This window comes from Williamsia sp. SKLECPSW1, from assembly GCF_054332755.1.
The window spans coordinates 287,641-402,983 of record NZ_JBTGLI010000002.1 but is presented as its reverse complement, the minus strand read 5'-3'; the positions used below and the strand labels follow the sequence as shown (position 1 = coordinate 402,983).

The following is a 115,343-nucleotide window of genomic DNA, read 5'->3' as shown; positions in this document are numbered from 1 at the left end:
TCGCGGTCGTGGCTGACGACCACCATCGCCGCGGTCGAGTCCTGCACGAACCGTTCGAGCCGGGCGAGTCCCGCGAGGTCGAGGTCGTTGGTGGGCTCGTCGAGCAGCAGGACGTCGAAGCGGGACAACAGGATCGCGGCGAGACCGGCGCGCGCGGCCTGACCGCCGGACAACGCGGTCATGGCCGTGTCGACGGGCACGTCGAGTCCGACGTCCGCGACGACCCCGGCGACGCGGTCGTCGAGGTCGGCGCCGCCGAGCGCCAGCCACCGCTCCAGCGCCGGCGTGTAGGGGTCGTCGTCGCCGGAGACGTCGGCCAGCGATGCGGCGGCGGCGTCCATCGCCTCCTGCGCGGCGGTCACACCGGTCCGGCGGGCGAGGAAATCGCGCACGGCCTCACCGGGGAGTCGGTCGACCTCCTGGCTCAGCAGGCCGATCGTCGCGTCGGGTGGGGTGACGGACACGGTGCCGGTGCGGTCGAGGTCGGCGCGGCCGGCGATGATGTCGAGCAACGTCGACTTGCCGGCACCGTTCGCCCCGACGAGTCCCACCACGTCACCCGGCGCCACGACGAGATCGAGGCCGTCGAACAGCACGCGGTTGCCGCGGGATGCGCCGACGTCGACGAGGTGCAGGACCGCGGTCACGCCCCGATCAGTTCCGCGCGCAACACGTCGAGACTGACGCCGCCGAGACGCAGTGCGCGCGTGTGGAACTCCTTGAGTGATCCGCCCGGGTGGGTGGCGCGGAACTCGTCGCGGGCCTGCTCCCACACCCGCTGGCCGAGTGCGTACGACGGCGCCTGACCGGGCCATCCCAGGTAGCGGTTGCGCTCGAAACGCAGCACCGAACGGTCCATCGCCACCGCCTCGGACAGGAACGTCCACGCCTTGTCGGCGTCCCACACCCCGCCGCCGACGGAGTCGGGGGCGCGCAGGCCGCAGTGCACCCCGATGTCGACGACGACCCGCGCCGCGCGCAGCCGCTGCGAGTCCAGCATGCCCATCCGGTCGCCGTCGTCGTCGAGCCAGCCGAGGTCGGCCATGAGGCGTTCGGCGTAGAGGGCCCATCCCTCGCCGTGGCCCGAGGTGAAGGAGGCCAGCTTGCGCCACCGGTTGAGTTCCGGGCTCACCATCGCCGACCCGATCTGCAGGTGGTGGCCCGGCACACCCTCGTGGAAGACGGTGGTCGTCTCCTGCCAGGTGTGGAACACGTCCTGCTCCGGCGGCACCGACCACCACATGCGGCCGGGACGGCGCATGTCCTCGCTGGGCGCGGTGTAGTAGATGATCCCGGTGGCCGACGGTGCGAGCATGCACTGCAGTGCCGTCAGGTTGTCGGGAATCTCGAAGTGGGTGTCGCGCACCGCGTCCAGCGACCGGTCGGAGAGTTCCTGCATCCACCCGACGAACGCGTCGCGGTCGGTGACGCGGTACCGCGGGTCGTCGTCGAGGGCCGCGAGCGCACCGGCGACACCCGCACCCGGCGCGATGCGCTCGGCGAGGGTCTCCTGTTCGGCGACGATCTCGGCGAGGTGGTCCAGTCCCCAGGCGTAGGCCTCGTCGGGATCGATGTCGGTGCCGACGAACTCGGCGGAATGCAGGCGGTACCGGTCCCGCCCGACCGCGTCGGCCGAGTCCGCGCGGCCGGCGACGTCCTCGCGCAGATGACGCTGCAGTCGTGCGAACGCCTCGGCGGCCGCGGCGAGCGACAGATCGAGGTGTCGGCCCATCGAGGGGTCGGCGGCGGTGACCCGGTCGACGGTGGCCCGCACCGCGTCGGCAGCTGTCTCGCACTGGTCTGCCACGAGCTCGACCTGGCGGCGGGCGATCGACGGTCCGGCGGACACCCGGTGATCGAGACCGGCGATCACCGTGTCGATCGCGGTGGGGATGGCGGTCACCCGCGCGAGGACGGCACCGCGTGCGGCCTCGTCGTCCACCGGCATCAGGTCGAACACGTCGCGGATGGACTGCAGTGGCGAGGCGATGACGTTGATCTCGCCGACCCGCAGCCCGGCCTCGTCGACGGCGACACCCCGTCGGAGTTGGTCGGTCATCGAGGCGATCGTGACCCGGTCGACGTCGTCGACGGGTGTCACCTGCGCCAGCCGGCGCAGGGTGTCCCGCGCGATCTCGGTGCGGTCGGCCACCGCCGCCGGCGAGAAGTCGGTGAGCAGCGAGTCGTGCCCGGGGACGCCGAGATCGGTCGCGGTGATGGGGTCCGCGGCGCAGACACGTGCGAGGTGGTCCTCGGCGACCGCGTCCACCTCGGTCGGGGTGCGGGTGGGCGTGCTCACGGCGGAGCTCCTCCTCGAGGTCGGGGATCGGTGGTCGGGTGCGGGTTGGCCTACAGGGTGCGGGCGGCGAACGTGTCGCACGCGGCGGGGTCGCCGGAGCGGTAGCCGGTCGTGAACCAGCGGACACGCTGCGCGGCCGATCCGTGCGTCCACCCCTCGGAGTCGTTTCGTCCCGACAGGGTGTCGTCGCCGATGGCCTTGGCGGTCTGGATGACCTCCGAGATCTGTTCCTGACTGATCGGAGCGAGCATGGCGTCCGGGCCCTTGTCCGCGTGATCAGCCCACACCCCGGCGTAACAGTCGGCTTGCAGTTCGAGGCGGACCGACCCCGAGGTGGGCCCGCGCGATCCGAGACGCTGGGCCTGCGCCATGGTGCCCATGAGGTTCTGCACGTGGTGGCCGAACTCGTGCGCCACCACGTACTCCTGGGCCAGCGGGCCGTTGCTGCCGCCGAGCTGATCGGACAGCGTGGTGAAGAAGGTGGGGTCGAAGTAGGCGGTGCGGTCGCCCGGGCAGTAGAACGGTCCGACCGACGACGTCGCCGAACCGCACCCGTCGGTGGAGACGGCGTCGGCGAAGATGACGGTCGCCGGTTTCGTGTAGCCGCGCACCAGGGTCGGCCACACCTCGTCGAGGCTGTTGGTGGTCGCGACGATGCGACAGATGGTGTCGGAGTTGGCCTTCGCGATGGTGCAGCTGTCGATCCGCTGCTGGATCGCCTGGTTCGTGGTGCCCTGACCGGGTGTGGACGAGCCGCCGTCGCCGCCGAGGATGTCGCCGGGGTTCACCCCGAATAGCACCGCGACGATGGCGACGATCAACCCCGCGCCGCCGCCGAGCGCGATCCGGCCACGTCCTCCGCCGCCACCGCCGGACACGCCGCTCGTGTCGAGCGGGCCGTCTCCCTGGAATGTCATGCCACCCCTTCACCGGATGTGCCCGACCACCCCGCGTGGCCGACGGCCGTCGAGTCGGACATCTGATCGTACGTAGGATGAGCGGCGCCGTGGGGCCGACCGCCGCTGCCCCGGGACAATCTCGAGAGAGGACGCACGTGCTGCGCACCCATTCCGCCGGATCCCTCCGCGCCGCCGACGCCGGGGGCTCGGTGACGGTCGTCGGCTGGGTGGCACGTCGCCGCGACCACGGTGGCGTGGTGTTCATCGATCTGCGGGACAGCACCGGCCTGGTCCAAGTCGTCTTCCGCGACGAGGCCGTCGCCGAGGCGGCCCACCGTCTGCGCGCAGAGTTCTGCGTCCGTGTGGTCGGCGACGTCGAGGTCCGACCCGAGGGCAGCGAGAACGCATCGCTCGACTCCGGAGCGATCGAGATCAACGCCACCGAGCTCGAGGTGCTCAACGCCTCGGCGCCGCTGCCGTTCCAACTCGACGAGACACCGGGCGAGGAGGCGCGGCTGCGCTACCGCTACCTCGACCTGCGTCGTGACGGTCCCGGGAACGCCCTGCGTCTGCGGTCGAAGGTGAACGCCGCGGCTCGTGGTGTCCTCGCCGACCACGACTTCGTGGAGATCGAGACCCCCACCCTGACCCGCTCGACGCCGGAGGGTGCCCGCGACTTCCTGGTCCCCGCGCGGCTGCGTCCGGGGTCCTTCTACGCGCTCCCGCAGAGCCCGCAGTTGTTCAAGCAGCTGCTGATGGTGGCCGGGATGGAGCGGTACTACCAGATCGCGCGGTGCTACCGCGACGAGGATTTCCGCGCGGACCGTCAGCCCGAGTTCACGCAGCTCGACGTCGAGATGAGCTTCGTCGACCAGGACGACGTGATCGCCCTCGCCGAGGAGATCCTCGTCGCGCTGTGGTCGCTGATCGGCGTGACGGTGTCGACGCCGATCCCGCGCATGACCTACGCCGAGGCGATGCGGCGCTACGGCAGCGACAAGCCCGACCTGCGGTTCGACCTCGAACTCGTCGAGTGCACGGACTTCTTCGCCGACACCCCGTTCCGGGTGTTCCAGGCGCCCTACGTCGGTGCCGTCGTCATGCCGGGGGGCGCGAGCCAACCGCGCCGGACACTCGACGCGTGGCAGGACTGGGCCAAACAGCGCGGCGCCAAGGGTCTGGCGTACGTCCTCGTCGCCGAGGACGGCACCCTCGGTGGGCCTGTCGCGAAGAACCTGTCCGACGCCGAGCGTGAGGGTCTGGCCGCTCATGTGGGCGCGAAGCCCGGGGACTGTGTCTTCTTCGCCGCCGGCCCGGCGAAGGCGCAACGTGCGCTGCTCGGAGCGGCTCGCGGGGAGATCGCCGCACGCCTGGGCCTCATCGATCCCGACGCCTGGGCGTTCACCTGGATCGTCGACGCACCGCTGTTCGAGCCCACCGCCGATGCGACCGCGGGCGGCGACGTCGCGGTCGGGTCGGGTGCCTGGACGGCGGTGCACCACGCCTTCACCTCGCCCAAGCCCGAGTCCCTCGACAGCCTCGAGGACGATCCGGGATCGGCGCTCGCCTACGCCTACGACATCGTCTGCAACGGCAACGAGATCGGTGGCGGCAGCATCCGTATCCATCGCAGGGACGTGCAGGAGCGTGTCTTCGCGATCATGGGGATCGGCGCCGAGGAGGCGCAGGAGAAGTTCGGCTTCCTGCTCGACGCGTTCTCCTTCGGCGCCCCGCCGCACGGCGGCATCGCGTTCGGGTGGGACCGCATCACCGCGCTGCTGGCGGGGGAGTCGTCGATCCGCGAGGTCATCGCCTTCCCCAAGTCCGGTGGCGGCGTCGACCCGCTCACCGACGCTCCCGCACCCATCACGCCGGCGCAGCGCAAGGAGTCGGGCATCGACGCCGCGCCCGCGCCGCGCGGTGGCACCGAGGCGACGCCCTCCGCGCCGACCCAGGGCTGAGCAGCCCGGGGCATGCTCCACCTGCGGGTGATCGTCCCCACCGACGAGTCCGACGGTGTCGTCGACTTCCTGCGAACGGCGCTGGGCGTGACCCATCTCGTCGTGAGCCCCGGTGTCGCGGTGGAGCCCGCCGGTGACCTGATCGAGGCGGACGTCACCCGCGAGGCGGCCGACGTCGTCCTGGGCGAGCTGACCGACCGCGGTGTCGACCGTCGGGGCGCGGTCACGATGGAGCCGATCGACACGGTCCTCTCCGACTCCGCCTCGCGCGCCGAGCGGGAGGCTCCGGGCGACCCCGACGACGCGATCGTGTGGGACGAGCTGACCGAACGCACCCGGGACGACGCGACCCTGAACGTCACGTTCGTCTCGTTCCTCATCATCGCCTGCCTGCTCGCCGCGGTCGGCGTGGTCACCGACTCGCCGGTCACCATCGTCGGCGCCATGGTGGTGGGCCCCGAGTTCGGGCCGCTGGCCGGGATCGCCGTCGGGGTGGTCGCAGGGCAGTCGCGGCTGGCCCGCCGGTCGGCGATCGCCCTCCTGGTCGGGTTCCCGCTCGCGATGGTGGTGACCGGTCTCGCGGCCGCGCTCGGCGAGGTGACCGGGTTGGTCGACCTCGGCGACATCACCTCCGCCCACCAGGTCGACTTCGTCTACCGGGTCGGTGTGTTCTCCTTCGTCGTCGCCCTGCTCGCCGGTGCGGCCGGGATGCTGTCGCTCGTGTCGTCGAAGTCGGCGGCACTCGTCGGGGTGTTCATCTCGGTCACCACGGTCCCGGCCGCGGGGTACGCGGTGATCGCGGCGACCCTCGGGCAGTGGTCGGTCGCAGGGCAGTCCGCGGCCCAGCTCGCGGTGAACATGGTGGGGATCGTGGTGGCGGGCATCGCCGTCCTGTGGATGCACCGCGCAGCCGCCCGCCGTCGTGCGGCGCGAAACACCCACGGCGAGCGCGCCACCCACAGGTGACGCCACAGCACCTCGACCGGTGACCGGGCCGATTCTGTGGTGGGATCGATGACACCGCCGGAGGTGGGACAGACGTATCCGGCGCCGGGAAGGACTGCTGACCGTGACGATCAAGGTCGCCCTCGAACACCGCACGAGCTACGCCTTCGACCGGGCGGTCACCATCCACCCGCATGTGGTCCGGCTGCGCCCGGCGCCGCACTCCCGGACGCCGATCGAGGCGTACTCGCTGCGCGTCGAGCCCGACGACCACTTCGTCAACTGGCAGCAGGACGCCTTCAGCAACTACCAGGCACGATTGGTGTTCCCGACGCCGGCGACGTCGCTGACGATCACCGTCGACCTCGTCGCCGACCTCACCGCGGTCAACCCGTTCGACTTCTTCGTCGAGGAGAGCGCGGAGGAGGTCGGGTTCACCTACTCCGACGCCCTGCGCGCCGACCTCGAGCCGTACCTGCGGGAGGCGGATCCCGCAGGCCGACACGCGGAGAGGTCGACGGACTCGACGCTGCTCGAGGACTGGGTCGCCGCACACCGATCGGCGCCGGGCACCCGCATCATCGACCACCTCGTCGCGGTGAACCGCGCCGTGCGCGACGACATCGGGTACACCGTCCGCCTCGAGGCCGGTGTGCAGTCACCCGAGTACACGTTGTCGTCGGCGATCGGGTCGTGCCGTGACTCCGCGTGGCTCCTCGTCGCCATCCTCCGGCGGATGGGTCTCGCGGCGCGTTTCGTGTCCGGGTACCTGGTGCAGCTCACCTCCGACATCCCGGCCGTCGACGGCCCGTCGGGGCCGGCCGCCGACTTCACCGACCTGCACGCCTGGACCGAGGTGTACCTGCCCGGCGCGGGGTGGGTCGGGATGGACCCCACGTCCGGGTTGTTCGCCGGCGAGGGACACATCCCGCTGGCGGCGACGCCCGCGCCCGGAGGCGCCGCCCCCATCACCGGCGCGACCGGGCCGTGTCACGCGACGATGGACTTCTCCAACACGGTCACCCGCTTCCACGAGGACCCGCGGGTCACGCTGCCCTACACCGACGACCAGTGGGAACGGGTCGTCGATCTGGGAGCGCACGTGGACTCCCTGATGGACACCTACGACGTGCAGCTGACGATGGGCGGTGAGCCGACCTTCGTCTCCGTCGACGATCAGACCTCGCCGGAGTGGACGACGGCCGCCGACGGGCCGCACAAGAGACGACGCGCCTCCGTGCTCGCCGAGAAGCTCCGCGAGGTGTATGCGCCGCAGGGGCTGGTCCAGCGCAGCCAGGGGAAGTGGTATCCGGGAGAACCGTTGCCGCGCTGGCAGATCGCGCTGATGTGGCGGACCGACGGCGAACCGCTGTGGACACGTCCGGAACTGCTCGCCGACCCGTGGTGCGACGACGACGCCACGACGAGGTCCATGTCGGCCACGAGATCGGCGCCGACCGCCGAGACCGCGGGCCGCGCCCTGGCGTTCGCCGAGGCCGTCGCCGAGGCGCTGTCCGTGCCGCGCACGGCGGTGCAGCAGGCGTTCGAGGACCCCCTGGTCGCGGTCGCCGAGGTGCTGCGCAAGCCGGTCGGCGTGCCCGTCGACGACGCCGACGACCCCCAGGCCGGTGACGACGCGCGTGCCGAGGACCTCGGCCCCGACGCCGACTCGCCGGAGCGTCGGGCCGCCCTCCTGGAGGCCCTGGACGCGCCGATCGTCGACGCGACCGCGCAGGTCCTCCCGATCGGGCGAACGGAGGACGACGCCGCGTGGCAGAGCATCCCGTGGGTCACCCGGCGGTCGCGGCTGGTGCTCACCGCGGGGACCTCCCCGGCCGGTCTGCGTCTACCCCTGGACTCGCTGTCGTGGACCGCCCCGCCGGCGGTGTTCGACACGGACCCGACCGCGCCCGCGCCGGCCTTGCGGGCTCCGGGCCCTCCCGCGGCCCCGGTCGTCGCGCAGTCCGCCGAGACCGCGCCGGCGTCCGCACCCGATAGGCCGCGCCATCTGCCGCGGACCGCCGTCGTGGTGGAGGTCCGTGACGGGGTCCTCTACGCGTTCCTCCCGCCGACCCAGGCGCTCGAGCACTTCGTCGACCTGGTGTCGGCGGTGGAGGCCGCAGCGGTGGCCACCGGGGACACGGTCGTCGTCGAGGGGTACGGGCCGCCGGCGGACTCGCGGCTGCAGTCGCTCTCGGTGACCCCGGACCCGGGTGTCATCGAGGTCAACGTGCAGCCCACCGGGTCGTTCGCCGAACAGTCGGAGCTGTTGCAGGAGTTGTACGCCCAGGCCCGACTGGCCCGACTGGGCACCGAGTCCTTCGATCTCGACGGCGGCCACGGAGGTACCGGCGGTGGCAACCACATCACCCTCGGCGGCGTGACACCGGCGCACTCGCCGTTGCTGCGCCGGCCGGACCTGCTGGTGTCGATGATCTCCTACTGGCAGCGTCATCCGTCGCTGTCGTACCTGTTCTCCGGTCGGTTCGTCGGGACCACCTCGCAGGCACCTCGCGCCGACGAGGGACGGGAGGACGCGCTCTACGAACTCGAGATCGCGTTCGCCGAGATCGACCGGCTGTCGCAGGGTGGGACCACCCCGCCCTGGATGGTGGACCGGGCGCTGCGGCACCTCCTCACCGACATCACCGGCAACACCCACCGCGCCGAGTTCTGCATCGACAAGCTCTACAGCCCCGACTCGGCCCGCGGACGCCTCGGCCTGCTCGAGCTGCGCGCCTTCGAGATGCCGCCGCACCACCGGATGGCGATGGTGCAGTCGCTGCTGGTGCGCTGCCTGGTGATCTGGTTCTGGCGGCAACCGTTCCGGGGGCGTCTCATCCGTCACGGCGCGGAGCTGCACGGCAGGCACCTCCTGCCGCACCACGTCATCGCCGACATCGCGGCGGTGGCAGCGGACCTGCGCGAGGCCGGTCTCGACTTCGACACCGCCTGGCTCGACCCCTTCACCGAGTTCCGTTTCCCCCGGCTCGGCACCGTCGCCATCCGCGGTCACGAGATCGAGCTGCGTGGGGCGATCGAACCGTGGAACACGCTGGGGGAGGAGTCGACCGGATCCGGGACCGCGCGCTACGTCGACTCGTCGGTGGAACGGGTGCAGGTCCGAGTCACCGGCAGTGACGACGACCGGTTCGTGCTGACCTGCAACGGGATCCCCGTGCCCCTGGCCGCCACCGAACGACCCGGTGAGCGGGTGGCGGGTGTGCGGTTCCGTGCGTGGCAGCCGCCGAGCGCGCTGCACCCGTCCATCACCATCGACTCCCCGCTCGTGTTCGACCTGGTCGACACCGTCTCCGGCCGGTCGGTCGGTGGCGCGACCTATCACGTGGTCCACCCCGGAGGGCGTGCCTACGAGCGACCGCCGGTCAACGCGGTCGAGGCCGAGTCGCGCCGTAACGGGCGGTTCGAGTCGATCGGACACACCCCCGGACCGGTCGACGTGGCCGCCGTGCGCGAGATGCGTGCACGGCTCGCGGTCGACGTGGGCGTGCCGGGGATCCTCGATCTGCGGCGGGCACGTACGGTCCTGAGGTGAATTCGGCCCGGACACCTGTCGACGACGCGCTGGGCGCCGGGGTCGTGGAGAGCTACCGACGCGACCGGTTCGCGCTGTTCGACGCGGACGGGGGGGTCCACCTCGACGGGCGCGGGGACGTCCCGTACGACGAGTTCGTCGACGCCGACGGCGCGATCCGTCCGCACTGGTCCGAGCTCGTCGAGGCGTACGCCCGGTCGGGAGAGTCCGGTCTGTCGCGCACCGGTACCCGGTTGTCCGCGATGATCGCCGACGAGGGGATCACCTACACGCCGGTCGGCGGGTCCCCGGGCATGCCCGCGACCCCGGTCGGGTGGCAGCTGGACAGCGTGCCCCTGGTCCTGGACGGTGACACGTGGGCCACCGTCGAAGCCGGTGTCGCACAACGCTGCCGGCTGCTCGACGCGCTGCTGGCCGACCTGTACGGACCGCAGCGGACGATCGAGTCGGGTCTCGTCGCACCGGAGATGGTGTTCGGCCACCCCGGCTGGATCCCCAAGGTCGCCGCGGGCGCCCCGGCGGGCGCGCGCTCGTTGTTCCTGCACGCCGCCGACCTCGGTCGCCTCTCCGACGGGTCGGTCGCCGTGTGGGGCGACTATGCGGGTGCGCCGTCGGGAGTCGGCTACGCGATGGCCGACCGGCGTCTCGTGTCCCGGGTGCTCGCCGGGCCGTTCGGGCGCGTGGTGCCGCGGCCCATCACCTCGTTCGCGGCCGCGATGCGGGTGGCGCTCGTCGACGCGGCGCCGACGGGTGTCGACGACCCGACGATCGTGGTGCTCAGCCCGGGGTCGTTGTCGGAGACGTACTTCGATCAGGTGGCCGTGTCCTCGCAGCTCGGGGTGCCGCTGGTGGAGGGGTCGGACCTCCTGGTGCGCAACGGGGCCCTCTACATGCGGTCACTGGGCAGCTTCAAACGCGTCGACGTCGTGCTCCGCCGCGTCGACGCCGCCTGGTGCGATCCGCTGGACCTGCGCACCGACTCCCGACTGGGTGTCGCGGGGCTCGTGGAGGCGGTCGCGCGCGGGGCTGTCACCGTCGTCAACACCCTCGGCGCCGGTGTCGTGGAGAACCCCGCGCTGCACACCGTCGCCGCCGAGCTGGCGACGGCCCTGCTGGACGAGGAGCTGATCCTGCGACCCGTCGAGACGTGGTGGGCGGGTGATCCGCTCGGGGCGTCGGAGATCCGGCGGCGGGTCGCCGATCTGGTGGTGGACAACGTCCGCACCGGCGAACGCCACATCGGTGCCGTGCTCGACGCCGCCGCCCGTGATCAGCTGTGCGCGCGCATCGACGCGGACTCGTGGCAGTGGGTGGGCCGGGCCGTCCCGGACTTCTCGGTCAGTCCCAGCTCCGTCGGATGGTCCGGACGGGGGACCTCGCGGTTGCGACCGGCGCCGGTCTCGGTGCGGACGTTCGCCGTCGCCCACGGCACGGGGTACACCGTGATGCCCGGCGGACTCGGGCAGGTCCTCGCCGACGGCGCCGCCGGGGCGGCGATGAGCTCGGTCGCCGCCAAGGACGTGTGGGTCGTCGCACCCGAACCCGCCGGCGACGCCCGGGTCACCGAGACCTCCGTCGCCGTCTCGGTGCCGAGCACCGGTGCCGCGATCGACCGGTCGGCGCTGTCACCGCGCGTGCTGGCGGACCTGTTCTGGCTCGGTCGGTACGGGGAGCGGACCGAGGCGACCGTCCGGATGGTCCGGGTCGCCTCCGAACGGCACCAGGCACAACGGTTCCGTCCGCGGGCGGAGGACACCGCGGTGGTGACGCGCTACCTCGCAGGGGTCGGCGCCGCCACGGGCACGTCGCACCTCGTCGACGGCGCCTCGGACGACCTGACGTCGGTCCTGGCCGCGATGACCACCGCCCGGACCGTCCCCGGCACGATCGCCCACGCACTCGACCGCCTCGCCTCGTCCGCCCGCGCCGTCCGCGACCAGATGTCGACGAGCACGTGGATGGTGCTCGGCACCGTGGAACGGGCGATGGCGGAGCTGCGCGAGAGCACGCCGGTCGACCTGTCCGACCTGGCACTCGGACACGAACGGATGCTGCACGGGATGCTCGCCCTCTCGGGTCTGCAGGCCGACTCGATGGTGCACGACCCGGGCTGGGTCTTCATGGATGCCGGCCGCCGACTCGAACGCATCGTCCTCGTCTGCGAACTCCTGCGGGGCATCGCCGTCGACCGCGCCGACCCCGATGTCGAACAGGGGCTCCTCGAGGCGTTCCTCGTGGCCAACGAGTCCGCGGTGATCTACCGACGACGCAACCGTGGGGTGCTGCGACTGCGATCGGTCATCATGTTGTCCGTGCTGGACGAGACCAACCCCCGGTCGGTGATCTACCAACTCGACGCGCTGCACGACGACTGGGACCGACTGCCCGACGAGGTGCGTTCGGCGGGGGTGGAGCGCACCGTCGCCGACCTGGTCGCCGACGTCCGCCGGGTCGAGGTGGCCGACCTCGTCGACACCGACGACACCGGCGTCCGCCGCGACCTCGACCGGTTGCTCTCGGGGCTCTCCGAGGGGGCGCGGTCGATGTCGGACCTGCTGGGACGTACCCGCTTCGCGCCGCCGCGGGATCTGCAACCGCTCTGGGGCGGCGCCCGATCGCAGCTGCCGTGAACCCCGACACCGCGACGGTGGTGCCGGTCGCGTCCGGCACCCGCCGATACGCCGTCACCCACCGCACGACCTACTCCTACGACGACGTCGTCAGCTCGTCGTTCGGGCGGTGCCACCTGCTGCCGCGGGACATGCCCGGACAACGTGTCCTCTCCGCCGCGGTCACCGTCGACCCCGAACCCGCCGACCGGTCGACCGGGACCGACCTGTTCGGCAACGCCGACACCTACTTCCACGTCCGCACCCCGCACCGGCGACTGGTGGTCACCGGCACCTCGCTGGTCGACGTCGACCCCGTCCCCGCCGATCTCGTCGAGCGGGGGCCCGCCCTCGAGCCGTGGGAGTCGCACCGTCCCACCCGGCACCGGATCCCGCGGGAGACCGCATTCGCCCTCGACCTCGACCCGCCGGAGATCACCGATGCGGTGCGTGCCTACGCCGCGGACGTGACGCGTCCCGGGCGGCCGTTGATCGACGTCGTCGTCGACCTGACGGCGCGCATCAACGCCGACTTCACCTACCGCTCCGGGTCGACGGCCGTCAGCACACGCGTCGCGACGGTCATGCAGCGGCGGGAGGGCGTGTGCCAGGACTTCGCGCGGGTGGCCGTCGCCTGCCTGCGCAGTCAGGGACTCGCGGCGCGGTACGTGTCGGGCTATCTCGCCACCGAGCCGCCGCCCGGGCGCGACCGCGTCGTCGGCGCCGACGCCAGCCACGCGTGGGCCGCGGTGGCGACCTCCGACGGTCGCTGGGTGGCGTTCGACCCCACCAACGACACGCTGGTCGGTGAGAGGCACGTCACAGTCGCATGGGGACGTGACTATGATGATGTTCCGCCACTGCGAGGTGTGATCTACACCGACGCGACGTCGAGCTCGATCGACGTCTCCGTCGACGTCGCCCCGCAGCCGCCGACGTCCGGGAACCGGACGGACACCCGCGCGCAAGCAGAGACGCCCGGGTCACCGCACACGTCAACTGCAACCGATCGCGACACCGTGTGAGCGGATGGGCGCGTCGGTCGCGTTGGGTAGGTTGAATGGCGATGACCGTGATCACCGAACCCCGCCTCGCCGGGGCCGTCCGGGCCGCCGAGCGAGTGCTCAGCTCCCGTGCCGGGGTGCAGGTCGGCCTGACCGATCCCGTGGACCTCGGCGGCAGCGGCCGCACCGACGTCGTCCGCGTCCGTGTCGCGCCCAACCCGGTCACGATGGACCGCTCCCTGGTGATCAAGGTCTGGGCGGCCGACGAGCCGGGTGACGCCTTCGCCCGCGAGCTCGCGTCGTACAAGTACGCGACCGCGCTGCCGACACCGTCCCGGCCGGGTCCGCACCTCATCGCCTTCGACCACCGAGCCCGGGTGATCGTGCTCAGCGACCTCGGCCACGGCAGGTCGATGGCCGAGCTGCTCGCAGGGTCCGACACCGACGCCGCGGACCGTGCGGTCAGCGCATGGGGGCAGGCGCTCGGTCGGATGCACGCCGCCACGGTCGGCGGCGAACAGGACTTCGCCGCGCTGCTCCGCCACGGACCCGCACGCAGCACGGCGCAGTCCCTCGCGGTCCACCTCGACGCGGGAGTCGCCCGTGCCCCCGAGGTCCTCGCCGACGATCTCGGCCTCGATGCGTCCCCGGAGTTCGTCGAGGTGCTGCGACGCGGCGCCGAACTGGTCCACGACGGGGAACACCGGGCGTTCAGCCCCTCAGATGTCGGTCCGCCCAACATCCTCATCAACGACGACGGTGTGCAGTTCATGGACTACGAGTGGGGCGGGTTCCGCGATGCCTCCCTCGACATCGCCTACGCCGCCCTCACCTGTGTGAGCGCCCTGGCACCGGGCCTGGCCGGCCGCCGCGACGAGCTCACCACCGCGATGATCGACGCCTGGCGGTCCGAGGTGCAGTCGATCTGGCCGTCCCTCGGCCACGACGGGGAACTGAACCGCAAGCTGGTCGTCGCCCGCACCCTGTGGGTCTGGATGTCCACCCTGTGGATGCTCCCGATCGACCTCGGCGACGACATCCACGCGCGGGGCCTCGCCCTGCGGACCGGCGACCCGACCCTCGTCGTCGGACGCTGGCACGACCTCTCCCAGGCGGCCGACCGTGCCGGCGTGCCCGAGGTCGCCGACTGCTCGGCGTCGATCGCCGACGCGCTGGACGCCGCCTGGCTGCGATGAGACCGGAGGGCCCGTGAGCGAGCCGGGGGAGCAGGGTCTGTTCGACGCCCCGCCCACCGATCACGGCTCCACCACCGTCGTCGGGAGTCCGACCCCGACGGTGCCGACGACCGGTCCGTTGGCCGTGCGGATGCGTCCCGCCACGCTCGACGAGGTCGTCGGACAGGACCATCTCCTCGCGGCCGGCTCACCCCTCCGACGGCTGGTCGAGGGCTCCGGCGCGGCATCGGTGCTGCTCTACGGCCCGCCCGGAACCGGTAAGACCACGATGGCCTCGCTCATCTCCACCGCCACCGGGCGGCGCTTCGTCGCCCTCTCGGCACTGTCGGCCGGGGTCAAGGAGGTGCGGGCCGTCATCGAGACCGCGCGCCGGGCGCTCATCGCCGGCGAGCAGACCGTCCTCTTCATCGACGAGGTCCACCGGTTCTCCAAGACGCAACAGGACGCCCTCCTCGACGCCGTCGAGAACCGCATCGTGCTGCTCGTCGCGGCGACGACCGAGAACCCGTCGTTCTCGGTGGTCGCGCCCCTGCTGTCACGGTCGCTGGTGCTGCAGCTCAACCCTCTCGACGACGACGCGGTGCGCACTCTGTTGCTGCGGGCCGTCGCCGACGCCCGGGGCCTCGGTGAACGCGTCCGCGTCGACGACGACGCGCTCGACCACATCGTCGCGCTCGCGGGCGGAGACGCCCGCCGTGCACTGACCGCCCTGGAGGTCGCGGCCGGCGCGGTCGAGGACGGGCGGCAGGCGGAGGGATCGGCGTCCGACGACCCGCCGACCGTCGGCCTCGCCGACGTGGAGACGGCGATGGACCGCGCGGCCGTCCGCTACGACCGCGACGGAGACCAGCACTACGACGTCATCAGCGCGTTCATCAAGTCGATCCGTGGCTCCGACGTCGACGCAGCAGTCCACTACCTGGCCCGCATGATCAGCGCGGGGGAGGATCCCCGGTTCATCGCGCGGCGTCTGATGATCCACGCGAGCGAGGACATCGGCATGGCCGACCCGACCGCGCTGCAGACCGCGGTCGCCGCCGCTCAGGTCGTCGCGCTGGTCGGCATGCCCGAGGCGCGGCTGGCACTCACCCAGGCGACGATCCATCTCGCGACCGCACCGAAGTCGGGGGCTGTCGTCTCGGCGATCGGTGCCGCCATGTCCGACGTCGCGGCCGGCCAGGCGGGGGCGGTGCCGCCGCACCTCCGCGACGGCCACTACGCGGGTGCGGCCGCCCTCGGCAACGCCCAGGGCTACCGGTACCCGCACGACGACCCCGACGGGGTGCTGCCCCAGCAGTACCCGCCGGACGAACTCGTCGGCACCGACTACTACGTCCCGACCGACCACGGGAACGAACGCGCGCTCGCCGCCCGGGTCGAGCGTCTGCGAACGATCGTGCGGGACACGAAGGGTCGGGACGGACGCGGCCCCCGGTAGGGTGGACTCGCTCTGTCGGACCCGATCGCGGCCCGACGCGCCCGTGCGCGCCGTCACCAGGACGGGGTGTCGACGGGCACCACCGACCAGTGAGGACGACATCAGGTGCAGACCCACGAGATCAGGAAGCGATTCCTCGATCATTTCGTCGCGGCCGGTCACACCGAGATCCCCAGTGCCTCGCTCGTCCTCGACGACCCGAACCTGCTGTTCGTGAACGCCGGCATGGTGCCCTTCAAGCCGTACTTCCTCGGTGACCGCACCCCGCCGTCACCGCGTGCCACGTCGATCCAGAAGTGCGTCCGCACCCTCGACATCGAGGAGGTGGGCATCACCACCCGCCACAACACCTTCTTCCAGATGGCGGGCAACTTCTCGTTCGGTGACTACTTCAAGCGCGAGGCCATCGCCTTCGCGTGGTCGCTGCTGACGAATCCCGTCGACGACGGCGGTTACGGCATCGACCCCACACGGCTCTGGCCGACGGTCTACCTCGACGACGACGAGGCCGAGGCGATCTGGCGTGACGAGATGGGCGTGCCCGCCGAGCGGATCCAGCGCCGGGGGATGAAGGACAACTACTGGTCGATGGGCGTGCCGGGTCCCTGCGGGCCGTGCTCGGAGATCTTCTTCGACCGCGGACCCGACTACGGCGTCGAGGGTGGCCCCGAGGCCGACGAGGACCGCTACATCGAGATCTGGAACCTCGTGTTCATGCAGAACGAACGGGGTGAGGGCACCACCAAGGACGACTACCCGATCCTCGGCCCGCTGCCCCGTCCCAACATCGACACCGGCATGGGTGTCGAGCGGGTCGCGACGATCCTGCAGGGCGTCGACAACGTCTACGAGACCGACCTGCTCAAGCCCGTCATCGACGTCGCCGCCCGACTCACCGGCCGCACCTACGGCGCCGGCGGCGACGACGACGGCCACGCCGCCGACGTGCGCTTCCGCGTCATCGCCGACCACGCGCGCACCGCGGTGATGCTCATCTCCGACGGCGTCCGGCCCGCCAACGACGGACGCGGGTACGTCCTGCGTCGACTGCTGCGCCGCATCGTGCGGTCCGCGCGTCTGCTCGGCGCCGAGCAGCCCACGTTGGGCGACTTCGTCGACACCGTCCTCGCGACCATGACGCCGTCGTATCCCGTCCTGGCCGAGCAGGCCGCGGACATCCGCGCCGCCGCGGTCGCCGAGGAGCAGGCATTCATGGGCACATTGGCAGAGGGGTCGAAGAAGTTCGAGGACGCGGCCACCACCACCCGTGGTGCCGGGCGGACGGTCATCGCGGGCAGCGACGCATTCGCTCTGCACGACACCTATGGCTTCCCCATCGACCTCACGCTGGAGATGGCGGCCGAGGCCGGGTTGTCGGTGGACGAGCAGGGATTCGCCGACCTCATGGCCGAGCAGCGTGACCGCGCCAAGGCCGATGCACTGAAGAACAAGAGCGGCCACGCCGACCTCTCGGCGTACCGCGAGTTCCTCGACCGGGGGCCGACGGAGTTCACCGGCTTCGACGAACTGGTCAGCGATGCAACAGTTCTCGGCATCGTCGCCGACAACGTCACCCAGCCCGTCGCGACGGTGGGTGCCGAGGTGGACATCGTCCTCGACCGGACCCCGCTCTACGCCGAGTCCGGTGGTCAGACCGCCGACATCGGCACCATCTCGACGTCGACCGGAGCCCGTGCGCGCGTGACCGACGTACAGAAGGTCGCGAAGTCGGTCTACCGCCACCACGTCACCGTGGAGGCGGGCGAGTTCGCCGTCGGCGACGTCGTGCTGGCCTCGGTCGACCCGAACCACCGCCGTGGTGCGACGCAGGGCCACTCCGGCACCCACCTCGTCGGTGCGGCACTCCGCCAGGTGCTGGGTTCCGGTGCGACGCAGGCTGGTTCGCTCAACCGCCCCGGGTATCTGCGGTTCGACTTCCGTTCCTCGGGACCGATGACCGAGGCCCAGCGCGGCGAGATCGAGGACATCACCAACTCCGCGGTCGAGGCCGACCACGCGGTGCACACCTTCGAGACCGGACTCGACGACGCCAAGGCGATGGGCGCGATGGCGCTCTTCGGGGAGAACTACGGCGATCGGGTGCGCGTCGTCGAGATCGGCGGGCCGTTCTCGATGGAACTCTGCGGTGGCACGCACGTCGGGTCGTCGGCGCAGGTCGGACCGGTGACGCTGCTCGGCGAGTCGTCGGTGGCGTCGGGTGTCCGCCGCGTCGAGGCCTACGTCGGGCTCGACTCCTACCGTCACCTCGCGCGCGAACGCGCCCTGCTGTCCGCGGTGTCGTCGACTCTCAAGGTCCCCGGTGAGGAGGTCCCCGACCGCGTCGCGACGCTGGTCGACCGCCTCCGGGACGCGGAGAAGAGTCTCGAGAAGCTGAAGGCCGAGGCGGCGCGGGCGTCCGCGGCGTCGGTGCTCGACGATGCCGAGCGTGTCGGCGAGACCCTCGTGGTGGCCGCCCGTCTGGCCGACGGCCTCTCCGGCGGTGACCTCCGTTCGCTGGCGACCGATCTCCGGGGTCGGCTCGGGTCGCAGGCGGGGATCGTCGCGCTGTTCTCCGTCACCGACGGCAAGGTCCCGTTCGTCGTGGCCGTGACCGGTGCCGCCCGGGACGCGGGCCTGTCGGCGGGCGCGATCGTCGGCGACGTCGCCCCGGCGATCGGCGGTCGGGGTGGCGGCAAGCCCGATCTCGCCCAGGGGTCGGGCACCGACCCCGCGGGCATCGACTCCGCACTCGCCCGGGTCCGTCAGGCGGCCGGGTGACCGGCGACGACGGCGATCCGGCCGCACCCCCGCGCCGCGGGCGCCGACTCGCCGTCGACGTCGGGAGTGTGCGCATCGGTGTGGCCGCATGTGATCCTGACGGGATGCTGGCGACACCGGTCGAGACCGTGCCCCGTGTCGGCGACGGTCGCGACCTCGCGCGCATCGCCGACCTCGTCGCCGAGTACGACGCCGTCGAGGTCATCGTCGGACTGCCGACCACGTTGCGCGGCGACCACGGCCCCGCCGCCCGCACCGCGACCGCCTTCGCCGAGCAGCTCCGTCGTCGCGTCGGGTCGGTCCCGGTCACCCTGCACGACGAGCGCTTGACGACGGCGCTGGCCGGACGCGCCTTGCGCGCCGGTGGCCGGTCGTCCCGGCAACAGCGTTCGATCATCGATCAGGCCGCGGCCGTGGAGATCCTGCAGTCCTGGTTGGACCGCCACCTGCGGCGGCCCACGGCCGTCGCGCTCGACGAGCCGGGGACGTCCCCGCGGTGAGCGACGAGAACCGGCACCGGCGCCGGGCCGGCGACGACTCGTCGCCCGAGAGGCTCTTCCGGCTGCCCACCGATCCCGATCACCACCCGCGACCCCATCGGCGTGCACGGGCCGACGACCAGCCGCCACCGGACCCGCGCACGACGGGCCCGGTCGGTCCCGGCAACGCCCGCCGCTCCGCCGTCGACCCCACCTCGGCCGGGTGGACCGAACCCCGACGCGCCCGCCCGCGGGCCATCCCACCCCGCGGTCCTGCCGGTCCCACCGGGGCGGGACGCGACCCGGGCTGGGAACGCCCGCTGCGGCGGCCCCCGTCGCCGCCGCCACCTCCACCGCCGGCCCCGCCGCGGGATCCGCGGGTCGAGGACACGCGCACGCCGACATGGGGTGCGCCCGACGACACCGGCCCCGTCGACGACGGGTTCTCCGACGTCGACGCCGCGACGGTGCCGACCCCCGCACTCACGCGGGACGCAGAGGATCGCGACACAGGGGAGGGCCGCACCCGACGACCGTCGTCGGGTCGGCGAGCGCGACGTCGGGGCACGACGGCCACCGTCCGCCGGCGGCGTCGTGTCGCTCTCGCCGGTGTGCTCGTCGTGATGGTGGTGCTGGTCTGCGGTCTGGGCTACGCCGGCCTCCGGCTGACCGGGTTCTTCGTGGACGACGACGACTTCAGCGGCGCCACCGGGAACGGCGACGTGCTCGTCCAGATCCCGAACAACGCCTCGCTCACCAAGTTCGGGCAGATCCTCACCGACCAGGGCGTCGTCGCGAGCGTGCGCGCCTTCACCGACGCAGCCGGCGACAAACCCATCTCCGCCGGCTTCTACAAACTGCGCACCCACATCTCCGCGGCGTCGGCGGTGTCGATGCTCGACGGCGACGACAACCGGGTGGGCCGGGTGGTCATCCCCGCGGGTCGGCAGCTCGACACCAAGCAGTCCGCCGACGGCTCGGCCACCACGGGCATCTTCGCCATGGTCGCGCAGGCCACCACCGTCACCATCGACGGCACACGCCGCGGCGTCACCGCCGAACAGCTCGCGCAGGCGGCGGCCACGGCCACGCCCGAGCAGCTCGGCGTGCCCTCGTGGGCGACCGCACGCGTGCAGCAGATGACCGGTGACCACCGGCGGATCGAGGGTCTGATCGCGCCCGTGGCCTGGGAGGCGATCGACCCGTCGCTGTCACCGGTCGACATGCTGCGCTACCTGATCTCGACGAGTGCGGGTTACTTCGAGCGGTGGGGCCTCACCCGAACGGGCACCAACGGACTCGACCCCTACGACACGCTGGTCGCCGCGTCGGTGGTCGAGAAGGAGGTGGCCGATCCCGACGACTACGGCAAGGTCGCCCGCGTCATCGTCAACCGTCTGGCGAAGAACCAGAAGCTCGAGATGGACTCGACCGCCAACTACACCGCGGCGGTGGTGAACATCGACGTGTCCGGGGACGCCTACACCGCGGACACGAAGTGGAACACCTATCGGGTCACCGGACTGCCGGCGACCCCGATCGGCTCGGTCGGCGAGAACGTCATCCCACCGACCGTCGACCCTCCTGCCGGCAACTGGCTGTACTTCGTCGCCGTCGACGCGCAGGGGACCACCGTCTTCACCGACGACTACCAGCAGCACCTGCGGAACCGGCAACGAGCCTGCGACAACAAGGTGCTGTCGGTCGGGTGTCGGTGACCGACCCGGCCGTCGCGTCGCGTGGTCGTCGCGCGGCGGTGCTCGGCCACCCCGTCGATCACTCCCGGTCACCGGACCTGCACCTGGCCGCCTATCGCGCGCTGGGGCTCGACGACTGGACCTACGATCGCGTCGACTGCACCGAGGATGCGCTGCCGGGCCTCGTCGGTGGCCTCGACGAGTCGTGGGTCGGGTTGTCGGTGACGATGCCCGCCAAGACGGCCGCGCTGCGGTTCGCGACCACCGTCACCGTCCGCGCTCGCCGCGTCGGGTCCGCCAACACCCTGGTCCGGACCGGCGCGGACTGGCACGCCGACTGCACCGACATCGACGGAGTCACCGGCGCACTGGGTCGGCTCGGGGCGCACGACCTCACCGGCGCATCCGCCGTCCTCCTCGGCGCCGGCGGGACCGCCCGTCCCGCCCTCGCCGCGCTGCACGCCGCAGGCACCCGCGATGTCGCGGTGGTGGTCCGCGACGCGGCACGCGCCGGCGACCTGACCGCCCTCGCCGACGACCTCGGTGTCGGGGTGACCGTCCTCCCGTTCCGCGACACCGCCGACCTGCGGTCTCGCTGTGCGGACGCCGCGGCGGTGGTCAGCACCGTCCCGGCGTCTGCGGCGGCGGCCCTCGCCGACGCGGTCGCGGGGACCGTCCGCCTCGTCGACGCCATCTACGCACCGTGGCCCACGCCTCTCGCCGAGGCCGTGGTCGCCGGGGGCGGGGCGGTCGCCGGGGGTCTGGTCATGTTGCTGCACCAGGCGTTCGCCCAGGTGGAGGCGTTCACGGGTCGCCCGGCTCCCCGCGAGGCGATGGCCGCGGCGATCGGTCTGTAGACCCACCTGTCCCCAGGTCCGGTCGTGTGCACACGCGGGCCGTCCGACGGCCGTGGGACGGCCCGGACCGGACATGCGGTCCGACGAGGATCGCGGTGTGCAGACCCCGCTCGTCGTCGCAGCGCCGATCCTCACATGGCTCCTGGTGCTCGTCGGGCACGATCTGCGTGACCGTCGTCTGCCGAACTCCCTGACCGTCCCCGGCGTGCTCGCGGTGGCCGCGATGGCCCCGACGCATCCGACCGCGGCCGCAGCCGTCGGCGTGACCGCGGTCCCGTACGTCGTCGCGACACTCACGGGCGGGTGCGGGGCGGGGGACCTCAAGCTCGCCGTGATCGTCGGCGCGCTGGCCGGCGACGTCCTACGGGCCGTGGTCGTGGTGCTGCTCGCGTCCGTGCTCACGCTGGTCGCCGCGGCGGTGGCGGCGGCACGCGGCGGCCCGACCACCGTCGCGCACGGCCCGGCCTTGGCGGCGGCCGTACTCGTGGTGGTCCTGTGACACCGCACGGTGTTCGGGGAGAGCCCAGCGATGCGGGAGCGCCGTCACCGGCGTGGGAGGATGGGCGCGTGTTGCGCTGGATCACCGCAGGAGAATCACACGGACCCGCTCTGGTCGCCCTCGTGGAGGGGATGGTCGCCGACGTGTCGGTGACCTCGGACGACGTCGCCGCACAGCTCGCGCGGCGTCGCCTCGGGTACGGGCGCGGTGCGCGGATGAAGTTCGAGGCCGACGCCGTCACGCTGCTCGGCGGTGTGCGCCACGGCCGGACGCAGGGCGGCCCGGTCGCCATCCAGATCGCGAACACCGAATGGCCAAAGTGGGAGACGGTGATGGCCGCCGATCCCGTCGACCCCGCCGAACTGGAGGGCGTCGCCCGCAACGCGCCGCTCACCCGGCCCCGCCCCGGCCACGCCGACTACGCCGGGATGCTGAAGTACGGCTTCGACGACGCCCGACCGGTCCTGGAACGGGCGAGCGCGCGCGAGACGGCCGCCCGCGTCGCCGCCGCGACGGTGGCCCGCAACTTCCTGCAGCAGGTCCTCGGTGTGGAGATCCTGTCGCACGTGGTGACCATCGGCGCCTCGGAGGCCGTCGACGCCCCGCCGCCGCGACCCGAGGATCTCGATCGCATCGACGCGAGCCCCGTGCGAGCGGCCACACCGGAGGCGGAGGCGGCCATGATCGCCGAGATCGAGGCGGCCAAGCGCGACGGGGACACCCTCGGCGGCGTCGTCGAGGTCATCGCGACCGGCCTGCCCATCGGACTCGGATCGCACGTCAGCGGCGACCAGCGCCTCGACGCACGCCTCGCCGGTGCGCTCATGGGGATTCAGGCGATGAAGGGTGTCGAGGTCGGCGACGGCTTCGCGACCGCACGTCGACGCGGCAGCCTCGCCCACGACGAGATGGTCCCGGGCAGCGACGGCGTGCTCCGCTCGACGAACCGCGCCGGCGGACTGGAGGGCGGCATGACGAACGGCGAGGACCTCCGGGTCCGGGTGGCGATGAAGCCGATCTCCACCGTCCCGCGGGCGCTGTCGACCGTCGACATGGCGACCGGTGAGCAGGCCCAGGCCATCCACCAGCGCTCCGACGTGTGCGCGGTCCCCGCCGCCGGCGTGGTCGCCGAGGCCATGGTCGCGTTGGTGCTGGCGCAGGCCGCGTTGGACAAGTTCGGCGGCGATTCCGCAGGCGAGACCGCCCAGGCGGTGGCTCGCTACCGAGCGGCGGTGGCCGAACGCACCGCGATCCTGGCTGCCGAGTCGGCCGCGCACGCGGGCCGGTGACCTCCTCGGAGACATCGTCGGACCCACAGCCGCCGGTCCGTCCGCGTGCCGTGCTCGTCGGGTTCATGGGCGCGGGCAAGTCGACGGTGGGCATGGCCCTCGCCGACCTGCTCGGCGTGGAGTTCGTCGACACCGATGCCGAGATCGTGCGGCGGGGTGGACGGACCGTGGAACAGGTCTTCGCCGAGGACGGGGAACAGGCGTTCCGGGAGCTGGAGGCGCAGGTCGTCGCCGACGTCCTCACCACCCACGCCGGCGTCGTCTCGCTCGGCGGGGGAGCGGTCACCACACCCGCGGTGCGCGAGGCCTTGGTCGGTCACACGGTGGTGCATCTCGACGTCACCCCGGAGGTCGGACACGCACGCGTCCGCGGCTCGGATCGCCCGCTGCTGCGCACCGACCCCGACTCCGCCGAGCCCGACCCTGCCGAGCGGTACCGCTCGCTGCATGCACAGCGTGCGGAGACCTATCGCGCGGTCGCCGTCCACCGCGTCGACACGACCACCGGCACCGCCGCCGAGATCGCCCGCACCGTCGCCGACATGCTCGGCTCGACGTCCGGCGACACCGCAGACCATCACCCCACCTCGACGACAGCAGGGAGTACCGACATGTCGACCCCGGAACCCGTCCGTATCCACGTGGCCACAGCGGCGCCCTACGACGTGGTGATCGGTCGCGGGTTGCTCACCGACCTCGTCGACGCGGCATCCGGGGCATCGCGGGTGGCGATCCTGTACCAGCCGACCCTCGGCCCCACCGCCGAGGCGGTCCGCTCGGCGTTGGCCGACGCCGGGCTGGATGCGCACCGGGTGGAGATCCCCGACGCGGAGACCGGCAAGGACCTGTCGGTGGCCGCCTTCTGCTGGGAGGTCTTCGGCCGCATCGGCATCACCCGCAGTGACCTCGTCGTGGGTCTCGGCGGTGGCGCCGCGACCGACCTCGCCGGCTTCGTCGCCGCCACCTGGATGCGCGGCGTCCCCGTCATCCATCTGCCCACGACCCTCTTGGGCATGGTCGACGCCGCCGTCGGCGGCAAGACCGGCATCAACACCGACGCCGGCAAGAACCTGGTCGGCGCGTTCCACGAACCGGCCGCGGTGTTCGTCGACACCGGCACCCTCGAGACCGTGCCGCCCAACGAGATCGTCGCCGGGCTCGCCGAGGTCATCAAGACCGGGTTCATCGCCGACCCCGAGATCCTCGACATGATCGAGGCCGACCCGGCGGCGGCGACCGACCCCACCGGATCGGTCCTGCCGGAGCTCATCCGCCGATCGGTGCAGGTCAAGGCCGACGTCGTCGCGGCGGATCTGAAGGAGTCGTCACTGCGCGAGATCCTCAACTACGGCCACACCCTCGGCCACGCCATCGAGCGACGCGAGAAGTACCGGTGGCGCCACGGCGCGGCCGTCGCGGTCGGCCTCGTGTACGCCGCCGAACTCGGTCGTCTCGCGGGACGTCTCGACGACGCCACCGCCGACCGGCATCGCACGATCTGTGAGCTGGTGGGCTTGCCGACCACCTACGACCCCGACGCGTTCGGCGACCTGCTGACGACCATGGGCGGCGACAAGAAGAACCGCGCCGGGGTGCTGCGGTTCGTCGTGCTCGACGGTCTGGCGAACCCGGGCCGCCTGGAGGGGCCCGATCCGGGGCTCCTGGCGGCCGCCTACTCCGCGGTCGCGGGACACGCGGCGCAGGGCTCGAGCGGGATCCTGCTCTAGAGCGGGACGGACCCGACCGTCAGGCGTCCTGCTTCTGCAGGCTCGGCCGGGTCGTCTCCGGCTGGTCACCCTGTGCGCGACGCCGCTGACGTCGGGCGAGGTACCGGCCGACGCCTGCACCGACCATGGCGGGCAGGAAGATCAGCAGTGCGGTGAACGAACCGCCGGCGAACAGTTCGATGAAGAACCCGTTCTCGCCCATCCCGTTGAACACGTAGTTGGCGAGGCCCCAGCTGATCACGGCGGAGATGACGCCGGCGAGCAGGCCCGCCTTGAGCCACCGCATGGTGAGGTCGGTGTAGTCGTCGGGGTCGTCGTGGGCGCGGGCGTCCACGATCCCGTCGATCCCGCCCCAGATCAGCGGGATGACGACGACGACCGCGACGGCGATCGTCTTCCACAACGTCCCGTGGAGGGGACTGTGCACCAGGGCCATCCCCAACAGCACACGCGCGACGATGTGGACGGCCGCCATGGGCAGGCCGCGGAGCAACCACGACAGCATGGCGCGAAGCGTAACCCACGGTGCGTCCGCGGTGTGCCGCACCACACACTCGCGTCGCATCGGCTTCGGTAGCGTGACCACGATGACCGCCCCGAGCGTGACCGACCCGACGGCGACCCACCGGGCGCGCCGTGACCGACTGCGCTCCGTGCTGACGGGTGTCGGGGCCGAGGCCATCCTCGTCTCCGATCTCGTCAACGTCCGCTACCTGTCCGGGTTCACCGGCTCGAACGCCGCACTGGTGGTCGGGTCCGAGGCCGCGCTCGACGCGATCGCCACCGACGGGCGTTACATCACGCAGGTGGGCGACCAGGTCCCCGACCTGCCGGCGGTGATCGACCGGGCCTGCGCATCCGCCCTGCTGACGCGGGTCGCCGACAACGCACCGGCGGTCGCGGTCGAGGAGCACGCGCTGACGGTGACCGCCTGGCGCGCCCTGGTCGATCTCGCCGAGACGTCCGGGACCCGTCTGGTCGCGGCGGGCCGCGTCGTGGAGGAGTTGCGATCGGTCAAGGACGAGGGGGAGATCGCGCTGCTGCGCGAGGCGTGCCTCATCGGTGACACCGCACTGGCAGCCCTCGTCGACGACGGTGTGTTGGTGCCGGGCCGCACCGAGCGTGAGGTGGCCCGCGCCCTGGAGTTCGGGATGTACGCCGCCGGGGCCGACGACATCGCGTTCGAGACGATCGTCGCCACGGGCGCCAACTCGGCGATCCCGCATCACCGCCCCACCGACGCCGTCCTCTCCTCGGGCGACTTCGTGAAGATCGACTTCGGGTCGGTGGTCGGCGGGTACCACTCGGACATGACGCGGACCTTCGTCCTGGAGCGGGCGGCCGACTGGCAGCACGAGATCTACGAGTTGGTGGCGACCGCGCAGAAGGCCGGTCGTGACGCGCTCGCACCCGACGCGCAGGCGTCGGTGGTGGACGCCGCGGCGCGCACGCTCATCGCCGACGCGGGGTACGGCGACAACTACGTGCACGGTCTCGGCCACGGCGTGGGCCTCCAGATCCACGAAGCGCCGTCGATCGGTGCGAGCGCCACGGGTACACTGCCCTGCGGTGCTGCAGTGACCGTCGAGCCCGGTGTGTACCTCCCCGGCCGAGGCGGGGTGCGTATCGAGGACACCCTGGTCGTCCGCGAGGGCGACGCAGAACTGCTGACCACCACCGACAGGACATTTCGGATCGTCTGACCCGCGCGCACCGCGCCGGGGACGATCGTGTGCCCGCACGACGGGCGAGAGGGAGCGAGGCGTCACCAGTGGCCACGACCGCGGATTTCAAGAACGGGCTCGTCCTGCGCATGGACGACCAGCTGTGGCAGATCCAGGAGTTCCAGCACGTCAAGCCGGGCAAGGGGCCCGCCTTCGTGCGCACCAAGATCAAGAACGTGCTCAGCGGCAAGATCGTCGACAAGACCTTCAACGCCGGCGTCAAGGTGGAGACCGCGACCGTCGACCGCCGCGACATGACCTACCTGTACAACGACGGGTCGGACTTCGTGTTCATGGACTCGGAGAACTACGAGCAGATCCCGGTGAGCCCGCAGACCCTCGGCGGCGGGGAGCGGTTCCTGCTGGAGAACATGAAGGTCCAGGTCGCGATGCACGACGGCAACCCGCTGTACGTGGAGCTGCCGGTCACGGTCGAGGTGCTCGTCGCGCAGACCGACCCGGGTGTGCAGGGCGACCGGTCGACCGGTGGGACCAAGCCCGCGACGCTGGAGACCGGCGCGGAGATCCAGGTCCCGCTGTTCATCAACACCGGCGACAAGCTCAAGGTCGACTCGCGGGACGGCAACTACCTCGGACGCGTCAACTCGTGACCGTCCCCGCCCGGCGGGCGGGTGGGGTCCACCCGGCCCCGCTGCGCCCGTGAAGAAGCCCGGCACCCGGCACAAGGCCCGCAAGCGTGCCGTGGACCTGCTGTTCGAGGCCGAGGCGAAGAACGTGTCCCCGGTCGACCTCGTCGCCGAACGCCGCGAACTGGTGCGTTCGGACGAGAGCATCGGCGTCGTCGCGGAGTACACCGAGCGCATCGTCGCCGGTGTCGCCGCCGATGGCCCTCAGCTCGACGCCGTGCTGACGTCGCACCTCAAGGAATGGACGCTGCCCCGGCTGCCCGCCGTCGACCGCGCGATACTGCGCCTGGCCGCCTGGGAGCTGTTCAACACCCCCGACGTGCCGCCCGTGGTGGTCGTCGACGAGGCCGTCGAACTGGCCAAGGAACTGTCCACCGACGACTCGCCCGCGTTCGTCAACGGTGTGCTCGGTCGGATGGTGCACCTCGCCCCGCAGGTCCGCGCCGCTGCCGCGGCGGAGCCGCAGGGCGAGACGCGCGACACATCCGGCTGATCACGGCTCGGCTAGCCCGCGGCACGCTGCTAGGCTTCGACCCGCCGGATGCACGTCCGGCCCGGACATCCTTTAACGATCCGTCCCGTGAGGCGGAGAAGGAGGTCTCCCTTCGGTGAGCCCGTCGCACCCCGGTCCGTCGCCGGTACCGCCCCGCGTGTTGCTCGACGCATCCGCGGTCACCCGCACGATCGCGCGCATGGCGCATCAGATCATCGAGAAGACCGCTCTCGACTCCGCCGACGCGCCTCGCGTGGTGATCATCGGAATCCCGACGCGCGGCACCATCCTGGCCCGACGCCTGGCCGACAAGATCGCCGAGTTCTCCGGTGTGCGACCGGGTGTCGGCTACCTCGACACCACCTTGTACCGCGACGACCTGCGCGGGAAGCCACATCGCCCGTTGGAGCGCACCTCGGTCCCGGCCGGTGGTGTCGACGGAGCGCTCGTCGTCCTGGTCGACGACGTCCTGTACTCCGGCCGAACGGTCCGCGCTGCGCTCGATGCGCTGCGTGACCTGGGTCGTCCCGCGGTCGTGCAGCTCGCGGTCCTCGTCGACCGGGGACACCGGGAACTGCCGATCCGCGCCGACTACGTGGGCAAGAACCTCCCGACCGCCCGGTCGGAGGACGTGGGCGTGCGGCTGGTCGAACAGGACGACGTCGACGAGGTCGTCATCACCGACGGACCCCGCCCGGCGGGCGAGGGGGAGTGATGCGACATCTGCTCGGTGTCGACGACCTCGACGCCACCACCGCCGCTGAACTCCTCGACGACGCCGAGAGATTCGAGCAGGCGCTGCTCGGTCGCGAGGTGCGCAAGCTGCCCACACTGCGTGGTCGCACGGTGATGACGGTCTTCTACGAGAACTCCACCCGCACTCGGGTGTCCTTCGAGGTGGCGGGCAAGTGGATGAGCGCCGACGTCATCAACGTGAGCGCGTCGAGTTCGTCGGCGGGCAAGGGGGAGTCGTTGCGCGACACCGCGAAGACTCTCCACGCGGCCGGCGCCGACGCGCTGATCGTCCGTCATCCCGCGTCGGGGGCGGCGCACCAGATCGCTCGCTGGACATCCGAGGACGGGCCCGGTCCGGCCGTCGTCAACGCCGGCGACGGCACCCACGAGCACCCCACCCAGGCGCTGTTGGACGCGCTGACGCTGCGGCAACGGCTCGGGACGCTGGAGGGCAAGCGCATCGGCATCGTCGGCGACGTCCTGCACTCGCGGGTCGCACGGTCCAACGCGCACCTGCTCGCCACGCTCGGGGCGAGTGTGGTCCTGGTGGCACCGCCCACGCTGCTGCCCGTCGGGGTGGAGCAGTGGCCGGTCACCGTCTCCCACCATCTCGACGCCGCGCTGCCGGCCCTGGACGCCGTGATGATGCTGCGGGTGCAGGCCGAGAGGATGAACGGTGGGTTCTTCCCGTCGGCCCGGGAGTACTCGATCCGCTACGGGCTCAACGATCGTCGGCTGGCGCTGCTGCCGGACGACGCGGTGGTCCTGCACCCGGGACCGATGTTGCGCGGCATGGAGATCGGCTTCTCCGTCGCCGACTCGCCGCGGGCGACGGTGCTGCAGCAGGTGACCAACGGTGTCCACGTCCGCATGGCGGTGCTCTTCCGGCTGCTCGTCGGGACCGACGGAGAGGTGGGCTGAGATGACCGAGCCCGGCACGACACCGGTGTCGCTGCTGCTGCGCGCCGTCCGTCCCTACGGCGAGGGCGACGCGGTGGACGTCGCGATCCGCGACGGGGTGATCACCGCGATCGGCGGCGACCTCGACGTCACCGCCGACGAGACCGTCGACGGGGGTGGGGCGATCCTGCTCCCGGGCTTCGTGGACCTGCACACCCATCTGCGCGAACCCGGCCGCGAGGACACCGAGACCATCGAGACCGGTTCGCGCGCAGCGGCGCTCGGGGGATACACCGCCGTGTTCGCGATGGCCAACACCGACCCCGTCGCCGACACCGCGGTGCTCACCGACCATGTGTGGGCGCGTGGACAGCAGGTCGGCCTCGTCGACGTGCACCCGGTCGGTGCGGTCACCGTGGGACTCGGTGGCACCCAGCTCGCCGAGATGGGCGCGATGGCCGACGGGGTCGCCGGCGTGCGGATGTTCTCCGACGACGGCAAGTGCGTCCACGACCCGCTGCTGATGCGTCGCGCGCTGGAGTACGCGCGCGGTCTGGACGTCCTCATCGCGCAACACGCGGAGGAGCCGCGGCTGACGGTCGGTGCCGTCGCGCACGAGGGTGCGGCCGCCGCGCGCCTCGGTCTCGCCGGGTGGCCCCGATCGGCCGAGGAGTCGATCGTCGCCCGCGACGCGATCCTGGCCCGCGACGCCGGTGCGCGGGTGCACATCTGCCACGCCTCGACCGCGGGCACCGTGGAGCTGCTGCGGTGGGCGAAGGCGCAGGGCATCGCCATCACCGCCGAGGTCACACCGCACCACCTGCTTCTGGACGACTCCCGGCTGCAGACCTACGACCCGGTCAACAAGGTGAACCCGCCGCTGCGCGAGTCCTCCGACTGCGCTGCCCTGCGGGCCGCCCTCGCGGAGGGGATCGTCGACTGCGTCGCCACCGACCACGCGCCGCACGCCGAGCAGGACAAGTGCTGCGAGTTCTCCGCGGCCCGACCCGGGATGCTCGGACTGCAGACCGCACTGTCGGTGGTCGTCGCGACGATGGTCGCCCCGACCGGTGGCTGCGCCACGCTGGACTGGCGTGGTGTCGCCCGGGTCATGAGCGAGCGCCCTGCCGAGATCGTCGGTCTGCCCGACCAGGGCCGCCCGATCGCGGTCGGGGAGCCGGCGAACCTCGCGGTCGTCGACCCCGAGGCGACCTGGACGGTCGACGCGCGCGGCCTCGCGAGCATCGGGACGAACTCGCCGTTCGACGGGATGGAGTTGCCCGGACGGGTCGTCGCGACCGTGCTGCGCGGCCATGTGACCGCCCGCGACGGACAGGTGCGTCCACGGTGACCAGCGCCTTGATCGTCCTCGTCGTGCTGCTCGCCTGGATCGGCGTCGTCGGGTTGATGCTGCGGGGGTGGCGCAACCGTGGTCATCGCCAGGCGGAGCAGATCGGCGCCTTCCCGGAGGTGCCCGGCACCCTGCCGGCCGCCGAACTCGGCCCGCACACGGGGCTCTACCTCGGGTCGACCATCGCCCCGAGCTGGCAGGACCGTGTCGCCGTCGGCGACTACGGCGACCGCGCCACCTGTGAGTTCTCCTGCTACCCCGACGGCGTCCTCGTCGACCGGTCGGGCGCGAACCCGATCTGGATCCCGCGGTCGTCGATCACCGCGGTCCGCACCGAGCGGGGGATCGCCGGGAAGGTGATGACCGCCGACGGGGTGCTCGTCATCCGATGGGTGCTGCCCTCGGGGACCGAGATCGACTCCGGCGTCCGCGCCGACGATAAGGGCGTCTACCCCGCATGGGTCGGCCTGGACCCGGGGCGACGCCGACCGTCCCCGCCGCCTCCCGACGAACCGGCACCACCCGACCAGTCGGCACCGGACGACCCGGTACGCCCCGACGACCCATCGACCCCACCCACCGACAGCACGACACCGGAGGACGACCGACCATGACCGCCGCCGTACTGGTCCTCGAGAACGGGCAGGTGTTCACCGGCACCGCGTTCGGTGCGACCGGCCAGACCCTCGGGGAGGCCGTGTTCTGCACCGCGATGACCGGCTACCAGGAGACACTCACCGACCCGAGCTACCACCGTCAGATCGTCGTCGCGACCGCGCCGCAGATCGGCAACACCGGCTGGAACGGCGAGGACGACGAGAGTCGCGGTGGCCGGATCTGGGTCGCCGGTTACGCCGTGCGCAATCCCGCACGGCGCGTGTCGAACTGGCGTGCCGACCGCAGCCTCGACGACGAGCTGGGCCGCCAGGGCGTCGTCGGCATCGCCGGGATCGACACCCGCGCGGTGACCCGGGTGCTGCGCGATCACGGCTCGATGCGGGCCGGCATCTTCTCCGGCGACGCCCTCGCGCAGGGCCCCGCGGGCACCGACACCGACGCGTTGCTCGACCGCGTGCGGTCGCAGCCGTCGATGGCGGGGGCGGACCTCGCCGGTGAGGTGAGCGCCGACGACGACTACGTCGTCGAGCCGCTCGGCGAGCACCGGCACACGGTGGTCGCCGTCGACCTCGGCATCAAGACCAACACGCCGCGGATGTTCGCCGAGCGCGGTATCCGGGTGCACGTGGTCCCCGCCGGCACCGACATCGCGGCGATCGAGGACATCGCACCCGACGGGGTGTTCCTGTCCAACGGCCCGGGCGACCCCGCCACCGCCGACGGGCCCGTCGGACTGACCCGCGGCGTCCTCGAGCGCGGGATCCCGCTGTTCGGGATCTGTTTCGGCAACCAGATCCTCGGGCGCGCGCTGGGCCTGGGGACCTACAAGATGCGGTTCGGGCACCGGGGCATCAACATCCCGGTGATCGACCACACCACCGGGCTGGTGTCGATCACCGCCCAGAACCACGGGTTCGCGCTCGAGGGTGAGGCGGGCGCGGAGTTCGACACCCCATACGGCCGCGCCCGGGTGAGCCACACCTGCGCCAACGACGGCACCGTGGAGGGCGTCGAGCTGATCGCCGGCGGCGCCTTCTCGGTCCAGTACCACCCGGAGGCCGCGGCCGGACCGCACGACGCGGCCTACCTCTTCGACCGATTCCTCGCACAGCTGGACGCGCGTGCCGCGCAGAAAGGCCGGGGCTGATGCCACGCCGTACCGACCTGTCCCACGTCCTCGTCATCGGATCGGGCCCGATCGTCATCGGTCAGGCCTGCGAGTTCGACTACTCCGGAACGCAGGCGTGCCGCGTCCTGCGCGCCGAGGGCCTGCGGGTGAGCCTGGTGAACTCCAACCCGGCGACGATCATGACCGATCCCGAGTTCGCCGACGCCACGTACGTCGAGCCGATCACCCCCGAGTTCATCGAGAAGGTGATCGAGGCCGAGCGCGACAACGGCCATCCGATCGACGCGGTGCTCGCCACCCTCGGTGGGCAGACCGCCCTGAACGCCGCCGTCCAACTGCACGAGCGCGGCATCCTCGCCGCACACGACATCGAGCTGATCGGCGCCGACTTCGAGGCGATCCAGCGGGGTGAGGACCGGCAGAAGTTCAAGGACATCGTCGAGAAGGTCGGCGGGTCCAGCGCCCGCAGCCGGGTCTGCTTCACGATGGACGAGGTGCGGGACACCGTCGCCGAACTCGGGTTCCCCGTGGTCGTCCGGCCGTCGTTCACCATGGGCGGTCTCGGGTCGGGCATGGCCTACGACGACGCCGACCTCGACCGGATCGCCGGTGGGGGTCTCGCCGCGTCGCCGACGGCCAACGTCCTCATCGAGGAGTCGATCCTCGGGTGGAAGGAGTACGAGCTCGAGCTGATGCGCGACGGCAACGACAACGTCGTCGTCGTGTGTTCCATCGAGAACGTCGACCCCGTGGGCGTGCACACCGGTGACTCGGTGACCGTCGCCCCGGCCATGACCCTCACCGACCGCGAGTACCAGGTGATGCGGGACCTCTCCATCGCCATCCTGCGCGAGGTCGGCGTCGACACCGGCGGGTGCAACATCCAGTTCGCGGTGGATCCCGCCGACGGCCGCATCGTCGTGATCGAGATGAACCCGCGGGTGTCGCGGTCGTCGGCGCTCGCGTCGAAGGCGACCGGGTTCCCGATCGCGAAGATCGCCGCGAAGCTCGCCGTCGGCTACCGCCTCGACGAGATCGTCAACGACATCACCGGCGAGACCCCCGCATGCTTCGAGCCGACCCTCGACTACGTCGTGGTGAAGGCGCCGCGGTTCGCGTTCGAGAAGTTCCCCGGTGCCGACGACACCCTCACCACCACCATGAAGTCGGTGGGCGAGGCGATGAGTCTGGGCCGCAGCTTCGCCGAGGCGCTGGGCAAGGTGATGCGGTCGCTGGAGACGTCGGCCGCGGGGTTCTGGACCGAGTCGCGCCCGGAGGCGACGCTCGAGGAGATCCTCACCGAGATCGCCACCCCCCGCGACGGGCGCCTCTACCGGGTGATGGCGGCGTTCGACGCCGGCGCGAGCATCGAGCAGGTCTTCGACGCGACGAAGATCGACCCGTGGTTCCTCGCCGAGATCGCCGCGGTCGGCGAGATGGGCCGCGCCGTGCGCGACGCGGACACCCTCGACGCCGACCTCCTCCGTGAGGCCAAGGGGACCGGTCTGTCCGACCGCCAGATCGCCGTGCTGCGCGACGACCTCGCCGACGAGGCCGCCGTCGCGGCGCTGCGCCTGCAGCTCGGCGTGACGCCGGTCTACAAGACCGTCGACACCTGTGCCGCCGAGTTCGAGGCGAAGACGCCCTACCACTACTCGACGTACGAGACCGATCCCGCCGCGACGAGCGAGATCGCGCCGCAGACCGAGCGCGAGAAGGTGCTCATCCTCGGGTCGGGTCCGAACCGCATCGGCCAGGGCATCGAGTTCGACTACTCGTGCGTCCACGCGGCGACGACCCTGTCCGAGGCCGGGTTCGAGACGGTGATGGTCAACTGCAACCCCGAGACCGTCTCCACCGACTACGACACCGCCGACCGCCTCTACTTCGAACCGCTGACGTTCGAGGACGTCATGGAGGTCTACCGCGCCGAGTGCGCCTCGGGCACCGTCCGCGGTGTCATCGTCCAGCTCGGCGGTCAGACCCCGCTCGGACTCGCACGGCGCCTCGAGGAGGCGGGTGTGCCGATCGTCGGCACGTCGCCGGCGGCCATCGATCTCGCCGAGGACCGGGGCGAGTTCGGCCGCGTCCTCGACGAGGCCGGTCTGCCCGCGGCCAAGTACGGCATGGCGACGAGTTTCGAGGGGGCCCGCACCATCGCCGCCGACATCGGTTACCCGGTGCTCGTCCGCCCGTCCTACGTCCTCGGCGGCCGCGGCATGGAGATCGTGTACGACGAGGCGTCACTCGAGGGCTACATCTCCCGCGCCACCGAACTGACCCCCGAGCACCCGGTCCTCGTCGACCGGTTCCTCGAGGACGCCGTCGAGATCGACGTCGACGCCCTGTGCGACGGCACCGAGGTCTACATCGGCGGCGTCATGGAGCACATCGAGGAGGCCGGGATCCACTCCGGCGACTCGGCGTGCGCACTGCCCCCGGTGGCCCTTGGGCGTACCGACGTGGCCGCGGTCCGCCGGTCCACCGAGGCGCTCGCCCGCGGTATCGGCGTCCGTGGGCTCCTCAACGTCCAGTTCGCGCTCAAGGACGACATCCTCTACGTCCTCGAGGCCAATCCCCGCGCCAGCCGGACCGTGCCGTACGTCTCGAAGGCGACCGCTGTGCAGCTCGCGAAGGCGTGCGCGCGGGTGATGCTCGGGTCGACGATCGCCGAACTGCGGGAGCAGGGGATCCTGCCCGCGACCGGCGACGGCGGAGAGCTGCCGGAGGGAGCGCCGATCGCGGTGAAGGAAGCCGTGTTGCCGTTCAACCGGTTCCGCCGGATGGACGGGTCCGGTGTGGACTCGCTGCTGAGTCCGGAGATGAAGTCGACCGGCGAGGTGATGGGCATCGACGCCGACTTCGGGCGGTCGTTCGCCAAGTCGCAGACCGCCGTGTCCGGGTCGCTCCCGACGAGCGGGGCGATCTTCGTGTCCGTGGCGAACAAGGACAAGCGCGCGCTGTTGTTCCCGGTGAAGCGGTTGGCCGACCTCGGCTTCGAGATCCTCGCCACCGAGGGCACCGCAGAGGCGTTGCGGCGCAACGGTGTCGCCTGCACCCAGGTGTACAAGCACTCCGACACCGACCTGCCCGCGGGGGAACGCACCATCGTCGAGACCATCCGGGCCGGGGAGGTGCAGATGGTCATCAACACCCCGTTCGGCAACTCCGGTCCGCGCGTCGACGGCTACGAGATCCGCAGTGCCGCCGTCTCGCAGAACATCCCGTGCATCACCACCGTGCAGGGGGCCAGTGCCGCCGTGCAGGGGATCGAGGCGGCTCTCGTCGGCGACATCGGGGTGCGGTCACTGCAGGAGCGGCACGCGGCGATGCGCGGCGAATGACCGGGAGCACCGACTTCGCCGGCCGGGTGGCGGACGCCACCCGGCGGCGCGGACGTCTCTGCGTCGGGATCGACCCGCACGCGCAACTGCTCGCGCGGTGGGGCCTGTCCGACGACGCCGCCGGTCTGCGCGTGTTCACCGAGACCGTCGTCGAGGCGATCGGGCCTCGGGTCGCCGTCGCCAAACCACAGGTCGCGTTCTACGAACGGCACGGGTCGGCCGGGATCGCCGTCCTGGAGGACGCCCTCGCGGCCCTGCGGTCGGCGGGCGTCCTCGTCGTCGCCGACGCCAAACGCGGCGACATCGGGTCGACCATGGCCGCCTACGCCGACACCTGGCTGGGGGGCGACTCGCCGCTGTGTGCCGACGCCGTCACCGTCTCGCCGTATCTCGGGGTGGGGTCCCTCGATCCCGCCGTCGACCTCGCCGACGCCCACGGCCGTGGGGTGTTCGTCCTCGCGCGCACCTCGAACCCGGAGGGTGCAGGCGTCCAGACCGCCACCGACGAGGCAGGGCGCACGGTGGCGCAGTCCGTCGTCGACGCGGCGGCCCGACACAACGCCGCCGGGCCGGCCAGCATCGGCGTCGTGGTCGGCGCCACCCGGGACCACGGACTCGATCTCGGCGCCGTCGGTGGGCCGATCCTCGCGCCCGGCCTCGGCGCACAGGGCGCGACCGCGGCGGATCTCGCCGTCGTGTTCGACGGCGTCACGCGCCTGCTGGTGCCCTCGGCGTCGCGTCAGGTCCTGGCCGCGGGCCCGGACACCGACGCCGTCGCCGACGCCGCCGAGGCGCTGCGCGACGAGGTCGAAGCCGCCCTGCGCTGACCCCGGCCGTGTCCGACCGCAGGTCAGGGACGGTGCCGACACGCGCGGGCGTGCGAGCAGATCAGGAATTCGCCGGGTCGGCACGTCCGTCACACGCGTCACAGAGCCGACGTCGTCGACATCTCCCGCACCTCGGTACGGGGAGAACTCGAACCCGTTGCCGCAGAGGAGATCTCGAGCACGGTCGAGGAACGTCGGTGCAGACCCCGCGGACCGCCCGCAGACCGGGGTCCGAAGCCCTACAACACCCTCTGTCATGCGGAAATGCCGGGGTGGGGGTCGCAAATGACGGTGTCCGTCGGTACGGTCTGGAATCGCTGTCGACGATCGGATCGATCATCGGCACGTCAAGACCCGAGCAGTGCTGCAAGACGCAGTTCTATGAGTACGGAGGAACCCGTGGCCCTTCCCCAGTTGACCGCCGAGCAGCGCGCCGCTGCTCTCGAGAAGGCAGCCGCTGCCCGTAAGGCGCGCGCCGAGCTCAAGGAGCGGCTCAAGCGTGGAGGCACCGACCTGTCGCAGGTGCTGAAGGACGCCGAGACCGACGAGATCCTCGGCAAGATGAAGGTCTCGGCCCTGCTGGAGGCGTTGCCGAAGGTGGGCAAGGTCAAGGCGCAGGAGATCATGACCGAGCTGGAGATCGCGCCGACGCGCCGTCTCCGCGGCCTCGGCGACCGGCAGCGCAAGGCGCTGCTGGCCAAGTTCGACCAGAACTGAGGCCGACGTAGAAGCACGTGGAGGCTCGGCGTCGGGGGAGACCCCCCGCCGGGCGTCCGACCGGAGGGGCCGACTGCTTGTGCTGGTCGGCCCCTCCGCCGTCGGGAAGTCCAGTGTCGTCCGGCGTCTGCGCGAGATGCTCCCGGAACTCGTCTTCAGCGTCTCCGCCACCACCCGGGCACCCCGCGTCGGCGAGGTCGACGGCGTCGACTACCACTTCGTCGGCGACGACCGGTTCGACCGGATGATCGCCGAGGGTGAGCTGCTGGAGTGGGCCGACATCCACGGTGGACTGCAGCGGTCGGGAACACCGGCCGCACCGGTCCGCGCCGCGATGGACGCCGGTGCACCGGTCCTCGTCGAGGTCGACATCGCCGGCGCCCGTGCCGTCCGGGCGGCGGTGCCGGAGTCGGTCTCGGTGTTCCTGGCCCCACCGAGCTGGGACGAACTGGTCCGCCGGCTGACCGGTCGGGGCACCGAGAACGCAGAGGTGATCGCCCGCCGGCTGCAGACCGCCCGGGAGGAGATGGCCATCGCCGACGAGTTCGACCACGTCATCGTGAACGACCAGGTCGACCGCGTGGCCCGCGAGTTGGTATCCTTACTGGTCGGACATGACTCCGGCGCCTCCGCGTCGGATCCCGCTCGTCCCTGAGACCCGATCGACACCGAGAACCGATCGGCATCGCGCCCGATCATCACCGCCGCACGGCGGCGACACCGCGCGCTGTCGCACCGACAGCCGCAGACCGTGAGGAACACATCTCGTGAGCATGCCCGTCAGCACGGACGCCACCACCCCCGCCTACGACACCCCGCTCGGCATCACCAACCCGCCGATCGACGAACTGCTCGACCGCGCATCCTCGAAGTACGCGCTGGTCATCTACGCGGCGAAGCGTGCGCGCCAGATCAACGACTACTACAACCAGCTCGGCGACGGCATCCTCGAGTACGTCGGTCCGCTGGTCGAGCCGGGTCTGCAGGAGAAGCCGCTCTCGATCGCCATGCGCGAGATCCACACCGACCTGCTCGAGCACACCGAGGGCGAGTGATCCCCTCCGCATCGGCCCCGGCACCCCGCGCCCCTCGGTGACCACACCGGCCGGCTCCCGCCGCATCGTCGTCGGTGTCGGTGGGGGTATCGCGGCCTACAAGGCGTGCTCGCTGATCCGCCACTTCACCGAGGCGGGTCACCAGGTCCGGGTGATCCCCACGCGGTCCGCGCTGGAGTTCGTCGGTGCCGCGACCTTCGAGGCGCTGTCCGGCAACCCCGTGACCCCGGAGGTCTTCGCCGACGTCGAACACGTGCCGCACGTGCGGCTCGGCCAGGACGCAGACCTCGTCGTCGTCGCGCCGGCCACCGCCGACCTGATGGCCCGCGCCGCCTCGGGCCGCGCCGACGACCTCCTCACCGCGACGCTGCTCACCGCGCGCTGCCCGGTGGTCTACGCGCCCGCGATGCACACCGAGATGTGGGAACACCCGGCCACGCAGACGAACGTCGCCACGCTGCGTTCCCATGGGGCGATCGTGCTGCGGCCGGCCTCCGGGCGGCTGACCGGTCGCGACTCCGGCGCCGGTCGGCTCCCCGAACCGGGTGAGATCGGACTCCTCGGCGACGTACTCCTCGAGCGTCCGGACGCCCTCCCGTACGACCTGTCGGGCCGCCGCGTCCTCATCAGCGCCGGCGGGACACGGGAACCGCTCGACCCGGTCCGGTTCCTAGGCAACCGCAGCTCGGGCAAACAGGGATTCGCGCTCGCGCGGGCGGCCACCCACCGCGGCGCCGACGTCACGCTCGTCACCGGTGCTGCGACCGGCCTGGAGGCACCGTCCGGCGTGGAACGCGTCGACATCACCACCGCCGCCCAGCTCGCCGAACAGATCACCGCCCGTGCCGCCGATGCCGACGTGGTGATCATGGCGGCGGCCGTCGCCGACTTCCGGCCCGTGCACGTCGCGGGATCCAAGATCAAGAAGACCCCGGGCGCTGACTCGACCCCAGCGCCCGTCGAGCTCACGACCAACCCCGACATCCTGCGCGGACTGGTCGCCGCGCGGAGCACGGGTGACGTCGCCGCGGACACCGTCATCGTCGGGTTCGCGGCCGAGACGGGCGACGATCGCGGCGGCGTCCTCGACCACGGTCGCGAGAAGCTCAGCCGCAAGGGCTGCGACCTGTTGGTGGTGAACGCCGTCGGGGAGGGCAAGGCGTTCGGTACCGACGACAACACCGGATGGCTGCTCGCCGCGAACGGAACCGAGACGGCACTGCCCCTCGGGTCGAAAACACTCATGGCGAGTCGAATACTGGACGCCGTGACAGAGCTCCTGCCCGATCCTCGGACCGACTGACACCACCGCCGCGGCGGGCGCGTGCGGGTCACCGACCAGCGGCGAGGGTGTGTAGGTTGTTCCTCTGGCAGGGGGAGAGACCACCCGGGGACGGGCCACCACCGCGGCGTGACACCTCGCTGCGACACCGCCCCACACGACGCCGACCGGCGTCGGACTTCGAGAGGACATGATGACTTCAGGCCAGAGTTCCGCAAGGACCTCGCGACTGTTCACCAGCGAGTCGGTCACCGAGGGGCACCCGGACAAGATCTGTGACGCGATCAGCGACTCGATCCTCGACGCGCTCCTCGAGCAGGACCCGGCGTCACGCGTGGCCGTGGAGACGCTGGTCACCACCGGGCAGGTGCACGTCGCCGGTGAGGTGACCACCTCGGCCTACGCCGACATCCCGAAGATCGTCCGCGAGAAGGTCCTCGAGATCGGCTACGACTCGTCCTCCAAGGGATTCGATGGCGCCACCGCCGGGGTCAACGTCGCCATCGGCGCGCAGTCGCCCGACATCGCGCAGGGTGTCGACAACGCCTACGAGGCCCGCGTCGACGGCCTGACCGACGAGATCGACAAGCAGGGTGCCGGCGACCAGGGCCTGATGTTCGGCTACGCCACCTCCGAGACCCCCGAGTTCATGCCGGTGCCGATCGCGCTGGCCCACCGCCTGTCGCGTCGCCTCACCGAGGTCCGCAAGAACGGGACGCTGCCCTACCTGCGCCCGGACGGCAAGACCCAGGTCACCATCGAGTACGACGGCGACACCCCCGTCCGCCTCGACACCGTCGTGCTCTCCACCCAGCACGCCGCCGACATCGACCTGGTCAACATGCTGACCCCCGACATCAAGACCCACGTCGTCGACGCGGTCCTCGCCGACCTCGAGCTGCCGTCGCTCGACACGTCGAACCCGCGCCTGCTCGTCAACCCCACCGGCAAGTTCGTCCTCGGTGGCCCGATGGGTGACGCCGGGCTCACCGGCCGCAAGATCATCGTCGACACCTACGGCGGCATGGCCCGCCACGGTGGTGGCGCGTTCTCCGGCAAGGACCCGTCGAAGGTCGACCGCAGCGCCGCCTACGCCATGCGCTGGGTCGCCAAGAACGCGGTCGCCGCCGGGTTCGCCAAGCGCATCGAGGTCCAGATCGCCTTCGCCATCGGCAAGGCGGCGCCGGTCGGTCTGTTCGTCGAGACCTTCGGCACCGAGACGATCGACCCGGAGACCATCCGCACGGCCATCTCCGAGGTCTTCGACCTGCGTCCGGGCGCGATCATCCGCGACCTGGACCTGCTGCGTCCGATCTACGCGCCGACGGCGGCCTACGGCCACTTCGGTCGCACCGACCTGGACCTGCCGTGGGAGCGCACCGACCGCGCCGACAAGCTGAAGGCGGCTGCGGGCATCTGAGTCCGACTGCCGTCCCCGGCCCCGCCGGGACGACCGACCACCGACGCCACCGGCGATGAGCCCGCGCGCAGCCACCACCGCGCCCGCCGCCCATCTGCCGGTGGCGTCGGTGCTCGTCATGCTGGGCTTGTCCCATCTCGATCGGCTCTTCGACTACGAGGTCGGCGCCGACCAGGACGAGGACGCCCGCCCCGGCGCGCGGGTCCGTGTCCGCTTCGCCGGTCGACTCGTCGACGGCTTCGTCGTCGAGCGGCTCGCCACCAGCGATCACCCCGGCAGGCTCGGCCGCCTCGACCGCGTCGTGTCGCCCGAACCGGTCCTGACCCCTGAGGTGTTCGCGCTGTGCCGCGCGGTGGCCGATCGGTACGCGGGCACCCTCACCGACGTGGTCCGCCTGGCGATACCGCCGCGCCACGCCCGCACCGAGGCGGCGACGGCGTCGGATCCGCCGGACCATGCGACGCCGGCACCGCCCGACGACACCGCGTGGGCGGCCTATCGGGCCGGTCCCTCGCTGCTGAGTGCACTGGCCGGCGGCGGCGCCCCACGGGGGGCGTGGCAGGCCCTGCCCGGCGAGGACTGGCCCGGCCGTATCGCCGATCTCGCCGTCGCGACGGTCGTCGGTGGGCGTGGGACGGTCGTCGTCGTGCCCGACCAGCGCGACCTGGACCGGGTCGAGGCGGCCTGCCGGGCGGTCCTCGGCGATCGGGTGGTGGCGTTGTCGGCGGGTCTGGGCCCCACCGCCCGCTACCGCCGCTGGCTGCAGGTGCTGCGCGGCCACGCCGACGTCGTGGTCGGCACCCGCAGCGCCGCCTTCGCCCCCGTACGCGACCTCGGTCTCGTCATCGTGTGGGACGACGGCGACGACAGCCTCACCGAGCCCCGGGCGCCGTATCCGCATCCCCGTGAGGTCGCCGTGCTGCGCACGTCGGCCCGCGGTGCGGGCCTCGTCGTCGGCGGGATCGCCCGGACGGCCGAGACACAGGTGCTGGTGGCCTCGGGGTGGATGCAGGACGTCGTCGCCGACCGTGCGGTCGTCCGCGAGCACGCACCCCGCGTCCGCGCCATCAGCGACGACGACCGCACCGTCGCCCGGGATCCGCTGGCGCGCGTCGCACGGTTGCCGGCGATCGCGTTCGACGCGGCTCGGGGCGCACTCGCCGACGACGCACCCGTGCTGGTCAGCGTCCCCCGGCGGGGATATCACCCGTCGCTGGCCTGCGCGCGGTGCCGCACGCGGGCCCGCTGCCGTCGGTGCCACGGCCCGCTGCGGGCGGATTCCGCCGACGCCACCCGCGATGCGGCTCCGACGGTCACCTGCAGCTGGTGCGGCCGACGAGAGGCGTTCCGATGCGTCGAGTGCGGTGACACCCACCTGAGGGCCACCAGCAGCGGCGCGCGCCGCACCGCGGAAGAACTGGGCAAGGCGTTCCCCGGCGTTCCCGTCCTCACCTCCGGCGGTGACACGATCGCCGACCGCGTCGACCCGGGCGCACGGCTCGTCGTCGCGACCCCCGGGGCGGAACCCGTGGTCGACGGCGGTTACGGCGCCGCGGTGCTGGTCGACACGTGGGCGCAGCTCGACCGCGCCGACCTGCGGGCCGGAGAGCAGACGTTCCGCCGATGGACGTCTGTGCTGGCCTCGGTACGGTCCGCTCGCCACGGGGGCACCGCCGTCGTCGTCGCCGACGCCGGGCTGCCCGTCGTGCAGGCCGCCATCCGGTGGGACCCCGTCGGGTTCGCGGCCCAGGAACTCGCCCAACGCGCCGAACTGGGGCTGCCCCCGGCCGTCACGATGGTCTCGGTCGACGGGACCGACCGGTCGGTCCCGGCCTTCGTGGACTCCCTCGATCTCCCCGACGACGCCGAGATCCTCGGGCCGGTCGATCTCCCGTCGGATGCCCGCCCGCCCGCCGGGTGGGACGGGGAGACCGAAGGTGCGCTGACCCGGGTGCTGCTGCGCATCCCACGCACCCATGGTCGCGACCTCGTGACGGCACTGAAGGTCGCGCAGGTCCACCGCGGCACGCACCACGACACCGGTCCACTGCGCATCCAGGTCGACCCCCCGACCATCGGGTGACCGTCACGGCGTCGACCTGGTGGTCCGGGCCCGACCACACAGCCGCCTAGACTCGACCCCCGGTCCCGCACACGAGGACCGGTGACGAACGGCCGTGCGGCCGGACGAGACGGAGGAGGGCGTCGGTGGCGGTGCGAGCGATCCGGTTGTTCGGCGACCCGGTGCTGCGGACGGCGACCCCGGAGATCACCGAGTTCGGCGCCGACCTGCACAGGCTGGTCGACGACATGCTCGACACCATGGACCACCACCACGGCGCGGGTCTGGCCGCACCCCAGGTCGGGGTGGGTGCACGCGTCTTCACCTACGACTGCGGCGGCCGACGCGGGCACATCGTCAACCCGGTGTGGACGGCCCTCGACGACACCACCCAGACCGGCCCCGAGGGATGTCTGTCGATCCCGGGTGTGCAGGCTGCGTGCACCCGGTCCGCACGCGTCGCCGTCACCGGCGTCGACCGCGACGGCGCACCGGTGGCGATGGAGGTCGACGGGATCCTGGCCAGGGCGGTACAGCACGAGACCGATCACCTCGACGGGGTGCTGTTCCTGCAGCGACTGTCACCGGACGCGCGGCGTGCGGCCATGCGCGTCATCCGGGACACGACGTGGTTCGGGGCGGGGGAGACCGTCACCGACGATCCGCGCACCGATCGGACGGTCTGGGTCGGCGACGGCGAGGCCGACCGCGCACCCGCCGCGAGCGCGGAGGTCCTGCGATGAGGGTCGTGTTCGCCGGGACCCCCGACGCCGCGGTGCCGTCGTTGCGGCGGCTGCTCGCCTCGCCCGACCACGAGGTGGTCGGGGTGCTCACCCGGCCGGACGCCGTCGCCGGTCGTGGACGCAAGGTCACGCGGTCACCGGTCGGCCTCGTCGCCGACGAGGTCGGGATCGAGGTGGCCACGCCCCGCAGGCTCACCGACCCCGACGCGCACGAGGTCCTCACCCGTCTCGCCCCCGACTGCTGCGCGGTCGTCGCATACGGGGCGCTGGTCCCGCGCGATCTGCTGGATCTCCCGCGACACGGGTGGATCAACCTGCACTTCTCGTTGCTCCCGGCGTGGCGGGGCGCGGCACCCGTGCAGGCCGCGATCGCCGCGGGTGACGAGTTCACCGGGGCGAGCACGTTCCGCATCGAGGAGGGGCTCGACACCGGGCCGGTCTTCGGCACGCTGACCGAACGCATCCGCCCCGACGACACGAGCGGTGTGTTGCTCGACCGCCTCGCCGACGCGGGCGCCCCACTGCTGGTGTCCACCCTCGACGGCATCGACGCGGGCGAGCTCGTAGCGGTGCCCCAACCCTCCGACGGGGTGAGCCTGGCCCCGAAGATCGAGGTCGCCGACTCCCGCGTGGTGTGGAACCGACCGGCCCACGTCGTGGACCGGCTCATCCGCTCCCGGACGCCGGATCCCGGGGCGTGGACCGTCCTGGCCGACACCCGCGTCAAGCTCGGTCCCGTCACGCCCGTGGCCGACGCCCCGCCCGATCTCGGTGAGCTCGCCCCGGGTGCGATCGCGGCGTCGAAATCGGCGGTGCTCGTCGGGACCGCGACGACCCCGGTCCGCCTCGGACTGGTGCAACCCCCGGGCAAGAAGCCGACACCGGCGGCGGACTGGGCGCGTGGCGCCCGCCTCGACGCGGACTCGGTGTTCGGATGACCCGCCCCGCGCATGTCCGCGACAAGCCCGTCGACGCCGCACGTGCGGTGGCGCGCGACGTCCTGCGTGCGGTGCGCGAACGCGACTCCTACGCCAACCTCGTGCTGCCCCGACTCCTCCGCGAGCGTCAGATCACCGGACGCGACGCCGCGTTCGCCACCGAGTTGACCTACGGGACGTGTCGCGCGACCGGAGTGCTCGACGAGATCATCGCCGCCGCGGCCCGTCGTCCGGTCGGCGAGATCGACCCGACGCTGCTCGACGTCCTCCGGCTGGGCACGTACCAGCTGCTGCGCACCCGTGTGGGCGCACACGCCGCCGTCTCGACGTCGGTCGAGCTCGTCCGGTCCGAGGCCGGGCAGGGCCCCGCCGGGTTCTGCAACGCCGTGTTGCGCAAGGTCTCCCAGCGCGACGAAGACCTGTGGACCGACGAGCTCGCCCCGTCGATCGCCGAGGACCTCGTCGGCCACCTCGCGTTCCGCTACGCCCACCCCCGGTGGATCGCCGAGGTGTTCGCCGACGCGTTGAGCACCCCCGACCGGCGTGTCGGCGCCGGCGAACTACAGGCGGCGCTCGCCGCCGACGACGACCGACCCGCCGTGCACCTCGCGGCCCGGCCCGGACTGATCACGGCCGACGAACTCGCCTCGGCGACCGGCGGGGACGTCGGACGATGGTCGCCCTACTGCGTGTACCTGCCCGGTGGCGACCCCGGCGACCTGGACGCGGTCCGCGAGCACCTCGCGGGGGTGCAGGACGAGGGATCGCAGCTCGTGGCCCGCGCGGTCTCGATGGCGCCGGTGGACGGACCGGACGGGGGCCGCTGGCTCGACCTGTGCGCCGGACCCGGTGGCAAGGCGGCCCTGCTCGGCGCGCTCGCCGACATCGACGGCGCCCACCTCGACGCCGTCGAACCGGCCGACCACCGCGCGGACCTCGTCCGCCGGTCGACCTCCGGGCTGCCCGTCACGGTGCACGTCGCCGACGGCCGTGACAGCGGACTGACCCCCGGCTACGACCGGATCCTCGTCGACGCGCCGTGCACCGGTCTCGGTTCGCTGCGCCGCCGCCCGGAGGCGCGGTGGCGGCGCACCCCCGACGACGTCGGGACGCTCGTCGACCTGCAGACCGCGCTGCTCACCGCCGCGGTCGGACTGCTCCGCCCCGGCGGTGCCCTGATCTACTCGACCTGTTCCCCGCACCCGGCCGAGACGGTCGGCGTCGTCGAGGCGGTCACCGCCGCCACGGATGCGCGGCTCGTCGACGCCCGACCGCTCGTGGCGGTCGACAGATCGGCGGGAACGCTCGAGGGCACGGTGCAGCTGTGGCCGCACCGGCACGGCACCGATGCGATGTTCCTCGCGCTGCTGACGGTCCCCGTCGACGATCACACCGATGTCCCCGCGGGTGTCGACGGCACCGCCTCATAGACTGCGCGCCATGCCTGCCGCGCGCCCCGACCAGCCGATGATCGCCCCGTCGATCCTGTCCGCCGACTTCGCCAACCTCGCCGCCGAGGCCGACGCCGTCCGCGGCAGCGACTGGCTCCACGTCGACGTGATGGACGCCCACTTCGTCCCGAACCTGACTCTCGGCCTGCCCGTCGTCGAGAGCCTGTTGCGCGCGACCGAGATCCCGATCGACTGTCACCTGATGATCGAGGACCCGGCTCGCTGGGCGCCGCCGTATGCGGAGGCCGGCGCCCACAACGTCACGTTCCACGCCGAGGCCACCGACGACCCGACCGCGGTCGCGCGCGACATCCGTGCTGCCGGCGGCAAGGCGGGCATCGGCATCAAGCCGGGGACCGCGCTCGAGCCGTACCTGGAGATCCTGCCGTCCTTCGACACGCTGCTGGTGATGAGCGTCGAACCCGGCTTCGGCGGGCAGTCGTTCATGCCCGAGGTGCTCGACAAGGTGCGCACCCTGCGGTCGCGCATCGACGCCGACGACCTGCGGATCCTCGTGGAGATCGACGGTGGCGTCAACGCCGACACCATCGAGCAGGCCGCCGAGGCGGGCGTCGACTGCTTCGTCGCGGGCTCGGCGGTGTACGGCGCGGACGACCCGGGCGCCGCCGTGTCGGCGCTGCGCGCCCAGGCCGCCCGGGCACGCGGCTGACCCGATGGGCCACGACCCGCGGGGCGAGCGCCCCGCCGACGCCTCCGCCGCGATGGTCCTGGCGCAGGCGCAGGGATTCGAGGCCTGTGGGCTGAGCACACCCAACCCACCCGTCGGAGCCGTCGTGCTCGACGCGCACGGCGTCGTCGTCGGGGCCGGACACACACAGGCGGTCGGGGGACCGCACGCCGAGGTGATGGCGTTGCGACAGGCCGGCGACGCCGCTCGCGGCGGGACGGCGGTGGTGACCCTCGAACCGTGCGACCACACCGGTCGCACCGGGCCGTGCACGCGCGCCCTGCTCGAGGCGGGCATCGCGAGGGTCGTCTACGCCGTCGACGACCCCGACCCGGTCGCCGGGGGAGGAGCGCAGACGCTGCGCGGCGCCGGCGTCACCGTCGTCGCCGGTGCGGCCGCGTCCGAGGCCGCGGCCGGTGCGCTCGCCGGATGGCTGCACCGCCGTCGTACCGGTCGACCGCGGGTGACGGCCAAGTTCGCGGCCACCCTCGACGGACGCATCGCCGCGCCCGACGGGACGAGCCGATGGATCACCGGGCCGGTCGCCCGCGAGCACGTCCACACTGACCGCGAACGACTCGACGCGGTGATCGTCGGTACCGGCACCGTCCGCGCGGACGACCCGGAACTGACCGCTCGTACCGCCGACGGATCCCTCCGGGAACGCCAACCCCGACGGATCGTGCTGGGGCACAGTCCGATCCCCGAGTCCGCCCGACTGCATCGGGTCACGCCGCCACCGATCGTCGTCGCCTCCCACGACCCCGCGGACGCGCTGGCCGCTGCCGGCGACGCGCTCGACGTCCTCGTCGAGGGCGGGTCGACCGTCCTCGGCGCGTTCTTCGCCGCCGGACTCGTCGACCGCGTCCGGGCCTACCTGGCACCCACCGTCCTCGGCGCCGGACGTGCCGCCGTGGACGACGTGACGGTCGGCACCCTCGCCGCGGCCCACCGGATGCGACGCGAGTCGGTCGCCGAACTGGGGGACGACATTCTCGTCACCCTGGTCGCAACTCGCTGACCGGCGGTTTCGAGGTGAACGCGTTCTGATCGGGGCCGATCGTTGTGCTAGCGTCGAAACAGCGAGTTCTCAGGGCGGGGTGCAATTCCCCACCGGCGGTGACGGCCACGCGGCCGAAGCCCGCGAGCGCCCGGCCTGGATCCGGGGTCAGCAGATCCGGTGTGACTCCGGAGCCGACGGTGACAGTCCGGATGAGAGAGGACTGTCGTGGTCGTCGTGACCACGGGACGTGCCGCCCTGGGTCGAGGACAGGAGGCACGGTGTTCACGGGGATCATCGAGGAACGCGGAGAGATCGTCCGACGTGACGACCTCACCGATGCGGCGCGGTTCGTGATCCGCGGTCCGCTCGTCACCAGCGACGCCGGTCACGGCGACTCCATCGCCGTCAACGGCGTCTGCCTCACCGTCGTCGATCCGCCCACCGACGGCACCTTCGCGGTCGACGTCATGGCCGAGACGCTCCGACGCAGCTCGCTGCGCTCCCTCGACGCCGGCGCCCCGGTGAACCTGGAACGCGCGATGGCCGCCGGTGGACGCTTCGGCGGACACATCGTGCAGGGCCACGTCGACGGGACGGGCACCGTCGCCGCCGTGACCCCCTCGGACCACTGGACCGTCATCCGCATCGCCGTCCCCGACGACCTCTCGCGCTATGTCGTCGAGAAGGGTTCCATCACCGTCGACGGGGTGTCGCTGACCGTCTCCGCCACCCCCGACGACCCGACCGGCGACAGCTGGTTCGAGATCTCCCTCATCCCGACCACCCTGGACGTCACCACCCTGGGGCGCCTGGCCGTCGGGGACACCGTCAACCTCGAGGTCGACGTGATCGCGAAGTACGTCGAACGGCTCGCCGTGCCGCATGCGCGGGCCCAGCAGGAGAGCGAGGCGCCGGCATGACCGACACCCACACCGACACCGACACCGACACCACCCGGGCCGTCGTCCTCGACAGCGTCGAACGCGCGATCGCCGACATCGCCGCGGGCAAGGCCGTCGTCGTCGTGGACGACGAGGATCGCGAGAACGAGGGCGACCTGATCTTCGCCGCGGAGAAGGCCACTCCCGAGCTCGTCGCCTTCATGGTGCGGTACACGTCGGGGTATCTGTGCGTCCCCCTCGACGGATCGGACTGCGACCGTCTGGGTCTGCCGCCGATGTACTCGGTGAACCAGGACAAGCACGGCACCGCCTACACCGTCACCGTCGACGCCCGCGAGGGGATCGGCACCGGCATCTCCGCCTCCGACCGCGCCGCGACCATGCGCCTGCTCGCCGACCCCACCAGCACCGCAGGCGATCTCACCCGCCCGGGACACGTCGTCCCGCTGCGGGCCAAGGAGGGCGGCGTCCTGCGTCGCCCGGGCCACACCGAGGCCGCCGTCGACCTCGCCCGCCTCGCGGGTCTCACCCCGGCCGGCGCCATCTGCGAGATCGTCTCGCAGAAGGACGAAGGTGCGATGGCGCATGCCGACGAGCTGCGCACGTTCGCCGACGAGCACGGGCTCGCACTGATCTCCATCGCCGACCTGATCGCCTGGCGTCGCCGCAACGAGAAGCACGTCGTCCGCGTCGCCGACGCCCGGATCCCCACCGCCCACGGCACTTTCCGCGCCGTCGGGTACACGAGCGTCTACGACGACGTCGAGCACGTCGCGCTCGTCCTCGGTGACATCGGCGGACCGCCGCACCGGGGTGAGGACGTGCTGGTGCGGGTGCACTCGGAATGCCTCACCGGTGACGTCTTCGGGTCACTGCGGTGTGACTGCGGCCCCCAGCTCGACGCGGCGATGGCGATGGTCGCGGCCGAGGGACGCGGCGTCGTGCTCTACATGCGTGGACACGAGGGACGCGGCATCGGTCTGATGCACAAGTTGCAGGCGTACCAGCTCCAGGACGACGGATCCGACACCGTGGACGCCAACCTGCAACTCGGTCTGCCCGCCGACGCCCGCGACTACGGGCTCGGCGCGCAGATCCTCGTCGACCTCGGCGTCCGGTCGATGCGGTTGCTCACCAACAATCCCGCGAAACGCGTCGGACTCGAGGGGTACGGACTCGAGATCGCCGAACGGGTCCCCATGCCGGTTCGGGCCACCCCGGAGAACCTCCGGTACCTGCGCACCAAGCGGGACCGGATGGGCCACGACCTCGTCGGACTCGACGACATCGGGCCCGACGACGTCACATCCGGGACGAGCGCATGAGCGGCTCCGGCGAACCGGTCGTCGAACTCGGCGCGGCGACCGGCCTCCGGTTGGCGATCGCCGCGTCCCAGTGGCACGCCCAGATCTGCACCGCACTGCTCGACGGCGCACTGCGCGTGGCGAAGGACGCCGGACTCGCCGAGCCGACGGTGGTGCGGGTGGCCGGAGCGATCGAGTTGCCGGTGATCGTGCAGGCACTGGCCCGCACCCACGACGCGGTGGTCGCGCTGGGCGTCGTGATCCGCGGGGAGACGCCGCATTTCGAGTACGTCTGTGACGCGGTGACGGCCGGTCTCACGCGGGTGTCGCTGGACGAGTCGACTCCGGTCGGCAACGGCGTGCTGACCACCCTGGACGAGGCGCAGGCACTCGCGCGAGCGGGGCTTCCCGGCTCGACGGAGGACAAGGGCGCGCAGGCGGCGACCGCCGCGCTGGCATCGGCGATCACCCTGGCGGAGTTGTCCGCCGGCTCGGCACGGTGAGCGACGAGACGTCGGGCGCCGACTGGGAGCTCGTCCACCGATCGGTGCGCACCCCGCGGATCGCGGTGGCCGTCGCCGCCGTCGTCGTCGCCATCCACGTGGTGGTCGGGGTGCTGCTGCGGGTGTCGGACACCGGGGTCGACTTCCGCGTGTCCGACCAGGTCGGTCTCGCGTTGATCGGCGTCGTGCTCGGTGGTGCGATCCTGACGTTCACCCGCCCGCGCATCCGTGCGGGTGCCCAGGGCGTCGAGATCCGCAACCTGGTGGGGGAGAAGGTCTTCGGCTGGGACATGGTCGAGGGGATCTGGTACCCGGACAAGGGTCGCTGGGCCCGCCTCGAGCTGCCCGACTACGAGAACGTCCCGGTGATGGCGATCCAGGCCGCGGACGGTGCGCTCGCCGTCGCGGCGATGGAACGCTTCCGCGAGCTGCACGCGCGCTACCACGCCGACGCCCCTTCCTGACACCCCGTCGAGTGGGCGTTTCCGGACGTCCGTTGGGCGGTAGGGCCCGTCGAGTGGGCGGGTTCGGCGGCCCCAGGAACCGCAACCGCCCAACGAACGTCTGCAACCGCCCAGTCGACGGGGTGTGACGCGGATAGGCACCGCCGAGCCGGCCGTCACCTCCGTCGTCACGTCCACCGTCACCGTCGCGACCCCCGGAGGGCTGACGCCAGCCCACCCTCGACGTCACAGGGGCGTACTAGCCTGGTCGTCGTGCCCGATCCGACCACGTACCGCCCGGCTCCGGGGAGCATCCCGACCTCGCCGGGCGTCTACAAGTTCCGGGACCCGCACGGCCGCGTGATCTACGTGGGCAAGGCCAAGAGCCTGCGTTCCCGCCTCACCTCGTATTTCGCCGATCTGTCATCGCTGCACCCACGCACCCGCCGCATGGTCACGACCGCCGGGTCCGTGGAGTGGACGGTCGTCACCACCGAGGTCGAGGCACTGCAGCTCGAATACAACTGGATCAAGCAGTTCGACCCGCGGTTCAACGTCCGCTACCGCGACGACAAGTCGTATCCGATGCTCGCGGTCACCCTGAACGAGGAGTACCCGCGCCTGTTCGTCTACCGCGGTCCGCGCCGGAAGGGTGTCCGCTACTTCGGTCCGTACGCCCACGCCTGGGCGATCCGCGAGACGCTCGACCTGTTGACCCGCGTGTTCCCGGCGCGGACGTGCTCGGCCGGGGTGTTCAAGCGGCACGGCCAGATCGACCGACCCTGCCTGCTGGGCTACATCGACAAGTGTTCCGCGCCCTGTGTGGGACGTGTCGATGCCGCCGAACACCGGCAGATCGTCGAGGACTTCTGCGATTTCCTCGCCGGTCGGACGGACCGTCTGATCCGCAACCTCGAGAACCAGATGGCGGACGCCGCAGCCGATCTCGACTTCGAGCGGGCTGCGCGTCTGCGCGACGACGTCGGCGCCCTCAAACGTGCGCTGGAGAAGCAGGCCGTCGTCCTCGGCGACGGTACCGACGCCGACGTCATCGCCATGGTCGCCGATCAGCTCGAGGTGTCGGTGCAGATGTTCCATGTCCGCGGTGGGCGCGTCCGCGGTCAGCGTGGCTGGGTCGTCGAACGCGTCGACGACCTGTCGGGTCGCGACGACGGCGACGAGCCGGATCTGTCCGAACAGGTGGCTCAGTTCCTCACGCAGTTCTACGGCGAGCAGGTCGACCAGGCGGCCACCGTCGCCGACGGGGAGGCGGGCGGCCTGGAGACCGTGCCCCGACAGGTGCTCGTGCCCGTCCTCCCGCCCGACGCCGACGAGTTCGCCGACTGGCTCTCCGGGCTGCGCGGCGCCCAGGTGAGCCTGCGCGTGCCACAGCGTGGCGACAAGAAGGCGCTCTTCGACACCGTCGAGCGCAACGCCGGCGAGGCGTTGACCCAGCACAAGCTCAAGCGCGCAGGCGATCTCACCACCCGATCGGCCGCACTGACCGAGATCCAGGAGACCCTCGGCCTCGACGACGCCCCGCTGCGCATCGAGTGCATCGACATCTCGCACGTGCAGGGGACCGACGTCGTGGCGTCGCTCGTCGTGTTCGAGGACGGATTGCCCCGCAAGTCCGACTACCGCCACTACGGGATCAAGGAGGCAGCCGGCGGCGGACGCAGCGACGACGTCGCCTCCATCGCCGAGGTCACCCGCCGTCGGTTCCTGCGGCATCGGGCCGACGCCCACCGCAGCGACCCCTCCGATCCCACCGCGACCGTGTCCTCGGCGACCGGTCCCGACACCGCTGCGGACCCCGCGCTCGGCCCCGCGTCGGACAACGGCGGCGACATGGCGCCGGAGGCGGCGATCGATCCCGCCACCGGGCGACCCCGTCGGTTCGCCTACCCGCCCAACCTGTTCGTCGTCGACGGTGGCGGCCCGCAGGTGCGTGCGGCCGCCGAGGTGCTCGACGAACTCGGCGTCACCGACGTGGCGGTCATCGGTCTCGCGAAACGTCTCGAGGAGGTGTGGACCCCCGACGACGACGAGCCGGTGATCTTCCCGCGCACCAGCGAGGCGCTGTTCCTGCTGCAGCGCGTTCGCGACGAGGCCCACCGCTTCGCGATCACCTACCACCGCAGCAAGCGCAGCAAGCGGATGACCGCCTCCGCGCTCGACGGCGTGCCCGGACTGGGCGAGACCCGTCGCAAGGCCCTCGTGACCCACTTCGGCTCCGTCGCCCGGCTGAAGAAGGCGTCGGTGGAGGAGATCGCCGGGGTCCCCGGCATCGGTCCGTCGACCGCGGCGGCGGTCCAGCGAGCACTGGGGGAGACCGCCTCATGAGCGACGACCGGCAGCACACGCACGACGGGTTGCCCGCCGAGGACGGCGCGGGCCGCGACATGGACGTCCTGCTCGTGACCGGCATGTCGGGTGCGGGCCGTGGCACGGTCGCGCGCCTGCTGGAGGACCTGGGTTGGTACGTCACCGACAACGTCCCGTCCCCGCTCATCCCGCGCACCGTCGTCGCCGCGCGCGAGGAGGTCCCCGGCACGAGTCGTGTCGCCGTGGTGATGCGTACCCCCACCGCCGCGTTCGCGGCCGGCGTCAGCGACGTGCGGTCCGGCCTCGAGTCGACCGGGGCCGCGGTCCGACTGCTCTTCCTCGACGCCGACGACGCCGCCCTCGTCCGCCGCTACGAGCAGGTCCGCCGCAGCCACCCGTTCCAGCAGAACGGCACCCTCGTCGACGCCATCGCCCGCGAGAGGTCCGCACTCGCCGGGGTGTCGGAGTCCGCGGACCTCGCGGTGGACACGTCGGGGCTGTCGGTGACCGCGTTGCGCACCATCGTCGACAACGCGTTCGCGCAGCCGGCGGGCACCGATGTCCGGATCACGGTGCAGTCCTTCGGGTTCAAGTACGGGATCCCCATCGACGCCGACCTCGTCGCCGACGTGCGGTTCCTCCCCAACCCGTACTGGGTCGCGGATCTGCGTGACCTCACCGGGCGGGACGAGCCGGTGTCACGCTACGTCCTGGGCCAGACCGGTGCCGACCCATGGCTCGACGCCTACGAGCGCATCGTGCGTCTCACCGCGGAGGGGTACACGCGGGAGGGCAAGCGCTACATGACCGTCGCGATCGGCTGCACCGGCGGCAAACACCGCAGCGTCGCCATGTCCACCGAGCTGGCGCGTCGTCTGTGCGGCCCCGCCGCCGACGGTTCCTGGTCGGGGTCGTCGGCGGCCGACCTGACGCCGTTCGACGCCCGCGCCGTCCATCGTGATCTGGGACGCGAATGACCGGCCACGGACCACGATCGGTCGTCGCCCTCGGCGGGGGCCACGGCCTCTACGCCACCGTCACCGCGTTGCGCATGGTCTGCGACCACGTCACCGCGGTCGTCACCGTCGCCGACGACGGCGGCTCGTCGGGGCGGTTGCGTTCCGAGCTGGGGGTCATCCCGCCGGGGGACCTGCGGATGGCGCTCGCGGCGCTCCTCGAGGCCGGCGCCGCAGACGCCGACGACCCGTCCGTGCGGTGGGCAACCGTGCTGCAACACCGTTTTCGCGGTCGGGGCGCACTGGCGGGACACCCGATCGGCAACCTGCTGCTCGCCGGTCTGTCCGAACACCTCGGTGACCCCGTCGCAGCGCTCGACGCACTGGTCGACCTGTTCGGCATCCGTGGCCGGGTGCTGCCGATGTCGACGGTGCCACTCGGCATCGAGGCCGACGTCTCCGGACTCGAGGACGATCCCCGCATCAGTCGGTCGATCGCAGGACAGGTCGCCGTGGCGACGACACCGGGCAAGGTCCGCCGCGTCCGTCTGCTGCCTGCCGACCCGCCTGCCTGTGACGCAGCCGTCGAGGCCATCCTCGCCGCGGATCTCGTGACCCTCGGGCCGGGGTCGTGGTTCTCCAGCGTCATCCCGCACGTGCTGGTGCCCGCCCAGCTGGCGGCCCTTCGCGACACGTCCGCGCGGCGGGTGCTGTTCGTCAACCTGGCGCCCGAACCGGGTGAGACGAGCGGATTCTCGGTCGAACGTCACCTGCACGTCCTGCATGCCCACGCCGACGACCTCCGCGTCGACGACGTCGTCATCGACGGTGCGTCGGTGCCGTCGGAGCGGGAGCGCGACCACGTGCGCCGTGCCGCGGACCGCTTCGGTGCGACCCTGCACGTGGGGGACCTGGCCCGCCCCGGCACCCACGTACACGACCCCGCGAAAGTGGCCGCCATGGTGCATACGCTGACCGGCGTCCCGCGTGGTGGCTACGCTGACGGGGCCGACCGGCAGGTCGGATCGGCCGGTGACGGTGCGCGGGAGGGCACACCGTCGACGGGGTGAGCGCCGGGTTCGACGCGGCCGCGACGCCGGCCGCCACGGGGGACGTGACGACGCGACGAGACGAGATCCGGGCCAGCCCGGGGAAGACCGACTCCGGGCACGCCCGGGCAGGAGGACGACAACCGGTGGCGATGACAGCGGCCGTCAAGGACGAGCTCAGTCGGCTCGTCGTGACCCAGACGAGTTGCCGGCGGGCCGAGGTCTCCGCGCTCCTGCGGTTCGCCGGCGGTCTGCACATCGTCGCCGGCCGGGTGATCGTGGAGGCCGAGGTCGACCTCGGCAACGTCGCCCGGCGGCTGCGCAAGGAGATCTTCGACCTCTACGGCTACAACTCCGAGGTGCACGTGTTGCGCAGCGGTGGCATCCGCAAGGGGGCGCGGTACGTCGTGCGCGTCACCAAGGACGGTGAGGCGCTCGCCCGGCAGACCGGTCTGCTCGACATGCGCGGTCGTCCTGTGCGGGGGCTGCCGGCACAGGTGGTCGGCGGCGGAGTCGCGGACGCGGAGGCCGCCTGGCGCGGCGCGTTCCTGGCCCACGGATCGCTGACCGAACCGGGACGCTCGTCGGCGCTGGAGGTCAGCTGCCCCGGCCCGGAGGCCGCTCTGGCTCTCGTCGGGGCCGCGCGCCGGCTCGGTGTCCCCGCCAAGGCGCGCGAGGTGCGTGGCGCGGACCGCGTCGTCATCCGTGACGGCGAGGCCATCGGGGCGCTGCTCACCCGCATGGGTGCCCAGGACACCCGGTTGACGTGGGAGGAACGGCGGATGCGCCGCGAGGTGCGCGCCACCGCCAACCGTCTGGCGAACTTCGACGACGCGAACTTGCGCCGCTCGGCTCGTGCCGCCGTCGCCGCGGCCGCGCGTGTGGAGCGTGCGCTGGAGATCCTCGGCGACTCCGTGCCCGGACACCTGCTGGCGGCCGGACGGCTGCGTGTCGAACACCGGCAGGCCTCGCTCGAGGAGCTCGGTCAGCTCGCCGACCCCCCGATGACGAAGGACGCCGTCGCCGGACGTATCCGGCGGCTGCTGTCGATGGCCGACAAGAAGGCGGCCGTCGACGGCATCCCCGACACCGAGTCCGCGGTGACTGCAGACCTGCTGGACGAGGCCTGAGGGTCCGCCCGAGACCGCCCGTCGCGAGCGGGAGAGGGCCCGATTAGGGTGGTCGGTGACGCGGGCAGTGTGGCTCGCACCACCGCAACTGCAGCACAAGGGAGCACAACGTGACCGTTCGGGTAGGCGTCAACGGATTCGGTCGGATCGGCCGGAACTTCTTTCGCGCCGTCGAGGCCCAGAAGGCCCTCGGCACCACCGACATCGAGATCGTCGCGGTCAACGACCTCACCGACAACGACACTCTCGCCCACCTGCTCAAGTTCGACTCCATCCTCGGCCGCCTCCCGCAGGACGTGAGCGCCTCGGGCGACACCATCACCGTGGGCGACCAGGAGATCAAGGGTCTCTCGGTCAAGGAGGGCCCGTCGGCGCTCCCGTGGGGCGATCTCGGTGTCGACGTCGTCGTCGAGTCGACCGGCATCTTCACCGCGCGCGACAAGGCCCAGGGCCACCTCGACGCCGGCGCGAAGAAGGTCATCATCTCCGCGCCCGCCTCCGACGAGGACATCACCATCGTCATGGGTGTGAACGACGACAAGTACGACGGCAGCCAGAACATCATCTCCAACGCGTCGTGCACCACCAACTGCCTGGGCCCGCTGGCCAAGGTCCTCAACGACGAGTTCGGCATCGTCAAGGGCCTGATGACGACGGTCCACGCCTACACCCAGGACCAGAACCTCCAGGACGGTCCCCACAAGGACCTGCGTCGCGCGCGTGCGGCGGCGATCAACGTGGTCCCGACCTCCACCGGCGCAGCCAAGGCGATCGGCCTGGTGCTGCCCGAACTCAAAGGCAAGCTCGACGGCTACGCACTGCGCGTGCCCATCCCGACCGGCTCGGTCACCGACCTCACCGCCCACCTCGCGAAGTCGGCGACCGTCGACGAGATCAACGCGGCGATGAAGGCCGCCGCGGAGGGACCGCTCAAGGGCATCCTCAAGTACTACGACGCGCCGATCGTCTCCTCGGACATCGTCACCGACCCGCACAGCTCGCTGTTCGACGCCGGCCTGACCAAGGTCATCGACGATCAGGCCAAGGTCGTGTCCTGGTACGACAACGAGTGGGGCTACTCGAACCGTCTGGTCGACCTCATCGGCCTCGTCGGCAAGTCCCTCTGAGCGGCGCGCACACGATGGCGCTGCAGACGCTGCAGGACCTCCTCGACGCCGGGGTGTCCGGCCGCATCGTGCTGGTGCGGTCGGACCTCAACGTCCCGCTCGACGGCTCGACGATCACCGACCCGGGCCGCATCGTGGCCTCGGCACCGACGATCGCGAAGCTGGCCGACGCGGGTGCCGCGGTGATCGTGACCGCGCACCTCGGACGGCCGAAGGGCGAACCCGACCCGAAGTACTCCCTCGCACCGGTCGCGCAGCGGCTCGGCGAAGAACTCGGTCGCAACGTCCAACTGGCCTCCGACGTCGTCGGCACCGACGCTCTGGCGCGTGCCGAGGGCCTCACCGACGGTGACGTGCTCCTGCTGGAGAACGTCCGCTTCGACGCGCGGGAGACGTCCAAGGACGCCGCCGAGCGCACGAAGCTGGCGCAGGCCCTGGCCGAACTCGTCGGCGACGACGGCGCGTTCGTCTCCGACGGCTTCGGTGTGGTGCACCGTGAGCAGGCATCGGTCTACGACGTCGCGAAGTTGTTGCCGCACTACGCCGGTGACCTCGTGCGGTCCGAGGTCGAGGTGCTCCGCAAGCTCACCGCCGAGGTCGAACGGCCCTACGCCGTCGTCCTGGGCGGGTCGAAGGTGTCGGACAAGCTCGGTGTCATCGAGGCGCTCGCGCCGAAGGTGGACACCCTCGTCATCGGCGGCGGGATGGCCTTCACCTTCCTCGCGGCGCAGGGGTACTCGGTCGGCACGTCGCTGCTGCAGGACGATCAGATCGACGTCTGCAAAGACCTGCTCGAGCGCTTCGGCGACGTCATCCACCTCCCGGTCGACGTCGTCGTCGCCGACTCCTTCTCGGCGGATGCCGAGGCGAAGACGGTCGCCTCCTCGGAGATCCCGGACGGCTGGATGGGCCTGGACATCGGCCCGGAGTCGGTCAAGCGCTTCACCGCGGTGCTCTCGGGTGCACGCACTGTCTTCTGGAACGGCCCGTCGGGGGTGTTCGAGTTCGAGAAGTTCGCGGACGGAACCCGGGGTGTCGCCGAGGCGATCGCCGCAGCGACCGCACAGGGTGCGTTCAGCGTCGTCGGCGGTGGCGACTCCGCGGCCGCCGTGCGGGCCCTGGGCCTGCCGGACTCCGACTTCTCGCACATCTCGACCGGCGGCGGCGCGTCGCTGGAGTACCTGGAGGGCAAAGAGCTCCCCGGGCTGACGGTCCTGGAGGACTGAGTGGCAACCCGCAAACCGCTCATCGCCGGCAACTGGAAGTGCAACCTGAACCACCTCGAGGCGATCGCCCTGGTGCAGAAGATCGCTTTCGCGTTGCCCGCGAAGTACTTCGACCACGTCGACGTGACGGTGATCCCACCGTTCACCGACATCCGCAGCGTGCAGACTGTCGTCGACGGCGACAAGCTGCTGATCACCTACGGGGCGCAGGACCTGTCGCAGCACGACTCGGGGGCCTACACCGGTGAGATCAGCGGCGCATTCCTCGCCAAGCTGGGTTGCTCGTACGTCGTCGTCGGGCACTCCGAGCGACGCACCCTGCACGGTGAGACCGACGAGGTGGTGCTGGCGAAGGCGACGGCCGCGCTGCGGCACGAACTCACCCCGATCGTGTGCATCGGCGAGGGCCTGGAGATCCGCGAGGCCGGTGACCACGTCGCCCACAACGTCGCGCAGCTGCGTGGATCGCTGGCCGGGTTGAGCCCCGAGCAGATCGCCCGCGTGGTGATCGCCTACGAGCCGGTGTGGGCGATCGGCACCGGTCGGGTCGCCTCGGCTGCGGACGCGCAGGAGGTGTGCGCCGCCGTACGCGCGACCGTGCGTGAGCTCGCCGGTGACGACGTCGCGGCGGCGGTCCGTGTGCTCTACGGCGGATCGGTGAACGCCAAGAACGTCGGCGAGATCGTCGGCCAGTCCGACATCGACGGGGCCCTCGTCGGGGGTGCGTCGCTCAAGTCCGACGAGTTCGCGACGCTGTCGGCGATCGCCGCGGGCGGGCCCCTTCCCTGATCACCCAGGATCGGCACGTACACTCGCACGGTGCACGGCCGGGGTCCGGTCGTGCCCACGATCGGAGAGGAATCGCGTGAAGCTCGCGCTGGACATCGGACTGGTGGTCACCAGTGTGCTGATGGTCGTCCTGGTGCTCCTGCACCGCGGCAAGGGCGGCGGCCTCTCGTCGCTGTTCGGCGGCGGCGTGCAGTCGAGTCTGTCCGGGTCGAGCGTCGTCGAGCGCAACCTCGACCGCCTGACGATCTTCGTCGGCATCATCTGGTTCATCTTCATCCTGGGCATCGGCCTGGACATCAAGCTGTCCTGACCGCCCGCGACGCGCGTGCAGCGCGCGCCCGGCGCATGCGCGGGATACTGGTGCCATGACCGACACCGGAATTGCGCCCACCGATCCCGATGCGACGTTCGCGGCTCCCTCGGATGCCCCGGTCACGTCGACGGCCACCGGCCGTACCGCCACCGAGCCGCTCCGACAGGACATCCGGCTGCTGGGCGGGCTGCTCGGGGACGTGGTCCGCGAGCACGCCGGCGACGAGATCTTCGACCTCGTGGAGCGCTCCCGCGTCGAGTCGTTCCGGGTGCGGCGGTCGGAGATCGATCGCGGCGAACTGGCCGACGTCCTGGCCCGGGTCGACACGGCGTCGGCCATCCCGGTCATCCGCGCCTTCTCGCATTTCGGGTTGCTGGCCAACCTCGCCGAGGACATCCACCGGGAACGCCGGCGTGCCATCCACGTCCGCGCCGGTGAGCCCCCCGTCGCCAGTTCCCTCGCCGCCACCTGGGCGAAGCTCGACGCCGCCGACCTGTCCGACGCGCGCGTGGGGGAGGCGCTGTCGTCGGCGGCCGTGATCCCGGTCATCACCGCACACCCCACGGAGACCCGCCGCCGCACCGTGTTCGAGGTGCAGCGACGCATCACCGACCTCATGCGCTACCGCGACCGCACCGACCTCACCCCGGACGAGGACGCGGAGGTGACGGAGGCGCTCCGTCGGCAGATCCTCACCCTGTGGCAGACAGCGCTCATCCGGCTCGAGCGCCTGCGGATCGAGGACGAGATCGAGGTCGGCCTCCGGTACTACGACGCATCCTTCTTCGAGGTCATCCCGTCGCTGAACGCCTCCCTCCGCGACCACCTGCGGGACCAGTACCCCGAGGCGCGTCTCCCCGAGGTGCCGATCGTGCGCATGGGGTCGTGGATCGGTGGTGACCGCGACGGCAACCCGTTCGTGAACGGTGACATCGTCTCGTTGGCGACCGGGCGTGCCGCACGCACCGCACTCGATCACCACCTCGGCGAACTGACCCTGCTCGCACAGGAACTGAGCATGTCGTCGCGGCTGGTGACGGTCACCGACGCGGTCGTCGAACTCGGTGGCGCCGACACCGGTGACGTCGCCGCGGACGAGCCGTACCGACTCGCCCTGCGGCGCATCCGGTCCCGGCTCCTCGCGACCGTCCGGGACCGCTTCGGCGACGATGCCGCCACCGCGGGACCTCTCGACGACCAGACGGCGCCGGCGTACGAGACGGCGGCGGAGTTGCTCGCCGACCTCGACGTCGTCGACGAGTCGCTCCGCGTCAACCGTGACGGCGCCCTGGCCGACGACCGGCTGCTGCGGCTGCGGGAGTCGGTGCGTACGTTCGGGTTCCACCTGTCGGGTCTGGACATGCGGCAGAACTCCGACGTGCACGAGGAGGTCGTCGCCGAGCTGCTCGCCTGGGCAGGCGCCCACGACGACTACACGTCCCTGTCGGAGGACGAGCGCGTCACGCTGCTCACCCGCGAACTGTCGCACCGGCGTCCGCTCCTGGGTCCCGGTGCAGAGCTGGGGGAGCTCGCGGCAAAGGAGATCGGCATCGTGCGGTCGGCGGCCCGCGCTGTCGCCGCGTACGGCCCGGAGTCCGTGCCCAACTACGTGATCAGCATGTGCACGTCGGTCAGCGACATGCTCGAGGCGCTGCTGCTCCTCAAGGAGGCGGGTCTGTTCGACCCCGCGGACGGTGACACCCCACGGTGCACGGTGCGCGTGGTCCCGCTCTTCGAGACCATCGAGGACCTGCATCAGGGTGCGACGACCCTGCGGGCGGTGCTCGACGTCCCGCTCTACCGCGCGCTGATCACCGCGCAGGGCGAGACCCAGGAGATCATGCTGGGCTACTCCGACTCGAACAAGGACGGCGGCTACATGGCCGCGAACTGGGCGCTCTACCGCGCCGAACTCGACCTCGTCGAGGCAGCGCGCGAAGCCGGTATCCGGCTGCGCCTCTTCCACGGTCGCGGTGGCACGGTGGGCCGTGGCGGCGGGCCGAGCTACGACGCGATCCTCGCTCAGCCACCGGGCGCGGTGCAGGGTGCGCTGCGGATCACCGAGCAGGGTGAGGTCATCGCGGCGAAGTACGCCGAACCCGTTCTGGCACGTCGGAACCTCGAGACGCTCGTCGCTGCGACACTGGAGTCGACCCTGCTCGACGTGGAGGGTCTCGGCGACGACGCGACGTCGGCCTACTCCGATCTCGACGAGATCGCCGGTCTGGCGCGGACCGCGTACTCGGCGCTGGTGCACGACACCCCGGGGTTCGTCGAGTACTTCACCACGTCGACGCCGCTGTCGGAGATCGGCGCGTTGAACATCGGCAGCCGTCCGGCCTCGCGGAAGCAGACCGAGAAGATCTCCGACCTGCGTGCGATCCCGTGGGTGCTGTCGTGGACGCAGTGCCGCGTCATGCTGCCCGGGTGGTACGGCACCGGATCGGCGTTCGAGCAGTGGATCGGCGACGACCCCGAGCGCCTCGAGACGCTCCGCCGCTACCACCGGACCTGGCCGTTCTTCTCCACGGTGCTGTCCAACATGGCGCAGGTGCTGGCCAAGTCCGATCTCGGCCTCGCAGAACGGTATTCGCACCTCGTCGCCGACGAGGACCTGCGGTCACGCGTGTTCGGGATGATCACCGAGGAGCACCGGCGGACGGTGCGGATGTACTTCGCGATCACCGAGAGCGACGATCTGTTGGCCGACAACCCCGCGTTGGCCCGGTCGGTGTTCAACCGGTTCCCCTATCTCGAGCCGCTCAACCTGCTGCAACTCGAGTTGCTGCGCCGGTTCCGTTCCGGTGACGACTCACCCCAGGTGCGTCGGGGCATCCAGCTGACGATGAACGGCCTCGCGACCGCACTCCGCAACAGCGGGTAGCCGAGCGCTCGGCGTTCGCAGCCGCCCACTCGACGTCGGCAGCCGCCCGATCGACGTCCGCAACCGCCCACTCGACGGGGACGTCGGGTGGGTGGCTGGGTGTCAGAGGTGAGAGGTCAGAGGTCGGAGGAGGCGGCGGCGTCGACGAACCAGACGGTCGCCTCCGTCCCGGCCACGGACGCACACGGCCAAGCCGACGCGTCCCCACCACCGACACCTGCGGCGACAGCCTGCGCCTTCTCCGCACCCGCGACGAGGAACCACACCTGCCGTGCCCGGTTCACCGCCGGGACCGTCAGCGTGATGCGACGCGGGGGCGGCTTCGGAGAGTCCTCCACGGCGACGACGGTCGCGTCCCGCTCGGCGAGGGCGTCGGTGTGCGGGAACAGCGAGTTGATGTGCCCCTCGCCGCCCATGCCGAGGAGATGGACGTCGAACGTCGGCGTGGGTTCGCCGTCCCCGCGCTCCCGGAGCACGCGCGCGTAGTCCTGCGCGGCCGCGGTGATGTCGTCGCCGAACTCACCGTCGCTCGGCGCCATGACGAACACCCGATCGGGGTCGACGTCGACGTGGTCCAGCAGAGCGTCGCGGGCCTGGCCGACGTTGCGCTCGTCGTCGCCCTCGCGCACGAAGCGGTCGTCACCGAACCAGATGTCCACCGACCGCCAGTCGACGTCGGATCCGTTGTCGCGCAGCCATTCCAACAGCGCGATGCCGTTGCTGCCGCCGGTGAGGACCACCGACGCCGATCCGCGGTCACGCTGAGCCGCGACCACCGTCTCCACGAGACGGCCACCTGCGGCCTGCACCAGTTCGGACGCATCGGCCACCTCGACGACCTCAGGACGAACGCTCACGCCGGGACCTCCGCTCCGGGTCGGGTCAGCCGCTGCACACCCTGCAGGGCCAGGTGATAGATCTCGTCGGGGTCGAGCCGCCGCAACTCCTCGGCGATGCACTCCCGGGTGCCGCGCGTCGACATGGCGATCCGCCCGTCGGGGCGGCCCGGGTTGCTCAGCACCGCGTTGTTGTTCTGGTCGACGGCCAGGACGAGCGGTCCCGACTCACGGTCGAGTCGGATCTCGAAGCTCCCGACACCACGGTGCACGGTCGTGCCGAGCTGCGCCTGCAACCATCCCGCCAGCAGGTCGATCGACGGCGAGTGGGCCGGGCCGGTGACGGTGGCCGAGCGCACCGGTTCGAGCGGCGGCCGGTCGAGCGATGCGGTGAGGATGGCGCGCCAGTACGTGATCTGCGACCACGCGAGGTCCGAGTCGCCGGGGGAGTAGCTCTCCAGCCGCGTCGCCAGGATCTCGTCGGGGTCGGCGGCGTGCGCGGCGTCGGTGATGCGACGGGTCGCGAGCTTGCCCAGTGGATCTCCCGCCGGGTCGGCGGGTGCCTCGCCGGGCCACCAGGTCACCACCGGGGTGTCGGGCAGCAGGAACGGTGTCACGACACTCGCCGCGTGCTGGGTCAGATCTCCGTAGAGGCGCAGCACCACCACCTCCGACGCACCCGCGTCGCCACCGACACGGATCTGCCCGTCGAGCCGGGTCGCCGCCGCCGGGTTGCCCAGCGACACCACGATCACGCGGCAGGGGTGCTCACGGCTGGCGTCGTTGGCGGCGTCGATCGCGCCCTCGGTGGGCTGCCCCTCGGCCGCACACACCACGAGCGTCAACACACGACCGAGAGTGACGGCGCCGCCCGTCTCGCGGATCGACACCAGCTTCTTGCTCACCTTCTCGGTGGTCGTTGCCGGCAGGTCGAGGATCACCGGGTGGGCTCCTTCGGTGGCTGGAACGGTGGGCGGGTGGCGCTCACGGACGACGCCAGGTGCGTCCGACGCGCGACATCATCTCGTCGGCCGATCGCGGACCCCACGTACCGGACTCGTAGGTGTCGGGACGTCCGGCCTGCGCCCAGTGCTCCAGGACGGGGTCGAGGATGCGCCACGACAACTCGACCTCGTCGTTGACGGGGAACAGGGACGGCTCACCGAGCAACACGTCGAGGATGAGCCGCTCGTAGGCCTCCGGGGAGGACTCGGTGAACGCCTGCCCGTAGCTGAAGTCCATGTTGACGTCGCGGACCTGCATGCTCGAGCCGGGCACCTTCGAGCCGAACCGCAACGTGATGCCCTCATCCGGCTGCACCCGGATGACCAGGGCGTTCTCGCCGAGCTCCTCGGTCATCGTCTTGTCGAACGGCAGGTGCGGAGCCCGTTTGAACACCAGGGCGATCTCGGTGACCCGGCGGCCCAGGCGTTTGCCGGTCCGCAGGTAGAACGGCACCCCGGCCCAGCGCCGGCTGTCGACCTCGACGGCGATCGCCGCGTAGGTCTCGGTGGTCGAGTCGGCGGCGAAGCCCTCCTCGTCGACCAGTCCGAGGACCTCGCTGCTGCCCTGCCACCCGGGCCCGTACTGGCCGCGGGCGGTGTTCAGGTCGTAGGGCAGCACGTTGCGCGTCGCGGAGAGGACCTTGATCTTCTCCGCCTGCAACTCGCGGGGCTCGAACGAGACCGGCTCCTCCATCGCCACCAGCGCCAACAGCTGCAGCAGATGGTTCTGGATGACGTCGCGGGCCGCGCCGATGCCGTCGTAGTACCCGGCCCGCCCGCCGAGACCGATGTCCTCGGCCATGGTGATCTGCACGTGGTCGACGTAGTGCGAGCTCCACAGCGGGTCGAACAACTGGTTGGCGAAGCGCAACGCCAGGATGTTCTGGACGGTCTCCTTGCCGAGGTAGTGATCGATGCGGAACACCGAGTCCTCCGGGAAAACGCGGTTGACCACCGCGTTGAGTTCCTGCGCGCTGCGCAGGTCGTGCCCGAACGGCTTCTCGATGACGACCCGACGCCAGTGCTCCTCGGTCTGCTCGGCCAGACCCGACCGCTGCAGCTGCTCGCACACCGTCGGGAACGCACCCGGCGGGATCGACAGGTAGAAGGCGTGGTTGCCGTCGGTGCCCCGCTGCTGGTCGAGCTCGGCGAGGATCGACGACAGCCGGTCGAACGCGGCGTCGTCGTCGAAGGCTCCCTGCACGAACCGGAAGCCCTCCGAGAGCCGCTCCCACACCTCCTCGCGGAACGGTGTGCGCGCGTGTTGCCGTACCGCGTCGTGCACGATCTGACCGAAGTCCTGGTCGTCCCACTCGCGTCGGGCGAACCCGACCAACGCGAAGCTGGGCGGGAGCAGGCCACGGTTGGCCAGGTCGTAGACGGCCGGCATCAACTTGCGGCGGGCCAGGTCGCCGGTCACACCGAAGATGACGAGGCTGCAGGGCCCGGCGATGCGGGGCAACCGCTTGTCGCGCGAGTCCCGCAGCGGATTCGACCACCCGGTCTCGACGGTCGCTGTCACGGGCGGATCAGCCCTTGGCTGCGTCGAGTTGCTCCTGGGTCGCGTCGAGCAGCTCACCCCAGGCCTTCTCGAACTTGTCGACGCCCTCGTTCTCCAGGGTGAGGAACACGTCGTCGAGGTCGATGCCGACCTCGGAGAGCTTCGCGAAGACCTCCTCGGACTCCGGTCCCCGGCCCACCAGCGACTCGGTGTCCACCTCGCCGTGGTCGGCGAAGGCGTCCATCGTCTTCTCCGGCATGGTGTTGACGGTGTTGGGGGCGACGAGCTCGCCGACGTACATGGTGTCGGGGTAGTCGGGGTTCTTGACGCCCGTCGACGCCCACAGCGCACGCTGGGGGAGCGCGCCCTCGGCGACGAGGCCCTGGAACCGCGACCCGACCTCGAACACCTGCTGGTAGGCGACGTAGGCCAGTCGGGCGTTGGCCAGAGCGGCCTTGCCCTTGAGTTCGACCGCGTCGGGGGTGCCGATCGCGTCGAGGCGGTTGTCGATCTCGGTGTCGACGCGCGAGACGAAGAACGACGCCACCGACAGGATGGTCGACAGGTCGTGGCCGGCGGCCTTGGCCTGCTCGATGCCGTCGAGGTAGGCGTCCATCACGGCGCGGTAGCGCTCGACGGAGAAGATCAGCGTGACGTTGACGCTGATGCCCTCGGCGAGGGTCTTGGTGATCGCCGGCAGGCCCTCCTGGGTGGCCGGGATCTTGATGAACATGTTGGGCCGGTCGACGGTCTTCCACAGGTCGATCGCCTGGGCGGCGGTCTTGTCGGCGTCGTGGGCGATGCGCGGATCGACCTCGATCGAGACGCGACCGTCGACACCGTTGGTTGCGTCGTAGACCGGACGCAGGACGTCGCAGGCGTTGCGGACGTCGTCGGTGGTCACCGTGCGAACCGTCGAGTCCACGTCTGCGCCACGGGCGGCGAGCTCACGGACCTGGTCGTCGTAGGCCGACCCGGACGACAACGCCGCCTGGAAGATCGACGGGTTGGTGGTGACGCCGACGACCGACTTGGTCTCGACGAGCTCGGCGAGGTTGCCCGACGAGATGCGCTCGCGCGACAGGTCGTCGAGCCACACCGAGACGCCGGCGTCGGAGAGGGCCTTGAGGTTCTTGTTCTGGCTCATGCGGATTGTCCCTTCACGGTCGTGATGGAGCGCTGCGCTGCTGCGACGACGGCCTCGACGGTGAAGCCGTACTCGCGGAACAGTGTCTGGTAGTCGGCGGATTCCCCGAAGTGCTCGAGGGAGATGATCTCGCCGTGTCCGCCGACGATCGGGTACCACGGCATCGCGATGCCGGCCTCGACGGAGACGCGGGCGGTCACGGTCGGCGGCAGCACCTGGTCGCGGTAGTTGCCGTCCTGGCTCATGAACCACTCGATGCACGGCATCGAGACCACGCGGGTACCGATGCCCTTCTCCTCGAGAGCGGCGGCGCCGTCGACGGCGAGCGACAGCTCCGACCCGGTGGCGACGAGGATCACCTCGGGCTCGGGTGTCGACGACTCCTTCAGGACGTAGCCGCCCTTGGAGACGCCCTCTGCCGACGTCCCCTCGAGGATCGGGATGTTCTGGCGGGTCAGTGCGAGGCCGACCGGCCCGCTGCTCGACGACCGCGCGATCACCGACTTCCACGCGAACGCGGTCTCGTTGGCGTCGCCGGGCCGGACCACCGACAGGTTCGGGATCGCCCGGAGCGCCGCGAGGTGCTCGACCGGCTGATGGGTCGGGCCGTCCTCGCCGAGGCCGATCGAGTCGTGGGTCCAGATGTAGATGGGGTCGATGTCCATCAGCGACGCCAGGCGCACCGCGGGACGCATGTAGTCGGAGAACTGCATGAACGTGCCGCCGTAGACGCGGGTCGGTCCGTGCAGCACGATGCCCGAGAGGATCGCGCCCATCGCGTGCTCGCGGACACCGAAGTGCAGGGTGCGGCCGTAGGGCTCGGCGTCCCAGTCGTCGGTCGAGATCGACGTCGGGCCGAAGGACGTCGCGCCCTCGATGGTGGTGTTGTTCGAGCCGGCGAGGTCGGCCGAACCACCCCACAGCTCGGGCAGCACCGGGCCGAGCGCACCGAGCACCGTGCCCGAGGCGGCGCGAGTCGCGACGGCCTTGTCGCCGGGGTTCCAGGTGGGCAGCACGTCGGCCCAGCCGTCGGGCAGTTCGTCCTTGGTCAGCCGGTCGAGCAGGGCGCGCCGTTCGGGGTTGGCCGACGACCACTTCTCGAACTCGTCGGACCATGCCTCGTGGGCGTGGCGTCCGCGCTCGAGGAGGCCGCGGGTGTGCGTGATCACGTCGTCGTCGACCTCGAAGGTCTTCTCCGGGTCGAAGCCGAGGATCTTCTTGACCTCGGCCACCTCGTCGTCACCGAGGGCCGCGCCGTGCGCTGCACCGGTGTTCATCTTGGTCGGTGCCGGGTAGCCGATGATGGTGCGCAGGACGATGATCGACGGCTTGTCGGTGACGGCCTTGGCCGCGTCGATGGCCTCGAGGATCCCGGTGACGTTCTCACCGCCCTCGACGTACTGCACGTGCCAGCCGTAGGCCTCGTAGCGCTTGGCGGTGTCCTCGCTCAGCGCGATGTCGGTGTTGTGCTCGATGGAGATCTTGTTGTCGTCGTAGAAGACGATGAGGTTGCCGAGCTGCTGGGTGCCCGCGAGCGACGACGCCTCGCTGGTGACGCCCTCCTCGATGTCGCCGTCCGAGGCGATCGCATAGATGTGGTGGTCGAACACGCTCTCGCCCTCGGGCGCGTCGGGATCGAAGAGACCGCGCTCCCGGCGGGCGGCCATCGCCATGCCGACCGCCGACGCCAGGCCCTGGCCGAGGGGACCGGTCGTGATCTCCACGCCTCGGGTGTGCCGGAACTCGGGGTGACCGGGGGTCTTCGACTTGAAGGTGCGCAGGGCCTCGAGATCCGACAGCTCCAGGCCGAAACCGCCGAGGTAGAGCTGGATGTAGAGGGTGAGGCTCGAATGCCCGCACGACAGCACGAAACGGTCGCGACCGAGCCAGGCGGTGTCGTTGGGGTCGTGCCGCATCACACGCTGGAACAGCGTGTAGGCGAGCGGCGCGAGGCTCATCGCGGTACCGGGGTGACCGGATCCACACTTCTGCACCGCGTCGGCCGCGAGCACACGCACGGTGTCCACGGCGCGGGTGTCCACGTCGGTCCAGTCGTCGGGGTGTGACGGTTGGGTGAGGGAACGGATCTCGTCTGTCACAGCCACGATGCGGGGGTCTCCTGGTGTCGGTGCGGTGGGGGATGGCGGTCCGGGTCGCCTGGCGGGCGCGGACCCGTTCCCAGCCTAGTCGCCACGGAGACGCCTGTGACGCCGACGCGGGTGCGGTCGCCGGGGACGCGAGGACGTGTCCGTTTGTGGCCGGGAGGGTCGCTCCGTCTACCATTCCCTGTAGTAGACACACGCGGAGGAGCCCACGGGTTCGCCGCGTCGCGTGGACCAGCCGGGTGAGTGTCGGTACGCCCCGGGTCGATCGGGACGGGTGCAGGAGAGTCAGTGGAGATCGGGCACAGCGGCGCACGCACGTCGGCCGCGACCCGTCCCGACGACGCACCGTCCTCGGGTCCTCTCACGCCTGCCCGGCGCGCACGCGATCTGCTGATGGCCTACGTCGCACTCACCAAACCTCGCGTCATCGAACTGTTGCTGGTCGCCACGGTCCCGGTGATGCTGCTGGCCGATCGCGGGTCGGTCGACATCGTGCTCATCGCGGTGACGTTGGTCGGTGGATGGTTGGGTGCCGCGAGCGCCAACACCTTGAACATGGTCGTCGACGCCGACATCGACCAGAAGATGAAGCGGACCGCCCGGCGCCCGCTGGCCCGCCACGCCGTCGGTCGCGGCCAGGCCTTCGTCTTCGGCGTCGTGCTGGGTATCGCCTCGTTCGCCGTGTTGTGGTCGTTCGCCAACCTGTTGGCCGCCCTGCTGGTGACGGCGACGATCGCCTTCTACGTCCTCGTCTACACGATGGTCCTCAAGCGTCGCACCTGGCAGAACGTGGTCTGGGGAGGCGCCGCCGGCTGCATGCCCACACTCGTCGGATGGGCCGCGGTCACCGGGTCGATCTCGTGGCAGCCGATCGTGCTGTTCCTCGTGGTGTTCTTCTGGACACCGCCGCACACCTGGGCGTTGGCGATGCGCTACAAGGACGACTACGCCGCCGCGGGCGTGCCGATGCTGCCCGTGGTCGCGACCGAGCAGCAGGTGGCCCGGCAGATGGTGTTCTACACCTGGGCCACCGTCGCGGCGACCCTCGTCCTCATCGCAGCGACCGGATGGATCTACGCCGTCGTCGCGGTGCTCGCCGGCGCCTGGTTCCTGCGCGCCGTCCACAAGCTGTACGCCGGGACCCGTCGTGGCGAGCCGATCGCCCCGCTGCGGGTCTTCCTGCAGTCGAACGAGTACCTGGCCGTCGTCTTCTGCGGCCTCGCCATCGACTCCGTCGTGCACCTGCCGACGGTGCTCTCCACCTTCTGACCGGTCCCGCTCACGGGATGAGCGCGATGGATCCCGTCGTCGTCCGCCCCTCGAGGTCGGTGTGTGCCCGCGCGGCCTGCTCGAGTGGATGGCGGTGATCGACGCGCATGGGCAGCCGGCCGTCGGCGAGGGCCGCCATCACCTCCGAGGTGCGCCACGCGAACTCGTCGGCGTCGGCGATGTGATGTGCGAGCGTCGGCCGCGTGACGAACAGTGATCCCAGACCGTTGAGACGCTGCAGGTCGAAGGGCGGGACCGGCCCGCTCGCGGCGCCGAAGAGGGCGACGGTGCCGCGCACCGCCGTCGCGGCGAGGCTCTGCTCGAAGGTGTCGGCACCCACCCCGTCGTAGGTGGCGACGACGCCCCTGCCGTCGGTGAGTTCGCGGACCTTCTCGGCGACGTCGTCGCCGTAGCGCAGGACGTGCGCCGCGCCCGCGTCGCGGGAGAGCTCCGCCTTGGCGTCGGTCGAGACGGTGGTGATCACCCGGACACCGCGCGCCGTCGCCAGTCGGGTCAGGATCAGTCCGACGCCGCCCGCACCTGCATGCATCAGGACGGTGTCCGGGCCGGCCGGGTCGTCGCCGCCACGGGGGTGGGACACACCGTCGAGCAGGTAGTGGGCGGTGCACCCCTGGAGCAGGACGGTCGCGGCGACGGCGTCCTCGACGCCGTCGGGCACCACCACCGTGCGGTGGGCGGGGACGGCGACGAGTTCGGCGTAGCTGCCCGGCGCGTCGCACCATGCGACGCGGGTCCCGACGGCGGGCTCACCGACACCGTCACCGACGGCCACGACTGTGCCCGCGCCCTCCGATCCGGGGATGTAGGGCGGTGAGGACGGGTAGTACCCCGACCGCAGATAGGTGTCGATGAAGTTGACCCCGACACCTCCCACCCGTACGAGGACCTCGCCCGGACCGGGGGTCGGGTCGTCGACGGTGACGATCTCGAGGACCTCGGGACCGCCGTGGCGGGTGACATGGACTGCACGCATGGGACCGTTCTACCGCCCGGATAGGATCGGCGGCATGGCTGACGACACCGCAACCGAATCCGCCCAGGCCACCGATGTCCGCGCGCCGAAGGCGGCCGTGGCGGCGGCGACGCGTTTCGTCCGACAGGGCGGTGGCTCGGCGAAGGCCGTCATCGAGCCGATCGGTGCCGCAGGTGTGCGGATCCTGATGGTCGCCGAGGACGGTGGCGTGATGGGGGATCAGGTCGTCCGCGACGTCGCGTCCGCCCATGCCGTCGTCGACGCGGTCGAGGGCCTCACGACCGCGGAGTGGGATCGGGAACTCACCTCCACGGCCACCCCCCGGCCGGGGCACTGGCGTCAGATGGCCGGGTGGGTCGCCAACACCTGACCCACTGCGCCGGTTCGCCGGCGGTCAGCTCTCGGCGTGCTCGCCGACCACCGTGGTGGTCCGCTCCTCCGAGGGGATCAGTCGTCGCGGCCGCAGCGAGGACCACAGTGCCGCGGTCGCGGCGACGCAGGCGGCGGCACCGGCGACGTGCAGGACCACCAGCGCCTCCGGGATGCCCGTCGCGTACTGGGTGATGCCGATCGCGGCCTGCACCACGATGAGTGCGACGACGACGTACAGCCGCCGACGGATGGCCGCGGAGGCACCGACCGCGGCGAGCCCGAAGCCGAGCGCGACGATCAGCGCGAGGTAGGCCACCATCATCTCGGCGTGGAAGTGCACGAGTGTGGTGATCGCGATGGCCAGGCGCGGGACGGGCTTCTCGATGCTGGCGTCGCCGGCGTGCGGACCGGCGCCGGTGACCATGGTCCCGGCGACGAGGACGACCGACATCAGCGCCGCCGACAGGAGCGTGAGCCCGCGCAGCGGCGCGGGGACGAGGGGGAGGGCCTCGCCGTCGTCGGGTTCGCGGACCTTCTGCAGGAGCAGCACCGACAACCAGACCATCGCCATCGAGACCAGGAGGTGGATCGCGACCGTCCACCAGAGCAGGCCGGTGAGCACGGTGATCCCACCGATGACGGCCTGCGCGACCGTCGACAGGGGCATCAACCAGGCGTAGACGCGGACCTCGCGGCGGCGGTTCGCCCGGGTCACGGCGATCACGATCGCCGCGGCGGTGAGCACGACCGCGAAGGTGAGCAGCCGGTTGCCGAACTCCACCGCCTGGTGGATGCCCGCGACCGCCTGATGGGGTTCGGGGGTGAAGCTGCCCGGGAAGCACTGCGGCCACGTGGGGCAGCCGAGACCGGACGAGGTCACCCGCACGATGGATCCGGTGACCGCGATACCCGCCTGGGTCAGGACCACCAGGACGGCGATGACGGTCTGCACCCGGAGGGAGACCGCGGGCAGGAGATTGACGAGCCGGACGAAGCCGCGTTGGAGCACGATGACGATGCTATCGCCGAGGGTCAGGTGAACCGAAAAGAGCGGACCGCGGCAACCGTCGCGACGACGCCCCAGGCGAGCAGGACGCCGAAGCCGACCCAGTCGATCGACAGGCGAGTGGCCTGGTGGAGCGCCTCGGCCAGCGCACCCGACGGCGAACACCGCGCCACCCATCGGACCGCGTCGGGGACGGACGACCCGGCGACCACGAGGCTGCCGATGCCGATGAACACGAACCACGCGATGTTCGCGACGGCGAGCACGATCTCGGCGCGCAGGGTTCCCCCCAGCAGCAGACCGAGCGCGGAGAAGGTCAGGGTGCCCACGGCGATCGCCACCGCGCCGACCAGCAGTCCGCCGACCCCGACGTCCCAGCCGAACGCCACACCGATGGCACCGAGGACGATCGCCTGCAGCACGACGACGACGGCCACGGCGATCGACTTGCCCGCGATCACACCCCACCGGGGGAGCGGTGTCGCGCCGAGCCTCTTGAGGGCCCCGTAGCGGCGGTCGAAGCCGACGGCGATGGCCTGCCCGGTGAACGCCGTGGACATGACCGCGACGGTCATGATCGCGGGCACGAACCGGTCGGCGCGGGACTCGCCGTTCGTCGAGATGGGCAGGAGACACAACCCGACGAGCATGGTCACCGGGATGAACATGGTGAGGAGCAGTTGCTCTCCGTTGCGCAGCAGGAGGACGAGTTCCATCCGTGACTGCGCCGCGAGCATCCGCAGCACGGGCGCGGGCTGCGGCCGGGGGGCGAACAGGCCGGGTGTGAACCGCGGCGGCCGTGCGGGGGCGCGGCGGGGGGTCTCGGTCATCCGCGGAGCTCCCGTCCGGTGAGGTCGAGGAAGACGTCCTCGAGGCTGCGGGTCTCGACCCGCATGTCGGTCGCGAGGACGTTGATACGGGCGCACCAGGCGGTCACGGCGGCCACCACCGCCGGGGTCACGGGCCCGGCGACCAGGTACGTGCCCGGGCTGATCTCCTCGGTCGTGTAGTCCTCGGCGAGGATCGACCGCAGCAGGTCGAGGTCGAGTCCGCGGGGTGCCCGGAATCGCAGTTCGTTCTCGGCGCCGCGACTGGTCACCTCTGCCGGTGTGCCGTGGGCGACCACACGACCCCGGTCGATGATCACCAGGTCGTCGGCGAGCTGTTCGGCCTCGTCCATGAGATGGGTGGTGAGAAGGACGCAGACCCCGTCGGCCCGCAGACGATCGATCAACTCCCACACCAGGATCCGCGCTGCGGCGTCGAGTCCCGCGGTCGGCTCGTCGAGGAAGACCAGCTCCGGTCGGCCGACCAGCGCGCACGCCAGGCCGAGCCGTTGCTGCTGGCCGCCGGAGAGCCGTCGGTACGGCGTGCGTTGCGCGTCCCGCAGTCCGAGCGTGTCGAGGAGCCAGTCGGGGTCGATGGGGTCGGCCGAGTACGCCGCGCACAGACGCAACATCTCCCCGGCACGCGCGCCCGGGTAGGCGCCGCCACCCTGGAGCATCACGCCGATGCGCGACCGCAGAGCCTCGTTGTCGGCGATCGGGTCGAGGCCGAGGACGCGGACGGATCCCTCGTCGGGTGACTGGAACCCCTCGCAGATCTCGACGGTGGTGGTCTTCCCCGCGCCGTTCGGACCGAGCAGCGCGACCACCTGACCGCGATCGGCTCGCAGGTCGATGCCGTCGATCGCGGTCGTCCCGTCGAAGCGCTTGACGAGGCCCGTGACGTCCAGCGCCGGTGCTCCGGTCGGGCTGTTCACCCGCCCAACACTAGGCGGGCGTCGGGCGGCGGCGCCGGGGGGAGTGCCGATCGCAGCGGGCTGTCGGGTCACCGGACCCGCTGGTCGGCGGCTCCGAGGGCATCCGGACCGATGATCGACGACGTCTCGTCGTACGACGTGTCGTCGGGGACGGGGACGGAGGTCTCCTCGGGGATGTCCGGATCGCGGCGGCGCCGACCCGCGGGGCGCTCGAAGAACAGTGCGGTGAGCACGGCGGTCAGCAGGATCGACGCCACGATGGCCTCGGCGAGCTGGAACCCCCGGGTACCCGCACCGGTGGGCAGGACGACGACCGCGATGACCGCCGAGACGGCGATGGCGGCCAGTCGGAACCAGCGGCCGGTCGCCCACGCGGCGAGCGGGATGATCGCCCACAGCAGGTACCACGCCTGCACGAAGGGGAAGAAGACGACGAAGGTGGCCATCGCCAGCCCCAGCGCGCCGAGCGGGTGCAGGCGGCCGGCGAGAGCGGCGAGCAGCCACCGCACGATGAAGACCGCGGCGATCACCTCGCCGATGGGGCGGGCGACGTCGAGCATCGCCTGGGTGTGGTCCCCCAGGCCCAGGACCACGCCGACACGGCCCCCGGTGACGCCGAGCAGCGTGGGCATCGACATCCAGGACCGCACCACGTCACCCGTGCTCAGCGTCTTCGTCCAGCCGAAGCCGAGGCCGGTGCCGAAGCAGATCGCGCACACCACGACCCCGGCGACCGCCAGCAGCAGCCCGGCCGCGGCGGACAGGGCGACCAGCGACTGCCGCGACCGCTCCCACCACTGCGACCGAGGCGCATGGCGTAGGGCGGGCAGGGTCGCACCCCATCGACGGGCCAGGCCGACCCCGACGAACCCGAGCGCCAGCAGCGAGGCGATCTTGATCATCGACGACGCCGCGATCACGACGACACCGGCGAGGAACAGCCACCCTGTCGGCGTCGGGATCCACGAGGGTGCCCGCCGTAGTCGGCGCGGCGAGTCGAGTGCGCGGAAGCAGAGCTCGATACCGGCCAGCATCATGCCCAGCATGAGGGCCTCGTTGTGGATGCCCCCGACCAGATGCAGGATCAGCAGCGGGTTGAGAGCGCCGAGCCACAACGCCGCGACCGGCGAGACCCCGCAGCGACGGGCCAGTCGGGGGAGTGCCCACACGACGAGTCCGACTCCGACCAGCGCGAGGACGCGATGCAGGAGGATCGCGGCGGAGAGGTTGTCGCCGGTGATGTTCGTGATGCCCTTGCCCAGCCAGAGGAAGAGCGGACCGTAGGGGGCGGGTGTGTCCCGCCACAGGTTCGGCACCGACCTGGTGAACACGTGGTCGACGCCGAGACCCCGTACCGGGCTGACGACGTAGGGGTCCATGCCCTTCGCGGCGATCGCGCTCTGGGCGAGGTAGGAGTAGATGTCCTTGCTGAGCAGCGGTGGCGCGACGACGATCGGCGCGAGCCACACCAGAAGCGTGCGGTCCGCCTGTCGCCGTGTCATGCGTCGTTCGGGGCGCTTGCCGCCGATGACCTCGACGGTGAGGCGTCCCACCGCGAACCGCCCCAGCATCAGCCAGGCGAGGACCAGCACGATGGTGCCCGCGATGGACAGGGTCAGCGCAGTCGTCCACATCCGCGAGGGGAGGGAGAGCACACGCATACCCGCGATCGGGTTCTGCAGCACGGGTACGGCCCCGGTGCCCAGGGAACCGACCAGGATGAGGATGGAGCCGACCGCCCCGAAGATCCGGATGCGGGACAGAGCGCGGTTCTCCGCGGGCAGCAGCGGACCCACCTCGGGCTCGCGGCCGTGCATCCGCGCGACGGACACGCCGTAGTCGCCCGGACGGTCGGGCGGCGGGGTCGGCCCGCGCCGTCGCAATCCGAGGTAGTCGGCGGCGGCGCGGACGCGACCGGTGATCGCGCCGCGCGGACGCGGCGACGCCGGGGGGTCTGCCACGTGTGCAGACTATCGGTCGGCGGGATCGGCGACGGCCGGACGCGGCCGCCGAGGCGAGGCCGCGAGGGGGATAGGTCACCCTTGCTGGCACCTCGTGCCGAATTAGGTGACAATCGTGTTGTGAAAACAACGTCTCCCCGTGCGCACTCTGCGGAGTCGCACGTCACGATCGGTGCGGAGGGCCAGACGCGCACTGCGGTGATCGCGTTGCTCCTCGAGCACGGACCGTGCACGGCGGGGGAGATCGGTGCGCGACTCGGCGTGAGCGCGGCCGGTGTGCGACGTCACCTCGACGCCCTCATCGCCGACGGTCAGGTCATCGCCGGCGAGGTCTCCCGCTACGCACGGCGTGGTCGAGGGCGGCCGGCGAAACAGTTCCGCCTGACACCGCTGGGCCGCGGTCGGCTGCCGCACGCCTACGACGATCTCGCCGGTGCCGCGATGCGACGCCTGCGCGAGATCGGTGGCGACGAGGCCGTCCGCTCGTTCGCCGCGGATCGCATCGACACCGTCGTCGCCGAGGTCGCGCCGACGTCGCCGGAACGGGCCGAGAGCGACCCCGCCGCCGTCGAACGCACGGCCGAGCAGATCGCCGACGCGCTCACCCGGTCCGGCTACTCGGCCGACACCCGTCGCGTGGGCAACGGGGTCCAGATCTGCCAGCACCACTGCCCGGTCGGCCACATCGCCCAGGAGTTCCCGGAACTGTGCGAGGCGGAGACCGAGCGCTTCACCGCGCTGTTGGGCACACACGTCCAGCGGCTGGCGACGATCGCCAACGGCGACTGTGCCTGCACCACCCACGTCCCCCTGTCGACACCCACGATCCCGACCCCCGGCCACGGCCGGGACCCTGTGCCACCGGCCGTCGACGCACAGCCCGCGTCGCCGACCGCACGCATCCACCGAGAGGACACCCGATGACCGTCACCGATCCCCGCACACCCGCGGCCGCAGCGGGCGCCGCACCGCTGTCGCAGGAAGAGACCATCGCCTCCCTCGGGACCTACGGCTACGGATGGTCCGACTCCGACGTCGCCGGTGCCAGCGCGCAGCGCGGCATCAACGAGGCCGTCGTCGCCGACATCTCGTCGAAGAAGAACGAACCCGAGTGGATGCTCGCCGCGCGCCTGAAGGCGCTGCAGACCTTCGACCGCAAGCCGATGCCGACCTGGGGCAGCGATCTCGACGGGATCGACTTCGACAACATCAAGTACTTCGTGCGGTCGAGCGAGAAGCAGGCGGCCACCTGGGACGACCTGCCGGCCGACATCAAGAACACCTACGACAAGCTCGGCATCCCCGAGGCGGAGAAGCAGCGTCTGGTCTCCGGTGTCGCCGCGCAGTACGAGTCCGAGGTCGTCTACCACTCGATCCGCGAGGACCTCGAGCAGCAGGGCGTCGTCTTCCTCGACACCGACACCGCGCTGCGTGAGCACGAGGACCTGTTCCGCGAGTACTTTGGCTCCGTCATCCCTGCCGGGGACAACAAGTTCTCCGCGCTGAACACCGCCGTGTGGTCGGGCGGCTCGTTCATCTACGTCCCGCCGGGTGTGCACGTCGACATCCCGCTGCAGGCGTACTTCCGCATCAACACCGAGAACATGGGCCAGTTCGAGCGGACGCTGATCATCGTCGACGAGGGTGCATACGTGCACTACGTCGAGGGCTGCACCGCCCCGATCTACAAGACCGACTCGCTGCACTCCGCGGTCGTCGAGATCATCGTGAAGAAGGGCGGCCGCTGCCGGTACACGACCATCCAGAACTGGTCGAACAACGTGTACAACCTGGTGACCAAGCGCGCGAAGGCCGAGGCCGGCGCGACGATGGAATGGGTCGACGGCAACATCGGCTCCAAGGTCACCATGAAGTACCCCGCGGTCTGGATGACCGGTGAGCACGCCAAGGGCGAGGTGCTCTCGGTCGCGTTCGCCGGGCCGGGTCAGCACCAGGACACCGGGTCGAAGATGGTGCACCTCGCACCGAACACCTCGAGCAACATCGTCTCGAAGTCGGTGGCCCGCGGTGGCGGCCGCGCCTCGTACCGCGGTCTGATCCAGATCAACCGGGGTGCGCACGGCAGTCGCTCGACGGTGAAGTGCGACGCACTGCTCGTCGACACGATCAGCCGCAGCGACACCTACCCCTATGTCGACATCCGCGAGGACGACGTGACGATGGGCCACGAGGCGACCGTCTCGAAGGTCAGCGACGACCAGCTCTTCTACCTGATGAGCCGCGGCCTCACCGAGGACGAGGCCATGGCGATGGTCGTGCGCGGGTTCGTCGAGCCCATCGCGAAGGAACTGCCCATGGAGTACGCGCTCGAGCTGAACCGTCTCATCGAGCTGCAGATGGAAGGATCGGTCGGTTGAGTTCGACGCAGGAGACACCCGCCGGGGTCGTCGGGGCGGTCGCGGGGGAGAACCCCGTGCACCCGGTCGCCAACAAGGGCGAGCTGTTCACCTCCCGCGACGTGGAGGCCTTCGAGGTCCCCTCGTCGAAGGACGAGGCATGGCGGTTCACCCCGTTCCGCCGCCTGCGCGGGCTGCACGACGGGTCCGCGACGGCGTCGGGTTCGGCGACGGTGGAGGTCACCGGTGCCGGCGACGGCGTCGGTGTCGAGACCGTCGGCCGCGACGACGACCGTCTCGGTGACGGTGGCATCCCGTTCGACCGCATCGCCGCCGCAGCGTGGTCCGGATTCGAGCAGGCCACCATCGTCTCGATCGACACCGAGGCCGAGGTCGCCGATCCCGTCACCGTGACGATCACCGGGCCGGGCGCCGACGTCGTCGCCTTCGGGCACGTCCAGATCCGTCTGGGTCGCCATGCGCGCGCCACCGTCGTCATCGACCAGGTGGGCAGCGGCACGTACGCCGAGAACATCGAGTTCGTCGTCGGTGACGGTGCCGCGCTGACCGTGGTCGACGTGCACGACTGGGCCGACGACATGGTGCATGTGGCCGCCCATCACGTCCGGCTCGGCCGTGACGCGTCGATCAGGCACTTCGCGGTCAGCCTCGGCGGCGACCTCGTCCGCATGAGCCCGCTGGTGCACTTCGACGGTCCCGGTGGCAACGCCGAGATGTGGGGCCTGTACTTCGCCGACGCCGGGCAGCACCTCGAGCAGCGACTCCTCGTCGACCACTCGCAGCCGCACTGCCGCTCGAACGTCGTCTACAAGGGCGCGTTGCAGAGCGATGTCGACGCGACCGGGCGGGCCACCGACCGGTCGAGGGAAGCCCACACCGTGTGGGTCGGCGACGTGCTCATCCGAGCCGAGGCCGAGGGCACCGACACCTTCGAGCTCAACCGCAACCTGGTTCTCACCGACGGCGCCCGCGCCGACTCGGTGCCGAACCTCGAGATCGAGACCGGCGAGATCGTCGGCGCCGGACACGCCAGTGCGACAGGGCGTTTCGACGACGAGCAGCTGTTCTACCTGCAGGCCCGCGGCATCCCGGAGGATCAGGCGCGACGTCTCGTCGTGCGCGGGTTCTTCGCCGAGATCATCGCCAAGATCGGCGTGCCGGACCTGCGTGAGCGGCTCGAGGCGGCCATCGAGGCCGAGCTCGCGACCGCCGGCGTCTGACGCCCGGATCGACCACCGCAGACGACCACCCACCGCCCGAACCACGAAGGACCACCCGTGACCACACTCGAGATCCGCGACCTGCACGTCGACGTCGCCGGCAGCGACTCCGACGCCGAGCCCATCCACATCCTCAAGGGCGTGGACCTGACGATCGCCTCGGGGCAGACCCACGCGATCATGGGGCCCAACGGCTCCGGCAAGTCGACCCTGTCCTACGCCATCGCCGGCCACCCGAAGTACACCGTGACCTCGGGGTCGATCACCCTCGACGGTGAGGACGTGCTGGAGATGAGCGTCGACGAGCGCGCCCGCGCCGGTCTGTTCCTCGCGATGCAGTACCCCGTCGAGGTACCCGGCGTCTCCATGTCCAACTTCCTGCGCACCGCGGCGACCGCGGTCCGCGGAGAGGCGCCCAAGCTGCGTCACTGGGTCAAGGAGACCAAGGAGGCGATGACCGAACTCGAGATCGACTCGTCGTTCGGTGAGCGCAGCGTGAACGAGGGGTTCTCCGGCGGCGAGAAGAAGCGCCACGAGATCCTGCAGCTCGGCCTTCTCAAGCCGAAGATCGCCATCCTCGACGAGACCGATTCCGGCCTCGACGTCGACGCACTGCGTGTCGTGTCCGCCGGCGTCAACGCCTACCGGGAGCGCGAGAACGGCGGCGTGCTGCTGATCACGCACTACACCCGCATCCTGCGTTACATCCAGCCCGAGTACGTCCACGTGTTCGTCGGCGGCCGGGTCGTCGAGTCCGGTGGACCCGAGCTCGCCGACGAGCTGGAGGAGAACGGCTACGTCCGCTTCACCGGTGCCGGCGCCTCGGCCTGACACCAGCCACGCCCACCGACCACACGAGGTGATCGCATGACCAGCACCGTGGCATCGCCCACCCTCGACGTCGAGGCGTTGCGTGCCGACTTCCCGATCCTGGGCCGCACGGTCCGGGACGGGAAACCGTTGGTGTACCTCGATTCCGGCGCGACCTCGCAGCGTCCGCTGCCTGTGCTCGACGCCGAACGGGATTTCCTGCTGCACCACAACGCCGCCGTCCACCGCGGAGCGCACCAGCTCGCGGAGGAGGCCACCGACGCCTACGAGGGTGCGCGTGGCGACATCGCGGCATTCGTCGGCGCGGCCTACGACGAGATCGTGTTCACGAAGAACGCCACCGAGGCGATCAACCTCGTCGCCTACACCCTCGGCGACGATCGCAGCGCCGACGTGCTCGGTGGCACCCGCCTCGGGCCGGGGCACACCGTGGTGGTGAGCGAGCTCGAGCACCACGCGAATCTCGTTCCCTGGCAGGAGCTCTGCCGACGGACCGGTGCCACTCTGCGCTGGTTCGGAGTCACCGACGACGGCCGCATCGATCTCGACTCGCTCACCCTCGACGAGTCGGTCGCCGTGGTCGCGGTCACCCACCAGTCCAACGTGACCGGCGCGGTGACCGACGTCGACGAGATCGTCCGCCGAGCCCGTGCGGTCGGCGCGATCGTCGTGCTCGACGCATGCCAGTCGGTGCCGCACTCCGCCGTCGACCTGCACGCGCTCGACGTCGACTTCGCCGCGTTCTCCGGCCACAAGATGTTCGGGCCGTCGGGAGTCGGTGTCCTGTACGGGAAGTCGACGCTCCTCGAGCAGTTGCCCCCGTTCATCTCGGGCGGGTCGATGATCGAGACGGTGTCGATGGAGGTGTCCACCTACGCCGCTCCGCCGCAGCGCTTCGAGGCCGGTGTGCCGATGACGTCGCAGGTCGTCGGCCTCGGTGCCGCCGTCCGCTATCTGCGTGACATCGGCATGGACGCTGTCGCGGCACACGAGCACGCTCTCACCGAGCACGCCCTCGCCCGCCTCGGCTCGATCGACGGTCTGCGCATCGTCGGACCCACCGCGGCGAGCGAGCGCGGTGGCGCGGTGTCCTTCGTCGTCGACGAGATCCACGCCCACGATCTGGGTCAGATCCTCGACGACGAGGGTGTCGCGATCCGCGTGGGGCATCACTGTGCCTGGCCGCTGCACAAGCGGTTCGGCGTCGCGGCGACCGCGCGGGCGTCCTTCGCCGCGTACAACACGCTCGCAGAGGTCGACGCACTCGCCGACGCGATCGGTACGGCCCGACGGTTCTTCAGGGTGGGGTGAGCCGACATGCGTATGGAGCAGATGTACCAGGACGTGATCCTCGACCACTACAAACACCCCCACGGCCGCGGCCTGCGTGAGCCGTTCGGGGCCGAGGTGCACCACGTCAACCCGACCTGCGGCGACGAGGTGACACTTCGTGTGGCCGTGGCCGACGGAGCGATCGCGGACATCTCGTACGACGGCCAGGGATGCTCGATATCCCAGGCATCCACCTCGGTCCTGTTCGACCAGGTCGTCGGCCTGGCCGTCCCCGCCGCACTCGACACCGTCGGGGCGTTCACCGCGATGGTGACCTCCCGTGGCGAGGTCGACGGCGACGAGGACGTCATCGGCGACGGCATCGCCTTCGCCGGGGTCGCGAAGTACCCGGCCCGGGTGAAATGCGCGCTGCTCGGGTGGATGGCGTTCAAGGACGCCCTGGGCCGCACCGACGCCACACTGACCGACGGAACCACGACTTCCAGGAGCACGACATGACCGACCAGCAGCAGACTCAACCGGTGCCCGCCGAGGTGCAGACCTCGTTGCCGAGCATCGATGACGTGGAGGAGGCGATGCGTGACGTCGTCGACCCCGAACTCGGCATCAACGTCGTCGATCTCGGCCTCGTCTACGGCATCGACGTCGACCCCGACGCCGTCGCGAAGATCGACATGACCCTCACGTCGGCGGCCTGCCCGCTGACCGACGTGATCGAGGACCAGTCGCGCGCCGCGGTCGTCACGAGCGGTCTGTGCACCGACATCGAGATCAACTGGGTCTGGCTGCCGCCGTGGGGCCCGGACAAGATCACCGACGACGGACGCGAGCAGCTCCGGGCCCTCGGGTTCACCGTCTGATCCGGCCGGGCTCGACCCAGCATAGTTGTAGGTAGCACAATCGTTGTTATGGACACAATGATTGCTGACCGGACGGTGCTGATCATCGGCGCATCGCGCGGGCTCGGGGCCGCACTCGTCGACCACTGGGCGCGCGACGGGCGCCGCGTGGTGGCGACCGTCCGAGGCGCCGACCCCACGCCTCTCCACGACATCGCCGACACGTTCCCCGACCTGGTCGAGATCGAGCATCTCGACGTGACCCGGCCCGACGAGATCGACGCGCTCCGAGCACGACTGGCGTCCCGGACGTTCGGACTGCTGTTCGTCAACGCAGGTGTCACCGACGCGGGGACGACCGTCGCGCAGGTGTCGACCGACGAGTTCGTGCGCGTCATGGTCACGAACGCGCTGAGCCCGATGTGCGTCATCGAGGCACTCGAGGACCTCGTCCCGCCCAGCGGCACCATCGGGGTGATGTCCTCGGGGCAGGGGAGCGTCGCGAACAACACCCGCGGTGGCCACGAGGTGTACCGCGGCAGCAAAGCAGCGCTCAACACCTTCGTCCGCAGCTGGGCGGCGCGCCGCACCGACACCCCTCGCCCTGTGGTGTTGATGGCGCCCGGTTGGGTCCGAACCGGACTGGGCGGCGAGGGTGCGCGTCTGACGATCGAGGAGAGCATCCCCGGTGTCGTGGCGACGCTGGACTCTCTCGCCGACGCCCCGGGTGTCCACTACGTCGACTACCTGGGCCGGACGGTCCCGTGGTGACCGGCGACGATCGCCGTGCGTGGGACCTGATGTACCAGTTCGTCGAGTCGCAGGGTCGGCGGGCGGAGCTCGCCGAGGCACTCGGGTTCCGGCTCGGGGGCGGCCGCGGAAAAGTCCTGTTCGGCCTCGCCGAGGCGCCCAAGACGTTGCGGACCATCGCCGAGGAGATCGGCACCGACGCGCCCTACGCGACCGTGGTCGTCGACAAGCTGGAGGCGCACGGTCTGGTCGAGCGACGACCGCACCCCGAGGACCGTCGGCGCAAGCTGGTCCACCTCACCACGGCCGGTGTCGAGGCGGTGCGGACCGCCGAGGCGATCCTGCACCGGCCGCCGCACGCGATGTCCCGTCTCGACGAGGACGAGCGCCGCACCCTGGTCCGGCTCATGGCCCGACTCACCGACGACGACAGGGCGTGACGCGGGTCAACGGCGAGGCGACCCCGACCACGCCGGCCGGCGGACGGCGCCGCGGGCGATCCGGACCGCCGCGGCGGGACCGACGATCGGCATGAGGGCCGCCATGGCACCCGCGACCGCCCCGAGGTCGTCGCGACCGCTCAGGTAGGCGTCGCGGCGAGCGGGTTCGAGATGGAAGAAGCCGTCGAAGAAGCCGATCGTGGCGGCGCCGTCGAGGCCCAGGAGGGTGTTCAGTCCACGACGTCGCAGTGCGTGCACCGTCCGGGCCGACGACGGCCACAGCGCGTCGGTGACGTCGGCCCCGCCGGTGAGGGCGCCGACGACCACGTCGGCCAGTGTCAACGAGGCCGCGACGCTGTACCCGGTGGCGGGGTGCATCATCCCGCCGGCCGCGCCGAACCGTGTCGGCCTGCTGTGCCAGGGCCGTTCGCCTCCGCCGTCCAGGGCGAAGCGGACCGATTCGCGCGGGGCTCCCGCGATGCGTTCGGTGTCCACACCGTGTCGGCCGAGTCGTCGCTGCAGGCGCGCGCGGAGATCCGCGACGGGGGCCGGCGGGTCCGCCGCGAGGCACGTCTCCTCCAACAGCACCGTCTCGGCGTCGACCGGGATCGCGTACAGGAAGGTCGGCGGCAGCGTCCGACCCCGGGCGTCGACCATGGGCCGATCGAGGGGGCGGCCGTCGGGATCTCGCCAGTCCATCAGCATCGCGGGGTCCTCACCGAGGATCGGTGCGGCGACGTCGGCGTCGACGAAGACCCCGGCTGCCGTCTGCGCCGGCCCCGGGCTGCCGACGCTGCCGCGGGCGTCGATCACCGTCTCACCGGCGATGACGCGTCCGTCGGCGAGACGCACCGCCGTCGCCGCGACGTCGACGACCATCGCCGCGTACTCGACGACGTCGCCGGCCATCGATCGCTGCAGGACGTCGCCGTCGAGGACGACGTACGGCCGGTCGACGACGTGACGACGCCCGGTGTGCACGGCCACCCAGGGAGCCCGCGATGCGACGACGTCGTCGGGCAGCCACGACGGGAGTTCGTCCTCCCACGCCGCATAGGTCGCCGGCCAGCGGCCCGAGGGGCGGGGGTCGACGACGGCGACGTCCATGCCTGCCGCAGCAGCCCGATGGGCCACCCCGCGACCGGCCGGGCCGGCACCGACGACGACGACCCGGTGACGGGCGTGCGGTCGCTCAGCCACCGGCGAGCAGACCGCCGTCGAGGGTGATCGTCTCGCCGGTGATCCATCCGGAGCGGTCCTCGACGAGGAATGCGACGAGCTCGGCGACGTCCTCGGGGGTACCGAGCCGCTTCATCGGGAACCGGGAGGCGACGCCCTCCTCGTCGGCGCTGTAGAGCGCCTCGGCGAATTGCGTCTTGACGATGCTCGGGGCGATCGCGTTGACGCGGATCGTCGGTCCGAGTTCCGCTGCGAGTTCGGCGGTGAGTCGGATGAGCGCCGCCTTCGACGCGCCGTACGCGGCGATCACACGGGTCGAGCGCAGTCCTGCGGTGCTGGCGAGGTTCACCACGGACCCGCCCGTGCGGCCCATCCCGGCGCGGTGGCACTCCTGGACGAAGCCCAGGGCCGCGACGACGTTCACGTCGAAGATCTTGCGGACCGCGTCGAGGTCGGCGTCCATCAGCGATCCGTAGACCGGGTTGATGCCGGTGTTGTTGACGAGGATGTCGACGGTCCCGTGACCGCGCGCGGCCTCGGCAACCGCCGCACGACGGTCGTCGGCGGAACCGGTGTTGGCGGACACCGCCCGCACGTCGGCGCCGGTCACCTGCGCGCGCACGGCGTCGACCGCGGCGGCGAGCGCATCGGGTTTGCGTCCTGTGATCGTCACGGTTGCGCCCCGGGCTGCCAGCGCGGTCGCGGTCGCGAGACCGATCCCGCGGCTGGCGCCGGTGACGAGGGCTGTACGCCCGGACAGGGTCTGTGTCACATCGGTCACATCACCGACGCTAGTCGACGACCCCTGTCGTCCGGGCAGGTCAACCCGTCGCGGCGGACAGAACCGGTTTGCACCGGTCCGTAGACTGAATCGTCGTGATCACGGCAACGGACCTCGAGGTGCGGGCAGGCGTGCGGACCCTGCTGTCCGCCCCGGGCCCTGCCCTGCGCATCCAGGCCGGCGACCGGATCGGCCTCGTGGGCCGCAACGGTGCCGGCAAGACGACGACCCTGCGGATCCTCGCCGGTGAGGGCGAGCCGTACGCCGGGAGCGTGACGCGCACCGGCGACGTCGGCTACCTCCCGCAGGATCCCAAGGAGGGCGACCTCGGCGTCCTCGCGAAGGACCGGGTGCTCTCCGCCCGCGGGCTCGACACGATGGTCCGCGACATGGAGAAGCAGCAGGCGCTGATGGCCGAGGCGGCCGACGACGACACCCGGGACAAGGCCGTGGCCCGCTACGGCCGACTCGAGGAGCGGTTCTCCTCCCTCGGCGGCTACGAGGCCGAGTCCGACGCAGCGCGCATCTGCCACAGCCTCGCCCTGCCCGATCGCGTCCTCGGTCAGCCGCTCTCGACGCTGTCCGGCGGACAGCGTCGACGCATCGAACTGGCCCGCATCCTCTTCGCGGCGTCCACCGGTGGCGGCAAGTCCAACACGACCCTGCTGCTCGACGAACCGACCAACCACCTCGACGCCGACTCCATCACCTGGTTGCGCAGCTTCCTGCAGAACCACTACGGCGGCCTCGTCGTCATCAGTCACGACGTGGAGTTGCTCGGTGACGTCGTGAACAAGGTCTGGTTCCTCGACGCCGTGCGCGGCGAGGCCGACGTCTACAACATGGGGTGGGCGAAATACCTCGACGCCCGCGCCACCGACGAGCAGCGTCGCAAACGTGAGCGCGCCAACGCCGAGAAGAAGGCGAGCGCCCTGCGGACGCAGGCGGCCAAGCTGGGGGCGAAGGCCACGAAGGCCGCCGCCGCGCAACAGATGCTCAAACGGGCCGACAAGATGATCGACGCCCTCGACGAGGAGCGCGTGGCCGACAAGACCGCGAAGATCCGTTTCCCGGATCCGACCGCATGCGGCAAGACGCCGCTGATGGCCAAGGAGCTGACGAAGACCTACGGCTCGCTGGAGATCTTCACCGGCGTCGACCTCGCCATCGACCGTGGCAGCCGAGTCGTCGTGCTCGGTCTCAACGGTGCGGGCAAGACGACCCTGCTGAAACTGTTGGCGGGCGTGGAGAAGCCGGACCTCGGTTCCATCGAGCCGGGCTACGGGCTGAAGCTGGGGTACTTCGCGCAGGAGCACGACACCATCGACGACATGGCCTCGGTGTGGGAGAACATCCGTCACGCCGCGCCGGACGCCGGCGAACAGGACCTCCGGGGACTGCTCGGTGCGTTCATGTTCACCGGCCCCCAGCTCGACCAGCCGGCCGGGACCCTGTCCGGCGGCGAGAAGACCCGCCTGGCGCTGGCCGGCCTGGTGTCGTCGGCGGCGAACGTCCTGCTGCTGGACGAGCCGACGAACAACCTGGACCCGATCTCCCGGGAGCAGGTCCTCGACGCGTTGCGCACCTACGCCGGCGCCGTCGTCCTGGTCACCCACGATCCGGGCGCCGCGGCGGCGTTGGAGCCCGAGCGCGTGATCCTCCTGCCCGACGGCACCGAGGACCACTGGTCCGCCGAGTACCAGGAGCTCATCGAGCTCGCTTGAGGGCCCTGCGCGGAGATGAGCTCCTCTGCTCTGTGACAGAGCTCATCGAGCTCGCTTGAGGGCCCTGCGCGGAGATGAGCTCCTCTGCTCTGTCAGGGAGCTCATCGAGCTCGCGTGAGTCCCGCGACAGGCACCGTCAGGCGTAGGCGGCCTTGAGCTTGCCCTTGACGAGCTTGCCGGTCGGTGTCCGCGGGAGTTCGTGGACGAAGTCGTAGCTGCGGGGCACCTTGTAGGCGGCGAGCTGCTCACGGACGAAGGCGTCGAGCTCTGCGGCGAGTTCGTCCGAGCCCGTGTACCCCTCCTCGAGCTGGACGCATGCCTTCACCTCCTCACCGAACTCGTCGTTCGGCACACCGATCACGGCGACGTCGAACACGGCGGGGTGACCGATGAGGACGTTCTCCGATTCCTGCGGGTAGACGTTGACCCCGCCCGAGATGATCATGAAGGCCTTGCGGTCGGTCAGGTACAGGTAACCGTCGGCGTCGACGTGACCGATGTCGCCGGTGGTGGCCCACAGCGGATGATCGGGATGCTCTGCCGCAGCGGTCTTCTCGGGATCGTTGTGATACTCGAACGTCTTGGTCTCCCGCTCGAAGTACACGGTCCCGGTCTCACCGACGGGCAGTTCCGTCCCCGTGTCGTCGCAGACGTGGATGACACCGAGCAGTGGCTTGCCGACCGATCCCGGGTGCGCGAGTGACTCCGCGGAGTCGATGAACGTGCCACCGATCGCCTCGGTCGACGAGTAGTACTCGTAGATCACCGGACCCCACCAGTCGATCATCGCGCGCTTGACGTGCACCGGACACGGCGCGGCGGCGTGGATGGCGGCCTTCATCGAGGAGATGTCGTAGCGGTCGCGGACCTCCTTCGGCAGCTTGAGCATCCGCACGAACATCGTCGGCACCCACTGGCTGTGGGTGACGTGATACTTCTCGACGAGGCGCAGCGCCTCCTCCGGGTCGAAGCGGTCCATCACGACGACCGTGCCACCCACCGACTGCGTCATACCGCAATACCGCAGCGGCGCAGCGTGATACAGCGGGGCGGGGGAGAGGTACACGGTGTCGGCGTCGAAGCCGTACATCCCGGAGAAGATCACGGTGTAGATGTCGGGGACCTGGTCCACCTCGCCCTCGGGCAGGGGCGGCTGGATCCCCTTGGGGCGGCCCGTGGTCCCCGACGAGTAGAGCATGTCGTGCCCGCGGGGCTGGCTGGTCGGCTTCTGCGGCGATGCTGCCGCGAGAACGTCGTCGTAGGACTCGAATCCGTCGATCCCACCCCAGGCGATGCGGTGTTCGAGGGTGGTGACCTCCGCGGCGTCGGCGACTGCGTCGGCCGACGCCGCGGAGGCGAACAGGACACGCGCACCGCAGTCGCCGAGTATGAAGTTGGTCTCGGCGGCGGTCAGGTGGTGGTTCACCGGCGTGATGTAGAGCCCNTCCTTTTCTCCTCCCCCCCCCGCGGAGGCGAACAGGACACGCGCACCGCAGTCGCCGAGTATGAAGTTGGTCTCGGCGGCGGTCAGGTGGTGGTTCACCGGCGTGATGTAGAGCCCGGACCGCAGTGCGGCCCAGTAGACCTCGAAGACACGGAGGTCGTTGGTGGACACGAGCGCGATGCAGTCGCCGCGCCGGAGCCCGAGTTCCCGGAGATGGTTCGCCAGCCGGATGGACCGCTCGTCGAGTTCGGCGTAGGTGATCTGCTCACCGGTCGCAGGGAGTACGGCTGCGGGCTTGTCGGGCGTCGTCGCCGCGAACACTCCTGGGAACATTGCGACAGGATAACCACACCTACGCCGGTAATGGAACAGAATCGCCAAACTGTCGCATTGAGGTCAGGTGCTCACCCACAGGCGGCGGTAGTAGCCGATCCGTACGGGGTCCGCCTCGATGCCGTATCCGGCGTACACCTCGTCCTCCAGGTCCGCACCGAAATTCCAACCCGCACTCATCGCCGCCACGGCCAGGTCTGCCCACCGGTCCGCCACCCCGAGCCGGCCCAGATCGACGTGGGCGACCGCGCGGCAGCAGTCGTCCACCAGGGTGTTGGGACAGCACGCGTCCCCGTGGCAGACGACACGGTCCTCGACAGGTGGCGTCTCGAGCTCCGCCGGAACACGCACCCCGCGTCGCCGCGCATCCGCGATCCGGTCGGTCGGCGACCAGCTCCAGGGGCAGTCGTCCACGGGGAGTCCCTCGTGAAATCGTCGGAGGCCCTCACCCACGGCGCGAGCGGCGGCGCGACCCCGCGACGACCATCGTGGGTCGACAGCGCTCGACGCAGGGATCGCGCGGGTGAGCAACCAGGACACCGCGGTCCCGTCGTCGAGCAGGCAGGACCCGCGATCGAGCGGTTCCGGGACCGCGACCTGTCGGACCGCCCACGCGAGCCGATCGAACTCGTCGTACGGCGAGATCGCCGGGTGATCGGGTTGCCACTTGAGATAGGCGGCGGGCGGGGTGCCGACCGCGTAGGTCACGCCGCCGGCGTCGTTGCGCCAGACGGGGACGACCGGTCTCCCGCCGACGACGGCGAGCACCGCATCGGGTGGGAGGTGGTCACCGACAGCGCCGGTCATGTCTACTCCGCGCGCGGGCGGCGGACCGACTCCTCCACGAGGTCGAGGACGGCGTGCAGATCGCGACCGCGGTGGCCGGACGCCAGTCGGGTGATGAGACCGTCGAGGATGAGATCCAGGTACTGCACGATGACCTCGGTGGGGAGGTCGTCGCGGAGTCTGCCCGCGCTGCGTTGACGTTCGAGCCGGGCCAGCGTGGCGGCTTCGAGATCGATGGAGCGGGCCACCCACTCCGACCGGAAGTCGGGGTCGGACCGCAACTTCCGCGCGATCTCCAGGCGCGTGCCGAGCCAGTCGAAGTCCTCGGGGTGGTCGAGCATGTCCCGCATGACCTGCACGAGCCCCTGCTCGGCAGCGACGTCGGCCATACGCTCGGCGTCCTCGTGGGCGAGCGCGAGGAACAGCGCCTCCTTGTCCCGGAAGTGGTGGAAGATCGCACCCCGCGACAGGCTCGTGGCGTCCTCGAGCCGCCGGACGGTGGCGCCGTCGTAGCCGTACTCGGCGAAGCAGCGTCGAGCGCCGTCGAGGATCTCCCGGCGACGCGCCGCCAGATGGTCTTCGCTCACGCGTGGCACAGCTGCGCCCCCTCTCCTCGATCGACGCGACGGCGATGGGCGCGTGCCCTGGTCCCGTGGGCGGGGCCGGGGCGCGCGGACATCGGGTGGTCCTGCTCAGTCGCCGATCATGTTGCGCAGCACGTACTGCAGGATTCCGCCGTTGCGGTAGTAGTCGGCCTCACCGGGGGTGTCGATGCGGACCTTCGCGTCGAACTCCACCGTCTCGCCGTCCTCCTTCGTGGCGGTGACGTGGACCGTCTCCGGGGTGGTGCCGTTGTTCAGCTCCTCGATCCCGGTGATGTCGAACGTCTCGGTGCCGTCGAGGCCCAACGACTTGTGCGACTCGCCCTCGGGGAACTGCAGCGGGATGACACCCATACCGATCAGGTTCGAGCGGTGGATGCGCTCGAAGCTCTCGGTGATGACGGCCCGGACACCCAGCAGGCTCGTGCCCTTCGCCGCCCAGTCGCGCGACGACCCGGTGCCGTACTCCTTGCCGCCGAGCACGACCAGCGGCGTGTTCTGCGCCGCGTAGTTCTGTGCGGCGTCGTAGATGAACGACTGCGGGCCACCGTCCTGGGTGAAGTCACGGGTGTAGCCACCCGAGACCCCGTCCAGCAGCTGGTTCTGCAGGCGGATGTTGCCGAAGGTCGACCGGATCATCACCTCGTGGTTGCCGCGACGAGCGCCCAGCGAGTTGTAGTCCTTACGCGCCACCCCGTTCTCGTCGAGGTACTGCGCCGCCGGGGTTCCCGGCTTGATCGTCGACGCGGGGGAGATGTGGTCGGTGGTGACCGAGTCGCCCAGCTTCGCCAGCACGCGTGCACCGGAGATGTCGGTGACCGGCTCGGGCTCACGCTGCATCCCGTCGAAGTACGGAGGCTTGCGCACGTAGGTCGACTTCTGGTCCCACTCGAACGTCTTGCCGTCCGGGGTGGGCAGGTTGCGCCACCGCTCGTCGCCCTTGAACACGTCGGCGTAGTCGGCCGCGTACTGCTCGGGCGAGATCGACTCGGCGATCGTCTTCTGGATCTCCTCACCGGAGGGCCAGATGTCCTTGAGGAACACGTCGTTGCCGTCGGTGTCCTGACCGAGCGGATCGGTCTCGAAGTCGAAGTCCATCGTCCCGGCCAGGGCGTAGGCGATGACCAGCGGCGGCGAGGCCAGGTAGTTCATCTTGACGTCCTGGTTGATGCGGCCCTCGAAGTTGCGGTTGCCCGACAGCACCGCGGTGGCGGTCAGGTCGTTCTCGTTGATCGCCTTCGAGATCTCCTCCGGCAGCGGGCCGGAGTTGCCGATGCAGGTGGTGCAGCCGTAGCCGACGAGGAAGAAGCCCAGCTTCTCCAGGTACGGCCACAGGCCGGCCTTCTCGTAGTACCCGGTGACGACCTGCGACCCGGGGGCCATCGACGTCTTCACCCACGGCTTGCTGGTGAGACCCTTCTCGACCGCGTTGCGGGCGAGGAGGGCGGCGCCGAGCATCACCGACGGATTGGAGGTGTTGGTGCAGCTGGTGATCGACGCGATCGTGACGATGCCGTGGTCGAGGATCATCTTCCCGCGCTCGGTCGACTCGACCGTGACGGGGTTCGACGGGCGGCCCTCGGCGTTGCGCGCCGCCGAGTGCAGCGGGGCGGAGTCGTCGTCGGCGAAGCTCAGCGTGGCCGGATCCGACGCCGGGAACGTCTCCTCGACGGCGTCGTCGAGCTTGCTCTGCTCGACGCCGTCGCCGCCGTCGACGTAGTTGTGGATGTCCTTGCGGAAGGCGTTCTTCGCGTCCCACAGCTCGATGCGGTCCTGGGGACGCTTCGGGCCGGCGATGGACGGGACGACGTCGGCGAGATCGAGTTCGAGGTACTCGGAGTACACGGGCTCCTTGTCGCCGTCGTGCCACATGCCCTGTTCCTTGGCGTAGGCCTCGACGAGGTCGAGCGTCTCCTGGCTGCGGCCGGTCAGCTTGAGGTAGCTGATGGTCTCCTCGTCGATGGGGAACATGGCGCAGGTCGAGCCGAACTCGGGGCTCATGTTGCCGATCGTGGCGCGGTTGGCCAGCGGCACCGCGGCGACACCCTTGCCGTAGAACTCGACGAACTTGCCGACAACGCCGTGCTTGCGCAGCATCTCGGTGATGGTGAGGACGACGTCCGTGGCGGTCACGCCCGGTTTGGTCTCGCCGGACAGCTTGAAGCCGACGACGCGGGGGATGAGCATCGAGATCGGCTGGCCCAGCATCGCGGCCTCGGCCTCGATGCCGCCGACGCCCCAGCCCAGGACGCCCAGGCCGTTCTCCATGGTGGTGTGCGAGTCGGTGCCGACACAGGTGTCGGGGTAGGCGACGCCGTCACGCACCATGATCGAGCGCGCGAGGTGCTCGATGTTGACCTGGTGGACGATGCCGGTACCGGGCGGGACGACCTTGAAGTCGTCGAAGGCGCCCTGGCCCCAGCGGAGGAATTGGTAGCGCTCCTCGTTGCGCTGGTACTCGATCTCGACGTTGCGCTCGAAGGCCTGGGCGTTGCCGAACGCCTCGATGATGACGGAGTGGTCGATGACCATCTCGGCGGGCGCCAGCGGGTTCACCTTGTCCGGGTCGCCGCCGAGCTCCTCGACCGCCTCACGCATGGTCGCCAGGTCGACGATGCAGGGCACGCCGGTGAAGTCCTGCATGATCACGCGCGCCGGCGTGAACTGGATCTCGATGCTCGGGTCGGCCTCGGGGTCCCATCCGGCGACGGCCTGGATGTGCTCCTTGGTGATGTTGGCGCCGTCCTCGGTGCGCAGCAGGTTCTCCGCGAGCACCTTGAGCGCGTAGGGGAGGCGGTCGACGCCCTCCACCGCGCTCAGGCGGTAGATGTCATACGAGTTGTCGCCGACCTGCAGGGTCCCCTTGGCGCCGAACGAATCAATTGACGAGCTCACGCAACACTCCACTCCTCGGTTGGTCGACGTCGCTGATACGCCGACCTCTCGTCGCCGACGGGGCTGCGCCGGCGCTGACGTGTCCTGCGCCCCGCGGGCCGGCGGGGCGCGAACGTGCACCCAGTCTAGCAGTACGGGCGTACTGGTTGGGCACAACGGGTGAACGACATCTCCCGGCGGGTGAACATCGCGGGGGCGTCGCGCTGTCGTACTGTGCATCCGTCACCCCGGGGCGCCCTCACGCGTGCCCACACCCGTCGCCAGAGGAGTCACCGGCCATGACCGTCGGCCCCATGCTCGCCGGCCCTCAGGTCGCAGGCACGCATCCCGCGGACGTCCGCGCAATCCTCTACTCGGCGCCGTCGCTCACCGTGATCCCCGACGACGTCGACCTGACCGCGATCGAGTCCGACCTGGCCGCCGACCACGTCTCCGCACCTGCTGACGACGTGGTCGGGCTCGAGAAGGTGGTGGCCGAGGCGAAGGCCAAAGGCCACGACATGTACTTCGTCGTGCTCCAGGACAGGCAGCCCGTCTTCACCTACTACCGCGACATCGCGACAGCGATCCAGAAGGAGACGGGCGGCACCGTCATCGTGTTCGGCCCGGACACCATCGGCTCGGCCTCCGACGACTTCAGCCGGGTGCAGCTCGAGCAGGCCCAGGACAACCTGACCGTCTCGCAGCCGGCGCAGGGGGCCCAGCAGATCCTCGACCGGATGACGGTCCAGACGCAGATCCCGTGGACCGTGGTGACGCTCGTGCTCGTCGCGGTCGTCGCGATCGCAGCGGTCGTCGCGCGCATCCTTCAGGTCCGTGGCCGCAGAGCCACGTCGCCGGCGACGGCGAGCGTCGCGGCGAAGTCGGACGAGGGGTCGGCGACGGCGCCGGACTCCTCGGACGGCAGCGCCTCGGGGACTCCTCCCACGCCCTGACACGCCGCACCGACGGGCTCACACCACGTCGGCGAATTAGCAATTCGCGATCACGCATCAAATGACGTCGGTGTAGTTCTCCAGATCAGACGCCGGAACGGCCTCCGGTGCGGCATTTCCGCAGGTAATCACGCCATTGTAATTTGTTACTCATGTTTCACTGGTGGCGATTGTGGCGTACGGTTCGACATGTCATTGGTGGTGTTGATGGGGAAGTTGACACCTCCCGTGGCGCACTTCGGGGGTGGGTCGACGTTCGGCAGACGCCGCTGTGTCGCCACCCGCCGATCGCATGTCCGTTCTGCGAGGGAGTCATCTGTGAGGCGACGTTCCGCATGCGGTCGTCGGGAGTCGTTCGATCCCGCCGACCCGCGCCGCCACCCCGCCGTGAGCCACGGCCCCACCCGTCCGACGGACCCCGGCGACGGGCTGCACGACCGTCCCGACCTCCCGGCCCGCGGACTGCGGGTGATGACCGCCGCGGCGGTGACACTCCTCGTGGCCGTCGGGCTGCTCGGGGTGGGCGTGGGAACGGTCTCGGCCGAGCCCGCCGCACCCGCGCCCCGCGGACCGTCGGGGATCGCGGGCCTGATCAACCAGATCGCCGACGTCGACCAGCGACTGGCCGACATCGACGCGTCCCTGGCGATCAAGCGCGAGGCGGCCAACCGGGCGCTCGTCGACCTGCAGACCTCCCGGGACCAAGAGCGACTCTCGACGCTCGCCGTGAACGGATCCACCGACGCCCTCAAGCGCGCCGACGACCAGATCGCGGCCGCGCAGAAGAACTTCGACTCGTTCGTACGGGACCTCTACCGCCAGGGCAGCAATCAGGCCTCCCTCGCGGGCGTCCTCGCCTCCGGTGACCCGGCCGCGGTCCTCGACCGGGCCGGCGTCATCGCGCAGCTCACGCGCGACCAGCAGGCGACGATCCAGAAGCTGAAGGTCTCCCGCAACGAGAAGGCCAACCGCGTCGCCACCGCGAACGCGACGCGCAAACAGGCCGCACGCGCCGCACAGGAAGCCGCGCAGCGCAAGGACGACGCGGTCGCCGCGATCGCCCAGACCGTGGCGGCCGCGAAGACCGAGAACGCCACCAAGGCGAAGTTGTCCGCTGCGCGCGACGCGGCCCAGCAGCAACTCGACGCCCTGCGTGGGCGGGTGCCCGCGGCGGCCCCGGTCCCCGCGCCCGCGGGAGCCGACGCCGGCGGCGCACCCGGCAGCACGCCGGCAGCGGCCCCCGCGCCGAGCCCCGGCGGCGTCGCGGCGGTCATCCCCGGCCGGGTGAACGCGGCGTCACCGCTCGACCCGCTGCGCGACGCGGTCGTAACCGCGGCCCAGTCCGCCTTCCAGATCGCCGCACAGGCAGCGGCGAAGCTCGCCGTCGACACCGCACAGCAGGTCGTCGCGCAGGTCATCGCCTCGATCACCGGTTCGCACACCGACATCGACGGGACCGACGGCGGATCGGGCACGTCCAGCGGCAACTCCGGTGGAGGCGGCGCCACCTCGGTGACGCCGGGCGTCACCGGTTCGGCCGCGGTCGAGATCGTCGTCAACCGGGCACTGTCACAGCTCGGCGTGCCGTACTCGTGGGGCGGCGGCAACGCCAGCGGTCCCACCAAGGGCATCCGCGACGGCGGCGTGGCCGACAGCTACGGCGACTACAACAAGGTCGGCTTCGACTGCTCGGGACTGATGATGTACGCCTTCGCGGGCATCGGGATCTCGCTGCCGCACTACACCGGCTACCAGTACACGTCCGGTCCGCACGTGCCGCTCTCGCAGATGCAACGAGGCGACATGATCTTCTACGGCCCCAACGCCAGCCAGCACGTCGCGCTCTACCTGGGCAACAACCAGATGGTCGAGGCGCCGGAGTCGGGGTCGTTCGTGAAGATCTCGCCCCTGCGGACCAGCGGCGCCATGCCGTACGTCGTCCGTCTCACCGGGTAGTCCGCCCGCGGCCCCACGCGGTGACATCTCGCGCCTCCGACGCGGTGACATCTCGCGCCTCCGACGCGGTGACATCTCGCGCCTCCGACGCGGTGACCGGGCGCAGTCCATCCGGACCGCTACCCTCGGGGACGACATGCGTCCGGCTCACACCGGACGGACCAGGCCCCAGCAGGTGAGACGACCGGTGGAGGAAGACGCGTGACCCAGACGCACGACGGTGGCGGGACCCGAACCGAGCAGGACGGGCAGGTGGGTCTGACCGACGCCGACGTGAAGCTCCTCGAGCGGACCATGTTCGAGGTCAAGCGCGTCATCGTCGGGCAGGACGCCCTGGTCGAGCGCATCCTCGTCGGGCTGCTCGCCCGAGGACACATCCTCCTCGAAGGCGTGCCCGGCGTCGCCAAGACGCTGGCCGTCGAGACGTTCGCCCGTGTCATCGGCGGGTCGTTCTCCCGTGTCCAGTTCACCCCGGACCTCGTCCCGACCGACCTCATCGGCACACGCATCTACCGCCAGGGACGCGAGACCTTCGACACCGAGCTCGGTCCGGTGGTCGCGAACTTCCTGCTCGCCGACGAGATCAACCGCGCCCCGGCGAAGGTCCAGTCGGCACTGCTGGAGGTCATGGCCGAGCGACACCTGTCGATCGGCGGCGAGACGTTCCCGATGCCCGAGCCGTTCCTGGTCATGGCGACCCAGAACCCCATCGAGAACGAGGGCGTCTACCCGCTGCCCGAGGCACAACGCGACCGCTTCCTGTTCAAGGTCCTCGTCGACTACCCGTCGGTCGAGGAGGAACGCGAGATCGTCTACCGGATGGGCAACCGGCCGCCGTCGGCCCACCAGGTCCTCGACCCGGCGGCCACCGTGCGACTGCAGCAACTGGCGTCGACGGTGTTCGTCCATCACGCGCTCGTCGACTACGTCGTCCGCGTGATCACCGCGACACGACGACCGGAGACCGTGGGCCTCACCGACGTCGCCGGCTGGCTTGCATACGGTGCGTCGCCGCGCGCCACCCTCGGCATCGTCGCCTCGGCCCGCGCGCTCGCACTGGTCCGCGGCCGCGACTACGTCATCCCCTCCGACGTCGTCGAGATCATCCCCGACGTGCTGCGCCATCGGCTCGTGCTCAGCTACGACGCCCTCGCCGACGAGGTCGACGCCGATCGGGTCATCACACGCATCCTGCAGACCGTCGGTCTGCCCCAGGTGGCGTCGCAGCCCGTCGGCGCACCCGCGGGCCCCGGTGGCCCGAACGGCCAGCCCCCTCAAGGTCCGCCCCAGCAGGGTGCACCCCAGCAGGGTCCGCCGCGCGGCCCGGGTGGCCAGCCGCCGCAGTACGGTCAGCCGCCGGTCGGTGCACAGAACCCGCCGCCCGCACCGGTCGCCGATGGCCGAGGCTGACCGCCTGCCGTCGTTCGGTGGGGGTTCACTCGACGACCCGACCCTGACCGCGGCGCTGAAGACGCTCGAGCTCACCGTCCGTCGCAAGCTCGACGGGGTGTTGCAGGGCGACCACATGGGACTCATCCCGGGCCCGGGATCCGAACCCGGTGAGGCGCGTCTGTACCAGCCCGGTGACGACGTCCGCCGGATGGACTGGTCGGTCACCGCCCGCACGACGCACCCGCATGTACGGCAGATGGTGGCCGACCGGGAACTGGAGACGTGGCTCGTCGTCGACATGTCGGCGAGCCTCGACTTCGGCACGACCGGCGGCACCAAGCGGGACCTGGCCGTGGCGGCCTGCGCCGCCGTCACCCATCTGACGCTCGGCGGCGGCAACCGCATCGGCGCGATCGTCGCCACCGGCGACCGCATCGTCCGGGTCCCGGCGCGATCGGGTCGCGCGCACGCGATGTCGCTGCTGTCGACCGTGGCCACCACCCGCCGTAGCGCCGAGGGTGTACGCGGCGACCTCGCCGGCGCCGTCGACGCGCTGCGCCGCCCCCAGCGACGACGTGGGCTCGCGGTCATCGTCAGCGACTTCCTCGGACCCATCGACTGGGATCGCCCCCTGCGTGCCGTCGGCGGCCACCACGAGGTCCTCGGCGTCGAGGTGCTCGACCCCCGCGATCTCGAGTTGCCCGCGGTCGGGGAGATCATCCTGCGCGACGCGGAGAGCGGTGCGACCCGCGAGCTGACCGTGACCGAGAAGGTCCGCTCCGACTACGCGCGCGCCGCTGCGGCGCATCAGGCCGACGTGCACCGCGTCCTGCGCACGTGCGGTGCTCCGACGATGAGCCTGCGCACGGATCGGGACTGGATCGCCGACGTCGTGCGATTCGTCGCGCGCCGTCGACGCGGGTTGCATGCGGGTGCGGTCGCGGGAGCCGCCCGATGAGCCAGCTCGCCACACCGTGGTGGCTGTTGCTGCTGGTCGTCGTCGCCGCGCTCGGCGTCGGCTACGTCTACATGCAGCGGCGTCGGCACTCCCGTGCGATCACGTTCGCCAACCTGGAACTGCTCGACACGGTGGTCCCGCCCCAGCGGAACAGGTTCAGGCATGCCCCGATCGCGCTGATGCTGGTCGGGCTGATCCTGCTCACCGTCGCGTTGGCCGGTCCGCAGGCCGATCGTCGGGTGCCGCGCAACAAGGCAACCGTGATCCTCGTGATCGACGTGTCACGGTCGATGAACTCGACCGACGTCGCACCGTCGCGCATCCGTGCCGCGCAGCAGGCGGCGAAGAAGTTCGCCGACGACCTCACCGACGGGATCAACCTCGGGTTGATCTCGTTCGCGGGGACCGCGGCGACGCTCGTCTCGCCGACACCCGATCACGACGCCACCAAGGCCGCGGTCGACAAACTGCAGCTCGCGGACAAGACGGCGACCGGCGAGGGCATCTTCGCGGCGATCGAGCAGATCAAGACACTCAACGCGGTCCTCGGTGGCGACAAGGGTGCGCCGCCGGCGCGGATCGTGCTCGAGTCCGACGGCAAGGAGACGGTCCCCGACGACCCGAACGACCCGCGGGGCGCCTTCACCGCCGCCCGCAAGGCGAAGGAGGAGAAGATCCCGATCAACACGATCTCCTTCGGCACCCTGACCGGCACCGTCGATCTGGAGGGCGACCGCATCCCGGTCCCGGTCGACGACGCGTCGCTCAACCGCATCGCGAACCTCTCGGGCGGGGAGTTCTTCACCGCCTCGACGCTCGACGAGCTCAACCGCGTCTACGACACACTGCAGAAGCAGATCGGCTACGAGACGCAACGCGGCGACAACTCCCGGCCGTGGGTGATCGCGGGGACGATCCTCGTGCTCATCGCGGCGATCGGCGCGATCGCGATGAACCGCCGATTGCCGTGAGTGCACACCGCTCCGCCGGGGGACCGCGGTGTCGTCGGCACGGGTGTCGGACGATAGGTTGACCCGCATGGCAGAGTCCGCGTCGCAGCCCCCCGCCACCACCCGCTCCGGCGGCCCGTCCCGCTCGGTCCTGGTGACCGGTGGCAACCGGGGCATCGGCCTCGCGATCGCCCGCCGCCTCGCCGAGGACGGCCACCGTGTCGCCGTCACCCACCGGTCCTCGGGAGCCCCGGAAGGACTGTTCGGTGTGCAGTGCGACGTCACCGACTCCGAGGCCGTCACGCGGGCCTTCGCCGAGATCGAGGAGCACCAGGGGCCCGTCGAGGTGCTCGTCGCCAACGCCGGGACCACCGACGACACGCTGCTGATGCGCATGACCGAGGAGCAGTTCGAGAAGGTCGTCGACGCCAATCTGACCGGGTCGTTCCGCGTGGCGAAGGCGGCCTGTCGGTCGATGCTGCGCAAGCGTTTCGGTCGTTTCATCTTCCTCGGCTCGGCGGTCGCGACGATGGGCACGCCGGGTCAGATCAACTACGCCTCGTCGAAGGCCGGCCTGATCGGCATGGCGCGCTCGCTGACCCGCGAGCTGGGCACCCGGTCCATCACCGCCAACGTCGTCGCGCCCGGTTTCATCGACACCGACATGACCGCCGCACTTCCCGACGAGTACCGCGAGCAGGTCACCAAGATCATCCCGGCCGGGCGCACCGGCAGCGCCGAGGAGGTCGCCGCCGTCGTGAGCTGGCTCGCCTCCGAGGACTCGGCCTACGTCTCGGGTGCGGTCATCCCGGTCGACGGCGGCCTCGGCATGGGCCACTGACCGGACACACGTCGCACGATCTGCCACCACACCAGCAACGACACGAGGGGACTTCCATGAGCGGACTGCTCGCGGGCAAGACCGTACTGATCACCGGGATCATCACCGATTCCTCGATCGCGTTCCATGCCGCGGCGATGGCCCAGGAGCAGGACGCCACCGTCATCATCACGGGCATCCCCGAGCGGCTCCGCCTCATCGACCGCATCGCCAAGCGGCTGCCGAAGGAGGTGCCGCCCGCGATCGGGCTCGACATCACCGATGAGGAGAACCTCGGCGAACTCGCCGACAAGGTGCGGGAGTTGGCACCCGAGGGCGTCGACGGCGTGCTGCACTCCATCGCCATGGCCCCCAAGAACCTCATGGGACCCGACGCGGTGCCGTTCCTCGACGCGCCCGGTCCCGACGCCGCCAAGTCGTTCGAGATCTCCGCCTGGAGCTATGCGTCGCTGGCCCGTGCGGTGCTGCCGGTGATGAACGAGGGTGGCTCCATCGTCGGCATGGACTTCGACCCGCGTACCGCGATGCCGTACTACAACTGGATGGGCGTCGCGAAGGCCGCGCTCGAGTCGGTGAACCGCTATGTCGCGCGAGAAGTGGGGCAGGCCAAGCGCATCCGCTCCAACCTGGTCGCCGCGGGCCCGATCAAGACGCTGGCCGCGAAAGCCATCGCGGGCACCGCGACCGACGACGCCAAGCAGCTGAACATGCTCAACGAATACTGGGACGGGGCGTCCCCGATCGGCTGGAACGTCGACGACCCGACGGTCGTGGCGAAGTCGATCTGCGCGCTTCTCTCCGATTGGCTGCCCGGCACCACCGGGTCGATCGTGTACGTCGACGGGGGGGCCAGCCACAACACCTGGTTCCCCGAGGGATTCACCGGGTCATGACGGCCCCGCGCACCCGTGGGTTCGACGCTGTCCTGCTGTTGTCGTTCGGCGGGCCCGACGGGCCTGACGACGTCCGGCCGTTCCTGGAGAACGTCACCCGCGGGCGCGGCGTCCCGCCCGAGCGGCTCGACGCGGTGGCCGAGCACTACCTGCATTTCGGGGGCGTGTCGCCGATCAACCAGCTGAACCTCGACATCATCGCCCGGCTGCAGACGGCGTTGCAGGAGAACGGGATCGACCTGCCGGTGTTCTTCGGCAACCGCAACTGGCACCCGATGGTCGAGGACACGGTCGTCGAGATGTTCGACGCCGGGCACCGACGGGTTCTGGTCTTCCCGACGTCGGCGTGGGGTGGCTACTCCGGCTGCGCGCAGTACCACGAGGACATCGCACGCGCCCTGGCCGCGCTCGCCGAGCGCCGACCCGACGCGGCACGCGACCCCATGACCCTGCGGAAGCTGCCGCACTACTGGGACCGGCCGGAGATGGTCGACGCAGGCGCCGACGCCGTGCGCGCCGCGATCGAGCGTCTCCCGGATGCCGTGCGCGGCGGGGCCCGGATCGTGTTCACCGCGCACTCGGTGCCGACCGCGGCCGACGAGACCGCCGGCCCGCCGTCGGACGGCGGCCGTCTCTACAGCCGGCAGGTGACAGCCGCGTCCGCCGCGGTGGCCGCCGCCGTCGGTGTCGCCGACCACGACGTGGTGTGGCAGTCGCGGTCGGGACCGCCGCAGGTTCCGTGGCTCGAGCCCGACATCGTCGACCACCTCGAGGCGATCCGCGCAGACGGCGCCGCCGCGGCCGTGGTGTCGCCGATCGGGTTCGTCTCCGATCATCTCGAGGTGGTGTGGGATCTGGACACCGAGGCCGCGGACAAGGCCGAGGAACTGTCCATGCCGATGGTGCGCGCCGCGACCGTCGGCACCGATCCCCGGTACGTGCAGATGATCGTCGCCCTCGTCGAGGACCAACTCCACGGTGCGACGACGCAGAGCAGCGGGATGGGGTGCACCGACAACGGGGAACGGTGCGTGCCCGGGTGCTGCCCGCTGGTGCGCCCGAAGCGACCGACCTGACGGTCCCGGGTGGTCAGTGCCGGGGGCTGCGGTCCGATTCCGCGACGACGGCGTTGAGCGCGGTCATGCGGGCGAGACGTACCGACCGCTCCAGATCGTCGAGTGCGGCTTCTGCACGACCCTGCCCCGTGGCGGTGAGTCCTGTCCGCGGCCGGGAGGCCGCCGCGAGGTGCAGGATCGCCGCGATCTGTGCGGTCTGACCGATCACACGAGCCACCCGGTCGCCGGATTCCGGTGGTACGTCGAGGGTCTCGGCCTGCGTTCGTGCGGTGAGGCGCGCGCGGAGGTCGGTCGGTGCGCCGTCCGTGGACTCGACACCGCCGATCCGCGACAGCAGCGTCGTCGCGTCCCGGATCGCCTCGCGCATCATCAGTTCCGCCTCACCGAGGTCCCGATCGGGTAGACGCGGTACGGCGCCCACCGAGCGCACCGTCCAGGTGATCGACCCGGGCGCCACGGTCCGGGCGACCACGCCGATCGCGTCGTCGGACGCGGCCGAGAGCCACAGCACGAGAACGGAACCGGTGTCGAGAGCCGACCCGAGGGTCGACCCGGTGAGACCGAGCGTGTCGCCGGCCGCGGGCAGCAACACCCGCAAGCGTGCGGCCTGACGCACGGCACGCAACAGGGCACCGCTGCCGACCTCGGCCGCTGTCAGGTCGACGATCGCCGCGGCGTCGGGGTCGGCGGCGACCACACGGTGTGCGGGCGCGACGTCGACCAGGGCATCGACGACATCGTCCGGTGAGCAGCGGCCGGCACGCCATACCGCCCCCCAGGTCGCCAACGCGGCGACGGCGGGCAGTCCGTCGGTCGCCGCGTGCTCGGTCATCTCACTCACCCCGGCCACGATAGCGGCGTGCGGCCGTGGTGCCGATGTGACGCAGACGGCTCGGGCGGGAGGAGTCGGCCGACCGGCGTGGCGTCCGCGGGCGCGTCGGGTGGTCTCCTACGGTCGTCGGGTGGCGAACTCCGACAACCGGTACGGCTTCGACGTCCTCGACGCCGCGGCCCATCGACGACGGTCCCTGCCCACGGTGCCCATGGTCGATGCCGACCGCGACCTCGTCGTCGAGGACGCGGCGAGTGGATTCTGCGGCGCGGTCGTGGGTTTCGAGCGGGGCTACGACGGTGATCATGTCCGACTCGAGGACCGCCGCGGTCGGACGCGCCTCTTCGCGATGCGCCCGTCCGCGTTCCTGATCGACGGCGCTGCGGTCACGTTGCGTCGACCGGCCGCGCCGACGTCGGCCCCGGCGCGGACGGCGTCGGGCTCCGTGGCACCGGCGGTGACACGCGCCCGGGTGGCCCGCGCGAGCCGGATCTTCGTCGAGGGCGTGCACGATGCCGCCCTGGTGGAACGCATCTGGGGTGCCGATCTGCGCGCGGAGGGTGTGGTGGTGGTCGGTCTCGACGGTCTGGACAACCTCGACGAGGTGTTGGCCGAGTTCGGACCGGGCCCGTCACGACGGGCCGGGGTGCTGGTAGACCACCTGGTGTCGGGCAGCAAGGAGAGTCGCCTGACGCGTGCGGTGGGTCCCGATGTCATGGTCCGCGGCCACCCGTTCGTCGACATCTGGGAGGCGGTGAAGCCCGAGGTGCTCGGCATTCCCGAGTGGCCGCGGGTGCCACGGTCGGAGGAGTGGAAGGCCGGTGTGTGTCGCCGATTGGGCTGGGGGACACCGACGGACGGTTGGCGACGGGTGAACCGAGCGGTCGGCGACTACCGCGACGTGCGGGTGGAGTTGATGCGGAGTGTGGAGGAGCTCATCGACTTCGTGACCGCCGCGAGCGGCGACGACTGAACCGCCGCGAGCGGCGACGACTGAACCGCCGCGAGCGGCGACGACTGAACCGCCGCGAGCGGCGACGACTGATCGGTCGCGAGGGTCGATGGCGGGACCCTACAGATGCGCAACGCGTGCGGTTTCTCAGACGCACGTCCGATTTCTGGCACCATGGGAGCCATGGCTGCGATCATCTGGTTGGTCGCGGCGTTGGTCCTGGTCGGTGCCGAAGCGCTCAGCGGGGAACTGGTCCTGCTGATGTTGGCGGGCGGGGCGATCGCCGCCTCGGGTACCGCCGCGTTCGTCGATGCGCCGGTGGTGGTCGACGGGATCGTGTTCGCCGCCGCCAGCGTCCTGTTGTTGGCGACGGTTCGTCCGGTGGCGCGTCGTCATCTGTTGCGCCGGCCGATGCTCGCCACCAACGCCGAGGCGTTGGAGGGGAAGACGGCGGTGGTGACCACCACCGTCGACGCGCATGGCGGGCAGGTACGGCTCGAGGGTTCGGTCTGGTCGGCCCGCCCGTTGCATCCCGGTGAGGTCTACGCCGAGGGCGACGACGTGATGGTCATGCAGATCGACGGTGCCACCGCGGTGGTCTGGAAGTCCTGACATCTCGGCCGGTCCCAGCCGACACAGAATGGGGCCGATGCAGAAAGGGAGCGTGCCATGGAAGTCGGAGTGATCGTTGTCGTCGGGGTGCTGGTGCTGCTGGCCTTCGTGATCCTGTTCCGCTCGGTCGCGCTGATCCCGCAGGCCGAGGCCGCCGTGGTCGAGCGCCTCGGTCGGTACACCAAGACGGTGTCGGGGCAGTTGACGCTGCTGGTGCCTTTCGTCGACCGCATCCGGGCGCGGGTGGACCTGCGTGAGCAGGTGGTCTCCTTCCCGCCCCAGCCGGTGATCACCGAGGACAACCTGACGCTGTCCATCGACACCGTCGTCTACTTCCAGGTGACGGTCCCGCAGTCGGCCGTGTACGAGATCAACGACTACATCATCGGTGTCGAGCAGCTCGCGACCACCACGCTGCGCAACGTGGTCGGCGGCATGACGCTGGAGGAGACGTTGACCTCCCGCGACTCGATCAACGCCCAGCTGCGCGGGGTTCTGGACGAGGCGACCGGTCGGTGGGGCCTGCGCGTGGCGCGGGTGGAGCTGAAGAGCATCATGCCGCCGCCGTCGATCCAGGAATCGATGGAGAAGCAGATGAAGGCCGATCGCGAGAAGCGCGCGATGATCCTCACCGCCGAGGGCCAGCGCGAGTCGTCGATCAAGACCGCCGAGGGCAACAAGCAGAGCCAGATCCTCTCGGCCGAGGGCGCCAAGCAGGCGGCCATCCTCGCCGCGGAGGCCGATCGCCAGTCGCGGATCCTGCGGGCACAGGGTGAGCGCGCCGCCCAGTACCTGAACGCGCAGGGCGAGGCGAAGTCGATCGAGAAGGTGTTCGCGGCCATCAAGTCGAGCAAGCCCACCCCGGAGCTGCTGGCGTACCAGTACCTGCAGAAGCTACCGGAGATGGCTGCCGGTGAGGGCAACTCGGTGTGGGTGGTCCCGTCCGACTTCGGTTCTGCCCTCCAGGGTTTCGCGAAGTCGTTCGCGAACCAGGGTGACGACGGCGTCTTCCGTTACGAGCCGTCGGACGACACCTCGTCGCCGCAGCGCGACGACTCCGACGTCGACGACTGGTTCGATCTCGCGCCTGATCCGAAGGTGGCGCAGGCTGTCGCCGAGGCGGAGGCGGTCGCTCGCAAGCCGGTGGCGCCGGAGATGGAGGGTCGGTCCTCGACGCCGGGTGTCGCGGGTGCATCGGATTCGCCGGCGGTCGGCCGGGGTGCCTCCTCCGGTGACGGGGCAGATCCGGGGACGTCCGGGATCTGACTCCTCGGTCGTCAGGTCAGCGCGAGTCGGGCGACACCCGCGGCGGCGACCGCCCACAGGACCGAGGCGAACGTCCCGATGATGAACTGTTCGCCCGCGTGTTGGTCGCGGATCTCCGGGTACCGGGCGAGACCTTTGACCGCGAGCACGACGGCGATGCCCTCCGGCCAGCCGGCGACCAGGGCACCGACGACGGCGAGCCGTTCGAGGACTCCGATCACGCGACCGCCTCGCAGGGGCCGTCGGCCGGTGTCGTCGTCGCGACGCCGTGTCTCGTCGTCCCCCTCCGGGGGCGTCTCGTCGTCGCGCGGGAGTTGGTCGCGGTCGTCGGTGTCGCGGTGGTCGATCTCGACGAGGTCGAACACGACCGGTACGAGTGCGACCCCACCGAACGCCGCGACCACCACGACGAGGGTGACGACGATGCCGCGGACGGACCCCTCGGCGGGTGAGGCGACGGCCGAGGCGATCGCGGCCACGGCGAGGGCCGCGGTGGCCACCGCGACCGCAGCGGTCTTCAGAACACGTCCGTGCGATGCGCTCGACACGACGGAGACGGTGGCGCACATGGCCAGGGCGATCACCGTGACCGTCATCGCGGATCCTCCTCCGACGCGTCGCAGGCGGCGACGAGATGAACCGCGGCGATACGACCGTCACGTTCGGCCTGCCACTCGGCCACCGACAGTCGCTGGGAGACCGCCTGTTTGCTGATGCCGAGTTCGTCGGCGATCTCGCTCTGCGACGCACCCTCGCGTATCCGTGCCACCGCCTGGTGCCCCTCCTCCGACCGACGTCCCACCACGATGGCCAACAGTGCGAGTACGGCGGCGGCGTCGGCGGCACGCACCGGGTCACCACCGGCGACGCTGACGTTGCCCGGTGCGCGCTTGGCGCGGGTCACCGCGTCCCGGGCTGCCTCGAACGCCGGACCCCGGCCGGCGCGCGTGACCCTGGGCAGGGGCTGCTCGACCGGCCCGACACCGACGCCGACACTCCAGCCGCCCATCGCGACGAGGTCGACGACGACGTCGACGACGACCGCGGGGTCGTCGCTGACCGCCTGGACCTCGTCGCCGGCGGTGCGGTCGAACGGGCGGACGAGAGGTGTGTCGGTGAAGCGGGCGACGAGGTCGGGGACACGGTCGCGCTCGCGCCGGCTTCGGCGCTGGTCGACCGTCACGACGTACATACCGTCAAGTTACAAGGGTTTATTGTCAGATATCAAGCCTCGTGGCTTGAAGGGGCGACTTCTCGCGCGTCGATCGCATTACTATCAAGTCCAGAAGCTTGATTCTCAATCTTCAAGTCATTGGGCTTGACAGCATCGTCGTCATGGTCAGGCCGGCGAACAGGGGTGACCGAGTCGACCCCCAGGCCGATCACCCCCAGCACGACACCCGCCACCGAGATGGCCAGTCCCGCCGGATGCGCAGTGCCGGAGAGCACGCTGCCGAGCACCACCACCGACACCGTTCCCGGCAGCACCCCGACGGCGGTGGCGATCGTGTAGGGGAGGAGCCGTACCCGCGACAGTGCCGCGCAGTAGTTGATGACCGAGAACGGCACCGGCGCGATCAGGCGCAACGATCCGACGGCCAGCCAGCCCCGGTGCGCCAGTCGCGCGTCGACCGCACGGACCGCGGGATGGGTGAGGCGCGGGGCGACCGCCTCCCGTCCCACCGAGCGCACCAGCACGAACGCGAGGACGGCGGAGATCATCGTCGCCCCCAGCGCGACGGCCAGACCCGTCACCGGCCCGAACAGGACGCCGGAGGACAACGTGAAGACCGTGCGCGGGATCGGGGCCACGCAGATGAGGGCGTAGGCGAGGAAGAACACGACGACGAACCAGGGCCCGAGGGAGTCCGACCACGCCCGGAACCGGTCGACGCCGGGAAGTCCGACCACCACGACGACCACGAGGACGGCCACGAACGCGACGGCCAGGACGATCGGTCCCCACCACCGCCGAGCCACCCGATCCACGCGGGCGAGGGTACCCGCCGACCTCGACCGCCCTCCCGACCGAGCGTTCACACGGGTGTGATGGGCGTCTCATCGTCGGATGAGGTAAGACACAGGAGAGCACCCGGAGACCCATCACGGCGCACAGCGCCGACGTCCGGGCCCGACGGTCGCCGACCGTCGCCGACCGAGGGAGTTCGCCGTGAACCGACCACCCGGTGACCCGATCCCGACCGCGCCGGTCGAGGTGGACCTGCAGGCCGCCCGCGAGGCCTGGGACGACGCCGTCGCCGGTGTCCTGGCGAAGTCCCGGCGCGTGGATGTCGCCGACATCTCCCGGCCGGCGTCGGCCCACCTGCGGACGACGACCTACGACGACATCACCATCGACCCGCTGTACACCCGTGCCGACGAGCTGCCCGAGGCGCCTCTGCCCGGACAGTTCCCGTTCGTTCGGGGACGGGAGGCAGGCCGTGACGTCCTGCGCGGGTGGCACGTCACCACCCGCGTCGGCGCGATCGACGCCGATCCGGCCGACACCAACGCCACCATCCTGGAGAGACTGACCACCGGCACCAGCGCGCTGTGGCTGACCCCCACCTCCGACCCCGCCGACCTGCCGCGGATCCTCGACGGCGTCCTGCTCGACCTGGCACCGCTCACCCTCGACGCGGGCACCCGCGCCACCGCGACCGCACACGCACTGTTCGATCTCCTCGACGACCGCGCCGCCGCCCCCGCCTCGGGCACCGCACCCGCGCCGGATGCGAGCACCACCCGCATCGTCCTCGGGGTGGACACCCTCACCGCGCAGTTCGCGGGGACCGAGAGCGTCGGGCACGAGGAGGCGCTCGACCTGGTCAGGGCGGCGGTCGCCCGCCCCGAGGACGTTCGGGCGCTCACCGTCGACGGGACCGTCTTCCACGACGCCGGCGGCTCCGACGCGCAGGAGATCGGTGCAGCGGTCGCTGCCGGTCTGGCCTACGTCCGAGCGGGGCAGGAAGCCGGTCTGGCCGTCGCCGACGTCCTGGACACCATCGCGTTCCGCCTTGCCGCGACCGACCAGCAGTTCGAGACGATCGCGAAGTTCCGCGCCGCCCGGCGCATCTGGGCGCGCGTCGCGCAGGTCCTCGGCGCGCCCGACCACGGCGACGCACCCCAGCACGCGGTCACCTCGGCGGCGATGATGACCCAGCGCGACCCCTGGGTGAACATGCTGCGGACGACACTCGCCGCGTTCGGCGCGGGCGTCGGCGGCGCCGACGAGGTCACCGTCCTGCCCTTCGACTCCGCGCTTCCCGCGGGTGCCCTCGGTGTCTCTCGCGCGTTCGCCGATCGCATGGCGGTCAACACTCAGCTGCTCCTGCTGGAGGAGTCGCACCTGGGCCGTGTGCTCGATCCCGCGGCGGGCAGTTGGTACGTCGAGTCCCTCACCGACGCCACCGCGCAGGCCGCCTGGAAGGTCTTCACGACGATCGAGGCACAGGGCGGGTACCGGGAGGTGCTCGCCTCGGGCGCGCTGGCCGCAGACATCGCCGGCGTCCGTGACCGCCGCGCCGAGGACGTCGCGCACCGACGCGCCGCCATCACCGGTGTCAGCGAGTTCCCCGACGTCGCCGAGAAGCCCGTGCCCGCCGACGAATCCGCGTCGCGACGACCGGTGATGCGCTACGCGGCGCCGTTCGAGGCGTTGCGCGACAGGGCGGATGCGCACCTCGCCGCGGCAGGCACCCGGCCGTCGGTCCTGCTCGCGACGCTCGGGAGTGCCGCCGAGTACACCCCGCGTACGACGTTCACGACCAACCTCCTCGGCGCGGCCGGCATCGCCGCCGCCGATCCCGGCGCGGGCGCCGACCTCGCCGAGGTGGCCCGCACGACCGGGGTGTCGGTCGCGGTGGTGTGCGGTACGGACAAGCGCTACGCCGACGAGGCAGGCGACACCGTCGCCGGACTCCGTGCCGCCGGTGTGCAGAAGGTGCTGCTGGCCGGGACCGAGAAGGTCGTGTCCGACCTCCACGGCGACCGCAGACCCGACGGCTTCCTGTCGCTCGGCATCGATGCCGTCGCCGCACTGACCGACATCCTCGACCTGCTCACGACACAGGACGCCGACATCGCGGGGGCCCGGGCATGACCACACAACCGACCGACCACGGCATCGGCAGCTTCGCCGACGTCCCCCTCGTCGACGACGCACCCGTCACCGCCACCCCCGGCCACGACGATGTCGACGCGCTGACCGCGGTGGCGGCGAGCGCACACGGCTACACGCCCGAGCAGGTGCGGTGGTCGACACCGGAGGGCATCGAGGTGCCCCCGGTGTTCGCCCGCACCCACCGCGACGAGGTCGCCGCGGACGAGCACCCGATCGACACCGTCCCCGGCACCGCACCGTTCCTGCGCGGTCCGTATCCGACGATGTACGTCAACCAGCCGTGGACGATCCGGCAGTACGCGGGCTTCTCCACCGCGGCCGAGTCCAACGCCTTCTACCGCCGGAACCTCGCCGCCGGCCAGAAGGGGCTGTCGGTCGCGTTCGACCTCGCCACCCACCGTGGCTACGACTCCGACCACCCGCGCGTCGCCGGCGACGTCGGCATGGCCGGGGTCGCCATCGACTCCATCCTCGACATGCGGCAGCTCTTCGACGGCATCGACCTCGGCTCGGTGTCGGTGTCGATGACGATGAACGGCGCCGTGCTGCCCATCCTCGCGCTGTACGTGGTGGCGGCCGAGGAGCAGGGCGTGCCACCGGAGAAGCTCGCCGGGACCATCCAGAACGACATCCTCAAGGAGTTCATGGTCCGCAACACCTACATCTACCCACCCGAGCCCTCGGTGCGGATCATCTCCGACATCTTCGCCTACACGTCGCAGCGGATGCCGCGGTTCAACTCGATCTCGATCTCCGGCTACCACATCCAGGAGGCCGGGGCCACAGCCGATCTCGAGCTGGCCTACACCCTCGCCGACGGCGTCGAGTACATCCGCGCCGGACTCGACGCGGGTCTCGACATCGACAGTTTCGCGCCGCGACTGTCGTTCTTCTGGGGCATCGGGATGAACTTCTTCATGGAGGTCGCGAAACTGCGTGCGGCCCGGCTCATCTGGAGCGAGCTGGTCGCGGAGTTCTCTCCGAAGAACCCGAAATCGCTGAGTCTGCGCACCCATTCGCAGACCTCGGGCTGGTCACTGACGGCCCAGGACCCCTTCAACAACGTGGCCCGGACCTGTGTGGAGGCGATGGCGGCCACCCAGGGGCACACCCAGTCGCTGCACACCAACGCCCTCGACGAGGCGCTCGCGCTGCCGACCGACTTCTCCGCCCGCATCGCGCGCAACACCCAGCTGCTGCTGCAGCAGGAGTCCGGCACGACACGTCCGATCGACCCGTGGGGCGGGTCCTACTACGTCGAGTGGCTCACCCACCAGCTCGCGACGCGCGCCCGCGCCCACATCGCGGAGGTCGCCGAGGCCGGCGGCATGGCCAAGGCGATCAACGAGGGCATCCCCAAGCTGCGCATCGAGGAGGCCGCCGCCAGGACGCAGGCCCGCATCGACTCCGGGCGCCAGCCGGTGATCGGCGTCAACAAATACCAGGTGGAATCCGATCAGCAGATCGAGGTCCTCAAGGTCGAGAACAGCAAGGTCGCCGCCGAACAGCTGGAGAAACTCGCCCGGCTCCGCGCCGAGCGCGACTCGGGCGCCGTCGAACGGGCATTGGCCGACCTGTCGCGGGCCGCCGCGCAGACCGAGCGGGGAGGGTCGCTCGACGACAACCTGATGGCGCTGGCCATCGAGGCGGCCCGCCACCAGGCGACGGTCGGGGAGATCTCGGAGGCGCTGGAGAAGGTCTACGGTCGTCACCAGGCGGAGATCCGCACGATCAGCGGGGTGTATCGGCAGGAGGCGGGCCAGGTGGGCAATATCGACGCGGCCACCGCCGTCGTGCGCGCCTTCGCCGAGGCGGAGGGTCGCCGTCCCCGCGTCCTCATCGCGAAGATGGGTCAGGACGGCCACGACCGCGGCCAGAAGGTGATCGCGACGGCGTTCGCGGACCTCGGTTTCGACGTCGACGTGGGCCCGCTGTTCCAGACACCCGACGAGGTCGCCCGCCAGGCCGCCGACAACGACGTCCACGTGGTCGGCGTCAGCTCGCTCGCCGCCGGACACCTCACGCTGGTGCCCGCGCTGCGTGACGCTCTCGCCGCCGTCGGCCGTGACGACATCATGATCGTCGTCGGTGGGGTGATCCCGCCCGGTGACTTCGACGCGCTCCACGCCGCAGGCGCGACGGCGATCTTCCCGCCGGGGACGGTCATCGCCGACAGTGCGGTGGAGTTGGTGACCAAGCTCGGCGAGTCCCTCGGTCACGACCTCTCCTCGGCCCTCGCCCCGGCCGGCGACCCCGGGCGGTAGACGGCCCACCCATGCCCGCACCGTCGATCGACCCCGGTGAGCTCGCCGCTGCCGTGCGCGCGGGTGATCGCGCCCGTCTCGCGCGGGCGATCACCCTGGTGGAGTCGACGCGCCCCGACCACCGGGCAGCGGCCCAGCAGATGCTGTTGGAGTTGACGCCGTACTCGGGTGACTCCTACCGCGTCGGCATCACGGGTGTACCCGGGGTGGGCAAGTCCACGACGATCGAGGCGCTGGGTCTGCATCTGCTCGAGCAGGGGCATCGTGTGGCCGTACTCGCCGTCGACCCGTCGTCGACGAAGACCGGCGGGTCGATCCTCGGCGACAAGACCCGCATGGGACGTCTCTCGGTACATCCCGACGCCTACATCCGGCCGTCACCGACGTCCGGGACGCTCGGCGGGGTCGCGAAGGCGACGCGGGAGACGATGGTGGTCCTCGAAGCCGCCGGTTACGACGTCGTGATCGTCGAGACCGTCGGGGTCGGCCAGTCCGAGGTGACCGTGGCCAACATGGTCGACAGCTTCTGCTTCCTGACCCTCGCCCGGACCGGTGACTCGCTGCAGGGCATCAAGAAGGGTGTCCTCGAACTCGCCGACGTCGTCGTCGTGAACAAGGCCGACGGCAAGCACGAGCGCGACGCGCGCTCTGCCGCACGGGAACTGCGGGGCGCGCTGCACCTTCTCTATCCCCACGACGCGCTGTGGCATCCGCCGGTGCTGACGATGAGCGCCCTGGAGAACTCCGGTGTGACCGAGTTCTGGGACACCGTGATGCGGCACAAGCAGGTCCTCGCCGACGCGGGGGAGTTCGGCGAACGCCGACGCCGCCAACAGGTGCGGTGGATGTGGACGATGGTCACCGACATCCTCACCGACCGGCTCGAGACCGATCCCGGTGTGCGGGAGGCCCGGCGTCGCGCCGAGGAGGCCGTCCGCGCGGGGGACCTCACACCGGCTCTCGGCGCACAGGAGATCGTCGCGGCGTTCGACGCGCGCTGACGCACACCTGGGGTGTGTGTCCGCCCTGTGACGGCTGTGAGGAGACGGCAGCGGCGGTTTGTTCTCTCCGTAACCACTACGCAACGCGGGAACCGCTTACTGGATACAGCACACACCGGTGTGCGTTCCCCCACCCCCGGAGCAGGAGAGTGCGATGACGACCATCGCCGCCGTGTCCGCGAATTTCACCCGCGACCTCGACCAGAACTTCACCCTCATCACCGATCTCGTCGCCCGCGCCCGTGCCCGCGGCGTCGAGTTCCTCGTCTTCCCGGAGGCCGCCATCGGCGGCTACCTGTCCTCGCTGGGCAACCACGGGGACACCCGCCGCGACTCCGCGGTGTCGCTGCCCCCCGCGATCGACCTCGACGGACCCGAGTTGGCCCGCGTCGGAGCGATCGCCGGCGACATGGTCGTCGCCATCGGGTTCTGCGAACGCGCCGAGGACGCCGACGGCGCGCCGATGCGCTACAACGCCGCCGCGGTGCTCGACGGCAGCGGCGTGTACGGCAGCTACCGCAAGGTG

The 115,343-nt window shown here is 71.0% G+C and carries 99 protein-coding genes, 1 pseudogene and 1 riboswitch (2 of these 101 only partly in view); of the genes and pseudogenes, 76 read left to right on the top strand and 24 right to left on the bottom strand.

Translation table 11 applies throughout. The features are described from left to right. The 3 genes in view from ACXVUM_RS17705 to ypfJ are tightly spaced (at most 50 nt apart) and all read right to left on the bottom strand, a layout consistent with a single transcriptional unit that may run on beyond the window. On the bottom strand, window positions 1-647 hold the beginning of the coding sequence (locus tag ACXVUM_RS17705) for an ABC-F family ATP-binding cassette domain-containing protein (protein ID WP_458523235.1). The gene continues 997 nt to the left of window position 1, outside the view; 647 of the gene's 1,644 nt are visible here — the first part of the coding sequence; its start codon is at window positions 645-647; the stop codon falls past the left edge of the window. Then, entirely contained in the window at window positions 644-2,299 is a 1,656-nt protein-coding gene (locus ACXVUM_RS17700; protein WP_458523234.1) for a DUF885 domain-containing protein, read from the bottom strand. Before ACXVUM_RS17700 ends, ACXVUM_RS17705 begins: the two co-directional genes overlap by 4 nt. 50 nt (window positions 2,300-2,349) lie before the next feature. Beyond that, window positions 2,350-3,216 carry a KPN_02809 family neutral zinc metallopeptidase gene (gene ypfJ / locus ACXVUM_RS17695; RefSeq protein ID WP_458523233.1) on the bottom strand — a complete coding sequence of 289 codons (867 nt, stop codon included), beginning with the start codon at window positions 3,214-3,216 and terminating at the stop codon, window positions 2,350-2,352. A 137-nt stretch (window positions 3,217-3,353) separates the two neighbouring features. Here ypfJ and aspS point away from each other — a divergent pair, with 137 nt between their 5' ends. From aspS to aroB, 15 genes and pseudogenes are all read left to right on the top strand, one after another. After that, entirely contained in the window at window positions 3,354-5,159 is a 1,806-nt protein-coding gene (gene aspS / locus ACXVUM_RS17690) for an aspartate--tRNA ligase (RefSeq protein WP_458523232.1), read from the top strand. 12 nt (window positions 5,160-5,171) lie between these two features. Then, window positions 5,172-6,125 (top strand): TIGR00341 family protein, encoded by a 954-nt coding sequence (locus ACXVUM_RS17685; protein ID WP_458523231.1) that lies wholly within the window; start codon window positions 5,172-5,174, stop codon window positions 6,123-6,125. 103 nt (window positions 6,126-6,228) lie between these two features. After that, entirely contained in the window at window positions 6,229-9,660 is a 3,432-nt protein-coding gene (locus ACXVUM_RS17680; protein ID WP_458523230.1) for a transglutaminase family protein, read from the top strand. Then, window positions 9,657-12,290 (top strand): circularly permuted type 2 ATP-grasp protein, encoded by a 2,634-nt coding sequence (locus tag ACXVUM_RS17675; protein ID WP_458523229.1) that lies wholly within the window; start codon window positions 9,657-9,659, stop codon window positions 12,288-12,290. Before ACXVUM_RS17680 ends, ACXVUM_RS17675 begins: the two co-directional genes overlap by 4 nt. Further along, complete coding sequence (locus ACXVUM_RS17670; protein WP_458523228.1) at window positions 12,287-13,294, top strand: transglutaminase family protein; 1,008 nt, start codon at window positions 12,287-12,289, stop codon at window positions 13,292-13,294. Before ACXVUM_RS17675 ends, ACXVUM_RS17670 begins: the two co-directional genes overlap by 4 nt. A 41-nt stretch (window positions 13,295-13,335) precedes the next feature. Continuing rightward, entirely contained in the window at window positions 13,336-14,469 is a 1,134-nt protein-coding gene (locus ACXVUM_RS17665; RefSeq protein WP_458523227.1) for a hypothetical protein, read from the top strand. A 13-nt stretch (window positions 14,470-14,482) separates the two neighbouring features. Further along, window positions 14,483-15,907 carry a replication-associated recombination protein A gene (locus ACXVUM_RS17660; RefSeq protein ID WP_458523226.1) on the top strand — a complete coding sequence of 475 codons (1,425 nt, stop codon included), beginning with the start codon at window positions 14,483-14,485 and terminating at the stop codon, window positions 15,905-15,907. A gap of 105 nt (window positions 15,908-16,012) precedes the next feature. Then, window positions 16,013-18,685, top strand: a complete 2,673-nt coding sequence (gene alaS / locus ACXVUM_RS17655; protein WP_458523225.1) for an alanine--tRNA ligase — start codon at window positions 16,013-16,015, stop codon at window positions 18,683-18,685. After that, window positions 18,682-19,185, top strand: coding sequence for a Holliday junction resolvase RuvX (ruvX, locus tag ACXVUM_RS17650; RefSeq protein WP_458523224.1), 504 nt, complete (start codon window positions 18,682-18,684; stop codon window positions 19,183-19,185). Before alaS ends, ruvX begins: the two co-directional genes overlap by 4 nt. Then, a complete protein-coding gene (locus ACXVUM_RS17645) occupies window positions 19,182-20,882 on the top strand; it encodes an endolytic transglycosylase MltG (protein WP_458523223.1) in 1,701 nt (566 codons plus the stop codon). The genes ruvX and ACXVUM_RS17645 overlap by 4 nt, the downstream gene beginning before the upstream one ends. Beyond that, window positions 20,873-21,718 carry a shikimate dehydrogenase gene (locus tag ACXVUM_RS17640; RefSeq protein WP_458523222.1) on the top strand — a complete coding sequence of 282 codons (846 nt, stop codon included), beginning with the start codon at window positions 20,873-20,875 and terminating at the stop codon, window positions 21,716-21,718. The genes ACXVUM_RS17645 and ACXVUM_RS17640 overlap by 10 nt, the downstream gene beginning before the upstream one ends. Window positions 21,719-21,791: 73 nt before the next feature. Then, window positions 21,792-22,217 (top strand): A24 family peptidase, encoded by a 426-nt coding sequence (locus ACXVUM_RS17635; RefSeq protein WP_458523221.1) that lies wholly within the window; start codon window positions 21,792-21,794, stop codon window positions 22,215-22,217. 68 nt (window positions 22,218-22,285) lie between these two features. Further along, window positions 22,286-23,506 carry a chorismate synthase gene (gene aroC / locus ACXVUM_RS17630; protein ID WP_458523220.1) on the top strand — a complete coding sequence of 407 codons (1,221 nt, stop codon included), beginning with the start codon at window positions 22,286-22,288 and terminating at the stop codon, window positions 23,504-23,506. A gap of 65 nt (window positions 23,507-23,571) precedes the next feature. After that, a pseudogene (locus ACXVUM_RS17625) lies at window positions 23,572-24,039 on the top strand (shikimate kinase); the annotation flags it as partial. A 78-nt stretch (window positions 24,040-24,117) separates the two neighbouring features. Next, window positions 24,118-25,233: a 3-dehydroquinate synthase gene (gene aroB / locus ACXVUM_RS17620; RefSeq protein ID WP_458523551.1), complete on the top strand. Its 1,116-nt coding sequence runs from the start codon at window positions 24,118-24,120 to the stop codon at window positions 25,231-25,233. A 19-nt stretch (window positions 25,234-25,252) separates the two neighbouring features. On the opposite strand, the gene ACXVUM_RS17615 is transcribed toward aroB, so the two are convergent. Then, complete coding sequence (locus ACXVUM_RS17615; RefSeq protein ID WP_458523219.1) at window positions 25,253-25,738, bottom strand: B-4DMT family transporter; 486 nt, start codon at window positions 25,736-25,738, stop codon at window positions 25,253-25,255. A gap of 82 nt (window positions 25,739-25,820) precedes the next feature. Between ACXVUM_RS17615 and ACXVUM_RS17610 the strand changes: the two genes are divergently transcribed. From ACXVUM_RS17610 to ppc, 34 genes are all read left to right on the top strand, one after another. Continuing rightward, the gene (locus ACXVUM_RS17610; RefSeq protein WP_458523218.1) at window positions 25,821-26,936 is read left to right on the top strand and encodes an aminopeptidase P family protein; all 1,116 of its coding nucleotides are present in this window, start codon (window positions 25,821-25,823) and stop codon (window positions 26,934-26,936) included. A gap of 68 nt (window positions 26,937-27,004) precedes the next feature. Beyond that, entirely contained in the window at window positions 27,005-27,568 is a 564-nt protein-coding gene (efp, locus tag ACXVUM_RS17605; protein ID WP_458523217.1) for an elongation factor P, read from the top strand. A gap of 49 nt (window positions 27,569-27,617) precedes the next feature. Next, window positions 27,618-28,097: a transcription antitermination factor NusB gene (gene nusB, locus ACXVUM_RS17600; RefSeq protein WP_458523216.1), complete on the top strand. Its 480-nt coding sequence runs from the start codon at window positions 27,618-27,620 to the stop codon at window positions 28,095-28,097. Window positions 28,098-28,212: 115 nt separating this feature from the next. Continuing rightward, window positions 28,213-28,812, top strand: a complete 600-nt coding sequence (gene pyrR / locus ACXVUM_RS17595) for a bifunctional pyr operon transcriptional regulator/uracil phosphoribosyltransferase PyrR (protein WP_458523215.1) — start codon at window positions 28,213-28,215, stop codon at window positions 28,810-28,812. Then, window positions 28,812-29,753: an aspartate carbamoyltransferase catalytic subunit gene (locus tag ACXVUM_RS17590; protein WP_458523214.1), complete on the top strand. Its 942-nt coding sequence runs from the start codon at window positions 28,812-28,814 to the stop codon at window positions 29,751-29,753. Before pyrR ends, ACXVUM_RS17590 begins: the two co-directional genes overlap by 1 nt. A gap of 1 nt (window position 29,754) precedes the next feature. Beyond that, the gene (locus ACXVUM_RS17585; RefSeq protein ID WP_458523213.1) at window positions 29,755-31,083 is read left to right on the top strand and encodes a dihydroorotase; all 1,329 of its coding nucleotides are present in this window, start codon (window positions 29,755-29,757) and stop codon (window positions 31,081-31,083) included. A gap of 56 nt (window positions 31,084-31,139) precedes the next feature. Next, the gene (locus ACXVUM_RS17580; protein WP_458523550.1) at window positions 31,140-31,697 is read left to right on the top strand and encodes a PH-like domain-containing protein; all 558 of its coding nucleotides are present in this window, start codon (window positions 31,140-31,142) and stop codon (window positions 31,695-31,697) included. Further along, window positions 31,694-32,848, top strand: coding sequence for a glutamine-hydrolyzing carbamoyl-phosphate synthase small subunit (carA, locus tag ACXVUM_RS17575; protein ID WP_458523212.1), 1,155 nt, complete (start codon window positions 31,694-31,696; stop codon window positions 32,846-32,848). Before ACXVUM_RS17580 ends, carA begins: the two co-directional genes overlap by 4 nt. Next, window positions 32,848-36,174, top strand: a complete 3,327-nt coding sequence (carB, locus tag ACXVUM_RS17570; protein WP_458523211.1) for a carbamoyl-phosphate synthase large subunit — start codon at window positions 32,848-32,850, stop codon at window positions 36,172-36,174. The genes carA and carB overlap by 1 nt, the downstream gene beginning before the upstream one ends. Continuing rightward, complete coding sequence (gene pyrF, locus ACXVUM_RS17565; RefSeq protein ID WP_458523210.1) at window positions 36,171-37,001, top strand: orotidine-5'-phosphate decarboxylase; 831 nt, start codon at window positions 36,171-36,173, stop codon at window positions 36,999-37,001. Before carB ends, pyrF begins: the two co-directional genes overlap by 4 nt. A 399-nt stretch (window positions 37,002-37,400) precedes the next feature. Beyond that, window positions 37,401-37,718, top strand: a complete 318-nt coding sequence (gene mihF / locus ACXVUM_RS17560) for an integration host factor, actinobacterial type (protein WP_253652770.1) — start codon at window positions 37,401-37,403, stop codon at window positions 37,716-37,718. Window positions 37,719-37,797: 79 nt separating this feature from the next. After that, on the top strand, window positions 37,798-38,373 hold the full coding sequence (gene gmk, locus ACXVUM_RS17555; RefSeq protein WP_458523209.1) for a guanylate kinase: 576 nt from the start codon (window positions 37,798-37,800) through the stop codon (window positions 38,371-38,373). Between the two features lie 118 nt (window positions 38,374-38,491). Further along, the gene (rpoZ, locus tag ACXVUM_RS17550; protein WP_458523549.1) at window positions 38,492-38,773 is read left to right on the top strand and encodes a DNA-directed RNA polymerase subunit omega; all 282 of its coding nucleotides are present in this window, start codon (window positions 38,492-38,494) and stop codon (window positions 38,771-38,773) included. A 37-nt stretch (window positions 38,774-38,810) separates the two neighbouring features. Continuing rightward, window positions 38,811-40,076: a bifunctional phosphopantothenoylcysteine decarboxylase/phosphopantothenate--cysteine ligase CoaBC gene (coaBC, locus tag ACXVUM_RS17545; RefSeq protein ID WP_458523208.1), complete on the top strand. Its 1,266-nt coding sequence runs from the start codon at window positions 38,811-38,813 to the stop codon at window positions 40,074-40,076. 169 nt (window positions 40,077-40,245) lie between these two features. Beyond that, window positions 40,246-41,475, top strand: a complete 1,230-nt coding sequence (metK, locus tag ACXVUM_RS17540) for a methionine adenosyltransferase (RefSeq protein WP_458523207.1) — start codon at window positions 40,246-40,248, stop codon at window positions 41,473-41,475. A gap of 55 nt (window positions 41,476-41,530) precedes the next feature. Next, complete coding sequence (locus tag ACXVUM_RS17535) at window positions 41,531-43,558, top strand: primosomal protein N' (protein WP_458523206.1); 2,028 nt, start codon at window positions 41,531-41,533, stop codon at window positions 43,556-43,558. Window positions 43,559-43,683: 125 nt separating this feature from the next. Continuing rightward, complete coding sequence (def, locus tag ACXVUM_RS17530) at window positions 43,684-44,280, top strand: peptide deformylase (protein ID WP_458523205.1); 597 nt, start codon at window positions 43,684-43,686, stop codon at window positions 44,278-44,280. Then, the gene (gene fmt / locus ACXVUM_RS17525) at window positions 44,277-45,218 is read left to right on the top strand and encodes a methionyl-tRNA formyltransferase (protein WP_458523204.1); all 942 of its coding nucleotides are present in this window, start codon (window positions 44,277-44,279) and stop codon (window positions 45,216-45,218) included. Before def ends, fmt begins: the two co-directional genes overlap by 4 nt. Next, a complete protein-coding gene (locus ACXVUM_RS17520) occupies window positions 45,215-46,648 on the top strand; it encodes an RsmB/NOP family class I SAM-dependent RNA methyltransferase (protein WP_458523203.1) in 1,434 nt (477 codons plus the stop codon). The genes fmt and ACXVUM_RS17520 overlap by 4 nt, the downstream gene beginning before the upstream one ends. 37 nt (window positions 46,649-46,685) lie before the next feature. Beyond that, window positions 46,686-47,339 carry a ribulose-phosphate 3-epimerase gene (gene rpe, locus ACXVUM_RS17515; protein ID WP_458523548.1) on the top strand — a complete coding sequence of 218 codons (654 nt, stop codon included), beginning with the start codon at window positions 46,686-46,688 and terminating at the stop codon, window positions 47,337-47,339. A 4-nt stretch (window positions 47,340-47,343) separates the two neighbouring features. Then, window positions 47,344-48,378, top strand: a complete 1,035-nt coding sequence (ribD, locus tag ACXVUM_RS17510; protein WP_458523202.1) for a bifunctional diaminohydroxyphosphoribosylaminopyrimidine deaminase/5-amino-6-(5-phosphoribosylamino)uracil reductase RibD — start codon at window positions 47,344-47,346, stop codon at window positions 48,376-48,378. A 61-nt stretch (window positions 48,379-48,439) separates the two neighbouring features. Next, window positions 48,440-48,585: riboswitch (FMN riboswitch) on the top strand. Between the two features lie 53 nt (window positions 48,586-48,638). Continuing rightward, complete coding sequence (locus ACXVUM_RS17505; protein ID WP_458523201.1) at window positions 48,639-49,280, top strand: riboflavin synthase; 642 nt, start codon at window positions 48,639-48,641, stop codon at window positions 49,278-49,280. Further along, window positions 49,277-50,587: a bifunctional 3,4-dihydroxy-2-butanone-4-phosphate synthase/GTP cyclohydrolase II gene (locus ACXVUM_RS17500; protein WP_458523200.1), complete on the top strand. Its 1,311-nt coding sequence runs from the start codon at window positions 49,277-49,279 to the stop codon at window positions 50,585-50,587. Before ACXVUM_RS17505 ends, ACXVUM_RS17500 begins: the two co-directional genes overlap by 4 nt. After that, window positions 50,584-51,069 carry a 6,7-dimethyl-8-ribityllumazine synthase gene (ribH, locus tag ACXVUM_RS17495; protein WP_458523199.1) on the top strand — a complete coding sequence of 162 codons (486 nt, stop codon included), beginning with the start codon at window positions 50,584-50,586 and terminating at the stop codon, window positions 51,067-51,069. The genes ACXVUM_RS17500 and ribH overlap by 4 nt, the downstream gene beginning before the upstream one ends. Then, on the top strand, window positions 51,066-51,533 hold the full coding sequence (locus ACXVUM_RS17490) for a PH domain-containing protein (RefSeq protein WP_458523198.1): 468 nt from the start codon (window positions 51,066-51,068) through the stop codon (window positions 51,531-51,533). The genes ribH and ACXVUM_RS17490 overlap by 4 nt, the downstream gene beginning before the upstream one ends. 252 nt (window positions 51,534-51,785) lie before the next feature. Next, a complete protein-coding gene (gene uvrC / locus ACXVUM_RS17485; protein WP_458523197.1) occupies window positions 51,786-53,858 on the top strand; it encodes an excinuclease ABC subunit UvrC in 2,073 nt (690 codons plus the stop codon). Next, on the top strand, window positions 53,855-54,817 hold the full coding sequence (gene rapZ, locus ACXVUM_RS17480) for an RNase adapter RapZ (RefSeq protein WP_458523196.1): 963 nt from the start codon (window positions 53,855-53,857) through the stop codon (window positions 54,815-54,817). The genes uvrC and rapZ overlap by 4 nt, the downstream gene beginning before the upstream one ends. Next, a complete protein-coding gene (locus ACXVUM_RS17475) occupies window positions 54,814-55,866 on the top strand; it encodes a gluconeogenesis factor YvcK family protein (protein WP_458523195.1) in 1,053 nt (350 codons plus the stop codon). The genes rapZ and ACXVUM_RS17475 overlap by 4 nt, the downstream gene beginning before the upstream one ends. 131 nt (window positions 55,867-55,997) lie before the next feature. Beyond that, window positions 55,998-56,975: a DNA-binding protein WhiA gene (whiA, locus tag ACXVUM_RS17470; RefSeq protein ID WP_458523547.1), complete on the top strand. Its 978-nt coding sequence runs from the start codon at window positions 55,998-56,000 to the stop codon at window positions 56,973-56,975. 110 nt (window positions 56,976-57,085) lie between these two features. After that, window positions 57,086-58,102, top strand: coding sequence for a type I glyceraldehyde-3-phosphate dehydrogenase (gene gap, locus ACXVUM_RS17465; protein ID WP_458523194.1), 1,017 nt, complete (start codon window positions 57,086-57,088; stop codon window positions 58,100-58,102). Between the two features lie 14 nt (window positions 58,103-58,116). After that, on the top strand, window positions 58,117-59,328 hold the full coding sequence (locus ACXVUM_RS17460) for a phosphoglycerate kinase (RefSeq protein WP_458523193.1): 1,212 nt from the start codon (window positions 58,117-58,119) through the stop codon (window positions 59,326-59,328). Further along, a complete protein-coding gene (gene tpiA / locus ACXVUM_RS17455; RefSeq protein WP_458523192.1) occupies window positions 59,329-60,117 on the top strand; it encodes a triose-phosphate isomerase in 789 nt (262 codons plus the stop codon). 76 nt (window positions 60,118-60,193) lie between these two features. Next, window positions 60,194-60,427, top strand: coding sequence for a preprotein translocase subunit SecG (secG, locus tag ACXVUM_RS17450; protein WP_299574640.1), 234 nt, complete (start codon window positions 60,194-60,196; stop codon window positions 60,425-60,427). Between the two features lie 55 nt (window positions 60,428-60,482). Beyond that, a complete protein-coding gene (gene ppc, locus ACXVUM_RS17445) occupies window positions 60,483-63,314 on the top strand; it encodes a phosphoenolpyruvate carboxylase (protein ID WP_458523191.1) in 2,832 nt (943 codons plus the stop codon). Window positions 63,315-63,430: 116 nt separating this feature from the next. Here ppc and pgl read toward each other — a convergent pair whose 3' ends face one another. The 5 genes from pgl to tkt are packed head-to-tail and all read right to left on the bottom strand — an operon-like array spanning window position 63,431 to window position 69,907. Then, window positions 63,431-64,171: a 6-phosphogluconolactonase gene (pgl, locus tag ACXVUM_RS17440; RefSeq protein ID WP_458523190.1), complete on the bottom strand. Its 741-nt coding sequence runs from the start codon at window positions 64,169-64,171 to the stop codon at window positions 63,431-63,433. Further along, the gene (locus ACXVUM_RS17435; protein ID WP_458523189.1) at window positions 64,168-65,091 is read right to left on the bottom strand and encodes a glucose-6-phosphate dehydrogenase assembly protein OpcA; all 924 of its coding nucleotides are present in this window, start codon (window positions 65,089-65,091) and stop codon (window positions 64,168-64,170) included. The genes pgl and ACXVUM_RS17435 overlap by 4 nt, the downstream gene beginning before the upstream one ends. 43 nt (window positions 65,092-65,134) lie before the next feature. Further along, window positions 65,135-66,676, bottom strand: a complete 1,542-nt coding sequence (gene zwf, locus ACXVUM_RS17430) for a glucose-6-phosphate dehydrogenase (protein ID WP_458523188.1) — start codon at window positions 66,674-66,676, stop codon at window positions 65,135-65,137. Between the two features lie 7 nt (window positions 66,677-66,683). Next, window positions 66,684-67,802 (bottom strand): transaldolase, encoded by a 1,119-nt coding sequence (gene tal / locus ACXVUM_RS17425; protein WP_458523187.1) that lies wholly within the window; start codon window positions 67,800-67,802, stop codon window positions 66,684-66,686. Then, the gene (gene tkt / locus ACXVUM_RS17420) at window positions 67,799-69,907 is read right to left on the bottom strand and encodes a transketolase (protein ID WP_458523186.1); all 2,109 of its coding nucleotides are present in this window, start codon (window positions 69,905-69,907) and stop codon (window positions 67,799-67,801) included. The genes tal and tkt overlap by 4 nt, the downstream gene beginning before the upstream one ends. A 288-nt stretch (window positions 69,908-70,195) precedes the next feature. Between tkt and ACXVUM_RS17415 the strand changes: the two genes are divergently transcribed. After that, window positions 70,196-71,176 (top strand): heme o synthase, encoded by a 981-nt coding sequence (locus tag ACXVUM_RS17415; protein WP_458523185.1) that lies wholly within the window; start codon window positions 70,196-70,198, stop codon window positions 71,174-71,176. A 10-nt stretch (window positions 71,177-71,186) separates the two neighbouring features. On the opposite strand, the gene ACXVUM_RS17410 is transcribed toward ACXVUM_RS17415, so the two are convergent. Further along, entirely contained in the window at window positions 71,187-72,170 is a 984-nt protein-coding gene (locus ACXVUM_RS17410; protein ID WP_458523184.1) for a quinone oxidoreductase family protein, read from the bottom strand. Window positions 72,171-72,204: 34 nt separating this feature from the next. Here ACXVUM_RS17410 and ACXVUM_RS17405 point away from each other — a divergent pair, with 34 nt between their 5' ends. Next, window positions 72,205-72,540, top strand: coding sequence for a hypothetical protein (locus ACXVUM_RS17405; RefSeq protein WP_458523183.1), 336 nt, complete (start codon window positions 72,205-72,207; stop codon window positions 72,538-72,540). A gap of 24 nt (window positions 72,541-72,564) precedes the next feature. On the opposite strand, the gene ACXVUM_RS17400 is transcribed toward ACXVUM_RS17405, so the two are convergent. The 4 genes from ACXVUM_RS17400 to mptB form a co-directional block, all read right to left on the bottom strand. Continuing rightward, entirely contained in the window at window positions 72,565-73,554 is a 990-nt protein-coding gene (locus ACXVUM_RS17400) for a COX15/CtaA family protein (protein WP_458523546.1), read from the bottom strand. Window positions 73,555-73,574: 20 nt separating this feature from the next. Further along, entirely contained in the window at window positions 73,575-74,378 is an 804-nt protein-coding gene (locus tag ACXVUM_RS17395) for an ABC transporter permease (RefSeq protein ID WP_458523182.1), read from the bottom strand. Further along, window positions 74,375-75,310, bottom strand: coding sequence for an ABC transporter ATP-binding protein (locus tag ACXVUM_RS17390; RefSeq protein ID WP_458523181.1), 936 nt, complete (start codon window positions 75,308-75,310; stop codon window positions 74,375-74,377). The genes ACXVUM_RS17395 and ACXVUM_RS17390 overlap by 4 nt, the downstream gene beginning before the upstream one ends. Window positions 75,311-75,378: 68 nt before the next feature. Continuing rightward, window positions 75,379-77,127: a polyprenol phosphomannose-dependent alpha 1,6 mannosyltransferase MptB gene (mptB, locus tag ACXVUM_RS17385; protein WP_458523545.1), complete on the bottom strand. Its 1,749-nt coding sequence runs from the start codon at window positions 77,125-77,127 to the stop codon at window positions 75,379-75,381. Between the two features lie 225 nt (window positions 77,128-77,352). Here mptB and ACXVUM_RS17380 point away from each other — a divergent pair, with 225 nt between their 5' ends. From ACXVUM_RS17380 to ACXVUM_RS17340, 9 genes are read left to right on the top strand one after another with little or no spacing between them, the layout of a single operon-like run. Next, the gene (locus ACXVUM_RS17380; RefSeq protein WP_458523180.1) at window positions 77,353-78,195 is read left to right on the top strand and encodes a helix-turn-helix transcriptional regulator; all 843 of its coding nucleotides are present in this window, start codon (window positions 77,353-77,355) and stop codon (window positions 78,193-78,195) included. Continuing rightward, window positions 78,192-79,649: a Fe-S cluster assembly protein SufB gene (gene sufB, locus ACXVUM_RS17375; protein ID WP_458523179.1), complete on the top strand. Its 1,458-nt coding sequence runs from the start codon at window positions 78,192-78,194 to the stop codon at window positions 79,647-79,649. Before ACXVUM_RS17380 ends, sufB begins: the two co-directional genes overlap by 4 nt. 56 nt (window positions 79,650-79,705) lie before the next feature. Beyond that, the gene (gene sufD / locus ACXVUM_RS17370; RefSeq protein WP_458523544.1) at window positions 79,706-80,869 is read left to right on the top strand and encodes a Fe-S cluster assembly protein SufD; all 1,164 of its coding nucleotides are present in this window, start codon (window positions 79,706-79,708) and stop codon (window positions 80,867-80,869) included. A gap of 57 nt (window positions 80,870-80,926) precedes the next feature. Beyond that, window positions 80,927-81,700, top strand: a complete 774-nt coding sequence (sufC, locus tag ACXVUM_RS17365; RefSeq protein ID WP_458523178.1) for a Fe-S cluster assembly ATPase SufC — start codon at window positions 80,927-80,929, stop codon at window positions 81,698-81,700. A 36-nt stretch (window positions 81,701-81,736) separates the two neighbouring features. Next, window positions 81,737-83,011, top strand: a complete 1,275-nt coding sequence (locus tag ACXVUM_RS17360; RefSeq protein WP_458523177.1) for a cysteine desulfurase — start codon at window positions 81,737-81,739, stop codon at window positions 83,009-83,011. Between the two features lie 6 nt (window positions 83,012-83,017). Further along, window positions 83,018-83,491, top strand: a complete 474-nt coding sequence (sufU, locus tag ACXVUM_RS17355) for a Fe-S cluster assembly sulfur transfer protein SufU (RefSeq protein WP_458523176.1) — start codon at window positions 83,018-83,020, stop codon at window positions 83,489-83,491. Next, entirely contained in the window at window positions 83,488-83,853 is a 366-nt protein-coding gene (locus tag ACXVUM_RS17350; protein ID WP_458523175.1) for a metal-sulfur cluster assembly factor, read from the top strand. The genes sufU and ACXVUM_RS17350 overlap by 4 nt, the downstream gene beginning before the upstream one ends. Window positions 83,854-83,901: 48 nt before the next feature. After that, complete coding sequence (locus ACXVUM_RS17345) at window positions 83,902-84,603, top strand: SDR family NAD(P)-dependent oxidoreductase (RefSeq protein WP_458523174.1); 702 nt, start codon at window positions 83,902-83,904, stop codon at window positions 84,601-84,603. Next, a complete protein-coding gene (locus ACXVUM_RS17340) occupies window positions 84,600-85,022 on the top strand; it encodes a MarR family winged helix-turn-helix transcriptional regulator (RefSeq protein WP_458523173.1) in 423 nt (140 codons plus the stop codon). The genes ACXVUM_RS17345 and ACXVUM_RS17340 overlap by 4 nt, the downstream gene beginning before the upstream one ends. Before the next feature lie 6 nt (window positions 85,023-85,028). Here the strand turns inward: ACXVUM_RS17340 and ACXVUM_RS17335 are convergent, their stop codons facing one another. Continuing rightward, on the bottom strand, window positions 85,029-86,222 hold the full coding sequence (locus ACXVUM_RS17335; RefSeq protein ID WP_458523172.1) for a lycopene cyclase family protein: 1,194 nt from the start codon (window positions 86,220-86,222) through the stop codon (window positions 85,029-85,031). Beyond that, window positions 86,215-86,973: an SDR family oxidoreductase gene (locus ACXVUM_RS17330; RefSeq protein ID WP_458523543.1), complete on the bottom strand. Its 759-nt coding sequence runs from the start codon at window positions 86,971-86,973 to the stop codon at window positions 86,215-86,217. Before ACXVUM_RS17330 ends, ACXVUM_RS17335 begins: the two co-directional genes overlap by 8 nt. Before the next feature lie 104 nt (window positions 86,974-87,077). Here ACXVUM_RS17330 and ACXVUM_RS17325 point away from each other — a divergent pair, with 104 nt between their 5' ends. Beyond that, on the top strand, window positions 87,078-88,706 hold the full coding sequence (locus tag ACXVUM_RS17325; RefSeq protein ID WP_458523171.1) for an ABC-F family ATP-binding cassette domain-containing protein: 1,629 nt from the start codon (window positions 87,078-87,080) through the stop codon (window positions 88,704-88,706). A 136-nt stretch (window positions 88,707-88,842) separates the two neighbouring features. Here ACXVUM_RS17325 and ACXVUM_RS17320 read toward each other — a convergent pair whose 3' ends face one another. The 4 genes from ACXVUM_RS17320 to ACXVUM_RS17305 form a co-directional block, all read right to left on the bottom strand. Beyond that, window positions 88,843-90,483 (bottom strand): acyl-CoA synthetase, encoded by a 1,641-nt coding sequence (locus ACXVUM_RS17320; protein WP_458523170.1) that lies wholly within the window; start codon window positions 90,481-90,483, stop codon window positions 88,843-88,845. A gap of 63 nt (window positions 90,484-90,546) precedes the next feature. Continuing rightward, the gene (locus tag ACXVUM_RS17315; protein ID WP_458523169.1) at window positions 90,547-91,290 is read right to left on the bottom strand and encodes a phosphotransferase; all 744 of its coding nucleotides are present in this window, start codon (window positions 91,288-91,290) and stop codon (window positions 90,547-90,549) included. 2 nt (window positions 91,291-91,292) lie between these two features. After that, window positions 91,293-91,865 carry a helix-turn-helix domain-containing protein gene (locus ACXVUM_RS17310; protein ID WP_458523168.1) on the bottom strand — a complete coding sequence of 191 codons (573 nt, stop codon included), beginning with the start codon at window positions 91,863-91,865 and terminating at the stop codon, window positions 91,293-91,295. A gap of 96 nt (window positions 91,866-91,961) precedes the next feature. Beyond that, window positions 91,962-94,766, bottom strand: coding sequence for an aconitate hydratase (locus ACXVUM_RS17305; protein ID WP_458523167.1), 2,805 nt, complete (start codon window positions 94,764-94,766; stop codon window positions 91,962-91,964). A 278-nt stretch (window positions 94,767-95,044) separates the two neighbouring features. Between ACXVUM_RS17305 and ACXVUM_RS17300 the strand changes: the two genes are divergently transcribed. The 8 genes from ACXVUM_RS17300 (at window position 95,045) to ACXVUM_RS17265 (ending at window position 103,767) form a co-directional block, all read left to right on the top strand. Next, complete coding sequence (locus tag ACXVUM_RS17300; protein ID WP_458523166.1) at window positions 95,045-95,701, top strand: Rv1476 family membrane protein; 657 nt, start codon at window positions 95,045-95,047, stop codon at window positions 95,699-95,701. Window positions 95,702-96,019: 318 nt separating this feature from the next. After that, on the top strand, window positions 96,020-97,657 hold the full coding sequence (locus ACXVUM_RS17295; RefSeq protein WP_458523165.1) for an NlpC/P60 family protein: 1,638 nt from the start codon (window positions 96,020-96,022) through the stop codon (window positions 97,655-97,657). A 201-nt stretch (window positions 97,658-97,858) separates the two neighbouring features. Continuing rightward, window positions 97,859-99,067, top strand: a complete 1,209-nt coding sequence (locus ACXVUM_RS17290; RefSeq protein WP_458523164.1) for an AAA family ATPase — start codon at window positions 97,859-97,861, stop codon at window positions 99,065-99,067. Further along, on the top strand, window positions 99,054-100,007 hold the full coding sequence (locus tag ACXVUM_RS17285) for a DUF58 domain-containing protein (RefSeq protein WP_458523163.1): 954 nt from the start codon (window positions 99,054-99,056) through the stop codon (window positions 100,005-100,007). Before ACXVUM_RS17290 ends, ACXVUM_RS17285 begins: the two co-directional genes overlap by 14 nt. Beyond that, the gene (locus ACXVUM_RS17280; RefSeq protein WP_458523162.1) at window positions 100,004-100,978 is read left to right on the top strand and encodes a VWA domain-containing protein; all 975 of its coding nucleotides are present in this window, start codon (window positions 100,004-100,006) and stop codon (window positions 100,976-100,978) included. The genes ACXVUM_RS17285 and ACXVUM_RS17280 overlap by 4 nt, the downstream gene beginning before the upstream one ends. 58 nt (window positions 100,979-101,036) lie before the next feature. After that, complete coding sequence (gene fabG1, locus ACXVUM_RS17275; RefSeq protein ID WP_458523161.1) at window positions 101,037-101,798, top strand: 3-oxoacyl-ACP reductase FabG1; 762 nt, start codon at window positions 101,037-101,039, stop codon at window positions 101,796-101,798. A 56-nt stretch (window positions 101,799-101,854) separates the two neighbouring features. Beyond that, complete coding sequence (gene inhA, locus ACXVUM_RS17270) at window positions 101,855-102,691, top strand: NADH-dependent enoyl-ACP reductase InhA (protein ID WP_458523160.1); 837 nt, start codon at window positions 101,855-101,857, stop codon at window positions 102,689-102,691. Beyond that, window positions 102,688-103,767 (top strand): ferrochelatase, encoded by a 1,080-nt coding sequence (locus ACXVUM_RS17265; protein ID WP_458523159.1) that lies wholly within the window; start codon window positions 102,688-102,690, stop codon window positions 103,765-103,767. Before inhA ends, ACXVUM_RS17265 begins: the two co-directional genes overlap by 4 nt. A 13-nt stretch (window positions 103,768-103,780) precedes the next feature. Here the strand turns inward: ACXVUM_RS17265 and ACXVUM_RS17260 are convergent, their stop codons facing one another. Then, window positions 103,781-104,608 carry a hypothetical protein gene (locus ACXVUM_RS17260; RefSeq protein ID WP_458523158.1) on the bottom strand — a complete coding sequence of 276 codons (828 nt, stop codon included), beginning with the start codon at window positions 104,606-104,608 and terminating at the stop codon, window positions 103,781-103,783. A 121-nt stretch (window positions 104,609-104,729) separates the two neighbouring features. Between ACXVUM_RS17260 and ACXVUM_RS17255 the strand changes: the two genes are divergently transcribed. The 3 genes from ACXVUM_RS17255 to ACXVUM_RS17245 all read left to right on the top strand — a co-directional run bounded on the left by ACXVUM_RS17255 (window position 104,730) and on the right by ACXVUM_RS17245 (window position 107,429). Continuing rightward, window positions 104,730-105,572: a DUF3097 family protein gene (locus ACXVUM_RS17255; protein ID WP_458523157.1), complete on the top strand. Its 843-nt coding sequence runs from the start codon at window positions 104,730-104,732 to the stop codon at window positions 105,570-105,572. Window positions 105,573-105,734: 162 nt separating this feature from the next. Continuing rightward, the gene (locus tag ACXVUM_RS17250; protein WP_458523156.1) at window positions 105,735-106,163 is read left to right on the top strand and encodes an NfeD family protein; all 429 of its coding nucleotides are present in this window, start codon (window positions 105,735-105,737) and stop codon (window positions 106,161-106,163) included. Window positions 106,164-106,220: 57 nt separating this feature from the next. Then, entirely contained in the window at window positions 106,221-107,429 is a 1,209-nt protein-coding gene (locus ACXVUM_RS17245) for an SPFH domain-containing protein (protein WP_458523155.1), read from the top strand. 11 nt (window positions 107,430-107,440) lie between these two features. Here the strand turns inward: ACXVUM_RS17245 and ACXVUM_RS17240 are convergent, their stop codons facing one another. The 3 genes from ACXVUM_RS17240 to ACXVUM_RS17230 are packed head-to-tail and all read right to left on the bottom strand — an operon-like array spanning window position 107,441 to window position 109,418. Then, on the bottom strand, window positions 107,441-108,025 hold the full coding sequence (locus ACXVUM_RS17240; RefSeq protein ID WP_458523154.1) for a hypothetical protein: 585 nt from the start codon (window positions 108,023-108,025) through the stop codon (window positions 107,441-107,443). Next, window positions 108,022-108,621: a hypothetical protein gene (locus tag ACXVUM_RS17235; RefSeq protein ID WP_458523153.1), complete on the bottom strand. Its 600-nt coding sequence runs from the start codon at window positions 108,619-108,621 to the stop codon at window positions 108,022-108,024. Before ACXVUM_RS17235 ends, ACXVUM_RS17240 begins: the two co-directional genes overlap by 4 nt. Before the next feature lie 32 nt (window positions 108,622-108,653). Then, window positions 108,654-109,418, bottom strand: coding sequence for a TVP38/TMEM64 family protein (locus tag ACXVUM_RS17230; RefSeq protein ID WP_458523152.1), 765 nt, complete (start codon window positions 109,416-109,418; stop codon window positions 108,654-108,656). Between the two features lie 181 nt (window positions 109,419-109,599). On the opposite strand from ACXVUM_RS17230, the gene ACXVUM_RS17225 reads away from it, so the two are divergent. The 4 genes from ACXVUM_RS17225 to ACXVUM_RS17210 form a co-directional block, all read left to right on the top strand. After that, window positions 109,600-111,531, top strand: a complete 1,932-nt coding sequence (locus ACXVUM_RS17225; RefSeq protein WP_458523151.1) for a methylmalonyl-CoA mutase family protein — start codon at window positions 109,600-109,602, stop codon at window positions 111,529-111,531. Further along, window positions 111,528-113,816, top strand: coding sequence for a methylmalonyl-CoA mutase (scpA, locus tag ACXVUM_RS17220; protein ID WP_458523150.1), 2,289 nt, complete (start codon window positions 111,528-111,530; stop codon window positions 113,814-113,816). Before ACXVUM_RS17225 ends, scpA begins: the two co-directional genes overlap by 4 nt. A gap of 11 nt (window positions 113,817-113,827) precedes the next feature. Continuing rightward, window positions 113,828-114,817 (top strand): methylmalonyl Co-A mutase-associated GTPase MeaB, encoded by a 990-nt coding sequence (gene meaB, locus ACXVUM_RS17215; protein WP_458523149.1) that lies wholly within the window; start codon window positions 113,828-113,830, stop codon window positions 114,815-114,817. A 154-nt stretch (window positions 114,818-114,971) separates the two neighbouring features. Next, window positions 114,972-115,343, top strand: partial view of a carbon-nitrogen hydrolase family protein gene (locus ACXVUM_RS17210; RefSeq protein ID WP_458523148.1) — the start only. It continues 510 nt past the right edge of the window; 372 of the gene's 882 nt are visible here — the first part of the coding sequence; it begins with the start codon at window positions 114,972-114,974; its stop codon lies off the right edge, out of view.

What these genes read in the sequence shown, in the direction of transcription:
- ypfJ (WP_458523233.1), bottom strand. Translation starts at nt 3,216, where the DNA reads ATGACATTCCAGGGAGACGGCCCGCTCGACACGAGCGGCGTGTCCGGC.
- ACXVUM_RS17685 (WP_458523231.1), top strand. Translation starts at nt 5,172, where the DNA reads ATGCTCCACCTGCGGGTGATCGTCCCCACCGACGAGTCCGACGGTGTC.
- ACXVUM_RS17665 (WP_458523227.1), top strand. Translation starts at nt 13,336, where the DNA reads ATGACCGTGATCACCGAACCCCGCCTCGCCGGGGCCGTCCGGGCCGCC.
- ACXVUM_RS17635 (WP_458523221.1), top strand. Translation starts at nt 21,792, where the DNA reads ATGCGGTCCGACGAGGATCGCGGTGTGCAGACCCCGCTCGTCGTCGCA.
- aroB (WP_458523551.1), top strand. Translation starts at nt 24,118, where the DNA reads ATGTCGACCCCGGAACCCGTCCGTATCCACGTGGCCACAGCGGCGCCC.
- ACXVUM_RS17615 (WP_458523219.1), bottom strand. Translation starts at nt 25,738, where the DNA reads ATGCTGTCGTGGTTGCTCCGCGGCCTGCCCATGGCGGCCGTCCACATC.
- ACXVUM_RS17610 (WP_458523218.1), top strand. Translation starts at nt 25,821, where the DNA reads ATGACCGCCCCGAGCGTGACCGACCCGACGGCGACCCACCGGGCGCGC.
- ACXVUM_RS17590 (WP_458523214.1), top strand. Translation starts at nt 28,812, where the DNA reads ATGCGACATCTGCTCGGTGTCGACGACCTCGACGCCACCACCGCCGCT.
- ACXVUM_RS17585 (WP_458523213.1), top strand. Translation starts at nt 29,755, where the DNA reads ATGACCGAGCCCGGCACGACACCGGTGTCGCTGCTGCTGCGCGCCGTC.
- ACXVUM_RS17580 (WP_458523550.1), top strand. Translation starts at nt 31,140, where the DNA reads ATGCTGCGGGGGTGGCGCAACCGTGGTCATCGCCAGGCGGAGCAGATC.
- carA (WP_458523212.1), top strand. Translation starts at nt 31,694, where the DNA reads ATGACCGCCGCCGTACTGGTCCTCGAGAACGGGCAGGTGTTCACCGGC.
- carB (WP_458523211.1), top strand. Translation starts at nt 32,848, where the DNA reads ATGCCACGCCGTACCGACCTGTCCCACGTCCTCGTCATCGGATCGGGC.
- pyrF (WP_458523210.1), top strand. Translation starts at nt 36,171, where the DNA reads ATGACCGGGAGCACCGACTTCGCCGGCCGGGTGGCGGACGCCACCCGG.
- rpoZ (WP_458523549.1), top strand. Translation starts at nt 38,492, where the DNA reads ATGCCCGTCAGCACGGACGCCACCACCCCCGCCTACGACACCCCGCTC.
- metK (WP_458523207.1), top strand. Translation starts at nt 40,246, where the DNA reads ATGATGACTTCAGGCCAGAGTTCCGCAAGGACCTCGCGACTGTTCACC.
- ACXVUM_RS17535 (WP_458523206.1), top strand. Translation starts at nt 41,531, where the DNA reads ATGAGCCCGCGCGCAGCCACCACCGCGCCCGCCGCCCATCTGCCGGTG.
- fmt (WP_458523204.1), top strand. Translation starts at nt 44,277, where the DNA reads ATGAGGGTCGTGTTCGCCGGGACCCCCGACGCCGCGGTGCCGTCGTTG.
- ACXVUM_RS17520 (WP_458523203.1), top strand. Translation starts at nt 45,215, where the DNA reads ATGACCCGCCCCGCGCATGTCCGCGACAAGCCCGTCGACGCCGCACGT.
- rpe (WP_458523548.1), top strand. Translation starts at nt 46,686, where the DNA reads ATGATCGCCCCGTCGATCCTGTCCGCCGACTTCGCCAACCTCGCCGCC.
- ribD (WP_458523202.1), top strand. Translation starts at nt 47,344, where the DNA reads ATGGGCCACGACCCGCGGGGCGAGCGCCCCGCCGACGCCTCCGCCGCG.
- ACXVUM_RS17500 (WP_458523200.1), top strand. Translation starts at nt 49,277, where the DNA reads ATGACCGACACCCACACCGACACCGACACCGACACCACCCGGGCCGTC.
- ribH (WP_458523199.1), top strand. Translation starts at nt 50,584, where the DNA reads ATGAGCGGCTCCGGCGAACCGGTCGTCGAACTCGGCGCGGCGACCGGC.
- rapZ (WP_458523196.1), top strand. Translation starts at nt 53,855, where the DNA reads ATGAGCGACGACCGGCAGCACACGCACGACGGGTTGCCCGCCGAGGAC.
- ACXVUM_RS17475 (WP_458523195.1), top strand. Translation starts at nt 54,814, where the DNA reads ATGACCGGCCACGGACCACGATCGGTCGTCGCCCTCGGCGGGGGCCAC.
- whiA (WP_458523547.1), top strand. Translation starts at nt 55,998, where the DNA reads ATGACAGCGGCCGTCAAGGACGAGCTCAGTCGGCTCGTCGTGACCCAG.
- ACXVUM_RS17460 (WP_458523193.1), top strand. Translation starts at nt 58,117, where the DNA reads ATGGCGCTGCAGACGCTGCAGGACCTCCTCGACGCCGGGGTGTCCGGC.
- ppc (WP_458523191.1), top strand. Translation starts at nt 60,483, where the DNA reads ATGACCGACACCGGAATTGCGCCCACCGATCCCGATGCGACGTTCGCG.
- tal (WP_458523187.1), bottom strand. Translation starts at nt 67,802, where the DNA reads ATGAGCCAGAACAAGAACCTCAAGGCCCTCTCCGACGCCGGCGTCTCG.
- ACXVUM_RS17410 (WP_458523184.1), bottom strand. Translation starts at nt 72,170, where the DNA reads ATGCGTGCAGTCCATGTCACCCGCCACGGCGGTCCCGAGGTCCTCGAG.
- ACXVUM_RS17405 (WP_458523183.1), top strand. Translation starts at nt 72,205, where the DNA reads ATGGCTGACGACACCGCAACCGAATCCGCCCAGGCCACCGATGTCCGC.
- ACXVUM_RS17395 (WP_458523182.1), bottom strand. Translation starts at nt 74,378, where the DNA reads ATGACCGAGACCCCCCGCCGCGCCCCCGCACGGCCGCCGCGGTTCACA.
- mptB (WP_458523545.1), bottom strand. Translation starts at nt 77,127, where the DNA reads ATGCACGGCCGCGAGCCCGAGGTGGGTCCGCTGCTGCCCGCGGAGAAC.
- sufB (WP_458523179.1), top strand. Translation starts at nt 78,192, where the DNA reads ATGACCGTCACCGATCCCCGCACACCCGCGGCCGCAGCGGGCGCCGCA.
- ACXVUM_RS17360 (WP_458523177.1), top strand. Translation starts at nt 81,737, where the DNA reads ATGACCAGCACCGTGGCATCGCCCACCCTCGACGTCGAGGCGTTGCGT.
- sufU (WP_458523176.1), top strand. Translation starts at nt 83,018, where the DNA reads ATGCGTATGGAGCAGATGTACCAGGACGTGATCCTCGACCACTACAAA.
- ACXVUM_RS17350 (WP_458523175.1), top strand. Translation starts at nt 83,488, where the DNA reads ATGACCGACCAGCAGCAGACTCAACCGGTGCCCGCCGAGGTGCAGACC.
- ACXVUM_RS17345 (WP_458523174.1), top strand. Translation starts at nt 83,902, where the DNA reads ATGGACACAATGATTGCTGACCGGACGGTGCTGATCATCGGCGCATCG.
- ACXVUM_RS17315 (WP_458523169.1), bottom strand. Translation starts at nt 91,290, where the DNA reads ATGACCGGCGCTGTCGGTGACCACCTCCCACCCGATGCGGTGCTCGCC.
- ACXVUM_RS17300 (WP_458523166.1), top strand. Translation starts at nt 95,045, where the DNA reads ATGACCGTCGGCCCCATGCTCGCCGGCCCTCAGGTCGCAGGCACGCAT.
- ACXVUM_RS17285 (WP_458523163.1), top strand. Translation starts at nt 99,054, where the DNA reads ATGGCCGAGGCTGACCGCCTGCCGTCGTTCGGTGGGGGTTCACTCGAC.
- ACXVUM_RS17280 (WP_458523162.1), top strand. Translation starts at nt 100,004, where the DNA reads ATGAGCCAGCTCGCCACACCGTGGTGGCTGTTGCTGCTGGTCGTCGTC.
- inhA (WP_458523160.1), top strand. Translation starts at nt 101,855, where the DNA reads ATGAGCGGACTGCTCGCGGGCAAGACCGTACTGATCACCGGGATCATC.
- ACXVUM_RS17265 (WP_458523159.1), top strand. Translation starts at nt 102,688, where the DNA reads ATGACGGCCCCGCGCACCCGTGGGTTCGACGCTGTCCTGCTGTTGTCG.
- ACXVUM_RS17250 (WP_458523156.1), top strand. Translation starts at nt 105,735, where the DNA reads ATGGCTGCGATCATCTGGTTGGTCGCGGCGTTGGTCCTGGTCGGTGCC.
- ACXVUM_RS17245 (WP_458523155.1), top strand. Translation starts at nt 106,221, where the DNA reads ATGGAAGTCGGAGTGATCGTTGTCGTCGGGGTGCTGGTGCTGCTGGCC.
- ACXVUM_RS17240 (WP_458523154.1), bottom strand. Translation starts at nt 108,025, where the DNA reads ATGACGGTCACGGTGATCGCCCTGGCCATGTGCGCCACCGTCTCCGTC.
- ACXVUM_RS17235 (WP_458523153.1), bottom strand. Translation starts at nt 108,621, where the DNA reads ATGTACGTCGTGACGGTCGACCAGCGCCGAAGCCGGCGCGAGCGCGAC.
- scpA (WP_458523150.1), top strand. Translation starts at nt 111,528, where the DNA reads ATGACCACACAACCGACCGACCACGGCATCGGCAGCTTCGCCGACGTC.
- meaB (WP_458523149.1), top strand. Translation starts at nt 113,828, where the DNA reads ATGCCCGCACCGTCGATCGACCCCGGTGAGCTCGCCGCTGCCGTGCGC.